Here is a 115,343-nt window from a genome sequence, read left to right on the forward strand (position 1 = left end):
TTCCTCTTTTTTTCAAAGCAAGAAGGGCTGTTTTTAATGTTTCATACTTAATCCCATCCTTGTTACTAGTAGTTTTTACAATTTCTCCCAATAATTTATTTTCAACTATTATATCTACAATTTTATCTTCAGGAGATTTTTCTTCTTTGAAATAATCTTTGGTGCTTTTATATTGAAAAGAGTTTAATCTTATATCAAAATCATTTTGATAATTTACGCCAGCTTCTTCCAAAATATTCACTAAAGAATTTAAAGCTTTTATCCTATCTTTATCATCTAAACTTGTAAGTTGATCTTTGTATAATTGAACTGCAAAAGAAGGAACAGTCGTAGCTAGGACATTTCCATTTCTATCTAAAATATCTCCCCTGCTTGCAATTTCATCAACCTCTTGAACCTTCCTATTATCAGATAGGTCCCTATAATGCTCACCTTGATTTATCATTAGAATAAACAATTTTATGAAAATCGCAAGAAACATTAGACCAAAGATTACTTGCAAAATAGTTAATCTATTTTCTTTTTGTTTTCTCAAAACTTACTCCCCTATATCCTATATATTGGTATATACATAATTTTTTTAATAATAAAATGATAAATAAAATAAATCAATGTATTTAGCAAAGCCTCAACCAAAAGCGGTACAAATAGGTAATTTTTAATCACAACAAGGTCTGTTTTGAAAATATATGTTATTAAACTTACCAAAGCAAAATTAATTATTGTAAATGCAAAAGTTAAAATCAAACCTGTATTTTTATCTTTGCTAAATCTAAATTTTTTATCTCCAACAAAATATCCAATCAAAAAATATGACAAGGCTCTCACACCAATAATATTTGAAAACATCAAATCTTCAAAAAGTCCAATAATAAGACCAGTATAGGCTCCACTTTTTGATCCAAGTGTAAGTGATAAACAAATAATAAAGGCAATAATAATATTTATATTAGCCCCAAATATATCAATTTTTGAAAATACACTAATTTGTAGGATAAAAGATATAAAAGCTATTATAAAAGTTTTAAATTTATTCATATCACACCTTACCTTCTAAGAATTAAAACCCTGTATAAGTGGGTGAAATCTGCTGGAGAATCTACTGTAATATTTTTTCTCAAAGAATCCTTACTCATATTAACATTTGATATTTCTCCCAAATACAAACCTTGTGGATAAACTCCTCCAATACCACTTGTAATAAGAATATCAGAATTTTTAACATCACTTGAAACTTCAAGCATATACCCACTTATAGTTTTGTTTTTATAATCATCAATTACACCATAGTCCCCACTTCTTGAGTTTATAAATGAAACGTCATTTGATGAATTTTTAATTGTTTCAATCTTACTTGTATTTTGATTTACCTTAACAACTTTACCAATAACTGCAGATGAATATTCACTATCACCGATAGCTTGCAATACTACATCATTAATTTTGATTCCATCTTTTTTTCCCTTGTCTATAAAAAATGATTCTTGCATACTTTTTACATCTGAATTAATAACTTGAGCTTTCAAATATTTGTAATTTTCATCTTTCATAGCTTCTTTTTCAGCTTTCAAGAAATCTTTTCTATTAATAATCTCCATTAAATTCGCATTTTCCTTTAGGAGATTTTTATTTTCAATCTTTAATTTTTCTACTTCAGATATTGTTTGTTTTGATCCAACTGTATCTTCAATAGCTTTAATCACTTCAGACGATACAGAATATGAAATTTTATTTATAGGTCTAAAAATTGTATTTGTAATATTATTTCCAGCCTCAGCCAAACCATCAGTTAGGCTTGAAATAAATATCAATAAGACCAACAAAAAAACTGTTATAAAAAAATATTTATTATTTTTTTTCTTTCTTCTATAAGCCATATTTACCTACTTTGAAATTTCAAAAATCTTTCAGGATTTTCCATTATTAAACCTGCACCCTTGATGGCATCAAATTCTGGCTTTTCAGAAACTTTTGCCTTCAAACTTGTTATTTTTTCAATATATTCACGAAGACCTTTTACATTAGCCATTCCACCTGTCATCAAAAATCCATCATTTTTAATATCACTTGACAATTCCGGTGGAGTTTTTTCCAATACCAAATAAATCATATCAACAAGCGAATCAGCGAATTCACTTATACATGGAGCTATTTCTTCACTTTTTATCTTAACACTCTTTGGTTGACCATCTTTTAAATTTTTGCCCTCAATCTCCATGGCAATTTCCTTATCCTTTAATCTAAGCGATAATAATTCTTTTTTTATGATCTCTGCAGTATTAAGTCCAATTTCAATTTTTTTGTTTTCCCTTAAAAATGCTTGAATGTTTTTATCAATGTCATCTCCACCCATTTTCAAGGTTTTGCTAGAAACAATTCCATTAAGGCTAATTACGCAAACTTCACTAGTTCCAGCACCAAGATTTAAAACCAAAATCCCTCTTGGATCTTCAGGACCAAGTCCTACCCCAAAGCAAGCTGCAAGAGATTCGTCAACCATAATAACATCCCTACTTCCAGCGTGCAAAGAAGCATCTTCAACTGCCCTTTGTTCGATGTCAGTAATTCCACTTGGCACACAAACAACAACTCTTGGCTGCATAACTGAAAAACCAGGATTTATTTTTTGGAAAAAATAATTCAACATTGCTTCAGTTAAATTAAAATCTGATATAACCCCATTTTCAATAGGTCTTTGTACTATAATTTCATCAGGAGTTTTTCCAACCATCTCTTTTGCCTCATGACCAATTGCTTTAATAGCCTTACTTTGGTGGTCAAGGACCAAAACTGATGGCTCAGATATTACAACTCCTTCGTTTTTCTTAAAAACCTTAATATCGCTAGTACCTAAGTCAATTGCTAGGTCTTCTGCCATAATCCTAAAATTCATCTTTATCTCCTATATAATATTTTCTTTTCTAAAACTAAAATATTCATTATTTCCAATTATAATATGGTCCAAAACACTAATATTTAAAATTTCACCAGCTTTAACAAGCCTGTCAGTAATAAGCTTATCATTTTGTGAAGGTTTTGGATTTCCGCTTGGGTGATTATGTACAAAAATTACAGAATTTGCACTTTTCCTAACCGCCCTTGTAAAACATTCCCTAGGATTAACTATAGAAGAATTAAGATCTCCTGTAGAAATTATTTCCTTACTAATAATTGCATTTTTAGTATTTAATAATATAGCATAGAAATGTTCTTTTTTTGTGTCTAAAAACTTATTTTTCATTAAATCAAAAACATCATCACAAGAATTGATGCATTTAATTTCTTTATTAATAATTTTTTCACTAAGTCTTTTACCAAGTTGGATGGCTGCAATGATTTTACTTGCCTTTGCAAGTTTTATTCCATCAATTTCACATAATTCTTCAATGCTAATAGACAAAAGTTCTTCAGCAGAAAATTTACTTAAAATTTCCCTAGAAATTTCTATAGCATTTTTCTTTTTTGAACCAGTTTCAATTAATATAGCAAAAAGTTCCTCATCACTTAGAGCTTCATAACCATAGTTTTTTAATTTTTCTCTAGGTCTTTGACTAAGATCTAAATCTTTAATTTTTTTATTCATTTAAAACACCAATTTTCTTTAAATGCTCAACTATGAAATTTGAACTTAAACCAACAAAAAATCCAGTAAAAATTCCTATGAAAACTAAAACTGGAAAATAATAAAACATTTTAATATTTTGCATAAAAAATATAGCCACAAGAATTTGACCAAGATTATGAAAAAAAGCTCCAATTTCACTTACACCAATTAGGGAAAAATCATCATTAACCTTTTTAAGTGAAAAATACATGGCAGTTGTTGAAAAAATAGCGCCTACAAATGAATAGAAAAAACTCATTACAGATCCAGTAATTAGAACTAATAAAAAAGATTTTAATACACTTACACAAAGAGCTTTTTTAAAGTCATACAAACAAATACTTAGCAAAATAATTATATTAGAAAATCCAAGCCTTGCACCAGGAATCGGTACTGGCATGGGAACTGTCGATTCAATCAAAGAAATCGCCAAAGATAAGGCAAGTAAAAGTGCTAAATTTATGTAAACATTCAATCTATTATTTTTCATCCAACCACCTTATCAATCTCTTGATCATTTTTTTTATCATCTTTTGATATAATTTCTAAAATAAGTCTGTGTGGAAGGCAAACTATAGTCTCACCAACTTTTTCAATACTTGGCATATGAGTACAAATCAAATCCCTACAATTTGCCTCTCTCATCTTTACCTTGCCATTTTTTATTTCAACTATATTATACTCATCTTTATCAATTTTAATTTTAAAAGTTTTATCTTTATTTAAAGGATACCTACCATATTCCTTCCCATTAAGCTCAACTTTCAAATAATTTCCATTTTCATTTGACTTAAATTTTTGCACAAAAAAAGCCATGCCAATGCTTAAAAATAATAATAATATAACAACTAATTTATCTGTTTTTTTGAATTTCATAACTACCTCTTATAAGAGTTTATCATTTAAAATAGATTGATGTCAATTTAAAAAATCCAATAAAAAATGACCACCGATTTATTTCGATGGTCATTTTTATTTATTGTTTTATTCAACATCAATACATTTTGCAGGGCATTTTTCTGCTGCTTCTTTTAATAAATTAAGATCTAAATTATCAGAAATTGTTTCTTTTGATAAGAAATTATCCATAGAAAATCCTTCAGGATAAGTTCTTGCACAAATTGAACAACCAATACATCCAACTTTACAATTTCCTCTAACATCTTTTCCTTTATCATGTGATGAACATTTTACAATTGCTTTTTGTGAATAAGGAACAAGCTCAATAATATTTTTTGGACAAGTTTTAACACAAGCACCACATGCTACGCATTTTTCTTTATCTACTACGCTTACTCCATCAACCATATGTATAGCATCAAATTCACAAGCTTTTACACAAGATCCACATCCTAGGCATCCATAATTACAAGCTTTTTTTCCACCAAATAAAGCAATTTGAGCTCTACAATCTTCAAGACCTGCATAATCATATAAATCTTTTGCATTTTCGCAAGTTCCATTACATTTAACCACAGCAACTTTTTTGTCTCCAGCTCCACTAGATTCAACGCCCATTGCACTTGCAACTTCATCAGTTACTGATTGTCCACCAATAACACAAGCTGAAACTGGTGCTTCTCCTTTTGCTATTGCATTTGCACAACCATCACATCCAGGATATCCACAAGCACCACAGTTTGCTCCAGGAAGAGCATCTCTTACTCTTTCTACAATTGGGTCAGTTTCTACTTCAAATTTTTTACTAATAACACCTAATAAGCCAGCTAGAACAAATCCTAGAACAGCTAATACAAGTGTTGGTATTAATATATTATTCATGACATTTCTCCTCTATGCTAATCCTGCAAAGCCCATAAAGGCAATTGACATTAGACCTAGAGTAATTAAAGTGATAGGTCCACCCTTGAAAGCTTCTGGCAAGTCGTTATCTTCTATTTTTTCTCTTATAGAAGCAAGTATTACTAAAGCTATTAAAAATCCTACTGCAGCTGCTGCTGAATTTACAGTTGTTTCTAATAAATTATAGCTTTCATTTATATTTTTGATTGCAACACCAAGTACTATACAGTTTGTAGTGATAAGTGGTAAATAAACACCAAGAGCTTCATAAAGATTTGGCATTGATTTTTTCATAATCATTTCTACTGTTTGTACTAGAGATGCTATTACCAAAATAAATACAACAGTTTGTAAATATCCAATATTTAATGGATCAAGTATGTAGTATTGGATTATCCAAGTGATTATAGATGATAAGGTAACTACAAATATTACTGCAGCTCCCATTCCCTTTGCTGTTTCTACCTTACTTGTTACACCAAGTGTAGGACAAATTCCTAAAAATTGTCCCAATACATAGTTATTTACAAAAATTGATGCAATAATAATTGAAAATAATTCTGACATAATTCCTCCTACTTATTATTTTTCTTCTTGTTTGAAATAGCTGCTGCTACCGCAAACATGATTCCTAGGATAATAAATGAAGATGCTGGTTGAATTAAAAATCCAATTGTATAATCTTCAGGAATTATTCTATTATCTAATAAAGTACCATTTCCAAATAATTCTCTTATCGCCGCAAGAATTGAAATAGCAACAGTATAACCTAACCCTTGTCCTAGTCCATCAATAATTGATGCAATAGGACCTTGTTGAGATGCAAATCCTTCAGCTCTTGCAAGAATTATACAGTTTACAACTATAAGCGGAATAAAAATTCCAAGTGATTGGTCTAAAGCTGGTAAATAAGCTTTTATAATCATTTGTACCATAGTTACGAAACTTGCTATTACTACAATAAATGATGGAATTCTTACTTCATCTGGGATGAAATTTCTTAGTAAAGAAATTACTAAGTTTGAAAGAGTTAGTACAAAAATAACTGCAGCTCCCATTCCAATTGCATTTGAAAGTGATGAAGAAATAGCAAGTACAGAACACATTCCAACCATTTGTACGAATACAGGGTTATTTGAAAATATTCCATCTTTAAAAACTTTTCCTAAATTTACAGATTTTTTCTTTCTTTTTTCTTTTTCTTTTTGAACATCTATAGGTTTTCCGGTTTGTCTTTCCATATTTATCCCCCTACTTAATATCTTTCAATACTTCACGAGCAGTATTTATACCATTAAGGATAGCATTGGTTGAATATGTAGCTCCTGAAATTCCTACAATTTCATTTTCAGATCCAGCTTCAGATGCACCAACTTTTTTGTCCATGCTTACACCCTTAACTCCTTCTTTAAACCAATCTTCTTCCATTTGAAGACCAAATCCTGCAGATTCTGAATGTTTAAGAGGGCTGAAACCTGTTAATTTATTTTCACTATCAACTCCAACTATAAATTCGATATCTCCACCGTATCCACCTTTAGAGTTTATATCAAACACATATCCTTTGCCTCCGTCAGCTTTATAAACTCCTTTAACAGAATCAGGAAATTTTCCCTTTACTTCTTCAAAGTCTTTTCCTTCTGGATAGGCAATTTTTAATGATTCATTTAATTTCTCTTGATCAGCTTTTTTAATAATTGGAGCTGTAACTGAATTTGTAAAGGCCAATACCAAAGCTGATACAGCTGTAATTATTAATAATTTAATTCCTAATTTTAATGCTTTATTCATCTTTTGCCCCTTTATTAGCTACACCAAATACCTTAGGCATTGTCTTACTATCTATAAGTGGAACTAACAAGTTCATTAGTAATATTGAGTATGAAACACCTTCTGGATATCCACCAAAAACTCTTATAAGAGAGGTGATAAGTCCGCAACCAAATGCAAATATTATTTCACCTTTTTTGGTAACTGGGCTTGTTGTATAATCTGTTGCCATGAAAAATGCTCCAAGCATTAGACCACCTGATAATAATTGTTCAAGTATTCCATCTACAGATTTATTAAATACCATTAATAAGATGGCTGTTGTTAATATGTATACTGCAGGTATTCTTAATGAGATAACTTTTCTAAATACTAGGTATGCTGCTCCAATTAATAAGGCAATTGTTGAAACTTCTCCAATACATCCACCCATATTTCCAATAAACATATCAAGTAAGGCTGGTTTTTGTCCGCCTGATAAAACTGTTGCTGCTGAGACTGCTGAAACTTTTCCAGGTGCTACATAATTTGACATATTTTTTGACCAAGATGCAAGTAAAAATGCTCTTGCTCCTAATGCTGGATTTACTATATTTTGTCCTATTCCACCAAAAAATTGCTTACAAATAACAATGGCAAAAACTGCACCTATTACTGTTTGCCAAACTGGCATTGTTACTGGAATATTGTAGGCTAAAAGTAAACCTGTAACTACAGCTGATAAATCACTTATTGATGATTGTCTTTTCATTACTTTATTAGATATAAATTCTGCAATTACTGCACTTAAAACTGATGCTATCATCAAGATTAAAGCTTTCATTCCAAAGAAATATATTCCTACAAGACCTGTTGGAATGAGGGCGATAATTACATCTAACATTTCTTTAGTAACAGTTCTCTCGCTTCTCATATGAGGAGAGGATGATACTAATAATTTTTTTGCTTCCATTTATTTCTCCTCTACTTTCCTGCTTGACGAATTTGTCTTTTTCCAAACCTAATAGCTTCAACTAAAGGTCTTTTTGATGGACAAATGTATGAACATGATCCACATTCTATACAATCAAGTATATGAAGATCTTGAGCCTTATCAAATTTTTCTTTTAGTGAAAATTTATGTATTAACAAAGGCATAAGTCCAACTGGACAAACATTTACACACTTAGCACATCTTATACAAGGATTTGTAATTGGTGCTTTTGATTCTTCTTTGTTTAAAACTAATATACAGTTGCTAGCTTTTTCTACTGGTTGATTTATATTTGGTTGGGCAATTCCCATCATTGGTCCACCATTTATAACTTTTCCAGCATCTTCTGTTAGTCCACCAGCTTCTTCTATCATATGTTCAAAACTTGTTCCAATTCTTACAAGAAAATTAGATGGATTTTTTATTCCATGACCTGTTACTGTCATATATCTTTCTATTAATGGTTTTCCGTAATATACTGCTTCATAAACTGCGTTAGCACTTGAAACGTTTGATACTATTACTCCAACATCCATTGGGAGTCCACCTGATGGAACTTCTCTATGTAATACAGCATTAATAATTCTTTTTTCATCTCCTTGAGGATATTTTGTAACCATAGTTGCTACTTCAAGTTTTGATGAATTTTTCTTTGCCACTGCCTTTTTAACTTTTTCGATTGCTTCTGGTTTATTATCTTCGATTGCTATAATTCCTTTTTTAGCATCTACTGCTTTTACAAGAAGTTCTAAAGCATCTACAATTCGATCTGCTTTTGTTTTTAAAAGTAAATCATCGCAAGTAACGTAAGGTTCACATTCTGCACCGTTTATAATAACTGTATCAACTGGTTTATTTGGTGAATATTTAATATGTGCAGGAAATGCTGCTCCTCCCATACCTACAAGACCATTTTCTTTAATTGCCTCAACTATTTTTTCTTTTGTAAGGTTTGTAACATCTTTTCTTTCGTAGTTAATTTCTTGGTCATAGCCTTCAGTATCAATTACAACAGCCTTACTGTTTTTTCCAGATGCTGTTTGAATATCGATTACATTTGTGACTTTACCATTAACTGATGAGTGAATATTAGCAGAAAAATTACCTACAGCTTCACCTATAAGCTCTCCTATTTTAACTTCATCGTTTTTCTTAACTAAACATTTGCTTGGAGCTCCAATGTGTTGAGTAAGAGGAATTGTTACAGTTTTTGGAATTTTTGCAACAATTAAGTCTTTATTTTCACTTAATTCCTTATACTCTGGAATTTTAACTCCATTGTCAAATGACAAATTTTCTAGAGCCATAATCTCTCCTTTCATTTAATACGTATATAAGCATTATAAATTATTTAAAAATATTATTCAATGTTTATAAGACATCAAATAATATTTTTTTAACAAATTTCTTATAATTTTTTATAGCAAGTTTTTTCCTATCTTTTAAATCGTTTTTACTTGGAAGACCTTCATCATAAAAAACTTTCATCAAATCATAGTTTGAATTTATTTTTATTACATATTGTCTTGTTTCTTCTGTTGGAATTTTTGAAGGATCCGGATCGTGTCTATCTATTTTTTTATCGGCCAACCACTTATCTACATTTCCTATTCCACCATTATAGGCTGCAAGGGCCAAATCGGTGTTGTTGTAATATTTGTTTAAATAGTTGAAATAGCCTACTCCCAAATTTAAATTATACTCAACATCTTTTAATTTATCTGGATAATATTCTTCTCCAATTATTTCTGCGCTGTGTTTTGCTGATGAATCTAGAAGTTGCATTAGGCCTTTTGCATTTTGATTTGAATGTGCTTCATTGTCAAAGTCACTTTCTACTTTTATTATTGATGCAACTAAAAGCGGATCAACATTGTATTTTTCTGAATATTTTTTTATTTCATCTTGGTAGGCGATTTTTTGTCTTGATGTTTGGTAGGCTACGATTGAAAAACTAATTATTACAACCATTGCCATTGCCAAAACTATTATTCCTATAATTTTAAAAATATTTTTTAAAGCTTTCATATTTTCTCCAAATTTTTTAAAGCTATTTCTACTTTTTTTTCTAATTCTTCTAAACTTGTACTATTATCGAAAATAAGGTCTGATTTTTTTTTCATTGACAAATAATCTTGACTTTCTATCTTTTTTATTGCAAAATCTCTATCAATTTTATCTCTTTGCATTAGTCTTTGTATTTGTACTTCTCTATTTGCACAAACCAACCATACATAATCACATGGAAATTTTTCTTTCATCTGAAAAAATAAGGGAATTTCTACAAAAATATTCTTATCCTTACTTTTTTCTATTAAAGAATTTATATAGGTTATTATATTTTTATGGGTTATTTTATTTATTAATTCTCTTTTTTTTGAATCAGTAAAAATTATTTTTGCAAGTTTTTTCTTATTAAGGCTTTCCCCACCAAAAGCCTCGTCAAAGGCCTTTGATGATAAAATTTCCTTGTAATTTATTTGATCTTTTTCTAATAATTTTCTATTTATTTTGTCGCTATCTATAACTTTGTATCCCTTTTTTCTCAAAATTTCTGAAAGGGAAGATTTTCCGCTTGCTATTGTTCCTGTTATTACTATCTTATTTTGATTCATACATGCTTTCTCCGCTATCTATGTCAACCAAAAGTGGAACTCTTAGTTTTACCGCATCTTGCATGGATGATTTTAAAATTTCCTTTGCCTTTTCTAAATCTTTTTTGCTTGCTTCAATGATTATTTCATCATGGATTTGCAATACTATTTTTGCATCTAATTTTGCTTTTTTTAGATTTTCGTATGAATTTATCATGGCAAATTTAATTATATCTGCTGCTGATCCTTGGATTGGAGTGTTTAATGCAACTCTTTCTCCAAAACTTCTTACATTGAAGTTTTTAGAATTTATTTCTGGGACATATCTTCTTCTATTAAATATGGTATTTACGAAGCCTTCTTCTTTGGCTTTTTTTACTATATCTTTCATATATTTTTTAATTTCAGGATAGGTATTAAGATAATTGTCTATATATTCTTTGGCCCTTTTTCTTGGGATATTTAAATTTTGGCTTAAGCCATAATCGCTTATTCCATAGATTATTCCAAAATTTACTGCCTTTGCTTCACTTCTTTGTAATTTCGTCACCTCATCAATTGGAGTGGAAAATACTTCTGAGGCAGTTTTTGTGTGAATATCTATATTTTTTGAAAAAGCTTCTTGCATTTTTTTGTCATTTGCAAGATGGGCTAGGACTCTAAGCTCAATTTGTGAATAATCTGCATCAATTAAAACTTTTCCCTCATCTGCCTTGAAGGCTTTTCTAATTTTTCTGCCCTCTTCGGTTCTTATTGGAAGGTTTTGTAGGTTTGGTTCGGTTGATGAAAGTCTGCCTGTTGCTGTAACATTTTGCTTAAAAGTTGACCTTATTCTTCCATCTTTATCAATACATTCTTCCAAACTTTCAAGATAGGTTGATTTTAATTTATACATCTCCCTGTATCTTTCAATTTTTTTGATTATTGGGTGTTTATCCCTTAGTTTTTCCAAAACTTGGGCGTTTGTTGAATATCCAGTTTTTGTCTTTTTTATGACTGGAAGTTCTAAATCTTCAAATAAAATTATTGAAAGTTGTTTTGGTGAATTTATATTAAACTCACTACCGCTAAGCTCATAGATTATTTTTTCCAAATCTTCAAGTTCGATTGAAACTTCATCTTTAATTTTTTCAAGTTCATTTTTATCACAGACAAATCCAGTTATTTCCATATCTGCCAAAACTTTAGATAATTTTATTTCACAATCCTTATAAAGATCATACATAGAAAGCTCTTTTAATTTTTCGGTTAAAATATCCAAACTATCTTCAATCGCATTTACAATTGAAGCCAAATATTTTCCAAGATTTTCTGTTTCTAAATCCTTGTATGATTTTTTACTTTTTCCCTTACCAAGCAAATCTTCTTCATTTGAAACCTCATATTTCAAAAAAGCCTGACTAAAGGTTTTTAAATCATAAGAAGACCTTGAAGGATCGATAATATAGTGCATAAGCATGGTATCATCATAAGGAAGGGATAAATTTATACCAAGCTTATCAAATAAAACAATATCTTCTTTTATATCAAAAGAAACTTTTTTAATATTTTCATCTTCAAAATATTTTTTGAATTTTTCAACAAATTCATCATTTGCATCATATATATGAGTTTTTGATGAAGGTGTTTTTATTCCAATTTTAAAAGCTTTTGAATGAATGTAATTTTCTCCTTCATAAAGACTTTTAAAATAAAATATTTTTTCTTTTTCTATATCCTTTGTTAAAGAAAAATCATTAAAAGAATAAGAAAAATCTAAATCATCTTTTTTTTCTTCACTTGTATCTTCAAATTTTTCCATAAATTTATTGAAATTATATTTAGAGAATTTTTCCCTCAAAGATTCCAAGTCCGGATCTTTTACCTTTAAATCTGAAATTTCCATACCAACAGGAGCATTTGTTACAATAGTTCCTATTTTTTTGGACAAAAAAGCAATTTGTCTTGAATTTTCAAGATTTTCCTTGGTTTTTTTGCCTTTTATTTCATCTAAATTTTCATACAAATCTTCCATAGACCCATATTGTTTTATAAACTTAATAGCAGTTTTCTCACCAATTCCATCTACACCTGGAATATTATCAGATTTATCTCCCATTAGGCCCTTTACATCAATTAATTGTTTAGGACTAAGACCATAATCCTCTTTAATTTTTTCTTCGGTTATTTCTTCCATTTGAGAAATTCCCTTTCTTGTAAGATAAACAATAACATCATCGTTTACAAGTTGAAAATAATCCTTATCCCCTGTAATAATTACAGTTTCAAGTCCCTCATCTTTTGCAATTTTTGAAAAAGTTCCAACAATATCATCAGCTTCATAGCCATCTATATCCAAATATTTTACATTTAGTGAATCTAAAATATCTTTTAAAATTCCAAATTGATAATTTAATTCGTTTGGAGCCTTGTCCCTGTTCGCCTTATAATCTTCAAATTCCTTGTGCCTAAAAGTTTTTGTTTTTTTATCAAAGGCAACCAAAATATAATCAGGCTTATACTCATCAACAGCCCTAAAATACATGGTCAAAAATCCATAAACACCATTGGTCATAACCCCATCAGCATTAGTAAGATTAGGAAGGGCAAAAAAAGCTCTAAAAATCAAACTAGATCCATCAATCAGCATTACTTTTTTACTCATATAAATCTCCTTTCTATTAGTATAACATATTTTATTTTACACAAAAAAAGTAAGTAGAAAAATCTACTTACTTAAAAAATATTTTAAAATTTTATTTTAAAGTTATGATTACCCACACCTTGCGCACAAAAAAACATTAAAAAAGCTATACCCCTTGGTATAGCTCAAATATGAAAAAAATAAAAAAATTAATGGTGCTGGTGGTGGGACTTGAACCCACACGTTCCGGAGAACAACAGAGTTTGAGTCTGTCTCGTCTGCCAATTCCGACACACCAGCATTAACACTACCTGTATATTATAACACCATTAATCATCATATGCAAATTTTTTTACATTTTTCTTAAATCTTTTAAATCAAAATTTAACTTTTCTAGATTTTTTCTTAGTTTTAAACCTGTATTAGAAAAATAAAATTTTAAAGTTATTAGTGAGCTAAGTATTCCTATTATTATTCCACAAAAAACATCTGATGGAAAATGTACATATAAATATAATCTAGAAAATGCTATTAAAACTGCAAGTACACTTGTAATTATTTTTAAAGGTTTAGATTTCGAAAATAACAAAATAACTGTAAGCATGCAAAAAGAAATCGCAGAATGACCAGAAGGAAATGAAGGATCTTGTGGTTTTAAAACTAATAATTTTATTCCATCAACAATTTCAAAAGGTCTTACCCTTCCAACAGCAGGTTTTATAATCAAATTTACGACTATAGAATTTATCAAAAGACAAATTAACATTAATTTTCCTAATTTTTTGTATTCCTTGCTTGTCAAAAAAATTAAAATCAATAAAATCCAAAATATCCCCATATTACCAAGGGCAGTTATAGTTGTCATGGTTTTATCCATAATGGGACTTTTCAAATTTTGAATAAGATTTAAAATCGCAATATCTATTTTTGTAATGAAATTCATATCTTCTCCTTTTTCTTAGGCTTATAATATCATATAGATTAAAAATAAAAAAGACTGCACATTGCAGCCTTATTCTACTTTAGTATTTATAGTTTCTGTAATCATTTGATCACAAGTTTTTATTCTTTCTCTTTGGTTTTCATTTACCTTGTCAAAATATTTTCCACCTTCTAGAAAATCTTTTGTTCTAAAAACTTTTGCCAAATATCCATATTGATCATACCAATGACCATTCCAAATCGGATAAAAATCAACCTTACCGATCCTTGCCTTTCCAGTTTTTTTATCTTTTAAAATATCAATATCAAAAGCAACTGATTGTTCGGTTCTGATATCTCCTAAAACCTCATAAGCTTGGCACGCTACAAAATTTCCACAAGAATAAGCAATATACCCTTCTCTTCCATCTTTTGTCTTGTATCTTTCAGCAGGTTGACTTACGTGAGGATGATTTCCAATAACTAAATCTGCTCCACAATCAATCATATCTCTTCCAAGTTTAATTTGTTCATCAGTAGGATAAGATTGGTATTCAACTCCCCAATGAGGATACACAATTATTAAATCAGCATCATTTTTCTTTGCCTCTTCAATATCCGCTTTTATTTTTTCAGAATCCAAATAATTTATTATCTCTTCCGGCTTATTTTTTTCAATCACACCATCAAGGCCATTTACCCCATAAGTGTAGGACATAAAAGCAACTTTTAATCCCTTCACATCTAGATAAATAAATCTATCACCATCTGCCTTATGGGTTCCAGAGTGCGCCATCCCGTATTCATCCATGGCATCAATTGTATCAAAAATTCCTTCTTCAAAAGAATCAACTGAATGGTTGTTTGCAGTTGAAAGGACATCAAAACCTGCGTTTTTTATATCCCTAATATATTCTTTTGGAGTTGTAAATTGAGGATAGCCTGAAGGCTCACGAGTTTTGCTTACACTTGTTTCAAAATTTCCAATACTAAGATCAGAATCTTTTACAAAATCTTTTATATATTCAAATTGGTTTGAAAAATCATATTCGCCGTTTCCATAATTTTTAGCATAATCAACTTGATCAATATGAGCCATCAAATCCCCAAAAGCCTTAATATTGATAATCTCGTCATTGGTTTTTTTGTCGAATTTTTTAGCCCTTTTTTTATCAATTACAATTATATTTTCATCAGCTAATTTTTCCGATTTTTCTTCACTTGAAACACTTTGACTAACTTCATTTGAATTAATTTTATTGTTAGAATTATTTTTCAAATCCTTGCATGATGACAAAGTCACAGTTAAAAGAAAAATTAAAGCAAATGATAGTATTTTTTTAAATCTTTTCATTCCCGCTCCTTTATAAAATTATTATATTTTAATTATATAATATTTTATAAATAAAGTCACATTAGAATGAAATTTGATATCTAATAGCTATTATACAAAGAATTACTGCAAGTGGAACATATAAATATCTTCCAAGATTGTACCATCCATCTCCGTGCTTCTTTTTGGCACTTTTATTTATTTCATCAAGCAAATCTTCTTTTTTCATAACCCAAAACCATGAGATTGCCCCCATAATTGCAGAAATTGGTAGGATGTAGATTGTTACAAAGTTCATCCATGCTCCCCATTTTGCAATTGGGTGTAAAAATAATCCACAAATAAATACTATTGCCATTAAGGCCATCAAAACATAGGTTCTTTTTAACTTTTCAAATTTTGATGTTATTGCTTCTACAACAGTTTCAATCATAGATTGAACTGATAAAACTCCTGCAAATACAATTGCTATATATAAAATTATTGCAAATAATCTTCCACCAGCTATTTCTTGTAAAACTTTTGGTAATACAACAAATATTAGTTTTGGTCCTTCTGATTGAGAAAATCCAAAGGCAAAAGTCGCTGGAAGCATTACAAAAGTTGATAGCATAGCTGCAACAGTATCAAGGCTAGAAGTTATTGTTGATGAGTGAACTATATCTTCACTTTCTGGAAGGTATGAACCATATACAACCATAACTGTTGAAACTATTGATAAAGAAAAGAAAGCTTGCCCCATTGCTGCTATCCATAATCTTATATCCATTAATTTTTCAGGATCAAGACTAAAAATAAATTTATAACCTTCAATAGCCTTGTCCAAGAATGCAATTCTTATGGCAAGAATTATAAATAAAATAAAAAATAAGGGCATCATAAATGAATTTGTTTTTTCAATTCCCTTCGTTCCATAAGCAAGAGTCAAAAATACAATTATAATTAATAAAAAATGTTCTTTTGCAAGGGCAAAATCATTTGTAGAAATTGATTCAAACCAAAGATTTGGGTCTTGTGTCAACAAAGTTCCACTTATTGAATCAAGCAAGGCTTTAAGTACATAAGTTATTACAACCGTATATCCAATAGCAAGCAAAACTACTCCAACTAGAGGAATCCACCTTAAAACTCTTCCAACTCCTTCTTTGTTTCTTGATTTCCATACTTCCCTAAAAACTCCCATAGGACCCGATTTATATTTTCTTCCAACTGCACTTTCAGCAGAAAGTCCTACTCGACCAAATAAAAATACAAAGAATAAATAAGGGATTAAGAAAGATAATCCTCCGTTCATTCCTATTTTATAGGGAAAAGCCCAAACGTTGGCAAGTCCAACCGCACTTCCAACGCAAGCCATAATAAATCCCCATTTGTTACTAAATTTCGAATTGTTTTCCATTATTTTCTCCATTCATTTTAAAATGTTACCTTAAAAACTAAGGCTAAAATTGATAGGCCAATGGCAATTGGTACATATACATATTTTCCAAGCATGTGCCATTTTTCTCCAACTTTTTTCTTTGCTCCCATATTAACTTCTTCCAATTGTTCTTCTTTTTTCCAAAAATAAAACCAAGTTATAGCGCCTATAGATGCTCCAATTGGAATTATATAAATTGAAACAAGATCCATCCATGGACCCCACTTTCCAATTGATTCCATGTTCATGCCAACTAAAAATGTAATAAGACCAATAATTATCAAAGCGTGTATCCTTTTAATTTTTTTATATCTATGAATTATTGATTCTACAATTACCTCAAACATATTTTGTAAAGAAGAAATACCAGCAAAAACAACTGCTACATAAAGAATGATTGCAAAAATCCTTCCACCTTTTATATTTTGAAGAATTGTTGGCAAAACTTCAAATAAAAGTCCAGGACCACCAGCTTGAGATAGCCCAAAAACTAAAATTGATGGAACAATTACACAAGATGAAATTAAAGCAGCCAAAGTATCAAACAAAGCTGTAGATTTTGCTGCGGATAAAATATCTTCCTTTTTGTCAAGATATGATCCACAAACAATCATACCACTTCCTGTAACAGAAAGAGAAAAGAAAGCTTGACCCATAGCATTAACAATAGTATTTAATGATAATTTATCAAAATCAAATCTAAACATATATTTATAACCTTCAAGAGCATTTGGTAAGGTTAAAATAAAAATTGCAATAATTAAAAATAAAATAAAAAATGCTGGCATCATAACTTTATTGGATTTTTCAATTGTATCAGCTCCCTTTAAACAAGTCAAAAGTGTAGCCAAAATAATAATAAAATGATAAATAAGTACAGAATAATCCTTGTTAGCAAAAGATTCAAACCAATCTTTAGTATTTACAACCATAAGCTCGCCTGTAATAGAATCAACCAAAGCTTTTAAAACATAAGAAACTATTACTGCATAACCAATAGCAATAAATAAAGATCCAATCAAAGGCAAAATTCCTATATTTTTACTAAAAAATGAATGACTTTTTTTATTATTTTTTGAATTTAAGGCATATTCATAAGAGCCCAAAGTTCCAGTTCCAGCTCTTCTACCTATTGCAAATTCACTTGATAAACCTACATAAGCAAAAAGAGCTACAAAAACTAAATAAAATAATAAGAAAAACATTCCACCATCTTGAAATTTGTAAGGAAAGCCCCACACATTCGCCATGCCAACGGCACTACCAACAGCGGTCAGGATAAAACCCAACCTAGATGAAAATTTTTTTTCTTTGTCCATATTTAACTCCTTTTTACTTTAGCACACCAAGGTGTTGGTGTCCTATTGAACTTGTTTCATTATATCATAAATCTAATATTTGTAAAACAAATTTTTAAAAAAAATTAAATATAAAAATATATCATAATTTCATAAAAGTAAACCTTCCAATTGCAATCAATTTTTTCCTATCATCAAACACATCACAATCAATATTAATAACTTTTCTACCAATTTTTTTTGCCATACATTTTGCATACAAAAATTCAGTATCCCTACCCGCTCTAAGAAAATTTACATAACCATCACTTGTAACAAATTCCCCATCAAAATATTCCGAAGCTTTTTTTCCACAAGCTGTATCGATCAAAGTCATTGTGACCCCACCGTGAATAATTTTATTAATATTTAAACAATATTCCTTAATAGGAATTTTTGTAATAAGATCTCCATCATCATTTTTCACATATTCCATTTCCAAATAGTCAACAAAATTCATAAAAATCCTTTCTTTATAATCAGTTATAACAATTCACCAATAAATACTTTATTCATGATATAATAATTTACAAGGAAAAAATTATGAGAAAAATGTTATTTATCTTATCGTCCAAGGCTGGAAAAACCGAATTCGATATTAGTAAAAAAGATATAGAAAAAATTTATAGTAAAAAAGATTTAGAAGAAAATATAGAAATAATAGAAACATCCTACCAAAACCACGCAATAGATGCTGCAAAAAAATTTATTGAAAAATATAAAGATTTAAAAAAGACAATAATTGTAGGCGGCGGGGATGGATCCTTAAATGAAATATGTAATGTGATTTACCAAAAAGATTTAGAAAATACAAGTCTTGGTCTGATTCCAATGGGAACAGGCAACGATTTTTCAAAAAACTTCTCTTACAAAAATTTTAAAGTTGAAAATTTATTAAATTTAAAGGAAAAAAAGATTGATTTAATAAGGGTAAATAATAAAGTTGGAATAAATGTCCTATCGCTTGGATTTGATACAGTAGTTTTAGAAAAAGCTTATGAATATTTGGATAAAAATCCAAATTTAGGTAAAAAAGCCTATATACTCGGAGTTTTTAAGGCAATGAAATATCTATCATACAAGAATTTGTCATTTGAAATTTTAGATAAAGATAATAAAAAAATAAAATTTAAAGATAAATTTTTGCTCACTGCTATTTGTAATGGTGGATATTACGGTTCAGGCTTTAATCCAGCCCCAAGTGCAAAAATAAATGATGGTATATTAAATTTAGTTTACGCAAAAAAATTACCAAGTCTATTGTTACCATCATTAATTATTAGGTACAAATTTGGTTTGTTAGAAAATTCAAAATATTTAGATGAAATCAAAGTTAGAAAAGGAAAAATAAAATCAAAAGAAAATATTTTAGCAAATATTGATGGTGAAATTTTTAAAAGCAAGGAAATAAATTTTGAAATTTTAGAAAATTCTCTCACCCGGACTTATTTTGATATAAAATAAAAAAATGTTAGATTTTTAGTCTAACATTTTTTTATTGTTTTTATTTATTTTTTCTTTCTTTTATTTGAAAATCCTAAAGCTCCCAATGAAAGTCCTAGACTTGATAAAACTGTTGATAAACTTGTTATTCCAGTTTTTGGGTTTTTGTTAGCATTTTCTTTATTAATTACTGGTTTTGTTTTCACTGATTTTCTTGATGGTTTTTTTGGATTCTTTGTATCATCTTTACCTGAAGTTTCTGAATCTTTCGGATCGTCCTTGCCTGGTTTTTCTGGATCTTTTGGATCGTCTTCGCCTGGCTTTTCTGGATCTTTTGGATCGTCTTCGCCTGGTTTTTCTGGATCTTTTGGATCGTCTTCGCCTGGTTTTTCTGGATCTTTTGGATCGTCTTCGCCTGGTTTTTCTGGATCTTTTGGATCGTCTTCGCCTGGTTTTTCTGGATCTTTTGGATCGTCTTCGCCTGGTTTTTCTTGATCTTTTGGATCTTCTTCACCTGGTTTTTCTGGATCTTTTGGATCGTCTTCGCCTGGTTTTTCTGGATCTTTTGGATCGTCTTCGCCTGGTTTTTCTGGGTCTTTTGGATTGTCTTCGCCTGGTTTTTCTGGATCTTTTGGATTGTCTTCGCCTGGTTTTTCTGGATCTTTTGGATCGTCTTTGCCTGGTTGTTTTGGATCTTCTGGATTTACAGGTGGGATTTCACATACGTTCTTTGTTCCGATTTCTATAATCTTATCTTGTTTTTCAGTTATTGTCTTAGTATCCCTAGATACTTCCTTGCTGTTTTCTATCTTAACAGTTGTTTCAGTTTTACCTGGCTTACCTTCTTGGATAACATTAGTCTTTCCAGCTTCAAGATTTGGATTTTCTCTAATGATGATGTCGTAAGCTTTATCACTTTCATAAGTGAATTCACCATCAGTCTTAGAACCATATTCTACAACCTTGTTCTTTGGCTCAGTTCTTTCTTCTTTTACGTCAAGCTTACCTGTTTCCTTGTTGAAGGTTGTTGTGTATTTAACAGAACCCTTAGAACCTTCTTCGATGACTTTTTCTTCACCAGCTTTAAGTTCTGGATTATATCTGTATTCTGTATCGTGTCCAAGTTCAGTTTCTTTCACAACTTGTTTTACACCGATTTTTACAACTCTGTCTTCTTTTTCTGTGATAGTCTTTGTAGTTTCTGTAGCTTCACCAACTGGTTTAGAATCTTTTATCTTTTGAGTAATTGTAACTTCTTCCTTACCTGGTTTACCTTCTTTTTCAATCTTTTGAGTTCCAGCTTCTAAAGTATCATCATAGATTACCTTAGTTTCGTAAGGAATTTCTCTTTCTATAGTCTTTGTAGTTTCGCCTTCAGAAGGTTTTCTACCGATTTTTATTAATCTTTCTTGAGGCTCTTTTGTTGTCTTAAATTCACCTTCTTGAGTATCAGTTACTTTACCATCTTTGATTACAAGAGTATTTGTTCTTTCTTGCTCTCCTGGAGATCCTTGAGTTACGACTTTTTCTTCACCTGGTTCTAATGAGTCATCGTATTCATATCTAGTTTCGAAAGGTATTTCTTTCTTTTCAACTACTTTATGAGTACCGTCATTAGTTCCTTCTCCAACTAAAATCACTGCATTTTTGGCCTTCTTAGTTACTGTTGGCTCAGATGTTTCAGTTACTTTTGAATTAACGATAGTAAGAGTCTTTTCTTGTTCGCCCTTTTCACCCTTTAGTTCATTTCCTTCATCATCTGTGGCGTATTTCCATTCACCCTTCTTTAGGCTTGGGTCTTTTCTAACTTCTACATCAAACGGAATTTCTTCTGTAATAGTTTCAGTTCCGTTAGTCTTACCACCGATTCTTACTACTCTATTTGTAGGAGCGGTTGTTTCTTCTTTTGTTTCAACTTTTCCAGTTTCTTGGTTGTATGAAGTTGTTATTGTAACATTTCCATTTACGCCAGGAGTTTCTTCTTGAGTTTCTCCAGCTTCAAGATTTTCGTCATATTGATATTCTGTGTTGAATGGTTTTTCTACAACTTTTGTAACTGGTTTTGTACCGATCTTAACAATTTCCTTAACTGGTTCTTTTGTTGTTTCTTCTTTAGAATATTCTTTATCAGCTAATACTCCATTTGTATATTTTTGAGTAACAGTTTGCTCACTTTGTCCAGTTTGTCCTGTTTGACTAACTTCTTTTGTTCCAGCTTCCATTGTTTCATCATATTGAATTTCTCTTTCAAACGGAAGGGTCTTTTCTATTGTGTGAGTAAATTCTCCGGTAAAATCTTTTGTACCAACAATAATTTTTTGTTTTGCTGGGGTTACAACAACTTTTTCCTCTGTACTAACTTTACCAGTTTCTGGATCATATTTATTGACAATCTTTCTTTCAACCTTACCAGGAGTTAATTCTCCCTTATTTACAGTTCCTTTATATAAAGTATTATCTTCAACATATTCCACATCAACTTTTACATCATCGTTATAGTTTTCGTTGTTTGTCTCAACCTTTGTACCTACAACTATGACTTCGTTAATAGGAGCTTTGTATTTGTCTGTTACTTCTCTTGTATTTAAGTCCCCGTCAAACTTACCATTTATAAGGTTTCTATAATACTCAGTTGTCTTACTGCCTGCTTGTCCAGGAGTTTCTACACGAGTTGTTCCAGCTACCATAGTATCATCGTATTTTATTTCTACCTTATATGGTATTTCTTCTGTGATTTCCTTAGATATATGTTCTGTTACAGTCTTAGTACCTACTTTAACAATACGATTTTGTGGTTGTGTTTCACTTACAACTTCTTCCTTGACTTCACCTGGGACACCATTTTCGAATTTTTGTGTGTACTTAGTTGTCTTAGATCCTCTTACACCTTTTTGAACTTCTTTAGTTTCTCCTACCGGCAAATTCGGATCTTCTTCAACTATTGTTATATATTTTGTTTCTTCTGTCACTTCATGACTTGTTTCACCGGTGAATTTTTGGTCTCCAACTCTTATTATAGCCTTAATAGGTGTGGTTTCTTTAACTACTGGATCTCCTACAATTTTTGAATTTACAATATTATAAGTAGTAGTTTTGCTACCAGGTTTACCTTCTTGATCAACCACTTTTTCCCCTGGTTTTAATGTAGGGTCAAAGGTAACTTCATATTCGAAAGGAATACTTTCTTCGTGGACTATAGTATTTTCTGTCTTAGTGCCGATAAGCATTTTTTTGTTCTTAGCTTCTTTGGTTATAACTTTTCTTGTAGTTATTTCTCCAGTTTCTGGGTCTCTACTTGTAGTAATTGTTACTTCGCCATCTTCACCTTGTTCTTTTAACTGCATTGTGCCTTTTTCCAAAGAATCGCTAGTTTCATAATCAGTATCAGCTGGTATTGTTACAGTGGTTTTTGCTGGTTTTGTACCAATTCTAATTTCTGCATCAACTTTTTCAGTTATTGTTTTAGTTTCAACAGCTTCCTTGTCTTTTACAAAATTACCGTTTTCGTCAATGATTCCTTTTTCACCGTTAATTACTACTTGTTTGAAAGTGGTTTCAGTTTCTCCAACTCGACCTTCAGTTTTTACAACCTTGCCTATTTCCAAAGTATCGTCGTAAATTACTTTTGTTTCAAAAGGTATTTTGCTATTGAAAGTTTTTGTTACTTCTTGTTTATATTTAGGTCTAGCAATAAATTGCGCTTTTACAATTTCTTCTTTTGCTTCGCCAGTTTTTTCATCAATGTAATTAACTTTGACATCTACAAAGAGATTTTCTCCGCCCTTAATGTCGGCATCTTCAGGGACTACTGCTGTTACCGCACCGGTTTTAGGATCAACTTTAATATTTGTCCATTCGTTTCCTGCACTATCTTTGTATTTGCTGCCATCTTCCGGCATGACTAATTCATAAGATGTTGGTTGATTTTTCTTGGTTGCCGCCTCATCATTTGGTAGCTCTGGACTTTGAGTTAAAGTATCTCCCTTATAACCAATCTCTGCATGATATTCTGGGCGGTTATTATCAGATTCTTGTACGACAAAGTGGAACCAGTGAACATCTGTTGAACCGTTGGTGTAGGTGTATTCTACAGGAATTGCAACAAAGTCTCCTGCCTTGGCAGATTTTGGTGGAGTAACAGTAAACCTTGAAATGTCATGAGGATTTACATCTACCTTCCACTTATCCTTTTCCGCTTTGCCTTCATTTGCCTTATTGATAAAATCTAAATTTATCTTGCCTGCAGCTTCTCCCTTTTTTTCTGCTTCATTCATTTCAGTGGCAGACTTATCTTCTTTTCTTGGGTTTTCAGGCTCAACTATTTTAACTTCAAATTCTTTACCTGGTTTTACTGGTGATGATGTAATTTTAGAAGTATCTTCTTTATTGCCGTCTTCAAATCTTTGGTTATAGTAGCGAGTGTCATCAAGGTTTATCTTAAGCTTACCGATTAAGTTGTAGTGGTCGTAACGGTCGATACCTTGCTTGTCTATAGTTACATTTTCGCCCTTATGGTTGATGTCAGTAGTTCCTGCGCCTGTTTCTACATAGGTTCCTGTTTCACCAAATTCGTCTGGTGTTTCTGCTATAGTCTTAAATTCTTCAGCAGTTCTTGGACGAGCAAAAAATTTAACATCTAGGTTTTGAAGAGCTTTGTAGTCTGGACTATTAAAAATAGATTCTTTATCTACGACATATTTGCCATTTTCATCCTTCTTTAAAGCACCCTTAGGCATTTGGATGTGGATATTGCCATCATCGCCGATATAGGCACTTGCTCCTGGAACAATCGCTCCTGTTATAGGATTATAGACTTGACCTACCAGTCTATCCTTAGCGTTTTCGTCAATATTGTCTACCTTAACCTTGGTGTCAATGTCTTGACCTTGGACAAAGACCTTTTCGTTGTATTCGCCGCTTAGCTTCATAAGCTCTAGCTTGTCATTTTCATTTGGCCATGGGTTGACCCTGTAGGTATATGCGAAACTTGAGCCTTCATAAAACTTAACTCTTGGATTGTCTTGAGTGTAATTATCCTTAAAACCAAAAGAAGTAGATTTATTCTCATGATTATTTATATGTTTAAGAGTTTCTTCACTCGATGCATATACGTTAGATTTATTTTTTTTGCCTGTTATATCTACCTTATCTTCTGGCTTATAAGTTACGTCAGGAGAATTGGGAACAAGTTTATCTCCCACACCCATCATTGGTTTTTCACCAGTTTCTACAGGAACATTACCAGAGTCACTCACACTAATGTCTGTATATGTTCTTTGACCGGTTTCCTTATCAATGGTAATTTGGTAACCATATTCAGTCTTACTTGGTGAAGTATTTGATGGGTTAAGGGTATCTAGTTTAAAACCATCTTTCCCCTTCTCTGCGTTGGCGTCAGTATTATAACCAGTTTGGTTAACACTGCCTGCTTCTAGGTCTGTTGTCTTATAGCGTTCGCTGTCATTATAATCTTTTATATTCTTTTCTTCTTCAGAATAGTTTGTCTCAGTAGATGCTTCAGCTCCTGCCTTTTGAGCATCTGGCGTTTTTTCTTCTGATAGTATAAGATTTTCATTTTCTTTTGTTTCAGAATCATTTTTTACTTCTGCAACATTTTTATCTTCACCATCACCGTTTTGAACTGAAGATTTAGATTCTCTTGGTTGATTTTCACTTATATAGCTAGTCGTGTCAGTATTTATCTCATCGGCATGGGAAAGACTTGCGCCTCCCATTACAAATGAAACAGATAAGGCTAAGGCTATAATATCCTTTTTTTTGTTCATTTATTCCTCCCTTTATTTTTAATTCTTTATGCACTTTACTATATTATACTATAAAAAAAACATTAAATCATGAGTATATTCATGCTTTTATTTAATAATATTCATTTTTTATTATTAATAATATATTAGAACCTTATATTTTTATGAAGTAAAAATCCTCTTTAAATTTTTTTGTAAAGAGGGATTTTTCTCATTTTCTATATTTTAAATCTCTTTGTATCAAATCTTCTATACTCTGTCTTTTTACTGCACAATAGTCTTTTCCGTCTTCAACAAAAACAACGGCTGGTTGGGATAATTTATTATAATTTGAACTCATGGAAAATGTATAGGCACCAGCATAAGGAACTAATAATAAATCATCTCTATCTGCATTGGGAAGCTTTACTTTTTCTATCAAAATATCTCCAGACTCGCAAAGTTTTCCACCTACCCTATAGGTTTGATTTTTTTCACAATCAAGTTTATTTGCAATAATGGCAGAATATTTTGCCCCATAAAGGCTTGGCCTGATATTATCTGTCATTCCTCCATCAACAAAAATTAAAGGATAACCTCCAAAGTTTTTTTCTGTGACCCAATCCTATAAAGTATTGAGCCTGCTTTTGAAATCAAAGATCTTCCTGGTTCTATTTAAAGATTTTTGACCTCTAGTTTATTTTTTTCAAACAAATTTTCCATAAAAATAATCAAATCTTTGAGGAAATTTTCCAAATCAAGGCCTTAGTCATCGAAATTTTCTTTGCAGCCAAATCCTCCTTCCAAATTTAGGTGAGAAAAGTTTACCATAAATTTTTCTTGGATATTTTTTGTAAAAGATGTCATGATTTTTGCTTCTTCCTTAAAAAAATCTAAATTTTTTACCTGACTTCCAATATGGGCATGAAAGCCTAAAAGATTGATGTTTTCATCTTCAATGATTTTTCCAACAATTTTTTCAGTATTCTCATCTCTAATATTTAAGCCGAATTTTGAATCGGAATTTGAGGTTTGGATAAATTTGTGGGTTTCGGTTTTTAAATCTGGATTAATTCTTATTAAACAATCGATTTTTTTGATTTTTTCTTGTAAAATTTCTTTTAATAAAAAATATTCATCTTCAGAATCTATAATTATTAGACTTATATTCTTGTCAATTGCATAAATCAATTCCTCTTTCGTCTTGTTATTTCCATGAAAGTGGATATTTTTTGATTTGACCCCAGCTTCTAATGCCACAAAATTTCTTCTTTTGACACGCAGTCAAAAGCAATTTCATATTCCTTTAAAAGTCCCAAAATATAAAGTTTTGAAAAGGCCTTGGTTGCATAAATTATTTCTGCTTCAAATTTTTTCGACTTAAAATTTTCTACAAAACATTTTGCCGTATCTTTTAAAAGTTTTTGATCATATATATAAAGTGGGATTTTGTATTTTTGAGCAAGTTTTTCTACACTCACTCCTCCTATTTCTAATACTCCCTTATTATTTTTAAAGTTATTTTCTAACATAAAGCCTCTTTTACTTTCATTAGTAAAATCATAAAGTAATCTCCCAAAAAGTCATGAACAAAAAGTCATGGTCATTTCGGAGGTTATGCCTTTTATAATTTACTAATCATAAACAAAACCTATTTAGTATATTCTTATTTTAAAGTTCTTATCAAAAATCCTTAATGATATCAAATTTAGTCAATTATATGATTATTTTTATTCTTGGATATTTTTTGAAACAAATGGATTGTTTTTTATAAAAAATCTATAGGGAAAGTCTCTTGCCTCTTTTACATAATCAATCCCAACTCTTCTGTCGGTTGATATTTCAAAATTATAATTTGAATCTTCAATATAAAGATTTTTACCAAAAATATTTCCCCTGTTAAAGGACTTGTCAATTTGTAAAGCCTTGGTCAGTTTTGCTGGTCCATTTGTTAGGTTGTTTTTTTGATAAGTTGACAAATTTTTGTAAGGTTTATTAAATCTATTAATACTAAACATATCTAAATCTGTAATCGGCTCAACCGCTCTTATCAAAACTCCCTCAGGAATATTTTCCCCAACACTAGAAATATTTAATAAAAAATGAATCCCATATGTTTGATAAACATACAAAGTCCCACAATCCATATATAAAATTTTGTTTCTTTCAGTTTTATTGTTATTAAAGGTATGGCATGCCCTATCACTGATTCCAAGATATGCCTCTGTTTCAACAATTTTTGCCTTCATTACTCCCTTATCGATTTTTCTAACTATAATTTTTCCAAGTAAATCTTTGGCAAGACTTATAGTATCTTTTTTAAAAAATTCTTTTTCTAACATTGACACTCCTTTCAATATTTCAGTAATTCCAATAGTAGGAGAAGAGCTAAGAAATATCATAAAAAAATAAGGCTGTTGCAAAAATATAAATTAATCACTTTGCAACAGTCCAAGATTCTTACTTTAATTTTTCTATAATATTTATAATTTCATAAGGAGAATTTGCTATAAAACTAGCTTTTTCAAATTCTTCTTTGTTTCCATAACCATAAGTTACAGCTATAGTTTTTATCTCAAGATTATTTGCCGCTTCAATGTCATAAGACCTATCACCTATCATTATAGACTCTGAGGCTTTTAAATTATTTTCTTTTAAAAGATGGTCAATAACTTTTTTCTTGGTATTTTTATTATTTTCTGATCCAGAAACATAGGAAAAATAATCCAAAATCCCAAAATAATCAAGAATTTTTTTAGAAGATTCTTCACCCTTGCTTGTGGCAAGATAAATTTTATAGCTTCCTGAATTTAAATTTTCTATTAAATCCTTAATTCCATCATAAATTTCAGTTTCATAAAGTCCTTTTTTAAAATAATAGTCCCTATAAAAATCTACTCCTTGATCTGCCAAGTCCTCTCCCAACTCCTTTACAAAAGAATCCCTCAAAGGCGGTCCAATATATTTATACAAATCATCCCTAGAATAAGATTTTTCCATTTTATCCAAGGCATATTCAAAAGCATTTAAAATTCCAGGAGCAGATTTTGAAATAGTTCCATCAAGGTCAAATATTATATTTTTTATCATAAGTTATCCTTTCTATTTATTATTATCGTACGATTTTTTTAAAACTTTGCACAAAAAAAGAAGCAGTTTTCTGCTTCTCAGAGCGTAGACAATGTTAGCTTAATAATTCAAAAATAAATTACGCTAAAACCCATCTCGACTAAGTGAGTGAAATGAACGCATGGAGAGATCTCATGAGATTTCTCCGCTCGTTTCACTCGGTCGAAATGGGAAATTTCTTAGTTTGTCAACAATCTGAGAAGCAGTTTTCTGCTTCTTATATTTTAATAAATTTTTGCCCCTGCTGGGATATTATTTTTTAATATTATTAGATTTAATTGCTCTTCGCCGTCTTTTTCATGGATTGCTGATAAAATCATTCCGCAAGAATCTATTCCCATCATCTTTCTTGGTGGAAGATTTGTAATAGCAAGAAGTGTTTTTCCTACTAATTCTTCAGCACTATAATAAGCTCTTATTCCTGATAAAATTGTCCTATTTTTTCCACTTCCATCATCTAAGGTGAATTCTAATAATTTTTTAGATTTTGGAACCTCTTTGCAGTCCAAAACTTTGACAGCTCTGAAATCTGATTTTGAAAATGTTTCAAAATCCATTTGATCTTCAAATAAATCTTCTACAACAACATTTGTAAAATCATAATCTTCTGCTGCTTCTTAAATAGGTGCTGCTTTAATTTCGCTTGCTTTTTTCTCTTCTCCTACTGGTTTCATTGTTGGGAAAATCCCCTTTACTTTAGATAATTGTCTAAATCTCTATAAAAGTCTATTTTATGGTACTTCTCCATTTACGACAATTTGCTAACTCTCTATAAGTGCCTATAGATTTCTAGCAAATTGTCGTAAATTTGTCGTAAGCTGTCGTAAATTCTAAAATATAAATTTCATTGCTTTTTCAAATTCTCCCATCTGTTCTATCTTAAAGTCCTCTGTAGCATCTACATATATATCCATTGTTGTACTAATATCAGAATGACCTAGAATAGACTGCATTGCTTTTGTATTTATATTTTGTTCATTAAGCCTTGTAGTAAAGGTGTGTCTGAAAATGTGATTGCTTAAATGTGGAACTAATAGAATATCATTAGAGCTCGATTTATTTTTATCCATTATACTTAAATTGCAATCTCTAACAATTCTTCTTAAAGCTTTATTAAGTGTTCCATTATTGTGAACCTTTCCGAATCTGTTTAAAAATACAAAGTCTTTAAATCCATCGATTGAATCACAACATTCGATTCCAAAAGTCTTTTGTAACTCTCTTTCCATAAGAAAAGCATCTTTTACTTTTTGAACCATAGGAATACTTCGCTTACCTGATGCTGTCTTCGGTGTATTAATAGCATATCTATTGTTTAATCCTTTACCTTTACTATAATATACCAAAGTCCTATTTACATTTATAAGACCATTATCAAAATCTAGATCGTCCCATTGCAATCCTGTAACTTCTCCAACTCTCATTCCCGTCCAAAGCATAACAATGAATATTGGATACCATTTTTTATATTCATCACTATTAGATAAATATTCTTCAAATAGCACCTGTTCTTCTATTGTCATGGCTTTTTTCTTCGGAGATTCATTTCGATAAGCTACTTTCAATTCCTTCAAAGCATTGTCAGATGGATTAAACCTTATATATTCGTCATCCACTGCTAATTCTAAAACCTGATGTAAGACAGTATGAACACAATCTATGGTAGAAACCATCAATCCCTGATCTTCCTTTAATCTGTTATAAAAACTTCTAACATCAGATCTTTTAATATCAGATAGTTTAATACGACCAAAAGTCGGTTCGACAAATTGTTGATACATATAGATGTAATTTTTAAAGGTATTATCTTTTAAACCTCTTTTTACCTTTGTCCATAGCTTAAAAGTATCATTTACAGATAAGCTACTTCCTTCGTTGTTGATTCCATCTATAGTATTGCGTAAAATATCTAATTCCTTTTCTCTTAATTCTTTTAGAGTTTTCGCATAGATAGATTTTCTACGACCTATTTTGTCTTGCCACTTAAATTCATAAGTGCCATTTGATCTTTGATATTCACCGTCTTTTAAAACAACCCCTTTACTATCTTTGCGTCTTTTTACCATAAAAATTCTCCTTTTTTGATAAAAGACACGCTATAATTATTATACCGCATTAAGCGTGTTTTATATATAGTTTTAGATTAAATAGAGAACTGTCTATTTAAATATTCTTCCATTAACTTTTTCTTAATAAGACGCTTACTACCATTAAATAATACAAAATCGCAATCATTTTCATCCGTTAATTGTCTAACTTTATCTTGACCAATATTAAAATATTCAGATGCTTCTTTTAATGTTAGAAATGCTTTTTCACAAACACGAACTCCTTTTATATTTTCATTAATCATAAATCCTCCAAATAGTATTTTAAAAATATTAATTTTAAAGTTTTTTGACATTGACAAGTGCTTTGGATTAGCAACATAGGAATCTCACCTCCGCCTCTGTTCAGGATGAGCCGGCTTCAACCTTAGAAGTATCATTATCCTCATTTTCTTCATAGCAAATAGGGTATCCCTCCCTATATTCAAACTCTTACTTATCGCTCCCTTTCTTCTTCCCTTGCTTTTAGCTTAGCAGTACTTGTTTTGCCGAATTATTCAGCAGAAAGATCTTGGCGGATAGGTTATTACGCTCCAAAAATGATTAACGTCTTGTCTTGGTCTATTCAGTTGTTAAGGTTCAAGTATTGTTTAAATTTCTTTTAAAATAGAAAGAGGACAAAACTCCCCTCACTTTATAAAGGAAAATTTGCCCTCTTTGGTAACCAGAATTTATATTTCTTCTATAAATTTCTTTAGTTTTTCTAAAATCTTATCTCGCCTTTTTATTAAAGCAGGATGTGATATATTTTGAGTCTTCGCTACTGCACGAAGTGTTTCATCATTGAAATATAATTTTTCAATAATTTCTAGTTCATCCTTATTTAACTTTGACATAGCATTTTTTAATGCTTCAATCATCATTTGTGTAGCTACAACTTTTTCTACATCAACATTTTTATCTTCTAGATTATCTTCAAAATTCCCATCATGATTTAGGGACGAAAAAAAGAGCAAGTGGTTTTTCTTGTCCACCTGCTCTAAATACTTTTCGTGTTCTTTTTCTCGCCAGTAGACTTTATAAATATCTTCACTGACTTTTACCTTTTGCCCTCTGACATAAAGGTAATACTCTTTTGCCATAAAGTTTCCTCCATTTCTTTTTTTGTCTGCGTTTTTAGACAAAAAAAGGAGGACTTCTGCACATAGGCATGAGAAGTCCTCTGTAATGAAAGAATTTGATTGTTTTTTCAATATATAAATATAGATATAAAAATGGAATATATGATAAATTACAAATCCCAAAAACAATTCTTTGATCCACATACTATTTCTAAAAATTGTAAAGCTATCATAACTCCTCCTAATCATTTAATTGATTTAATGCACCATCCTTCTGCACTTTCTTTAATATCAATAAATCTTTTGTAAGTACCATCCTGAGCAACTAATTCTCTATGAGTGCCTTGCTGAACCACTCTGCCACTATCAATAACTAATATTTGATCAGAGTCTTGTATTGTTGCTAACCTATGAGCAATTACAATGACCGTTTTACCTTTCGTTAGAGAGCTTATTGCTTTTTGAATCAAATGCTCATTTTCAGGATCAATACTTGCTGTTGCTTCATCAAGAATTACAATAGGTGCGTCTTTTAGAATAGCTCTTGCTATTGAAATACGCTGTTTTTCACCTCCAGATAATGTTGCTCCCGCATCTCCTATAATAGTGTCATATCCATTAGGTAATTTTGAAATAAAGTCATGACAATGTGCTTTTTTTGATGCTTCTATAATTTCTTCATCATTTGCACTCGGATTACCGAATAATATATTATTTTTTATACTATCATTAAATAAATATACTTTTTGAAATACCATTGATATGTTCTTTAATAAACTATCACAGGTTATATCTTTTATATTATGACCTCCAATAGTGATTGACCCACTATTTACATCATAAAATCGTGCTATCAAATTACAAATAGTTGTCTTTCCACTACCAGATGGTCCTACAATAGCAGTCGTACTACCTTCGTAAATGTCAAAAGATATATTATTTAATATCTGCTTTTTATCATACGAAAAACAAACATCAGAAAATTTTATATCATAATGATTTAAATCAACCTCTTTACCATTCTCATCTATAATCTCCGCATTTTCTATCTTGGACAATTTATCTAATGTTTTATTCACAACTTCTATAACATGAATTGCGTTACTCAAAGGCTCTATTTGACTAAACATCACAAATGAAAACATATCCATCATTACCATTATGTCAAAATCCATTTTACCAACATATGTTAAATATGCACTTACTGCCACTATTCCAACAGATGTTGCTTTAAGAATAAATTGATGCAAGCAATTATATGGACAGTTTTCTACTTCAATTCTAATATTGAGATCCTTGTGATTTTTATATGCTGTTTCAATCCCGTTAATTGATACTCCTTCTTGTTTAAATGCTTTTATTGTTTGCATACCCCTTAAAAACTCAATTGTATTTTCCACAATGTCATCTTGAGCTTTCTGATGCAAACTTGCATTTCTATCACTAATTTTAGCTGCAATATATAAGAATATCGCAGATAAAACTACTCCAATAAACGAAATAGCTCCTGCCAAGGGGCAATAAAATAGCAAAAACAAGATCATAACAAAAACTGTAATGTATCCATTAACAACAGTATTGATCATATTCATAGATAACATTTCAATAAAGGAAAGATCTGTTGTAACCGCAGAAGAAATTTCTCCCATATTATTACTATTAAAGAACCCAAGGGAAACTCGCTTCAAAATATTTCCCAATCGAATACGCTGCTTTGCAGTAGCTTCACAGCCTACACTTTCTTGCGAACACGCCCTTAAATAAGAAAATACAAATCTACCACCTACCACAATAATCATTAAAATCGTTATATATATTATTTGCTTGTAATCAATTTTTTGAATGCCATTATAATCATTCCAAATTAATTTCAATCCGTATGCAGCGAGAATTATCGGCATTGATGTGAAAATACTATTTATAAAAGCATACACAAACCCGATATAGATACGCTTTTTAAAATTTCCAGTCCAATTTATAAGCCTTTTTATCATTCTGAACATTACAACTCCTCCTTCCCGTTTGAATTTGCAGACCAATTTTTTGCCCCAATATGTGCAAGCCACATATTTTTATAAAGATTATTAGTATCTAATAATTCCTCATGCTTTCCAACCGCCTGAATTTCTCCACTATTTATTACAAAAATTCTGTCTGCATTTTTAATAGTAGAAAGCCTATGAGCTATTACCAACAATAGCTTTCCTTTCGATAATGCCCCTAAAGATTGTTGTAACTTGCTTTCATTCTCAGGATCTGTAAATGCAGTAGCTTCATCCAATATAACAATCGGAGAATTTTTTAAAATCATTCTTGCAATAGAAATCCTCTGTTTTTCTCCACCAGATAATTTATTTCCTGCATTTCCTACAATTGTGTCATATCCGTCTTCCAATGTTTGAATAAATTCATCGCAGCAAGCTAATTTTGCTGCTTGGAAAACTTCATCATCTGTTGCTTCCGGATTCCCTAATCTAATATTTTCTTTAACAGAACAGTTAAATAGATATGTGTCTTGTGTAACAAAGCTGATTAATTCATTTAACTTTGAAATAGGTATATCTTTAATATCCTTTCCACCAATATAAATATTTCCTTCTGTGGTATCCCAAAATCTTGCTATTAATCTCGCTATTGTCGTTTTTCCACTACCAGATGGTCCAACTAAAGCTATGAATTGTTTGTTTTCAAAGATACAATTTATTTTAGATAACACTTTGTTCGCCATATTTCCATCATATGAGAAAGAAACATTTTGAAGTTTAATATTATAGTCTGTTATTTCAGTATCTTGTTTTGAATTACTCAATACTGGTATTTGAAGTAATTTATCTACATCATGTAAAGCATATTCTATTGCTTTTGCTTCATTTATATAATTAGTAAAATTCATCATAGGTCCCACTACTCCCAATGATAAAATTAAAGAAATAACTAAATTCTGTGGGGAGATTTCTCCATTCAAATAGAGTATCAATCCTACTGGTAACACACCCAAAAATGTAGATGGAAGTACTGCGTTACCAAAATTCATATATTTCCAAACACCCTTATACCACGCCAGTGTTGAGTCTCTGAAGGTTTCTATAGCTTCTACAAATCGTTTATATGAATTGGTTGATTGATTAAAAGCCTTAATTACTTCAATACCTTCTACGTATTCAACAATTACTCCATTAACATAATTGCTTGTTTCCATGTATTTTGCATATTCCTCATTAAAATTTCTCATCATAAGCATATACGCTGTTCCTGCAATTGGGACTGTAATTAACATGGAAATCGCCATTCTCCAATCTATAAACACCAAATAAGCAAACACACTTATAGAAAGAGTTATATTTGATATACATTCAGGAATCACATGGGCTAATGGCAACTCAATTGTTTCTACTCTATCAACTATTACACTTTTTAGTTTTCCGACAGATTCCCCTAATACATATCCTAAAGGAGCATCAATTAACTTTTTAGCCAAACTCAGCCTTATGTTTTCAAGTATTTTATATGCAGAAAAATGAGACAATGTTGTTGAAATACCATGAAATAAATATCTAACTCCATATCCCAAAACAGCTATAATACAGTAATATAAAATTTGATTTAAGATTATATTTTTATTTACAAACAAAGTAATAATCTTGTATATACACCAATATGGCACTATTCCAGCGAATACTCCTATAATGGCAAAAATTACCGATAAAATTATTCTCCATTTGCATTGCGATGCAAACGAAAAAGCTATTGAAATCCAACTTTTTTGTTTCATAGTTTTTAACCTCCTAAAAAAATAGAACTGTCAATTCTATTGACAATTCTATTTTAAAAAATATTCTATTTTATTTCTCCTCTAAACAGTGCGTACTCACTCTGTTTGGATAACTGTTTTTCTATATTCTGTCGGAGTTTTTCCTATAACACTCTTGAACGCTTCAGTAAATTTACTGCTATTTGTATATCCAACCTTGCCAGCAATAACGATAATAGAATCATCTGTTTTTATCAACAATGTCGAGGCTATATTCATCCTATAATTTCTAATAAATTGATAAATAGGCTCTCCATAAACTGCTTTAAAACATTTCTTTAATGTAGTCAACGGAATATCATATTTTTGTGATAATTCTTCCATCGTAAAATGCTCTTCGATATTATTTGTTATAAACTCTTTAATATCTTTTACTTTTTCAATCTGTGATTTGTAAAAATATTGATATTTATAATTCCCATTTTTATTTTCTACTACTCTCAAGAGCATCAACAGTTCAATTACTTTCAATTTTAAATAATCATATTTTAACAGTTCCGGAATTTTATAAAGTTCTTCAAAAATATGATTAATAATCACATCCTCATGTATAACAAAAGGTACATACTTTGATAAAAATGTTTCCTTAATTCTATTAATATCTATTGAAAAATTTAAAAATAATGTATTCAAATTTTCATCCATTTCATCAGGAGAAAAAGTGATTGTTATCCCATGATAATGTTTTGTTGGAAAGCTACAATATCTATATTTGGAATCAAGTTTTTCAAGCAACACATCACCAGCACCTAAATACAAATATTCTCCAGATGAAACTTCCGCTTCTATCCTACCTTCCATACAATAGTGTATACTAAAAGAGTTACTGTCACCTATAACTCTATCTGGTCCTTTTTCAATATGAAAGTTATTATACATTACGGAAATTCCTGGACAAACACTATAATACAATACAGTTCCATCTTCTCCATCAACTCCCATTTTATATGTAGAGCAAGTGTTACTTCGAGTTAACAATTCCATACTTTCTTCAATCATTTGTGTATTTAACATTTTTAATAATCCACCTCCTCTCTTATAAAATATTTTTTAATTTTCTCAATACCGACTTCATTTAAAAAATAACTATCTTTTACTTTGCCATTCTCTAAGTGCAAAATATAATCACATGCACTTAATAGCATCTCATAATCATGTGTAATTATGAAAACAGACTTACCTCTATTTTTAAGTTTCTTCAGTTCATCTGCTACCATTTTCATATGGGATAAATCTAGTCCACTTGTAGGTTCATCAAGAATAATAATATCCCTATTTGCAACTAATGCACTTGCTATTGCAACTCTTTGTTTTTCTCCTCCGGATAACGACATCGGATGCTTGCTTTTAAGTGAATAGAGATTTAATTCTTTTAGTATATTATATAACTTATTTTCATCTTTTGGTGTCATAGATAACAACATTTCATCTTCAACACTCTCTGTAAATAATTGATGATTAACATCCTGCATTACTAAATAACACAACTTAAGTTTCTTTTTTTTATAGTATGATTTGCCCTCATAATAAATTACACTTTTATCATTTTTACTTATTCCGCACAAACAATCAGCAAATGTTGACTTCCCAGCACCATTATAACCAATGATACCAATAATCCTATTTTGCGGTAATTTTATTTCTCCTACTTTTAGTACACACCCATCCTTCTGATAACCATATTTCATATCAGAAATTGAAAATTGACTTTCACTTTGCACTTCTTTTTCTACATATGATGGGAAAGTATTTAGATCCAAAGGTCTTAACCCTGCTTTCCATTTATCTCTTTCTATAAATTTATTAAATTCTTCTTCCGTATATTCGCCATAAATATTTCCATCTTTTAAATGAATTACTCTATCCATTAAACCTTTTAAATAGTATATTCTATGCTCAGAAATTACTACTGTCTTACCTTGTTCTTTCCATAATTTAATTAACTTTCTAAGTTCCAGAGTTGCTGAAATATCTAAGTTAGATGAAGGTTCATCTAATACTATTATTTCTTGTCCACTTACAAAAACACAAGAACAAGCTATTTTTTGTTTTTCTCCTCCTGATAAGTTAAATATATTTCTTCCCATTAGATTTTTAATGCTTAATTCACTACTTACTTTTAGTATCCTATCTTCAATTTCTTTTTCAGGTAATCCAAAATTTTCCAAACAAAATGCCAATTCGCTTGTAGTATCAATTGTGAAAAATTGAGTTTTAGGATTTTGAAATACACTTCCTACATATTTCGCTGTTTCATATAACGGGATTTTACTTACTTCAACTCCATTTATACACACAGTACCATTAAGTTCCCCATTATAATAATTGGGAATCAAGCCATTAATTAATTTAGTTAAAGTAGTCTTTCCGCTACCCGAAGTTCCGCAAACCAAAGCTATCTGACCTGACTTAATTTTTATGTTTATATTTTGAATGGAGTATTTTTTTTGTTCTGCATATCTAAATGATACATTTTTAAATTCAATCATATTTCGCTCCTAAAAAAATATAAAAACAACCCAACATAAGCTCGCAAGTAAAAGCAGAAAATAATCTATTTTTTTTAGTCCGATTTTGCAAATATTAGTTCTTTTAATCGGAGATCCTAACCCTCTTGTCAAAGCTGAGGCAGATAATTCCTCACCAATTTTTGTTACAGATATTAGCAAAGGAACTAATCTATACTCAATCATTTCTATTGGACTCTTCCTTATTGTTACACCTTTTATTTTCATGGCATTTTGTATAGAAATATATTCTTCTTTTACTGTTGGAAAAAATCTAAATACTACCGAAAATGGAATAATGATTTTATATGACACTTTAAGTTTTTCCATAGCTGCGATAAATTCACTAACAGAAGTGGTACTGATTAAATAGTAACCCATAATAAATCCCGGCAATATATTTGTATATATACCTACTGTTGCTAATACCAAAAAACTCAGAAATCCTGTCGTATAAGGTAAAACAACAAAATTTAATGCAAATATAATCAAATACAATATCAAAAATCTTATAGCTGCTTTACCTTTTTTAGAAATAAATAATGCAATAAAGGGCAAAACCATTAAAAGATGCCGCAAATAAAACATAGCACCATGACTGCTTCCAGTAGCCATGATGCTCGTTACAGTTACCATAAGAAAAATTTTTGTGCGTGGATCTATTGTTATATATGATGGTTTATATCTAACTACTATTTCCTCTATCATTATACTATTCCTGCTTTTTTAAGATGCTTTTTTAGAATACTCTTTCCTAATAGCGAACCTAAATATGCTCCTATAAAACAAATAATAAACAACACAGGAATAATCCAATATGGCGTATACATACGCAACGATTCTGCATATACTTTACCATACCCTTCAGCTACCTTAGCCAAATATGCTTCTCTTCCAATAAACAATCTTGCAACACAGCCAACTATCCAAAAAGAAAATACGCTATATCCAATAGAAATATATTTCCATTGTTCATATTTACCTTTTTTTATTATCAAGTCTCCTAAAATCCAAAGATAATACCAAAAGCAAGGACAACTATGCCACCACCCATTAGCATATAAAGAAGACCTAATAGTATCCCTGTTATTGAAATTACACCAAACTTCTTGACCTTAACTATATAGAATATGCTTGGGATACCACAAACTAATGGGCATAAAAAAACTAATAGTAAATTAAATATTGGAATATACCCTAACATTGAAACAGCAAATTCAATCATAAAATACACTACTGTAAAAATTCCAATATTGATCAAGTCCTTTGCTTCAAGTTTATTTTGTTTCTCCATATATCTCACCTCGTCCATATAATATTGGTTAGCTGATACTAACTTTAATCATGATAGCATTTATCATTTTTTCTTTCCGCCCCAAAAAGCCCTATGTCGCTCTGAATGGTTTGCTTTTTATAAAACAAACCATTCCTAAAAGATTTATAAAAGCTACTACTTGTGATATAATTATAATAATAATTTGCTTAATGCTTGTTTTACAAACTATTCTTTTATATCTTTTGTAGCAAGCACAGTAAGTGAGTACCCACTTACGAAAAATTGATGAAGCAGAACCTTTATGGACTGCTTCTTTTTTTTATCAATTTTACCTTGTTAGGGAGAACCCTAAGACCCCAATAATTTATGATAAGGAGATATACTATGGATAATAGAAAAAGAAATAATCAACTAAAAATATATTTAACAGATGAAGAAAAGGAAGTTTTTGAAAAGAAAATGAAACTTGCTAATTGCAAAACTATGTCCCACTTTCTTAGAAAATGTGTATTAGAAAAAGAAATTTATGTAGTGGATTTAGAACCATTCAGAAACCTACAATGGCTACTTTCAAATGCAACAAATAATATAAATCAGATTGCAAAAGCAACTAATACAACTGGTATTATTTACAAAAATGAAATCGACTCAATGAATAAACAGATAGAAAAATTATCAAGAGAAATATGGCAGATCCATTCCCTACTTCTTAATAAGTCAAAAGAAAGTTCTGGTAATTAGTATGGCAATTACAAAAATACATCCTATAAAATCAACTCTAAATTTGGCAATAGATTATATAACTAAGAGTGAAAAAACTGATGAAAAAATCTTGGTATCTTCATTTAAATGTCATCCATCTACTGCCCATATTCAATTTTTGAAAACTCGAGAAGATAATGATACTAAAGGAACAGTCTTAGCTAGACATTTAATTCAATCTTTTCTACCAGGAGAGGTTGATCCTATAAAAGCTCACGAAATTGGAATGGAATTATGTAAGAAAATTTTAAAAGAAGATTATGAATTTGTTCTTGCAACTCATATAGATAGAGGGCATATCCATAACCATATTATTTTTAATAATGTTAATTACAAGACTGGTAAATGCTACCAATCCAACAAAAAAACTTACCATAAAATCAGATATCAAAGTGATGAGTTATGTAAAGAAAATAAGCTTTCAGTCATTGATGAATATTATGAAGCTTACAAGAGAAAATATAAAACTGCTGGTAAATCTTGGTATGAGTTTGACCAAAGTAAGAAAGGAAATTCTTGGAAGTCTAAACTGCAATTTGACATAGATCGAACGATTAATAAGTCTAACTCGTGGGAAGAATTTTTAGAAAATATGAAAGCTCTTGATTATGATATTAAGTTTGGTAAACATATTGCTTTTCGTCATAAAGATAAGAAAAGATTTACAAGATCAAAGACTATCGGAGAAGATTATACTGAGGAAAAAATCAAAGAAAGAATAGATTTAGCCATTAAAAATAAAGCTAATCCTATTAAAAAACGAGTGGGAAATGTTATTGATATATCTACTAATGAAAAAGCACAATTCTCTAAAGGTTATGAAGTTTGGGCAAGAAAACATAATATCAAAACAATGGCTGATTCAATAATAAAATTAAGAGAACAAGGAATTAATTCAATTACACAGCTCGATGACCTCATCAAAAAATCTGCTGATGACAGACAAGATCTGCTAGATAAAATAAAGAAAATTGAAACTGAAATGAAGAGTTTATCACAAGATATGGAAAATATAAATACTATAAATAAGTATCGTGAAATCTACAAATACCACAAGAAAAATCCTGAAAATAAGCAATTTGCAGAAGAATATTATAGTGAACTTTCCGTCTATAAAATAGCTGCTAAAGAAATCTTGAAGAACTATAAAAAACTACCCAATACAAAAGAAATACTATCAAGCCTGGATAAATTGCAAGAAAAAAAGAACACCCTTATGCAAGAGTATTCTTTGAATAAAGAACAATTTTCTGACCTTGTTCAGTATAGGAAAAACTATGAAAATTATTATGGAAAGGAAGTAGAGAGATAAAAAGCTATAAGCGGATAAACTTATAGCTTTTTAAAATTATTTATAAATTTTTAATCTAAACTTATTATCTCACTTAAAGAGATCCTACTAGATGACCTGCGAACATTGATATAGGAAGTAATAAGATCAAAAGGATATTTAATAACATAAACAACTTATCCTTTTCCTTTACTCCAAATATTAAACCTATTAGTCCAATAATTGGGCAAACAAACATTGATGTGATTCCGGTTGGTCTTAAACTTGTATAGCTTTCAAATATACCTACTGGAAGTAGATAAGAGATCACAAATATCACAAGTCCGAGTAGAAATATCTTCTTACTTATTTTTCCTTTCATAAACACTCCTAATAAATTTTTAATTAATTTAATTATATACAATTAATATTTTTTAATTTCTTCAAATTCAATAAGTTTTACTTCATTATTTTTAATCTCCAATATACATGGTATAGTATTAATAGAATAATACTCTAAAATTTTATTAAGATCAGCATTGTTAAAATATTCATCTATATCTAAATCTACGATATTTTTTGATAAATCATGTTCTTTCCCTTCTTTTTTTGCTAACTCTACTCCATTGCTTATATAATGTAAGCAATATGGGCAATCCTTAGATGTTAATAGACATATGCCGTCTTTTCTTTCTATATCTTTCCAATCCACTTGATTCAGCTGTCTTTTTTCTATTTCATAATTAAATAATTCATAAAATTGTTTATAATTATTAATATTTCTAATAAACAAAACATAGATTTCTAATTATCCTTTTAAATCTCATTAAATGCTCGTAAAGCCTTATTCTATGTGCTTTCGAGTATTTTTACTGTAGGAAGATACTTCACGTTTCTTTGCATATTTCCTCATGAATTGACTGTCAGAAGTGGTAAATTAGTAGTAAATTCATCTGTACTACTAAGCAACAAGACGTTCCTGCTGTTTCTTTTTTTCCAAGCGGTTCATCTCTGCCATAGCAGAATCGAATGTAGCATGTGCGTAATAGTTCAGCGTCATGGCTATATTAGCATGTCCCATAATGTACTGTAATGCCTTTGGATTCATTCCTGCATTTGCATAGTTGGTACAGAATGTATGTCGCAAACTATGTGGAGTGATGTGTGGCAATTTATCCTCGTTATACTTATTGTATTTCTTAACAAGACCTTTCATCATGCCGTTGTAATCACTTGCCACTTTTGGATAGTTCTTTCTATTAAGAAAGAGGAAATCACTATATCCATCAATCTCAACACGCTTATCATTCTTTCGATTCGCTAACACTCGCTTAAATGCTTGATAGGCTTCTTCAACCATAGGAACTTGACGTTCGCCACTTTTGGTCTTTGGTGTTTCAATGTAGTACCCAATTTCAGTATCTCTCAATAGCTGATGGTCTATATTGACAAGACGATTCTCAAAATCTAAATCTGGAAGTGTCAAACCACCAAACTCTGAAATACGAAGACCTGTTTTTAAGAGTATCAGAATTTCATCATAATTTTTGCTGTAGGTTTTATCAGCTTTTGCAAAGGCTAACAGTTTTTCTTCCTGTTCTTCTGTTAGTACGGTCTTAGGGACAGTATCATCATCAAGAACTGCTTTCAGTTGAAAGTCAAATGGATTCTTCCGAACACAATCATCTTGTATAGCAATATAGAATGAAGCCTTTAAAGAACGTTTGTAGTTATTGATGGTTTGATAAGCATAACCATTTTCACTCATTCTAATAGCCCATTCTTTAGCGTCTGATGGCTTAATACTGTCAATACTTCTTACACCTAACTTGTCTTTCTTCAAAATATCCATAAGATATTTGCGTCCAGTTTCAGTGTTTTTTCTAACCTTTGGTCTTTGAGCGTTCTGTTTTGCGTAAAGCTGGCAGAGTGTCATTTTCTTTCCTACAACATCAATACCATCATGAATGTCTTTCTGTAACTCTGCGATTTTCTCTCTAAGTGAGATACAATCACGCTTTCCTGCTGGTACTCGGTCTGTAGCCACAAGTTTCCACGAGTAAACAAATTGCGGTTCTCCAAATGAATCTATATATTTGTATAAGTATCTTCCGTCTTTTCGTTGGCTCTCTCCAGTCTTTAAGATTCGACCTTTATTGTCACGTCTTTTTTCTGACATGGCATTTGCTCCTTTCCTTTATGGAAAGAGCCTTGATACGACTTAATACTATTTTATCATATACAAGACCCTTTGGCTACGCTAGATTGCATTCAATGTATCTATAATTTTTTCAAATTGTTTTCGTTTAACCTGAATACGATTGCCATTCATAATCAGCCAGTTTGCATTTTTATTTTCTTCTGCCAAACGACGCAGCTTGTTTTCGCCAATACGAAAATATTTTGACGCTTCTTCAATAGTTAGGGTATAACGCTCCCAAATCGGAATGTCAGTCTGCTTCATAAAATCCTCCTTTCCAAATCACTTATTGGATTTCATAAAAGTTGTTTTACAAGCAATCGAACAGCTCTAGCAAAGCTCACGGGAGTTCCACCCCTGCATGGTTCTCATGTAGCCATACTCATTGCCTGCGACGCTTTTAACGCTCGGACTATTGACTGTATGGGAGTATCATTATCACGATAAGAAAGTCGTCGCTGGCAATCCTGCTAAAGATTGTTTTTCGGAACACTAACTGAAACGCTCGCTATCTTTAGAAGATAGGTCATGGCGGTTAGCTCCGTTGGCTCTTTTCTTATCGAAACGTATTCAATTACTTTTATTCAGTTTTCAAAGAACAATGGCTCGTTAGCCTATCAAAACACATTGAAAGCTCAATATGCTTTGATGGAATAACAAACCTCCCTGTTCGGGAAGCGTGGAATAGTATGGCACGCTTCCACGAAAAGAGAGAGGTTATTACTTAATTTCAAATGACAGAATCTTTGTAATCAGTCTGGTTTCCATTCTTCCACGTAAGACTTCATCAACGACCATACTTTGATTGCCATATTCATCTTTCATAAGTCGTAGGGAACGTTTCGTTATGTACCCTCTGTAATGATGTAGAATCTGGTTAATCGCTTCTGTATCGCCATCTGTTGCCTTTACAATGAGAGGAAAGGGAATCATAGGATATTGTGTTTTCATTCTTCAAATTCCTCCATAAACTTTTTGATTAAGGCTAGTCCACTGGTTCTATGCCGATAGACAGTAGAACGGTTCAATTTCAACAGGTCTGCAATTTCTGAATCGCTCATGTCCATAAAGTAAAACAGCAGTAGAATTTCACGTTTCTTGTCTGGCAACTCACGTAATGCTTCACTCAATAAATCATTTTCAACACCAACTGATATTCCATTGAGTGTAAAAATCTGAAAGTCAGTTGAATAGTTATCTGTTGTCGCAAACTGGCTAACAAGATAATCGCCAACATCAGAAAAGGACACTTCACGCTTTGCGATCCTTGAAAGATAAAGCAGATAATTCTTTCGCTCGTCTTCCATAGCACGTTTACAGATATAGTCAAACTGATTTTCTATTGTGGTCTGAAAAAAAGATGGTTTCATGTTTCTCACCCCCTTTCTGTCTAGGAAAGGAAGTGAGCCTTGCTCTTTTATCTCCTTTCACTCTTAGTCCCAATGTGAAAGGGGGATTTGTTGCATTACTGATGAATAAACTTTGTAAAAAAGTTCTGAATAACCAAAAAAGCACACAAACAGATTGATTTCTCTGTTTACATGCTTTTATTTTTCTATCTATATGATTTATAAAACCACATTGGTGGACGTACTTATCTATTGCAGATAGACGACTTTTTTTGATAAATACTCAATGTGGGGAACTTGATTGTATGTGATATACTTCATGGCGACTTTGACCTCCAACAAACCGCCATTTGGAAGTAAGATACAATATTTTAACAGCATAAATAGCACTACCATATAACGGTTTTTTTTATTGGCGTTTAGTAGTGCTTTTTATTAAATATGAACCTATAAACTATATAACATGTTTTTCTATACCTGTTTCTAATTCAATAGGAACAGTAAAATGTATAGAGGTGGTCTACTATGCGTAAAAAAGAAGATAAATATGATTTTAGAGCCTTTGGTTTAGCCATTAAAGAAGCTCGATTGAAACGAGGTTTAACTCGTGAACAAGTGGGAGCATTGATTGAAATTGACCCACGTTACTTAACTAATATTGAAAATAAGGGGCAACACCCCAGCATACAAGTTCTTTATGACCTTGTATCGTTACTTCATGTTTCCGTTGATGAATTTTTCTTACCTGCTAATAACTTGGTAAAAAGCACCCGACGATTACAGATAGAGAAATACATGGATAGCTTTACAGACAAAGAACTATCCTTAATGGAATCTTTAGCCAGCGGTATCAACGAAGCAAGAAACATCGAAGACTAATTAAAAGAATCCATACATAACGGAAAGAGCCGATAAAATGAGATTGTATTAATCTCATTTTATCGGCTCTGCGTCTTTGCGTCTGGCTCTGTAATCACAGTTACTTTGAACTGCTTTATTTCAATTAAATTTTCTTGTCTGCATTTCGGACAATAGAGGGGGAATTTTTTTAATTCAGTATCTTCCCTTATCTTTAATCGTGTTTTATTTCCACATACAGGACACAATATCCACTTGTAGTTTATAATAACTATCTCCTCCTTTACACTTTAATTCAAATCTTTATTAAAGAATATTTCATCTTATTTAACAAGAAACCATATTTATATAACAACATAAAATACACTAAGTTATTTTATTGAACATATATCGTACTTTATCTATCCTACTATTTGGACGACGGGGCTGGCAAACAGGTTCACCGGTAGTAACATGGTACCCTTTTAACTCTGTTAAACAAACACTACGTCCATTTGTAAAGAAAGTTAAATCACTACGATATTCTTGAATACATCGAGCAGGGATTTCTCCACTAAGAATGACCTCATTATTTTTCAATTGAGTGTCTACGATGTTCGCACAATATTTAGGAGCATCGTTGTATGCTCGTGAAAGATATTCCTGTGGCGCATAAATTTTAAAACTAAGATATGGCTCTAACAATTCTGTTCCAGCTTTTTTTAAGACTTGTTCCAATACAATAGGAGCAAGCATTCGAAAATCTGCTGGGGTACTAACAGGGCTATAGTATAAGCCATACTTAAAACAGATTTTACAGTCCGTCACATTCCAACCATATAATCCTTGTTCGCAACCATAGCGTATCCCTTCCATAACTGCATTTTGAAATGATTGATTTAAGTATCCAAGAGAAACCGAGCTCTCATACTGCATTCCACTTCCCAACGGAAGCGGTGATACAGATAAACCAATGGAAGCCCAGAAAGGATTTGGCGGCACTTCGATGTGAATGGTATATTCTGCATTTTTTAACGGTCTCTCCATATAAATGACTGTAGGCTCTTTTAGTTCTATCTCCACATGATACTTTTCTTGCAACAGTGCACTAATCACTTCCATTTGTACTTTCCCTAAGAAAGAAAGTATAATTTCATGTGTCGTAGAATCCACGTAATATCGTAGAAGCGGATCACTATCTGAGATTTCCAAAAGGGCATCAAGCAACATTTCTCTCTGTTCAGGTTTACTCGGTTCAACAGTTGTTTGTAGTAGAGGGTGCGGATTTTCAATCTTTTTTCTCTGTGGCAATAGTTTTGTATCTCCAAGAACACTATTTAACTTCAAAAACTCATTTTGCAAAATAACAATTTCTCCAGAATAAGCTCTATCAATCTTACATAATTCACCATTTATTGAAGTATACATTTCTGTAACTTTTATTTTTTCTTTTTCTGATACTCTAACCGAATCTCGTAAATGTAGTACTCCACTATAAAGGCGTATATATGCAAGACGTTGTCTTTTTTTTGTATATTCAATTTTGAAAACATTTCCGCAAAGTTCAGACGGACCTCGATGTGTTGATGAATAAAATTTATTAGTAATAACTTCTATAAGGTTATCAATCCCTATATTACTTTTTGCACTTCCATGATAAAGAGGGAACAGAGAACAATTCTGAAATCTTATGCTTTCCTCTTGTTCGAGTTCCAATGCTTCTAATGATTTACCGGACATATATTTCTCTAAAAGGTCATCGTTTCCCTCTATTACCGTATCCCATTGTTCAGATTCGGTAAAGTTCGTCACACACATATTAGGATACAGTTCTACCTTCTGTTTGATTACAATTTCGGCAGAAAGTTTCTCTTTAATATCCTGATAAACCGTTGATAAATCAATTCCATTTTGGTCAATCTTATTGATAAAAAAGATTGTGGGAATCCCCATTTTCCTAAGTGCATGAAATAATATACGAGTTTGTGCTTGTACGCCATCTTTTGCAGAAATCAGTAGAATTGCCCCATCTAAAACTGATAATGAACGATATACTTCTGCTAAGAAATCCATATGTCCTGGCGTGTCTATGATGTTCACCTTCGTATTTTCCCACTGAAAAGAGGTTATTCCTGTCTGAATTGTAATTCCTCTCTGACGTTCTAAAAGCGTATTATCCGTCCTCGTTGTACCTTTGTCCACGCTTCCTAATTCTGTAATCGCTCCACTGTTATATAATAAGCTTTCTGTTAAGGTAGTTTTTCCTGCATCAACATGAGCTAAAACTCCAATATTAATAATTTTCATGTGATTTTCCTCCATTCAAAAACCCAAAAGGGCATAAAAATCCCAGTGATAAATACTTTTATCACTGGGATTTTTATGCATAACCATAGGTATACAAAGCATACAGATATTCTCTGGATACTTTAGAATCACATGATAAAGGTATTCTTAAACTGGGTACAAAAAACTAAGCCCTCCTAAAAAAGGACATCCAATTATTTGTTCCCACTATCAAATTGACAGTTTATTTAAGAATACCTTGCCGCATATTTATTAACTCCTTTTAAATAGATACTTAAATAATAGCACGTAAGAGCATATTTGTAAAGGAATCTCCAATTTTTTATCAAAGAGAGTACGTGATTACAAAATAGCTGTAATAATGTACCAATATTTGTTATTCTATAATCTTCCAATTACTCCCGTTCTTTTCAAGTACCAAATCAAATTGAGATACCTGCGTTGCTTTGGTCTGCTGGTCGATATACTCCACTGTCAGCGATACCGTGACTTGATTATCCTTACGATTGTGAATAGGATTTACCAGTTCTTGAAAGATGTACTCTTTTCCGATTGGTTTTAATATCCCGTCATTCACATAGTAGGAAAGTTCACTGGCTGTCGCTGTAGGATAGAGCTTGAAGAACGTCGTTAAAAACTCATTGATTTCATTGGTTGTAATGGAATCAACCGTCCCCTCACTTTCAATGGCTTTTGGTTTATAACTTGATTTCTTAGGTATGTTGGTAATGGTCGGATTCTTAACCAGTACCATATTTCCAGAACCATCTACATAGACACTCACTATATAAGCAGAGTGGACGGTCTTTGTATTTTCTCCCTCTGTAATGAGCTGGTCTACACTGTAGGTTACATTAAACTCATTGTCGCCAGTTGGCTCTACCGTCCATATCTGAAATCCTCTTACAGAAGACGATACAGGAATATCTTTGCGTACTGTATCAACATTGAGAGCTTGAAGTTCATCTGTCAGATAGCCTTTTAGACTTTCCATTCGATTATCAATGGACTTATCGGATTGCTCCCATGAATAGTAGACTTTCGCAAAGTTCTCTACAAAATTTTCTACATGATGAGTATCAACGTATTCCTTTTCTATGATAGTTGTTTCGTGAATAGTATGAGTATCTATAGCTGTAAAGTGCTTGAATATCGCAAAGCTGAAACTAAGCCCTAAAAGTACCCACAAGGCAATCACAACCTTTTTATGAGGATTGACCTTATAGTAGACACGAGGTTTCTTTTCCTTTGGTATCTGTTTTTCTTTATTCTGATTTTTTCTAAATTTCATCATTAAATCTTCCTTTCTCATTGTTTGATTCGTCCTGCTCCCACTAAATGCTGTTGCCAGTAGGGGCTTGTTAAGTCGGCATAACCGATTGGGTCGCCTGCATGAAACATACGGTTATTGCCAAGGTATATCCCAACATGAGTAATATAAGAGCCAGCGTTATAGGTAGAATGAAAGAAAACCAAATCGCCAGCTTGTGCTTCCGATAGTGGGATATGCTGGGTCACATCATATTGCTGTTGTGCGGTTCGTGGTAAGTTAATTCCAGCTTTTCCATACGTCCATTGTGTCAGTCCGCTACAATCAAAAGAAGTAGTCGGGGAAGCTCCACCGTAAACGTATCGCCAGCCCTCATATTTCAGTGCTTCGTCCATGATGGCTTGTACCGTATCATCATCAAACTCTGTTGTGACAAGATACTGCGTTACCAGTTGCACATAAAACATATTGCCATAGTTGTATCGCCAGCCCCCATTGATAGGTATGGCTATGGGATTGGGGTAAGACACTTTTTCGCCACCTGAATACTCTTTTGAGAAACTTTGAGCCAGTTCAAAGGTATATTTATTTCCACGATTAGCCACATACCCTAAGAAACCACCACCATAATTGTAGGACTGGATAACCGATTCTAAATCTACACTGAGCCTTTCGCTACTGGCTAATAATTCACTGAAATACTTCACACCTTGCTTAATGGATTCTTCTGTACTCAATGAATTAGGTGGAAGACCGAGGGATTCCGAGGACTGCATAACATCTTCCGCAGTACCGCCCGATTCCACCTGTATAATCGCAAGAAGTATGTTGACATATTCTTCAACGCCATATTCTTTGGCATATTTTTCTACCATAGGCTTATGAGCCAGCACTTCTGCGGAAACATTCACACCTCCATAATGAATATTGGAAATTCCGCTGTCCTGTTCATCTGAAAATAAAATGGCAACAAACAGAAGCAGTGAGAAGACCATCAAGAATAATCCAGAACCACCAATCACTAAAGTTTTCAACTTCATGGTTTCTTACCGACTTTCTTAATGGTGGCGGTTTTGATTGGTGGTCTACTTCTTGTATTTTGTAGTGGTACTCTTTGAACAGTAGACGGACGTTCTTTTGTGATTGGACGTTGTGAAGTTCTATCTGCTGTAGTGGTTGAAGTTGCTGGCTTTTGAACGGTTTTTTCTTGAACGGTATTGCCTTGGCGTTCCACTTTTGGACTTGAAAAATCGGACTTAACTGCTGGACGCTCTTGTTTGGCTTGTTGAGATTCCTTATATGAAGTCTGAATATTAGACTGTTTTGAGGTCTGTTCATCATGATATTGTTCTTGTCTTGTAGTCGGTCTTTCATGAACAGAAGAAGCAGGCTGTTTTTTCTGTTTGACCTGTTCCATTTCAGAGCGACGCTTCGCAATGGTTTTTCGCCTTTGTTCCTGCTGTTCCTTGCGTCCACTGGCTCTGTCCGCTTTGGTTTGAGAAATACTACTGGTTAAATCACGGACATTCTCTTTTACTTTGGATTTTCCTTGATATACTGCATATCTTGCATTGGTCGGCAAATCTTTAACCTGTTCTTTCAAACCACTAGCAGTGTCTACCATTCTGTCTTTGGTATCAGCTACTGTACCGATGGTTTGACCGATACGTTTTCCAAGTGTTGATTTTTCCTTTCCGTCTGGTCGGGAGTGATCTGCTTGTGTCCTTGCAGAACTCCCCGAACCCGACTGTCCTTTTTTACCTGTAACAATGGCAGACCCAGCCCCTAGAGTAGTCATGGAACGTCCAAGTTTCCGCTGTAGACGGTGCATGTGAGCGTGCATAAGCATACGAGGTTTTCTCATCACACGACTTCCCACACTTTGAGAATCGTTACTCTGTAGAGAAAACATACTCATTAAATCGCCCAGCTTGAAGTAGATTCCTGCAAAGGTCACAATCTGTAGAAAAGCAATCAAAAAGAACGGATAACCAGCCGATAAGGTATAGAGCATGGTTGAAATACTAAATGCTGTCGTAATAATCAATGTGATTCCAGCTCGTGTCAAAATGGTATTAAAGAGCTTTGTTATGGCTCGTTTTGACATACCATCAAATGATGGAATCATGCTTAAAATAAAGCTCACAGGCAGAAACATAGCATAGATGATAAAAAGTACCTGCGAGAAAATCATGATTCCTGTTAATAGGAATACAAATATGGAAATCCCAATATTGAAGACAAATAGGAAGAAGACTGTACCTAAACGGTTAATGGTCTTTGTAATGGTTAGATTGGTATTGCTTCTGTCTTCAATTTCTTCCGCAACAATTTTTTCTCTGTCTTCGCCATTGTTGGAATCTGGGCTGGTGGAGAGCAGGCTTTCCACACGGTCAATACCGATACTTTCAATGTCTGAACTGTTGTATTGAAGCAGTAGCCACGGTTGCTGAACCTGTATGGAAAACAGGCTATCTCTGATTAAGTCCACGCTGTCCTTGCCTTGACTATCGGAATGGGGCATGACAATCTTCGTGCCAAGTGATAAACTGGCATTACTGATGTCTGATGAAAAGTCATTGATTTTTTTAATGTAGTCGGGAGCGTAGGCAATAAAGGAAGCCGATAGGATAAACACCAGCACAAAATTCATAATGGCATGAATTGCCTTTGTGGTTTCTCTCTTTATCAGTCCCGTATAGGCAACATAAACCCCAAGAACCAAAATCAAGAGTAAGAGGAATCCAACATAGAAACCCTCTGTTGAAAATCCGTTTGCACTCACACCAGCTAAGGTCTGCATATTCTTACCAATGGAATCTGCTGTAGCGGAAATGAAGTCTAAGGAATAGGCTTCCTGTACTAAGTAACCTGTCGCATTGGAAACATACAAACTGATTGTCCAAATAAAATTGGTAATGGCATATAGTCCATACATGACCTGTTTTCCAATCCCGTCCGACCAGTTCCACGGAAGCCAGCCCCAGCTATTATCCACATAAAAATCCAGTTGATAGTTTTCAAGTGGGTATCGGCTGTATTCATTTGCCACATTGACCGTATCATCTACCAAGCCCGCAGCTTGAACCACCGTTCCCAGCATGGCTAAAAGAAAAATGGCAATCACAAGTGTGAAAGCCACTGTCATTGCCACTTTACCTAGACGTTTCAGCGTCCAGTTTGATTTTATTCTGTTTACTATTGATGGTTTCACATTTACACCTCTTTTCGCACAGGTGGTCTGGTATCAAAGGCATGGAGCAGTTCTTCAAATACAGGGTGGAACTGTATCACACCGACACGACCATATAAATCACTGATAAGGCATTGCCCGTTTTCCAAATCACGCAATCGCTTCTGATTGTTTTCGTCCTCTGGGTCTACACCAAAAAAGGCTAAGGTCTTTTTAATCTCGTTAAGGTCAGTGGAACGAAATGCAAATTTTAAGCCGAGGTTATTTTTCAGTTTTTCATCTAAGAGGTCGTCTGTATTTTGGGTCACGAAATATACCCCAGCGTTCATAGCACGACCAGCCCGAACCAGCTTCATAGATAGTGTTTTTCCTTGTGCTACCTGTAAAAAGCTCCACGCTTCGTCTAAGTCAACAATTTTAAAAATGCTTCTGTCTGTATGGATAAAGTCTAACGCAAAGGTACTAATGACAATCAGCATTGCCACCGATAGTAACTCCATTGTGGTATATTCCTCAAAGGAGGTTTCTTTATCGGGAAGTACCAAGTCGGCAACCTGTATGATGTTCAGTTGTTTTTCAAGACTGATAGACTGCTCCACATATCCATCACTAAAGAGCAGATGTGCAAAGTCATAGTCTGTAAAACTTTCGATATGGTCGGCTATGCTGGTGCTTATTTGAGTTCCCTCAACCCGTAATTCCTCAATCACTTTCAGAAGACCTCGCACTTCACTATTAGTTACAGCACGAATGGCTTTTCGTAGAACAGGGAAACGGTCAGAATCTCGTGATGAAATCCCCGTAAGGAACGTCAAAATGTCGATTGCCAGTGATTCAGAATCTTTGGGATTTTTCATAATCACGTAAGGGTCAAGTAAGCCTTTATTTTTCTCATCAGAAGTCAGATTGACAATATTAATTTCGTGAGCGATTTCTGGCAAGGTTTCTTTCCATCTGCCACGTTCCGCTTTCGGGTCAACAATCACTGCTTGTGCCCCATAAAGCACTGCATAATAGACGATAAGGTTATTCGCAAAGGATTTTCCACCGCCTAGCGAACCTACAAAGGCAGACGCTAATGCATTGGTTACTGAACCCTTAACCCCTTGACTGGCAAGAGCAGGTTTGAGGTAGACATTGCGTCCTGTATCTAAGCTATAGCCAACATAAATACCCTCATTTTCGCCAAGCATTTGAGTAGCACCGAAACCAAGTCCAGCTAAGAAATCAGAGGTTACATACTGAATATAGTCATTCATATAACGCTTGCTTGATGGTAAAAATTCTTCATGTAAGCCCAGCATATCTCCAAATGGTCGTACCAACTTGACACTTAAATCGTCATAAAAATCTTTCACTTCATTACAACGACGTTTCAATTCGTCCAAGTCATTTGCGGAAACACGCACCACATAAGAGAGCTTATACATGGATTCCTTGCTTTGGTCTAAATTATTTTCCAGCTCATTGACACTTTCCAGAGCTTCCGCCACATTAGAGCTGGTTTCGTTATCACTTTGCCATGCGTGGTTATCTAGGTCTTTTAGTTCTTTCTTTTTATTACGAACGGTGCTTAGTGCTTTACGGTTTGCCACGATTTCCACATTCATAGAAGTATCAATCGGGAATGTAAATTGCTGTTGCTGGTAGTAGAAGATTTCAGAGGACGGAAAGTCCAATTCGCCGACAATGCTGTTGATGGTAAAGTACGCCACATAGACGGTTTCGTCTTCCTGTTGAATTTTTAGGTATCGCTGTTTTTCTTCCACCAGACAACGGGTCGGTTTAATAAGGTCATAATATTTAATCAGCGTTTCATTATCCAGCTTCTTCTTTGATAGATGGTACTCATAATCTTCATAAGCTGTACCTGTCTGTCCATAAAGATGTTCAATCAGATAGCCGAAGTCGTCCTTATCCAGTCTACGGATTTTGAAACGACGAGAGATTTTATTTTCCAAGAGCTTTTCCATCTTCTGAAAACGCAGGATTTCATCATTACTCATGCTGACAAAATCGCCCATTAGCTTATGGTTCACATCATAGACAAAATCAGACAAAGCATTTTTGGCTTCAACGGTAAGACTTTTCATAGAAAACTCTTGATCGTTGAGAAGCAACTTAAAGCCGATAAAGAAGCGGTAGTCCACTTGATTTTCGCCAATCATGGATATTAAAGCGTCTGTCTGTTGGTCGATTTTGTCATAGGCAATTACTTTGAGTTTGCCAGTTACTTCCTCTTTGGAACGTTCTTGTGCAGAACGTATGCTGGATTCTGTACTGATTTGTAGAGCATGAATCTTGCCATCACGATTTTGTGCGATAAGCTGTCTGAAAGAATCATGCACTTGTATTTTCTGTTCTGGACTTAGGAATGAGTAATTGTAAGGAATAAGCTCATAATAGGCGTAACATTCGCCATCTTTATTCCAGACCAGATTATTTTCAATGTATTTAATTGGATATGCCATAAAATTCACTCCTAACTGTCGTAATGGCTTCTTGTGGCTGGTTTCTGCCAAGGGTTACTTTTTTCCCTGCATAGGTCAGCTTTGGTCGCAGTGCATAAGCAATGACAGACTTCAAAAATCCATAAGGCTTTTTACCATCAAAGGTTTTTGTAGACATAAACCATGTGAAAGCCACAGGAATTCCAAAATATTTGAGAAATGCTCCCTCAATCATGGAAAGAGGTGGCAAGTTGCCAAGTATCATAACCGCAAACAGTGACACGACAAACCACGTCATTTGCGTAAAGGTTATGGGAAACGGAAGTCTAAAATCGTTGATGGAGTACAGCACTTTCTCAACAGACCAAATACTGGTATAGCTTCGTATTTTCTTCATAGAATCAATCCTTTCAATAGACGATTTCAAAAATCCCATAATTGGTTGTGATAAAAGTTCCCGAAATTTCTAAATCACGACCATAGGATTCGTAATCAATATAGTTTTGAAGACTGGTTGGCACTTCGCCCAATACTCCAGTTTCTTCAATGTAGTAACGTGCGACATCTGCCATATCATCACAATCCGAGTGAATGATAATATCCTCTTGATGTTCGCTTAGTTCCTCAATACTTGAAAAATGAGTGAGCAGAGCAGATAGCTCGGATTGTAGTTCCTCTGGCAACTCCGATACCATTTCCCATAGGCGATTGAGTTCGCCAATAGAAGTGTATTCGTCAACCGTAAAGGGTAACTCATAATCGTGAATGGCGTATTCCTCGTATTCATCATTCAAGCCGATTTTCTCTTTGACTTCTTCAAAATCAATGGGAAAGGTAAACCAAGCACCGACTAATTCTCCTTCATTGTATTTACCTAAGTTGGCAATATAGACTTGCATATCGTCCATGTGTTCACGTCCTTTCTTTGTAGAGATTCAAAAATCCCTACCGCACTTCGTTTGGTGTACCATTCTTTTGCGGAACATAAGAAAACCACTTATATTCCACAAAATAACGGTTTAATTTAAGCACCGATAATGCGATTAAATAGCTCTAATAAAATGTCTTTTACTCCAGCAGCGTTGAACACCAAGCCCACCGCAATAATCGCAATGATGAGAAAGCCAATCAGTTTACTAAACTCACGCTTGAAGCCAAGATACAAGCCAATTACAACGATTGCTAAAAGTACCAGTGATTGAGCATTTGATAGAAACCAGTTATAAAGGTTTTGTCCAAAATTCATAAAAATGTTCTCCTTTCTGTATGCAGTGAATTTGTATTTAAGTTATTTTTTTGTCGTTATCACGTCCTGTTCTTTTACCGACTGTTGCTTTAAAATCTGCTTGTGTCGGTCTGTCAGTTTCGCATGGTCGAGAATGTCTTTCACAACCTGCGTCTGGTTAATTTCATCAAGTGTAATAGCAACCTTTAAGGTCGGGGCGACTTGATGAGATAGCCAGTTTAGTGTCCTTTGGAAAGAGTAAGGCTCTGGTTTTGTGGTTAGCTTTAATCGTTCACGATTGTTTCCAATAAACCATGCCCATTCTTCATTGAGTTTCCAATCGGAACGTGCTTTTGAATCGTCCTTATCCACAAAGCGGATATACCGATTGATAATCTTAAAAGCTGTATGCTCTGGATTATCATAGACAAGTAAATCACGTACTGCATAATAGGCACGCTCATTTTTTAGTCGGATTTCAAAACGGTTTTTAACCTCTGCGTCTTCAATGGGAATATCATTTTTCTTGTACTGCTCATAGTCCTTTTCATAGATACAGAAATAGACTTCGCTTTGTAATGAACCGATATAAAGCGTGTTTCCCATACATTCCTTTTCATCTTTGCGTACCAGTTCGCCACTGCGATAGCTCTTGAAACTGCGGAACACCGAAATACACTCTTCCTGTAGGCATTTTTCCGTCAGTGTGGGAATATTCAAAATCCCTGTTTTATCGTTGATGGCAAGGTCAAGGCGTTTCATCACGCCACCAGCCACCAAAGCGTCCATAAAGAACTCATACCAGCTTCTTTGTTGTGCTAGAAGATAGCTTTCAAATTGTCTGCACCCACGACCTTTTAATTCCACCAGAACACCTTTGTCTATCTCATGAGAGCAGAGAACGAATATATCGCCTAAGGCATAATGTTCTGAATAAGAATAAAAGCCATAGTCTTCATGAAGAAAATAGGAAAGTTTCAATTGCAATATTTCTTCAACCACATGCTGTACGTCCATTGTGGGAAAGCGAATCCTTACATAGTCAAAGAGCATTTCAAGTGGGGCATCGGGATTGAAGCGTTCCAGAGTTTCCCAAAGGGATTGTTGCAACTCGTCTGATGGCTTAACCTTGCCAGTTTCAATGTCGCTAAGATATTGCCTTGTAATGCCTGTAGCAATAGCCAGTCGGTTTTGAGATAGCCCATAAGCCAACCGTTTTTCCTTTAAATGCTGTATCAAAGTTTGTTCATTCAGTTAAATCCCTCCAATTAAAAAAGGTATGTCAACTATTGAAGCTCATTTGACATACCACGAAATTTTCTAAACTCCTTGTAACCAAAGAATTTTCTGCTATTTTTTTGACTGTTTCCTGTCGATTTGTACCCCCCTGTTAGATACGGGGGGTTAGGTGCTGGCGTGGCTATCGCCACACCAGCCAGCAAGATCAGTCCACACCTGCGACTTTCGCTTCGCACGTCGCCTGCGTGGACTGTCTGCTGTTGGTTAGTTTTTTTATTTCCTCCAAAAAGTCATGACCTTTTGGTACTAAGGGAGTGTAAAATTCTGATATGACACTTGTTCCCACATCAACATAGCCACGACCTTTGATTTGTTTTAAGAAGAAATCTTTTTGTACATCACTGCCAAACATCATGCCATAGCCCATTTCAGACATTCTTCCAAGTGCCACTCTGAAATTAAACTGGTCACGGATTCCGTCGCCTAAATATTTTGCGTCTGGACGTTGACAAGCCAGTATTAAAAAGAAGCCAGCTTGACGACCTAACATGACAATCTGTTTGAGCTTGTTTAAGACTGCGGTATTTTCTTTATTTCCCAGCATTTCCATGAAAGCCACGTATTCATCAAAGATAAGAAAGTTTGCAGGAAGTCCTAAGTAGGCATAGTTCTCGCCAGTCTTATAGTTTTCCATCTCTTTCATAGCTTCACTTCGTGCCATCATTTCATCATAGAAACGGTCAATGCAGGAGAGCATATCTTCTTTTCTGTAGTAGACATTCCCCATCACAGAGCCTAAGTCGGCAAGGTCGGCGTTCTTTGGGTCAAGAATATAGAGCTTAGAATCTGTATAAAGCAAGGCTTCAATCAGTGTCAGTATAAAGTAAGTTTTACCGCCACCTGTACCACCAGCTATGAGCATGTGAGGGAGCTTGTCATATTCCCACCATACGTTTTCCATCAAGCGTAGTTTGCCATCTTTGGCTTGGACTTCATCAATAGAAATACGACTGGCGATGGTGTCATAGAGCAGGGTATATTCCACATAAGAATCTTTTAACTCTTTATCCGTCAGCTCACAGTACAATCCGCTTTCTAATTTCTTTTCCAAGTGTAGGAGCTGGTCTTGATATTTTCCTAGCGTGATTTCCACTCGCATCTGTATTAAACCATCTTTAAGGCGATAAAATATTTTGGGAAAGTAGGTTATCTTTTCCTTAGTACGACTGGACGAATCTTTGAAGAAGCCATCTGTTTTGACCTGTTCCGATTCATACCACTTGTTTTCAAGTACCATCTTAGCCAGCTTTTGACGGTGGTACAGTTGTTTTACTGTATCATATCTATATCTTTTGAATAGAAATGCCACCAGCAAGCAGACAAGAATTGCGACACTAACACTAATAACTAAATAGGGAATGTGAATCTTGTCTACTTGTGATAGGTTAAAGTCCTGCCAGTTAATCTGCTGGATTGTCTTCACATGAAACAGTCCGATAACCAGCAGGAAAATTGGCAGTAAGGACGCTACTGTAAAATGAAAGACTAAATCCTTGTCACTTGGGCGAATCCTTTTACCACGAATGCCAAACTGTTTCATGCGGGATTTCCTCCTTTCTCTCTAGTGGAAGTAGCATGACTATTTATCCGTGGCTGGCTCTTTTTTAGGTTGTGGCTGATTTTTAAAGGTACTGGAATCTTTCGTCAATACAATATCGTCTGCCTTGATATACCAGTCAACATCTGCCCCTCGGAAGGTAGCGGTAGCGACGGTATCTGCAACTGGATTGATGATTTCCACTTTTGCGTTATAGTCAAACTCTTTCAAAGGAACACTGGCAGGAATACTCACTTGAATCATACGTCCTTGCCCTTTGGATTTTAAATCATAGGTACGTTCTTTGATTTCATCTGAAACCGTACCGTCGTCATTTTGGATTCGTACTTCACGACGGAGTGCTGAAAACTTTAATTCTCCAAATGTAGCGTCTTTATCTAATACAATGCCATTAGGTAATCTCATCATTTTTCCTCTCTTTCTTTATTCTTTTATCATGTCGTCCGCATGTAAAAGGTAATTTGTGAATCCACGAGTACCAATTTTATAGCCCTCTGCGGTAATACGTGGATTGACTAACATTACACGTTCCTCAAAGCCGAAATGTTTTTCTCCAGCTTCAGCAGGAAGCACCACCACAATATCATCTGCTCTTTGAACGTCAGAATAGAGGTTGTAGCTTCGAGATAAGACAGTTAATTGTCCGTTGATTCTTCGCTGTTCTACTTTATCCTCGCCAGCAAATTCTAAATTGCCAAATGTTTTTTCCATGTTGGGAATCACAAATTTAAGTTCCATATTTTTACCTATCCTTTCTTTTTATTGTTTGATAAATCTTGTTTGTTTGATGGTCTTAAAGGGAGGGGAGCGACCTTTTGATTCTTGATTTTCTGTTTTCATAAGTTCACTTCCTTTCAAATATTGGGTAAAAAAATAGACACCTCATTTTTTGAAGTGTCTACCTATTAAATATTCAATTTTATTGGAAGTATCTTTGTATCTTCACTTTTCAAGGATAAATCGTCGTATCAAAGCTCATTCATAAGTAGTAAATTAGTAGTAAATTGAGTGGTTTTGACCTTGATAAAGTGTGATAAGTCCAGTGTTTATGCGGATAATTAGATTTTTATACTGTTTTTAATTTAAACAATTTAAGCATTAATAAAATAACAACTACCAGATATATCCCTTTGATTATATTTTTTATTTTTCATACCAATTATTCAAAAAATAAATTTCCCAAAAACATAGTAATTGAAAAAGATAATATTAATATTAAGTTTAATATAGAAAACAATATAGACTTTCTTTTAAACGAAAAAATCAATCCAATTATTCCCAATATAGGGCATATAAAAAATGTACTCAATCCTAATGGTTTTAATTCCGTAAATCTATTTAGCATATTTATAGGAAGATTGTATGAAACAATAAATACTATTACTCCCATCACAAATGTATATTTCTCTATCTTGTCCTTTAACATCCTTTCTTTTTTAATTCTCCTATTAATTTATCTATTATTTTATTCTTTATAACTCGATTTGTTCCTAGACTAACATTAATTATATCTACATCCATTAATAAACACTTTTCCAAAGCCCAATATAAATCCCTTAATTCTCCAAAATTATTTAAATTGAGAATCGGTAAAATGACAAATTCTATATTTCTTTCACAAGAATCGCCTAATTTGTTTTTTATTAAATCAAGTATTATTTTTGTGTGAAAATTATTAATATTTTGAATTTTACTATTATTAACTGTTATTATATTTTTTTCTTCGTCGTTTCTGTAATAACCATCTATTATCCCTATTTTTATTTTTTTCATACTAAATATACCGTATTTATAAATTTAAAATTCCTGTTTTTTTAATATATGAATAGCCAGGAATAAAGATATGAAAACAATTATTATAATAGAAGCCATCTCCCATATTTTATACGGATTATTAGCATTGAATATTAAAATATATGCTGAACTCCAAGGCAATATATATGGTATAATATTATTAGCTTGTAAGAATCCAACAGACAATAGAATAGTAATCGCTCCTGAAATAAAGGACACTATATAATTCTTCTTTTGAGCTATACATACTACTATATTAGGAATTAAGATAAGAAATCCTAATATCAATGTTTTTAAATATATAATAGATAAATATTCAATATAACTAGAATATTCAAGATTTTTAAAAATAACTAACCCACCAATTAATGCCATTAAATAACTACATATTGTTATTATTAAATGTAAACTAAACCAAATAGCAATTTTACCTATAATAAAGTCAAATCTATTTTTTAAATATGCAAGTAAGTTTTGTGTAATATTATTTGAATACTCTCTTTGAATTATTAAAGTTATAAAAATTATGCTTATCATATGTAATAGTATAAAATTACCAATCAATATATTTGACCATACCCATTTTTCAACTCCTATTCTTCTAACTGACTCAGCCATAAAAACATCTTTAAAAACTATAAAACCTGTCAATATAATTGACGCATATATAGAACCCAAATAAATCTTTGTCCCTTTAATTTTTAAAAATTCTCTATTTAATCTTTCCAATTTTGGCACCTACCATTTCTTCAAAATGCTCTTCTAGAGAAGTTCGTTGAAAATATATCTCTGAAATTCTGAATTTATTCTTATATATTAAATCTAAGATTCTTTCGGAATTTATAACTTCACCTTGAATGACTAACGTTTGTTCATAAATTTTATAAAAATAATTTAATTTATATTTTTCGAGCATTTGTTTTATTTCTTTTGGATTATTAGATTTTACTATAAGTTTATTCATCTGTTGTATATCAGACATATTAAAACTTTCTACAATTCTCTTGTCGTATAGTAAATCAATTTCATCTGCTATCTTCTCGATTTCTGGCAAATTATGACTTGATACTAAAATTGATTTTCCAGAATAAGTCAATTTTTTCAATAAATTTCTAATTTCTATTATTCCAGAAGGATCTAGCCCATTAAATGGTTCATCTAATATTAATAAATCTGGATTAGCTAATATAGCTCTGGCTAAACCTAATCTTTGTTTCATTCCTAAAGAATAATTATCAAAAATCACATCAGTATACTTATAAAGCCCAACTTCTTTTATCACTTCACTTATTCTTTCGTTTTTAATATCTAATAACGATGCAAAAATTTTAAGATTATCAAAAGCAGATAAATTTGGATAAAATGCAGGATATTCTATTAAAAATCCTAACTTGTTTTTCCCTTTAAATTTAAAATTAATTTCTCCTGAATCTATTTTTACCAAACCAACTATACATTTCATTAAAGTTGACTTTCCTGCACCATTTTCACCTAATAATCCTACAATTTTCCCCGAATCAATTGTTAAATTAATATTATTTAAAATTGTTTTTTTGTCATATGATTTTGTTAAATCACTTATTTCTAAACAACTCATTCCAAGATCTCCTTTCTTTCAAATCAAGTATGTAATTCTTAGACTTCCCAGATATAAATTCTTTTAAATTTTCCTTACAACTTTGTTGTTTATCATAATTAAACAATGAAAAAATAATTAATTCTTTAAAAAATTCACAATTACAACGTTTATTTTTACAATCCAAATTACAAGCATTAGTTAGCATAACTTTAATCAAATAATCACCAACCTTATTCATTTAACTGAACATCTAGATATTCAGTTAAATTATCTTTTGATTTCTTTTTATCACTAAAAGAAATTTCCTTTCTTATATTTCCATTATCTATAACTATCAAATATGGAACTTTATTTTTATCGATTTTTACATCAACATTTTTAGGATTAACTTTATCAATATTTAGTTCTCTTATATAAATTTTTTCATCATTAGCTATTGTTTCAATATACTTATTAAAGTCTTTGTTTTCATCGTTTGTTATATACATACAATATTTTTTTATATCTTCTCCTTGGTGAAAATCTCTATACCAGTCTTTATTTTTCCTAAGATTACTAAATATTATTATTACAAAAACAATTACGCACGTAATTAATAAAATATTGATTCCTTTTTTTGTTTTTTTCATTCTATCTCCTTATAAATATAAATTATAAATCCAATTTCTTACATATTAAGTTTATAATATCTTAATTTTCATTTCAGCTAACTTTTGTGAATAAAAAAAGCACTCGGAATTAAAGTCCTAATGCTGATTATTAAAATGAATCTACATAGCCTAGTTCTCTGACCTTATCTATCATTTCTTGATAATTTCTAACGCCTAACTTTTGATATATTCGTGATAAGGATACTGCCAGGCTTCTTACATTTGTATTTAGCTCTTTGGCTAACTCTTTCCTTGATAGTCCGTTTGAATATAGTTTAACTATATGAATTTCACTTTTTGTTAATGGTTCTAACATATGATTATCTTCTGGAAAAATCGCTTTGTCTTTCAAGGCGATAGATTTTATATCTTCTATTAGGTTAGATGTCTCTTCTTCCTTGGAAATAAATCCTTTACATCCAATTCTTTTTGCTCTTTTAATATAAAAGTCTAATTTATATGCTGTTAATATTACTATTTTAAGATCTACATATTTATTAATAAATTCTTCAGCCACATCTAAACCATTTATCGTTCCTTCTATTCCTGTTAAATTAATATCTATTAGTAACAAATCATATTTAAGAACATATTCATTTATACATAGGTCTCTAACATTATTTACTATATCTACAGAAATAGATTCGTCCATCTCTAGGCTCATTTTCAAAGAAGTTGCAACCATTTTATGATCTTCTATTAATAAGATTTTCATTTACTACACTCCTTTCTACTGGAATTTCTATTTTAAATTTTACAAATGATTCATCTAGTTCATTTTGATTATTGGAAAAATTAAAATCAAATTTTCCGCCGTATTCTCTTAAGTTTAATCTTAAAATATTTAATCCTATATTTCCCTCTACTATTTTTTCTTCATCTTCTAAATAATCCCCATAATTTTTTATTGTAAGATCAATTTTATCTTCTAAATTTATAAGAACTATATCCGTGCTATATCCTTTTGAATGTTTTAATGCATTTATTAATAATTCATTGATACATTTGTAAATCAATTCAGCATAAGGACTGGGTAAATCTATATTTCTATCACATTCAAATTCTATAAGCATTTCATTATCTAAATACATATTTTCTATATCAACTATAAGTCTACTATATGCGTCATAAAGAGAACTATAATCATTGAGCGTTGGATTAAATGAATTTATTTCATGGCGAATCAAGTCGTTTAACTTATCCAGATTTTCTATAATGTATTTTTTGCCAGATCCTGAAAGATTATCTCCTATCCACCTTCTTATAGCTATTATAATCTGTAGAATGTCATCATGTAAAAAGGTCTGTATCCTTAGAGCATTCAATTTTTCAATTTCTAAATTTCTATGTTTTTCAACATAATAGTTATTCAACATCTCCTCAAAAGTTATATAATTGGATTTTTTATGTTTTTCGAACAAGCTAAATTCTACCAAAAACATAAAAAAGCTTAAAGAAAATAATATAACTCCCGAAAAAGATAATGAAGTTAAATAGAGCATTAGAAACAAAATTAAAAATTCAGGAAATATTTTTTTCAAAGAACGGGAGAAAAATAATAAACCGCTTTTGATTTTTGTCTTACTAATCCTATACAGCAATATAGATTCAATGAAGATACATGTAAACAGTTGATACTCACTTATTGAAACTAGACCTAAACCTTCATACTTCTTATATATGAAGAAAGTTATTATAAATAAAGTTTGCAATATTATAATTGTCTTGCTTTCATATTTTCGAATATTCTTATCATTTGAATATAATATTATTGGAGTCAATAATAAAATAATCACAACATAATTAAATATTGAAGATGCTAAATAAGTATTAAATTTCATCATTATTATTGATATAATAATCCCTACAGTTGTAATTAATGGCATGAACTTAATTCTATTTGATGAGCTTAAAAGATTGAAACTTGCAAATAGTATCAAGCTATATATTAATAGTTCGATGTGTTTACCTATTATTAAGTCTCTTAATATTAAGTCTTCTAGAAAATTAAAAATAATAAATAATTCAACTACTAGGCTATGGATTAAAATATATTTTTTTTCAGAATTTAATATGCATATAATATAGGATATGAAATTTATAATACTTAGTAAAAAAACTATTAAAATTCCTATATCTAGCCTCTGTTGATATCTTATAAATGGCGCTATAGGCATAAACAAAATAACTTGCAATAAAATATGTGTAATTAAAATCAAATCTTGTTTTTTCATCCTGCCCTCCTTTTATATTTTAAACCCTATAATCTTTATCTATATACAATCTGATTTTCTTAACTCCGAAAAGGATCTATTAAAATTATACATAATATTCTGGTATTAATTACAAATTTCAATATATCGTAATATTTTTGTGTTCCTATTTTAACTTCAGCTTTTAATACTATTATAGACGTATTAAGATATAATTACAGCTAACTTTTGTGTATCATACCTAACGTCACTATACAATCTGTTTAAATATGGCAAAAAAATAAAGGCAGTCCGAAGACTGCCAATATTTATCTCTCTGCGCTTTTGCTATGGTCTTTCTTATTAGATTTAGTTTTATCGTCTGTCTTAAAGCTTTTTATTTGCCCTAATATGGACTTTTTATCCTTGTCTTGACTCTTTACTTGTTCTTTTGCTTTTAATAGCTTAGAAGACAAAATACGAACATTTTTATGTTCCTTTCCGTTGTTATCAATGCTTGTTTTTACTTGTCCGAAGATTTTAACAAAATCTCCTTGTTTTAAGTTCTTTAAATCTTTTGTCTTATCTCCATAGGCTGAACAATTTGTATATACCTTATTTCCATCGTCATCCTTTGAAACAATTGAAAAGTTGCTTACCTTGAACTTTTCTCCATTAGCATTTTCTCTTTCAAGATTTTCTACTTTTCCAGATATATTACCCACGAGATTTATGAGGTCGTCTTTTTCTTCAAGTTCATTGGTGTTTTCAACAATCTTACCTTGTTCTTTCATATCATCAATCATATAGTCAAAGTCATCACTTAGTAAACCTATTGTGTCATCGTTCATATATAAGACATAGACTTCTTCAAGTGCCTTTTCATCAGTAACACCTTTTTCTATGCTTACAAGTGCTTTTATAAAATCCTTATAGTTATCATTCATCATTTCTTCTAAGTTTTCTCTAATATCTTTGTATTCCATAATTTCCTCCTTGTACTAAATAAGGAGAGCTATTCACCCTCCTCTATCTTTCTTGTCCTTTTTCATTTCTTTCTAGATTTTTATCTTTTTCTTCTTCTGATTTGAATTTTGATATTTGTCCCAATATCGATGGTTTCTCTTCCCTTGCGTGAAGATTATCCTCTACATCATAAGTTGATTCAAAGTAATCACTATCTTTAAAATCATTGTCATACCTATCTGGTATTCCGTCATTATCAAGATCTTTTGCCAGTGGATCATAGAAGTTTCCATCATCATCTATTTCTAGTCCTAGAGCTTGTTTTAAATCTTCTTCATCTACTGATACCAGATCATCAAAACTTGACATCTTTATTGCTTCAGTCATATCTTTAAGAGCTTGTGAATTAGATATATCTTCTTCTACAAAAGATTCTGTTCTAATAGCAACATTATCTACATACTGAGTCCATGTTTTTTCTTCCAAGTTTACCTCATATTGGATAGAGTGCTTACCATCAGGTGTTTCTGTATAGGCAAGTCCTATATGGCTTAAATCGGGGTATAGTTTTTCAAAGTCTTCATAGTTATTAGATTCTGAAAACTCGTAGTTAGAATAATCAACTATCGCTCTCTTTAATTCTTCTAATAATGGTGATTGGTTTTCTAATTCTTCCACTTCTCCCATATCTAAAAGTTTATTAATTTCAGCTAGTCTTAGTGTCTTATCCCTTAACTCATCTGCTTTTTCAAATGGTTTGGTTAATTCTACTTTGGCATTTTCTAAAGATTCTTTATAGTTTTCAAGGTTTTGATTTAATCTTTCAAGTCTTGCAGGCATTTTTTCAATTGCATTATCAAGTCTTGTTATATTACCATCAGTAGAGTTTGAAAACTCTCCAAAGTATTCTGCTTTTCCTAGAAGTTTAAAAGTGTGAGTATTAGTCATAAAGTTATATGAAACTTGTAAGTCTAAATTTCTATATTTACCAATGACCTTGCTATCATTTATCTTTACCTTTTTTATTTCTTCTAATAGCTTCTCTCCAGCTTCTTTCTTATCTAAAATTTTATTTTCTCTAAGACTGATTGAAGTGAATTTACTATCTCCTTCTCCTAATTTCTCAACACTTGCAATATCTTCTTTAACTGCTTGTATTTCCATTTCAGTTTTTAAAATACTTTGAGGATAAAATTTATTTACCTTATCTTCAAGCTTGTATTTATTAGACTTATAGTTTGCTTCAAGCATTTTTAGCTTTGTAACTTCGTTATCTAAATCCATTTTTTCTTTAATTAATGGATTACCAGTAGCTAAAGCCTTAATCTCTGAATAAGACAGACTTGCTTCATCAACATCTTCTGCAACACGCACAGGCGTCTTGCTTGTCATAATTTGAGAAATGAATTTCTGCTTATTCTCTATCGTCTGGTCGAGTAGGTCGGGGATATTACTATCCCTTTCCCCTCTAAGAACCGTGCATGAGAGTTTCCCCTCACACGGCTCAAGTTTTTATAAGCCCTAATTAAAGAGCCAGCGTGTTTTCTTCATCATTTATATGCAATTTTCTATGACACCAAGGGTGTACTAAAGTTTCAAGGGTAATATTATTTTGAATTGTTTGATGTACTCTAAAGTCTGTATCCATAGTTATTTTCTCTCCACAAACAGGGCATATTCCATTTTGCGTTTTATACAGTCTATTTATAACTGTACGTCCTTTAAGTTCGTTTCGTATTTTTAACTCTTCTCTTTCTTCAAAGTATATTTGCCAATTTTCATCAAATGGATTTGCTTCAGCTTGTATCTTGGTAAATCTCTTAATATCAGTATCTGTAGCATATTTAAGACGAAGATAGTATTTCTCGCCATTCTCCATTCTGTCTCCAGTTGATACACTGAAAGTCCAAGTTCTATTTCCAATCGTATGGAAATACTTTTTAGCTATCCATTTTCTACCTTTCTTAGGATGTCTACGAACACACCAGTCCCACAGGCATTTATATATTTCATAATCAAGTTTTTCAAACGCTTTTGATGAAACATTATATTTCTGATAGTTTACCCAACCTATAATGATTGGATTTAATTTTCTGATCAAAATTTCTTGTTTCATTGACGGATTATCTTTTATGATTCGTCTGATTTTATCGACAATAGCCTTGAAGTTATTATCAGATGGTTTTGTAAGCAACTTATCTTTATACATCCTAATATTAACTCCAAGAAAATCAAAACCGTCATTTATGTGTGTTATAAGTGTCTTTTCCTCTGATAATTCTAAACCTCTTTCAGCCAAGAATTTTACAATGATTGGCTTTACACCATTTTCAAGCAATTCTGCACTTTCCCCTGTAACGATGAAATCATCTGCATATCTAACAAAGTTAACCTTTGGGAAATATGTTTTCTTATTTACTGTTCTTCTATGGTATTTCTCTTTGATTGCTTTTTCTAAACCATCTAATACCATATTGGAAATAATAGGTGATATTGGCGAGCCTTGGGGACTTCCTGTTTCTGTTGGAAATAGTTTTTGTTTTTCTATATATCCACACTCAAGCCAGAGTTTTAATAATTTCTTGTTCATTGGGATATTATTTAATATCCATTCATGACTTATATTATCAAAACAACCTTTTATATCTCCCTCAAGTACCCATTTTGCAGATTTCTTTTTATTAAGTGATGTAAAACACTGCTCGATAGCATCTTGTGTACATCTTTTTGCCCTAAATCCATAAGAATTAGGGTCAGCAGTAGTTTCTGCTATGGGTTCAAGTGCAAATTTATATAGGGTTTGCATTGCTCTGTCTGTCATTGTAGGAATGCTAAGAGGTCTTTTCTTACCATTTTTCTTTGGTATATACACTCTTTTAAGAGGTTTAGGTTTATATCCTCTTAAGTTTAACTTTTCTATCGCCTTATACTTTGCCTGTGGTGTTAGCCATAGTTCGCCGTCAACACCACTTGTTTTCTTGCCTTGGTTTTCAGTTACCCTCTTAATAGCCAAGGCTTTTGCATAAAATGAAGTTGTTAGTAAATGCTGTAAAGATTTTACCTTTCCGTATTTACTCATTTTCCACGCTTTCACAATACGCATTTGTAGTTTTTTAACATAGCTTTCTGCTACTGAAAAATCTATACTTTCCCAGTCTTTAGCTCTGTTAGTAGTAGCACACATTTTACTGTTCATTTGCTTTCTCCTTTCAAAAATTCTACAAGTTCTCTTGTGATTAAAAACCAAATGGAAGTCTGCACTCTTTCAAGTTAGGGCAAATTTTGAACCCCTATCCATCTCATTACAAGATGGCGTTCGCTTTTTCCATTATCCTTTACCTGCACCATTATCAGCATTTCTTACGATTTACCTTGCCTTTTGGCAACGGTACAGGCTTACCATGTTCCACTTAATTAACATTGATAACTTAGGCTCTACCTCTCTGCCGGTAGTCATTTTGTCCGTGTAATCCCACTGTGGAAAGGATTATCCGACTACGCACCATTTTGGTTCAGGCTTGTCAGCAACTTTAGCCTGTTCACCTTAACGACATTTATCAGTAGTTCACATATGTTAGCCATATTATCAAGCCTCGCTCCCTAACCGCCTTGTTGCTGGCAGTTTCGGTATTCCCTCACGGTCCAACCTCAAGTAGGGCTGCTTTAATATCGGCTTACCACACCTAAGTGCAGTCGATACTTGGCTCAACTAACGGAATAGTTGGTTTGGTCATTATGCCAAACAGTTAAATTAAGCGACTTCATGTCGCACCCATAAATAAGAATCAAAAGTATTTTCTGTTACATATCTAAAGATATTTACCTTATCATTTTCATTACCTTGACGAACAATTCTACCACTTCTTTGCTCTAGGTCAGACGGTCTCCAAGGGACGTCTAAATCATGTAAAGCTATTAATTTATTCTGTACATTTGTACCTGCTCCCATTTTTTGAGTAGAACCTAATAATACTCTTACTTCTCCTTTTCTTACCTTGGAGAATAATTCGTCTTTTTGTTTGTCTGTATCTGCTTCGTGGATAAAAGCTATTTCTTCTTTAGGTATTCCCATATTCACTAACTTATTCCTAATATCATCATAGATATTAAATTCTCCATCTCCTTTTGGTGTAGACATATCTGAAAATACTAACTGGGTTGATGAGCTTTCTTTTGTCTTATCCCAGATTGAAAAGATATTTTTAACGCATACATTTACCTTTGAATTAGGATCATCTGGAAGTAGTGGGTTTATTAATCTTTGGTCTAGGGCAAGTTTTTTACCATCATTTGTAATTTTTAGCATATTATCTTCTGTTGGCTCGACTTGATTATTTCTAACTGCGTCAGCTCTATCTGAAATAGCTTCTAGTATTTCTTTTTGTTCCTCAGTAGGTTTTGTTTTAATAACTTCAAAACTTGCTTCTGGTACTGGCAAATTTAACATATCTGAAGTCTTTATATCTGCTACTTCTTTAAACATAGACATCAATTCTGGTAAATTATAAAACTTTGAAAATCTTGTCTTTTGCCTATATCCAGTGCCTTCTGGAGATAATTCAAAGGTATTTTCTGTTTCTCCAAAAGTAGAAGCCCAAGCGTCAAAATGTTCTAATCCTCTTGCCTTTAAATCGTCATACTGAAGGTATCTTTGCATAGTATAAAGCTCTGTCATTGAGTTTGATATTGGTGTACCAGTAGCAAATACAACTCCCTTTCCATTTGTCATTTCATCCAAATACCTGCATTTCATATACATATCTGAAGACTTAAAGGCTTCACTCTGCCCGATACCAGCAACATTTCTCATCTTAGTATGCAAGAATAGGTTTTTGTAATTATGAGCTTCGTCTATAAATAACTTATCTACTCCTAGTTCTTCAAAGGTTATTACATCATCTTTTTTAAAGTCATCATTTAGCTTTTCCAGTCTTACCAAGAGTTTCTTCTTTGTCTTTTCTAGTTGTTTTACTGTGAAGTTTTCTCCTCTATTTCTTTTATTCTCGTCAATAAAGGAAACTATATCATCTATTTGGTCTTGTATATGTCTAACCTGGTATTCTTTGGACATTGGTATCTTTTCAAATTGAGAGTGTCCTATGATAACTGCATCATATTCTCCTGTTGCAATCCTACCAATAAATCTTTTTCTATTTTTTGGTTGAAAGTCTTTTTTATCGGCCACCATAATATTTGCTGACGGATATAATTGCATAAACTCTCTACCAATTTGAGTGGTTAGATGGTTAGGAACAACAAATAATGATTTACTTGCAAGTCCTAACTTTTTAGACTCCATAGCAGAAGCCACCATTTCAAAAGTCTTTCCTGCTCCTACTACATGGGCAAGTAGTGTATTTCCACCATAAAGAGTCCTAGCTATGGCGTTTTTCTGATGTTCTCGAAGTCTAATTTCAGTATTCATTCCATCAAAAGTTAAGTTAGAGCCGTCAAATTCTCTATTTCTAATTGAGTTAAATTTTTCATTATAAATCTTCTCTAGCCTATATCTTCTATCAGGATCTTCAAATATCCAATTCTTAAATTCTTCTTTAATCAGTTCTTGCTTTTGACTTGCAAGCATAGTTTCTTTTTTATTTAATACAGATGTCTTAGAACCATCATCATTTATTACTTGGTCAAACACCTTCGTATCTTTTAAATTAAGAGCATTTTCAATTAGCTTATAGGCATTTACTCTACTTGTACCATAAGTCATGTTAGCAAGGTCATTAGCTGAGTCAACACTTTTACCTTCAATATTCCATTCACTTGTGTGTGGCGAAAACCTAACATTTATATTCCACCTATCATAACCTGGTGTTTTTAAAAGATTGAAAGTAAAGTCTTCTATATCTTTTTGAGGTATCCAAGTTGCTCCTAGCCTTACATTTATATCAGAAGCAGTGAGTTCTTCAGGCATAACTTCTTGTAATTTTTCTCTTTGATATTTGAGTTTGCCTAACTCGTTTAATAATGTATCTTTCTTTTCAGAAGGTGCTAAATCTATTACATTTTCAATTTCTCCTATATATGAATTGAGGTAGCCAATCTTTTCTCTAATATTTCCACTTAAATACTCGTCAGCCGATACATATGAAAAATGAAATGGATCGTCATTGTCAAAGTTCTCAAAAGGCATTCTGTTATTTATTAGGTCTGTATCCTTAATATCTAAAAATATCTCACCTTCAAGCTCACCAATCAAAGTGTCCCTATCTTTGTTAGTGATAGATTCCATATAGTCGAAATCTACATATCCCTTTTGTGAAACTGATAAGACTAAGGCTTCAAGGGAAGTATCTACATGATCTACTACCTTTGCCTTTGTTATTGTTCTTTTTGAAAATATATCACTCTTAGCTTTGAAATTATCCTCATCATCAAGTATTTCTATTGATGAAACCAAAGGAAAGTTTGAGTCTTCCTTTAAAGCTCTAGTATTTGATAAGGAGTTAATAAAGCCATGTTTCTTTGAAAAGTTATCATAGACTTCATTTAACTTTGCTTGTGACTCTTTTATTTCATCGTCTGAAAAATCGTCCTTTTGTTTTTCTATTACATCTTTTAAAGCATTCATTACATCAAGATAATCTTTTATCTTTTCTTTATTTTTATCTGATATATTCTGCTTGATTAAGACTGAGTTTTCTCTTAGGTAGACCTCTTCATCAATAATAGTGTAAGAAAAATTCTTAACATCATCTGTTGCTGGAAGACTTAATTCTTCATCTTCCAATAGTTCGACCTCTTCATATTTTGAATTTGAAGATATTTCCTTACTTGCAATATCCATTAAGTCTTTTAACTTTTCATCTTCTTTTTCATCACAAGTAATAGTATTGCCAAATCTGCCAGATACTTCTTTCATATTCCCTAATACCATCTGAGGATTATCTACAAAGTATTTATTATAAGTCAAACCCTTTTTATCAGTTGCTAGGTGTATCCAATCGTCATCTCTTTCTATAACTGAATCTCTCTTCTTTAAGAAAATAATATCTGAAGTAACTTCTGTACCAGCAAGTCCTTTAAATGTTGTATTAGGAAGCCTCATAGCTCCTAAAAATTCACATCTTGCATTAATATATTTTCTAACAGATTCATCTTTTTTATCCATAGTTCCAGATGATGTTATGAAGGCAATAATTCCTCCATTCCTAACCTTGTCTATTGACTTTGCAAAAAAATAATCGTGAATCAAAAAATTATTTCTGTTATATTCACGATCGTTAACTTTAAAATCTCCAAAAGGAACATTTCCTATAATTAAATCGAAAAAGTTATTTGAGAAGTTTGTTTCTTCAAAACCTTTAATTTGAATATTAGCTTCAGGATAAAGTTCTCTTGCTATTCTTCCGCTTAAACTGTCTTTTTCTACTCCATAGACTTTAGAGCTTCGTATTTCACTTGGCATATTACCAATAAAATTACCGACCCCTGCAGATGGTTCAAGGATATTCCCAGTCTTAAAACCCATATCTGTTAGAGTCTTATATATTCCATCCATTACCTCTCTAGGTGTATAAAAGGATGTTAAGGTAGACTCTTTAGCATTCAAATACTCTTCATTTGTTAAATTTTCTTTTAAAATATTTCTTGCTTCGAGCCATTGACCTCCCTTTTCTTCATCAAAGACATCAGCAAGACCACCCCAACCAAGATAATCAGCCAGATAGGCTTGCTCATACTCTCTTGGACTCCTATTTTCATTTTCAAGTCTTTTTAGCATTTTAATAGCTTTGATATTTTTATCTAACTTTTCAGATGGTGTAAGGTATTCTGAGTAGATATGATTTTTCAAGTCATAATTTCTAGCAAAGCTTAGCCTTTTCCTATCAGGTTCATAGCCTAGATTCTTTAAATCTTCTTTACCCCTCAATAAGTTTTCGGCTGCTTCTCTTGGAACATTGTATCTATCCATCATTTGGTCAATTTCAGGATTGTGGTTATCTATAAAGCTTTCTTGCTCTACTTGTCTTTCAATTTGTTTTTCATGCTTAGATAATTTGTATATCTCGTAATTTCCACTATCTAAAAGGTCATCAATCTTTCTACTTTCTTCAAATGTTTCACCCTTATATAAGGGGATTTCTTCTCCATTAACTTCTACCTTAGTTCCTGTTTCAATTAAGTTAATTCCATCAAAGGTATTCTCATCTTCTAAAATAAATTCCTTACCAACTTTTACAGCTAGTTTTTCTGATGTTTGACTTAGATTTTCAAAGATTTCTTCAAGGTATGAATCGTTTCTATATGGAATTACTTCCGAACCCCTAATCATACCTCCCATATATTCCATATTATCTCGGATAGTGATAGTTTTAAGTCCTCCACTTAGTTCATCAAAATCTGTAATAGTGAAGTCCTTATCTTTATATCTAACCTGATCACCTATCTTAAATTTAGGCTCTATATTTTCCTTAGTTTCTTCTTTTAATAATTTTTCCTCACTTAGTGCAACTTGTTCTTCTAAATATGAAAATTCACGCTCATTTACTTCTACACCATCACCAAGGTCAATCCTATAATGCTCGACAACTTCGCCGTCTACATAGTGATCAAAATAGAATTTAAAATATCCGATATAATCATCAGTCATTTCTCCAAATTCATTTTCTCCAAGAGTTTGATTATGGTCTTTAACATCAATATCCTTTTGTCTTAGGACATTTATTAATTCTTTGGTTACTATCTGCCCACTATAATCGGGAACTAATTCGTGGTTTTCATTAAATTCTACAATCCAATAATCTTTTCTATTTTCAGTGTTTTTGCCATCAAAAAAAGAAGCTTCATCAGCTTCCTTTTCTTGGCTTATTTCCTTTTCTACGCTTCCACGTATTCCTTGATTGCCATTCTCTTCACTGTTGCCATCAAGTTGTTCATCTGTCCTTGGAATTTCTCTGGATTTTCTCTCATCATCTTCTCTGTCAATCCTTGTGCTTTCATCATCTTGACTTTCTCTCTCTTGATATAGTCCACTGCCTGAGTCTGAATTTCCTTCAGGTGGTTCAAAAGTGTTTTCTCCTCGTACATTTCTTGAAGTTTCTTCCAGTTCTCCATGTCCTCGCTCCCTACCAGGTAAGACAGTCTTAGAACTGCGTATGTTGGATTCGGAAATCTCTCCATAAATTCCAGATCCTTCTCCATCATGTCCAATGTTTTCTCTTCGATCTTCATCGCTATTTCCTCTGTCGCTTCCATCTGTGAAAACTCGTCCATCTCTACTTCTTGACCTATCATCTCGTCTATATAAATCATTTTGACCTCCTCTATCTTCGTTTATATTTTCTATATCTCTATTATAGTCGCCACCGGCCCTTTCTGTCAGCAGCCTAGCTCGATCCATTTCCTTAGATTTTTCTATTGTGTTATCTATAATATCTTCACTAACCCTTGATATTACAAGACCTATCTGCTCTAAAGAAATTGTATTAATCCTCGAAAAATTATTTTTTAAATTTTCCATATCCATAGGATAAACTGTATTAAACCTATTAGCTACCGCATAGGATATTGAGTCTCTCATAAACTTTTCAAAACTTAGTCTATCCTCTATATCTATTCTCAAATCAGCAAGTGCCAAATTAATGTATTCATCTCCATAAATTCGGCTCAAAGAAAATATATTTTCATTGAGTGAATCACTAGCTTCAAATGAAGAATCTCTTATTATTTCTTTTAAAGCCTCCTTATGATTTTCGTGATCAAACTGCCATAAGCTAACCTCATTAATATTCCTATCCATTGATGTGGTCTGACTAATATCGAAAATATATGAAATTCTTTGATTTACATCACTTCCAACTAAAGTTGGAATACCCTTTTGACCTCTCATAACAACTCGACCAAAATATTTTTTCCACATATCAAAAGTCGCACAAGCTCTAGCTTCAGGTTCTTTGTTATATATACTTAGTTGGCTAGAAAAATCATATTTTTGATTGTTACCTATAACCTTTAAGAGTTTTAAATACTCTTTTTCATCTTGTAACACTTCATACTTTATTGCTTCTTGTATATTCTTAAAATCATTTACTTGCATTTCCTACCTCCATTCTATGAATTTCTTTTATAATAGCCATTAAAACATCAACCACAATAGAATTGCCGGCCTGCTTATAAAGCTTGCTTGAAGTACAATTTTTTCTTCTTGGATGTGCTTCTTCTAGTTTGTTAATATCAATGTCATCAAAACCCATGAGTCTTAAACATTCTCTTTCTGTTAAATACCTATATTTACCATTTCCAATATCTATTATTCCAGAATTAGGTACTCTCATCTGTTTTGTAGAAATAGTATAAGAAAAATCTTTAATCACTTTTAGTCGCCCTCTAAAACTATTATCTATGCCTTTATTTAAAAATTTCAGCATATAAGGTTGGGTCATTGTGTAAAGTTCACTTACATCCTTTTCTAAAAATTCACTTAGTGATCTTGTTTCTTTCCTCTCCAATTTATTAAAAGAAAAGTTATTTGCTCCAAGACACGAAACAACAAATATCCTTTCTCTTTTTTGAGGTATCCCAAAGTCCATTGCATTTAAGATTTCATATTTGCTTTCATATCCAAGGTTTTCTAGCTCTTTTAGATAAATAAAAAAGGAGTCCCTCATATTTCTATCAAGGACTCCCTTTACATTTTCCCAAATTATCCATTTAGGTTTATCTTTCATTTCTTTGATTATTCTAATTGTTTCAAATAGTAAGCTTGATCTAGTGCCTGAGTTTTTCACTCCTCCCTGCTTTTTTCCAATTCTTGAAAAGTCTTGGCAAGGACTTCCATGCATTATTAAGTCTATATTCTCATTAGGTACTTTATATCCTACTACTGATTTTGGCTTATAATCTTCTCCATAAAGTTCATTATATGATTTAACACAAGCCTTATCTATTTCTACATAATCAACAACTTCATAAGGTATCTTTAAATTAATAAAAGCCTTTCTAATAGCACCTATGCCACCGAAAAGCTCTAATATTTTTACCTTATTCATTTAGATTATTCTTGTACCTATCTACAAGCCCCCTTATACTATCTTTAATTTCTTTTAAAAAGTCTTCTTTATCTACTTCGCCAGAGCTAATCTTTGCAAGTTTCATTTCCCATTCAGAAGTTGTTTCTGCCGACTTAAACTTATCCTCTACAATCGATACAAGTCTATTGCCTTTTTCTGTTACAAGTAAATTTTTCTTATCTCTTCTTATGAGATCCTTATGGATAAGATTTTCAATAATTCCTGCTCTTGTAGCTGGTGTTCCTAAGCCTTTCCTTTCTACTTCTATATCTTTATCCAGTGATTCAATCCCTGCATTCTCCATAGCCTTTAAAAGTGTATCTTCATTATAATGACTCGGAGCTTTGGTAAATTTCTCTGATATATTTTTAGAAGTTAGCTTAATTTTATCTCCAGTCTTTATATCTGGTAATTCATTTTCTTGTCTTTCCTTTCCATAAGTCTTTAGATATTTTGTATAACCTTCATCTATTACAGTCTTGCCACTTGCATTAAAGTTAAACTTGTCATATTCATATCTGATTTTTCTACTAGATTCCTTTAAGTTATCCGAACATGAAGCAAGTAATTTATCCTTAATTAGATTATAAATTTTACTTTCTTTTTCAGGTAAATCTTTAGTTTTTCCAATACCTGATATAGTAGGAATAATCGCATAGTGGTCTGTAACTTTAGAAGAATTAAAAATAGACTTAAAGTTTGATTCATTGATTTTAAAATCTTCTTCAAGTCCTTCTAATAATTCTTTCATAGTAGTAACCATATCATCGGTTAAATACCTACTATCTGTTCTTGGATATGTGATTAGCTTTTTTTCATACAAGCCTTGTGCCAGATTTAAAGTGTCATTTGCTGAATATCCAAAATATTTATTTGCTTCTCTTTGTAAGGTAGTGAGATCATAAGGCTTATCTGGTTTTGTGCTTATTTCTTTATCTTCTACCTCTGTAATAACTATTTCATCTTCTAGCAAGTTTAATAATTGTTCTGCAACTTCAATTTTATCAATTCTATCTGATACAAGTTTCAATCCTCCATAAGATAGGTCAACTGTATAATATTTTTGCTTCTTAAATAGATTTATTTCGCTATCTCTTTTAGCTATTAAATATAGAGTTGGTGTTTGTACTCTACCAACTGAATATGTTTCCTTGTAAATGCAAGAATAAAGCCTACTTAAATTCATTCCTACCAGCCAATCTGCAATAGCTCTTGCACTTGCCGATCTATATAAGTCTTCAAAGTTTTCTCCATCTTTAAGATTTCTAAAGCCATCTTCAATAGCTTTGTTTTCCATTGAAGATATCCAAAGTCTTTGAATCTTCTTCTTACATTTAGCTTGATTATATACAAGCCTAAAAATAAGTTCTCCCTCTCTTCCAGCATCACAAGCATTTATAACTGTGTCGATGTTCTTATCGTTTAAAAGTTTCTTTAAAACTCCATATTGTTTTTTAGTGCTTTTAGATACTTCATAAATATATTCTTCTGGAATTATAGGAAGAGTGTCTATTCTCCATTTCTTCCATTTTTCATCAATCTTATCTGGACTTGCCATTTGAATTAAATGACCGACACACCAAGAAACAATGTATCCACCTCCCTCATAATATCCGTTTTTTCTTGTTCTTGCTCCAATTACTTTTGCAATTGTAACTGCTACACTTGGCTTTTCTGCTATTACTAACTTCATTAATACCTCCATAAATAAAAAAAGAGCGAAAGATTTCTCTCTCGCTCAAGCTTTTAAAAATTATTATAATAGTTCATCTTCATCGTCTTCATCTAAAGATTCTTCATGACTTTCTTCATTTTCAGATTCATCTTCTGACTCACTAATATAATCCTCATCATCTTCTTCAAAGTCTTCCAACATTTTATCTTCTTTTGCTTTAACTACCTTAAAGTAATATCCTGCTCCTACAACTCCTCCAATTACAAGTGCAATAATTAGAAATGAACCTATCCCACTTTTCTTTTCTTCTTTTACTGGAACAGTCTTAGGTTCTTCTTTTTTTACTTCTTCTTTCTTAGGTTCTTCAACCTTTATATTGTTTTTATCTTCTGATTCAATCATATTAAGTAGGTCTTGCTCTCCTACTTCTGTTAATAATCTTACATTATCTTGATTTGATGAGTGATCCACTATTAGGTGCATAGTTTTTCCACTTTTAGTTTGAAATGTTAAAAATTGTCTTACATCTACTGGATTTTCTTTATCTTTTTCTGTATCTCCACTTGGTGTAATATCTTTTCCATTCCTATCGACATTTTCAATTACTGAACCTCTTGCCTTATTTTCCTGTGTTGCTAGACTATTTACTGCCTTTGTATTACCACCTTTTACAAGTGGTGTTTTCTTAGGAGGATTAGTTGAAGGCTTGGTTGCTTCACTTGTATTTCCTGGTATTCTTGGAACATCTTGATAAGGAATTTCTTCTTTTGATGGTGTAAAAACATCATCTTTCAACATTTTTTCAAATTCTTCTTTTTGTGGTTCATAGATTGATTCGTTTTGACTTTCTATTTGCCCTTCATTAGTCATTGCAAATGTAGTTGCTGGTACTGTAAATGTAAAAAGGAGTAACGCTATGGCTACTCCTCGTTTAATGCTCATATTCATTTTTCTATCCTTTCTTATTTTACATTTTTAAATACATAGACTGCTTTTCTAGCATTGTCCCATTCTATTGTTTGGTTTTTGCCATCTTTAATATCTCCATGACTTGCTCCAAAAGCTTTAGCAATATTTGAAATTGAAGCATGAATTCTTCCATTTATAATCACTGGCTTAACATCTGAATTGTAGACCTTTCCATCTGAATCTTTCATAACACCAGTATCAATATTTAGTCTTAATGTCTTTTTAGCTAGGATATTATTCTCTTTATTTGAGAAAATAGCTTCACGAGTATAGTTGTCATACTCAACATTAAAACCTAGAGTATAAGCAATATATCTTACTGGAATCATAGTTCTTCCTTGATCCACATAAGTTTTTACATCCATATAGACTGTTGTCTTACCATCTTTATTGATAATGTTATAGAAGTTTTTGTCTACTTGGAAAACTGCAAATTCTTTTTCATCTTTAGCTTGTTTTTTGTCCTGTTGTTCCTCTTGCTTTTTCATCTTGTTAAGATCAAATTGATTTAGAATGTTCTTATCATCAGCTTTCAAAAGTTCATCCCACTTCTTATCTTGAGATTTCTTATCTTCTTTCTTTTCTTTGTTTTCTTTTTGAAGTTTTAGAAGTTCATCTAATTTTTTAGATAAGTCTTGATTTAGATTTTGATCTTTTTCATCTTTAGCTTGTTTCTCAAGTTCTTCTTTTGCTTTTTTATTTGCTTCCTCGATTAACTTCTTGGCTTCTTCAATTTTCTTATCTAAATCTTCTTTTAGCTTTTTAATTTCTTCTTCAGAAGCTTTTTGTTTTTCTTCTAATCCTTTAATCTTCTCTTCTAATTCTTTTTTTGTATTTTCAGAAGATTCTTTTAAACTATCAATGTCCTTTTGAAGCTCTTCAATTTTCTTACAGCATTCTAACTTAGAATTTTCTGTCTCTTTCTTTTTAGACTCGAGGTCTTTTATCTTAGTATCTTTTTCATCAAGAGCTTTTTCCAAACCCTTAATTTTATTATCTTTATCCTCAATTTCTTTAGTCTTCTTTGCAAGTTCTCCTTCTAAAGATTCGAGCTTTTCTTGCATTTCTTTGATTTTATTTTCGTTTTTATCGGTCTTTTCTTTCTCAGCTTCTAACTCCCATTTTGTAGATGAATAATCTTCTTTTAGTTTTGCATTTTCATCTTGTAATCTTTTTAATTCATCTTTAAGCAGAGTAATTTCTGCTATTAGTTCATCATTATTGAAGTTTTTAAGATCCTCAATTTCTTTATTTAATTGAGCAATCTTATTATCTTTATCTCTAATCTCTTCTTCTAGCTTAGCTTTTTCTTGTTTTAGTTTCTCTCCATTATCTTTGCAAGATTCTAACTTTTCCTTTAATTCATCTATCTTTGATTGGTCTTCTTGTTTCTTATCATTTAAGTCTTTGATCTGATTTTCTAAGTCCTTAATATTTTTAGTTAAATCATCAATCTTATTGTCCTTTTCATCAATATCATGACCTGTTAAATCAGTTTGAGTATCAATGGAATATTTATTTGGATTGTAAATAGTCATCTTTCCTTGATACATATCATTGTTATAATCAAATTCAAGTTCTACACTATCTACATTCTTATCAAAGACAAACTCTCCATTTTCATACCTCAATCCATTAGGAATAGATTTGAATCCTTGATTTCCCTTGAAACCAAAATGATTTTCGTAAAATGGATTTTGTTTTGGTCTATATTCAACTTCTTGATTATGGAATACTCCCTTACTGTTAATATTTGGATTGCCTAAAACTTTTATAGTGTGCAATTTATTTCTTGAAAAAGCATACTGTTCAATTGTCTTCACAGACTTCGGTATAGTTATTTCTTGAAGATTATTTCTTTCAAAAGCATTATGTTCAATATTTACCAAAGTATCAGGTAAAGTCACTTCTCTAAGTCCACAATTGAAAAATGCTAAACCACCAAGATAAGTTAGACTATTTGATAGTTTTACCTCGTCTATACTTGCATCGTAAAAGGCAGCATAACCTAAATGCTTAACAGAATCAGGAATAATTACTTTATCCCAATGTTTGCCACGTCCAAATTCTCTTTTATATCTAAGTTCATCGTTCGAATGACTTAAAGAATAATTTCCATTTATAGACTTCGTTCCTTCAGGAAATACTAGAATATTTGTCTTCTCTTTCTTTTCTAAGCCTTTATCACTAAAGGCAATTATATTTCCCTCAGAGGAATACATAAAATCATCTTCCGTCCAAGTAACATCAGACTTTGCAAATGCACTTGTATGCACAGTTGATGTCAAAATTAATAAAAGAGCCATAAAAAAGGCTCTTAGTCTGTTCGTATTAAATTTCTTCATTATGAATGTTCTCCTTTTCTTTTAATTTTTCTTCTCTTTTTCTATCATTAATTTTCTCCATTAATTCTTCCAAGCTAATATTGTTCCTCCTAAGAGTTACAATTATTTCTTCATTTTCAACTTGTATTTCTTCATCGCAAATTTCCTTGTATTTTGCATTTAAATCTTTTAATTTCTCTTCTATTTTTTTCTTTTTGTTTCTAATACTTATAAGCTTCCTGTTCACATAATATCTCCCTTCTATCTAGGTCTTCCAAAACCATAAAAGTGTGATTTCCAATATTTTGAATTTATTGATGTGTATTGAATTGGATCTCCTGCGTGAATCATCATTCCGTTACCTGCGTATATTCCTACGTGAGATATTGGTGTTCCACTGTTATATGTTGAGTGGAAAAATATAATATCTCCAGGTTGAGCTTCACTTGGACTTACTGGATTACAATAGTCTTTGTATATTCTCCATGCAGTTGTTCTTGGCATTCTCTTTACACCAGACTTTGTAAATGACCAACATACAAATCCTGAGCAGTCAAAGTTAGATGGTCCACTTGCTCCAAACACATATCTTTTGCCTATATGTTTTTCTGCTTCATTAAATAAGGCTTTGGCAGTAGCTGAATCAAAAGCAAGACCAGGATTTCCAAAGTTTGGATTGTCTACAATTTCTCCTAAGTCCCCATTACCTGATCCAAAAACATCTCCCATATTCCCCTTAGCTTCAAGAAGAGCTTCATAATGAACTACATTGTCTGGATAATCTTTAAATATTTCCCTAACAACTTCATCCATTTCTTTTTTCTTTAAAGTTACAATTAACTTTTTATATTCGTACTCTTCTTTTTCATAGCTAGTATAAGGATTGCCACGACTATCATATCTAGTTCTTGCTACTGTTCTTGTTCTAATTTCAATTTCTTCTTTAAAAACAAGTTTATACATCTTATCGAAAAGTTCTTTTAAAATTCCTTTTACTTCAGACGCTGATTTTACCTCTCCACATCTTGAAGTTATATAGGATAAAAGCTCATGGGTATTATGACCAATTTCTCCTTCTTTGTTTATAATATATTCGTCATATCCAGGATGACTTGTTTTTACACTTTCGATTTGTGATTGTAGGTCATACTCCATTGATGAAAATTCTTGATTAACTTCACTTAGAACTGTATCTTGTGATAGATATGTTGTTGTCATTACTGAGTTCACTGAGTTACTCAGTCCACTCATCCCAACACTTCCGCCACCAACCATGATTGATAGCATAAGACCTAGTCCTATTACCACAAATAAAACCATCTTACTTTTTCTTACGATTAGCTCTTTAGAAGCTTTACCTAAACTTAAAATAGCTTTTTTAACTCTATCTACCAGTCTTGTTTCGTGCTTTTTAGCTATCATGCTCTTCATTTGTTTTCTCTGGTAAAACTTCTTAAATCTATTTTTCTTTATATAGGCATCTGACTTTTTTAAATCTTCTAATCCATTTTTAAACTCCAACTTGCTTTTTCTCTTTCTTATTTTTTTATCAAGTTTAGATAGCTTTTTTAAGGACTTTTTCTTTTTGTCTAGCTTATACTTCCTTATTCCATGCTGGAGTTTAGAGCTTACATTAGCGGCCTTTTCTCCAGATTCCACACCAGTATTGTCAGATCCTGAACTTAGATAATCTCTCACTAACTCTGATGACTTAGCTCCAGATAATAAAACCCCAGAAGATAGACTTCCTTTAGTTTTATTCTTTAAGATATTATCCTTTAGCTTACTTTTAGACTTTTCAAGCTCTCCAATCTTTTTATCTGAGATAAAGTCTTTAACATCTTGTGCTTTCTTAGAATATTTCGTTGTAACTTTCTTAGATTCATTTTTTAAGTCATCGATTTTCTTGCGAGTGAATTTATCACTTTCATAATTTTTTCTCTTGTAGTAAGTCTTCTTTTTATTAACTTTCTTTTGTTCTGAAGGTTTAAGGCTTGTTTCCTTTTCATCTTTTATAAATTCTTGATTATTGTCTTTAAGCTCAGAATTGTCAAAAGTCTTATCTGTATCAACTTCGCTTGGCTTATTTTCTTTATCTATCTCTTTAGAAATTTTTTCCTTATCTATAAACTTCTTTTCTTGATAAAGTTTCTGCTTTTGCATTTTATCGATATTAGTATTACTTTCATTCTTACTTACTTCATCTTTAACAAGCTTATCTTTTCTATATATTCTCTTACTTTTCTTCGCTTCAATAGGTTTATCTTCACTTGTCTGGATTCGCTTAGACTCTCTCTCGTTAATTTTGTCTTGGAATTTATCCTTACTATGGATAAGTTTATCCTCATAATTTTTAAGAACTTGTCTTTTACTTGATGCCTTCTTATTGTTTATTGGTTGAGCCTTAGCTGAAATATCATCTGTTGTTTTTTTATTAGAATTAATATTTCTACTGTTTTCACTATCAAAATTTACTTTTTTGAAGTCTACATCTAACTCTTCATCAAGTTTAAAGCTTTCATCTGTCCTTATTTCAAGATTAGCTTGTTTTATTTCTTCAGTCTTATATTTATTATCTAAAACTTCTTTTCTGATTTTTTCCTTGTTTTTAGACTTCTGAAATTCTTTTAGTTTATCTTGTTTTTGATCTTTAGCTAATACATTCTCATGAATAAGTTTAGATTCTTTTTCTGAAATTTTATCTCCAAACCTATCCTTAGTTTTAATAATCTTATTGGTATAATCATCTGAATGAACAAGTTTACTATCCATATTCTTTTCAGGAGTGTCCCTATTTCGTATAATTTTCTTTTGAAAATCTTTTTTTAGTTTTTTATCCATATCACACCTACTTAGCTTCTTCTGGTTTTGTTGTCATCAGCTTATATAGCATGGTGTCTTTAGGGAATTTATCTATAAATGGAACAATAGTATTTCCGAAGAATAATAGTCCCTCACCTGCATTTGAGTTAGTAATATAGTTTAACTGATAAGGCGATATTTTTAATTTCTTAGCAAGAATATCTCTATCTCCAGATGCTTGATTTAACATTAGAACAAAGTCTGTATTATCAAAGATATTTTCAATTTCCTGACTTGTTAAAAGGTCTTTTACGTTTTGAGTTATACCTGTTGGAATACCTCCCCATTTTCTAAATCTTTTCCAGATTTCTACTGAATATGAAGCAGTTTGTGGGTCTTTTAATAAAAGGTGGAACTCATCTATATAGTATCTTGTAGACTTGCTTCCTCTATTTAGGGAAACCTTGTTCCAAACCTGGTCTTGAATTACAAGCATACCTATTTTTTTAAGTTGTGTTCCTAGCTCTTTTATATCAAAGCAAAGCAATTGCCTATTTAGATCAACATTTGACCTATTATTAAAGACATTAAGACTTCCCTTAACATAAATTTCCATTTCTGTTGCTAGTTTTCTACCAACTCCCTCTTCTTGAGATAGGAGCATATCGTATAAATCTCCTAATATTGGCATATTTTCTGGCTTAGGGTCTTCAAAATACTTTTGGTATATCTTTGGCAAGCACCTATCTATAACAGATTTTTCTGCAGCAGTAAGACCAGATCCTCCAACTACAAGTTCAAGCATAGACATTATGAAGTTTGCCTTATCTTTTAAAGGTGCGTCCCCATCTCCATAGTTCATATTAATATCTAATGGATTAAGGTAGTCCTTTGACTTTGCTGAAACTTTAATAACTTCTCCATTAAATTGTTTTACAAGGTTTGAATACTCTCCTTCAGGATCACAAATAATTACATCATCATCTGTGACAAGAATTGCATTTGCCATCTCTCTCTTTGCCGAGAAAGATTTACCAGAACCTGGTGTTCCTAATATTAGTCCGTTAGGGTTCTTGAGTTTCTTCCTATCTGCCATAATCAAGTTTTGGCTAAGGGCATTTAATCCATAGTACAAAGAATTTGCCGAATCAATAAATAGCTCTTCTGTTGTAAAAGGCATAAATACTGCCGTTGATGATGAAGTTAAAAATCTTTTTATCTCGACTTGATTAAGTCCTAGAGGTAAGACAGAAACGAGTCCTTGCTCTTGTTGATGAGATAATCTTTTTACCTGACAATTATGTCTGTTAGCAATTGATGAAATTTGAGCAATTGTATTTTCTAATTTTTGATTAGTTCTAGCAAAATTCATCATTACAATGGTAACTACAAAGAGCCTTTCATCTCTATTTTGTAGGTCAGATAACATGGACTTAACATCAGCTCCAAAAGTATTTATATCTGAAGGAATAATATCCATATCATATCCAGCACGAACTGCTTTCTTTTGTTCTTCAATTTTCATTCTATCCAGGTCTGTGTTTTTTCTCTTAATGAGTTTAATGGCTTCTGCTTGTTCAACTACATCTATATGAAAAGCTACATAAATATTATCATCAATATCTAAAAACTCAGATAACATTCTGTCTGATAACTCGCTTGCTAGTATTTGAAAATGGCTTACTGCTCCAATATATTTACCAAATTTAAAATTATTTGCTGGTGCAAAGTTAAAGATATTGGGAGTTATATGTGACTTTGTAGACTCTTTCTTCTTCAAATCTTTATATGAAAAATCAAAGTTTTTGTCTGGATTTAACATATCGTGAACAAGTCTTAGTCTTTCTTCGCCATCAAGACTCTCTGCTCTTACTCCCATAGATTTAAAGTTAGATAAAATATCTACTTCAAGTCTATTTAACTTTGCTCTTGCTTGCTCTAGGTTATCGGCTTCTGTGGTAAAGGTTATATACTTCATCTTTTTAAGTCCGTTATTCCCCTTTGCAAGTTGAAGCTTTAACATCTCCCTAAACTCTTTTCTTACATCGTCATAGAAGTCTCCCTTATCAGCAATTTTAATTGCATCTTGTAGGTCTTTATTTCTTCCTAATTGATTTACATATGAAAGTTCAATGTGGACACTTGGATCAAAAGAATTTAAAAAGTTGGCAAATTGGTTAAAGATTAAATCTCTATCTTCTTCCAATGCCAACTGGTAATTTATATCTTGAAATGAAATTGTCTTTGAATAATTTTTTTCATCTAACTGGCAAATGCCCTCTGGTAACATTCTTATATAGGGAATAGTATCCTCAACTGTAAATCTCTTTTTCTCTTTCTTTAAAAGTACACTTAGAAGACTATTTGTTGGATCTTTCTTTGCTTTTAGCCTTCTTACTTCCTTGCGGTCTTTTTTTAATTGTTTTTCCCTTAGATTTAAGTCGCTGATTTGCTTTTTTCTTTGCTTCAAGGTATGCCTCCTTTCTTATTCTCTTAGTTGGTTGATAAAACTTATGAAGATAGAAAAATTTAAAATACTTTTCAAAAGTTAAGGTGTCTTTTTCATATAAGGTTATAAAAAAGATTGGCAGGGTTACTATTAGCATTACAATAATTGAAACATCATTAGGTAGATATTTCTTCATAAATAAATAGGTTGGTATGCCAATTAGTCCTGCCACAGAAAAACCTATAAGTTGTCTTTTGGTTAAGTTAAAGGCAACCTTTGTTTTAATCTTGTCCAAATCTTTTGGTATTGGTACATACGCCATTTTAATCTCCCTCTACTTCTTCTTTAGAAAGTTCAAGTATATGGTCATAATTAGATGTTGTTTCCTCTTCTAAGTAGCTAATTCTTTCTTCTAATTCTTCTTGTTTTTCTTCATTTCTGTCATTATATTCTCCTTGATACATAACAAATTCATTGTGACATCTTCCGAGTCTATTTATTTTTTTCTTTAAGTTTCCAATCTCTTCATTTCATTTTTTCTCTTTTAAGATTTCATAAGTTCCTCCCAATAAAATTCCAAGTCCCAATAAAGCACAATTTTTCTTTTTTAACATTTATTCCTCCTAGTGCGTATTCATAATACTTTTTGCAACTGTTCCACTCTTAAACATCATAAGTCCAAGTAGTAGAGCATATCCTAATATACTAAACAAGCTTGCGTGAATATCTGTAATCTGTACCGTTCTTATTAAAACGGTGTAGATACCTAAACATACCATCAAAAACAAACCTTGTAGTCCCAAGGCAAAAAGTCCCTTGATATAATTTGTTCCAATCTGACCCCATTCTTTATTTCCCATAGTCGCAAATGGTATAGATGATACTGATGAGTAGACATATATTTCAAACATACGCCCATATACTATTAAGGTAATAGTTAAAGATATACATTGAATTGCAATCCTCACTAGGCTTGTTTCAACTAATATCATTAAAAGCTCACCTATTTCTTTTTCTTTTAATGTATCAACCATTGCAACTATTTGATCTCCTGAAACAGTGGCAGAAGTAGTGATTACCCCTGCCGCTTTGTTTACAAGATTTTGTGCCACATCAAAGACTGCCATTGAAAATTCAAAGGCATGGCTTGCAAGGTAGACTGCTATAAACATCTTTATAATGTATTTAAAAAACTCAAAAGTATCTGTATCGTGCATATTATTCTTTTGCATAACCATATTTATGAGTTCAATACATAAAACTGCTGTTATAATAAGACCTGCTATTGGAACAATCACATTATCATTAATGTTTTTTATGAAGTTATATACTTCTCCATTCCAACCCATTGGCGTCTTCCCAACATCAGTTGCAATAATTCCTACCTTGTCATTTATATCTAAGAACATTGACTCAAGATTTGCTTTGATACCTCCGAGTAGCATATCCTTAAAAAATTCAGTTAGCTTGTCAAAGATACCAAACATAGACTTTCTCCTAATTTAAAGCATTTGCAAGTAGTGGAATTAATTTAATACCGATTAGTACAATTCCTCCACCAGCCATAAGCTGCTTAATACCTTGAGATTTAGCACCAGGGTTATCATTACCATAACCTTCCATTAAGTTAATAACTCCCCATGCTCCTAAACCTGCACCAATTGCAGTTACAAGTGTCTTTAAAACTCCAACTCCAGCTGTAAAAAATTCCATATTATTCCTCCTCGTTTTCTTTCTTATTTTCTATTTTATTTAATGATTTAACTATAAAATTCTTGTAGACCTTATCTCCTTTTTTGTTTTCTTTGAAATATCCAAAGACATGGATAAGATCTCCTTTTTCAAATTCTTTTACAATTTCTACCTTTTCTCCATATACTGAGCAATTTGTATATTCTTTGCCCTTTCCATATTTTTTAACAAGAGCAAAATTTGCTACTTGAACATTTTCTCCATCTTTTTCAAATTCTGAAAATTCAGCTTCCTTAACTAAATTTGCATTAATATTTATCATTTCTATATCCATTAATTTCTTCTCCTTAATTTATAAATTTCAATTAAAAAAGCGACTGAACTTTGAATTCAATCGCTAAATACCTTATACATTAAATTGTTTTAAGTGGGACTTCGTATCCTTACCATTTTAACCTCCTAATTTTGAGTATAAAAAAAGACGATAGAGTTTTTAATTTCTATCGCCTATCAACACTTTATTTCTAGTCTTCTAAAATCGATACTTCAAGGTCTATCGCTTTAAATGTAACAGTTATTCCTACTTCGTCTTTTACTGTTTTTTCAAATAACTCAGCTATATCATATGGGGACATATCGTATATATCTTCATACCATTCATTACTTTCATCGTACATTGTCTCACATATTGCTTCAATATAATTTTTCTTATCCATATTGAGTTCTGTATCACTTTCTAGAATAAACTGCTCCCCATTTATATTTAATATAATTAAAGATGTTTTTCTATTTTCACACATTTTGCTTTCTCCATAAACTTAAATGTTTAACCTATTTATTTTATAACTTGATTTTAACTTTACCTTATCTCTATTTGTTAGATACTCTTCTACATCAAACAAGTTTTTCTTATCATAATCTTCCAATAACTTGTAATTCTTGTGCTTTGTAATATCAAATTTATCAGATAAGAAAGGTCTTACTCCTCTTAGCTGGTATATACACTTACCACCATCCATTACAGTTATTTCATCTTGGCTCATAAGTTCCTTGCCAGTTTTTTGGTAATTTAAACCAAAAGATTTCTGGTTTGATCTTGTTTCTGATGTGTTATATAGGTCTATGGTTTCTTTTCCTAAGGTTTCTGATAACTCTTTTACTGTTGTTTTTTCTTTTCCTCCTAGAAAGAGTGTTGAGTCACAGTTACCAACTATTGTATCTGCATGGTCTTTGTAAATTGCTTTTAATTGAGATTGTGCTTGCAGTATTATGCTTGCTGATATTTCTCTTGAACGAATTGTCGCAATCAGTTTTTCAAATTTAGGAATCAAACCAATATTTGCAAACTCATCAAGTAGACACCTAACATGAACTGGAAGTCTTCCACCATACACATCATCTGCCTTATCACATAGTAGATTAAATAATTGAGAATACATTATTGAAACTACAAAGTTAAAAGTATCGTCAGTATCTGATATTATTACGAATAAAGCAGTTTTCCTATCTCCAATTTTATCGAGTTCTAATTCATCTTCGCTCATTAGTTCTCTAAGCTCTCTTATATCAAAGGGTGCAAGTCTTGCTCCACAAGATATTAGAATTGACTTTGCAGTTTTTCCTGTAACAACTTGTCAAGGACTTTCTAATCATTTTTATCGACTTTTTGATGTTTTTCTCTCTCCATTTCTCTAATCATTATGCGTTTTAATTTGTCTTGCATTGTTTCCGTTGCATTTTCATTAAAGTGAACAACAACCTCATAAGTTGCCTTTCCAATCTTCTTTATGGTCTTTATTCCTGTATTTTGTTCGTTTTTATTTTCGTGCATATTAGTTTCCCTCCTGTTAGTTGCAATCAAAAAAAGACGATAGAGTTTTATTTCTACCGCCTTTCACAAGTCTTGTAGCTATTCATTTAATAACGCTTTACCATTTACATATTAAATTTTCAAATCCTTATTGTTCAGCATTCCGCCAAACATCGTATGATACATATCCTTGGAAGATTCCTCTATCTTTGTAATACTTGATATTTTATTTCCTGCATCTTTTGATGATGCTCCGCAAAGATAAAAGGCTTCACTGTCTGTTCCATAGTCAATGGCAATATATCTATCGTGATACTTTTTACCTGCAATTTTCATCTTCAGATTGATATTAGGGTAATCTTTTCTAAAATCGTTTAGGATATTTTTTGTCAGCATATCCTTGTTTTTCACATTGTCGCTAAAGACTATAATTTCAACATTGTCTTTTGCAGCCCTTAATAATTCTAAGGTTTTCAAGCCTATATAGTTGTCTATCACATAAATACTTTTCTTTGCAGACTTATATATTTTGGTATAGGCAACATCAGCTTCAATCTTATCTCCGTTCATTAAAAGGAAATGCTTGTATGTGTCCGGATCTATAAAATTATCCATAACCTTTTTCAAATCTTCTTTTGTAGCCATTTTTGACTTTATTTCAGCTATATCCTTTGTGTTTTGATTTGTCTGTACTGCTATTTGTACCAATTCTTTTGAGCTAATAAAATCTTGATTTTCGATTATAAAGTCTTTCATCTGCTTAAATGTTCTAATTAAGGCTCTACTTTGCCTAATCGCAAGTTCACCTCTTAATACCGTCATAAGCATATAAATACCTTGTTCTGTAAAGGCATTTGGTAAGTATCTTGAACCGCCCCAACTTGAGGTGAAATTTTTGCACCTCAAGTTTTCAAATTCATTCTCGGTCAGTTGAAACATAAAATCTTCGCCTTCAAACTTCTCAATATTGTTTTTTACCTGTCTATTAAAGTTTTTTGTTTCATAACCATATATTTCAGCTAAATCTGCATCAAGCATTACTTTTTGCCCACGAATAAGATATATTTTTTCTTGTATAGTTTTATCATCTACAATAACTATCTCTTTATTTTCTTCTGCCATGAAATGCACCTCCAACATTATCTAAATTCTTTTATATTTTTCTACTCCGCCTTCAGCTTTTCCGATGTGTTCCACATTTTTTACAAGTCTCTTATTTACATTTTCATAAAACCATCTGCCAATCAATGCTGGCGGTGTTGCGATTAACTCTCTCAAAACAAATTCTTTGCCCTTCGGTAAAGAGCTAATTTTGTTTAATAAGGTAGTATATAGGTCAGCATAGCTTGTATTTTCTTGTAAACTGCTACACTTACAATATTCAGTAACGCTTGGGAAACCTCCCTCTATTGCTTTTTTAGTTAAAATTTCAAGTTCTTCATCGGTTACAGTAAATTGAATTCGCATTTATATATCCTCTCCTTATAACTGAGTTTATTACCATATCATTATCATTTTATCATAAATACGATATTTTTTCCATACTGCAATTTTAAGCCCTATTTTACACTTAGCTATAGTCTGATACCTATTTTATTATTAACGCTCTAAAAACACCTTTCCACCGTCTTATACGAGGTCTACAAGTGTTCCCCCTTGTCATAATCTTCAAAGGTATATACTTTTGATTTATGGCTTTCTTTTAATTTCCCTTTATCTTGCTCATACCAATGAACTAAGGTCGCATAATGGTCTTTATAGTTTCTTCCTGTGCTTTGCATATAGGTTGACAGCTTCTCTATCATTTCTTCCCTATGACCTTGCATTTTATCCTTTAACTTCCCATATTCTTCATCGGTTAAGGAAACATTTTTATATTCTCCATAAAGGTTGGGGGATATTTTTTCTATCTCCCCCTCTTTTTCTAACTCTATATCTATCTCTTTATCTATCTCTATATCTCCGTTGCAGTTTTGTTGCAAAAGGTTACAAGATGTTGCACCAGTGTTGCATTGCAACGCTTTTTGTCCTCTCGATTTTCTTGAACGCCTTGTAGAAGCTGTTTCTGAACCTATAAGACTTGGGATTTCTGTTAAAAAATACTCGTCATTTTCTGTGATTATCTCCATCAAGCCTTGTGCTACAATATAATTTACTGTAACCATTACATCATCTTCCGTTTCATCAATCGTTAAGGCAAGCTCTTTGATAAAGTCTGTTTCTACTCCATCATAATACAGCTTCCCACTATCTTTTAAGCTAAGTAAAAGCAATTTAAGATAAATGATTGTATAGGTATCTCCTCCTGATATTTTTCTTAGCCTTTTGATTCTCTTATCTGTAAAAAAATCTTCTTTCAATTTTAACCAATAGTATCTTCTGTTGTCTGCCATTTTTATCTTTCCTCCCCTTTATTTTTATAATTTTCTTTAGCCTTTTCTTTTGCTTTTTGTTTGTACTGACCCTTTCTTTCCTCTTGCTCTTGAAATTTTTTCAGTTGTGCAATTACACTTGGTTTATCTCCCCTCTTAATTGCCTTGTCTATCTCTATAGATAAATCTATTCCATACTCGTCACCCACAATCTTTACTGCATATTTGATATGATCTATCTGCTTAAATTCGTCTTGAACTTTAGCTTTATCTTCAGTTAAGTCTTGTATCTCTTTTTCAAGGCTTGATATTTCTTTCTGCCAATCACTCGACTTTATAGCTGATGTTCCAGTAAATTTTTCTATAGTCTTTCTTGCTTTTTTGTAGTTTTCAATTTCATCTTTATGTGAATTGTTAAATTTATCTTTAAGAAAAGTTTTATCTTTATATTCCTGATATACCGCCTTATTTTCTTTGATGATGTCTGCACAAATAAAGCAACGATTTAACTCCTTTATTCTTTGGGTTTTGCTTTGAATATCTTCACTTATCTTTTTACTTTGCTTTGCCAGTTCAAAAACTTTTTCTTGTAGGTCTGCTATGGTTTGAAGATGATTATCTTTTAGATAGTAGATTGCTTTTACAAATCTCTTTAGGTCTGCATTTCCCTTTTTTATCTGTCCATAGTAGGATAGATTTTTTGTTTTTTCTCCCTGTATTTCGTTGTAGATAGAAATATATTCATAAAGGTTAAAGAGTTCTGCTTTGTTCTCCAGTTCATCTTTCTTGGTCTGTTTATACCCATCGTATTTTGCTTGCAGATTTCCAAGTAAAGAGTCTATCCAAGAAGTGATTTCTTTTATCTTGTTCTTGATAGCTTTTACTAAAGAGTTATGTTTTTTTATTTCTCTGTTGATGTTTCCTTTGTCGGTTTCGATTCCTTTTTTCTCTAAGGCACTGGCACTTGCTCCCATGTGAATGGTTGGGATTTCTTCTATCCCTTGCCTTTTGTAGGAACGATGATCCACTCTCTTTTCTTGATGATTTTTTTCTAAATACTGATTACAAAGTCTTGCAAAATTCTCTCTCCATTTCTCTGCGTTTCCTTTATTGTTCCAGTCTGTCAGCTCTACTTTTCTTGTTTTGTAGTTCCCGCTTTTTAGTTTTATCTTTTCTCCATTTTCATCAATTACATATTCTTTTTTGCTTTTTGCCTGCCACTCTCCTTTTTCATTGATTGGTCTGAGGGTAGTCATAATATGTGCATGGATATTATTATTTTCTTCATCACTTTCATCATGGATTGCAAGGTCTGCTATCATTCCTTTTGATACAAAATTTTCTTGTATGAAGTCGGTAATGAGTTTCTTATTTTCTTCAAAGGATAATTCTTTTGGTAAGGCGATAATGAAGTTTCTTGCAAGCTGTGCGTTACTTGCTTTCTCATTTAGTTCAACGCTATTCCATAAAGTAGTTCTATCTTTTAATGCTATGGGAACATTCTCCGGCAAGAAGATTTCTGAATGTAAAAGTCCTTTTTTATTATGATAGTCATGAACTTCTCCATCCCATTCATTTTTGATTTTCTCACAAGAGATATATGCTGCACTTGCAACTGCCGATTTACTTTTTCCTCTGCTTATCATGGAAATATTAAAGTGAAATGTTTCTGCCATCTTCATAAGCTCCTTTCATTTTTTATTTGTTTTTAGGTAAAGGAAAAAAGCAGACAGGCTATTTTTTGTATCTTTTCCTATCTGCTTTATCCGTATATTTTTATTAAGTTTTGGATTTTTTAATACTTGCTAAAATCCCTTAGTTTTTCTAAGGGCGCAATTATACACCCTAAAGGGTGTTTTGCGTTCTGCGAAGCTTTTTGCCCTTGCAGGGAGCTTCTGAAAAAACTAAGTTTTTTTATTCTGTTCACTCAATATCTGTTTCATCTTCCATATCTTTTCCATTTATCATTTCTTCATAGGCTTGTCTGTATTCTTCTGTATCAGTAGCAACTTTAAGTAGTTCTTCTATCTCCTCATTGGCAAACATAAGGGAATTTTCAATTACTCTTTCTACTATCAAGCCTCTTTGTATGAGCCTGTGATTTCTTCTTTTTCGTTCCTTTTCATTTGCCAGTTTTTCTAATTTTTTGCCTTGATTTTGTAATTGTTTCAGCTTTACATCGCACTTTTCTCTTTCTTCCTGAAGTTCAGAAATTTGTTCCTGTACTTCCTGTAATGTTTTTTCTTTCTTCATTTTTAATTCCTCCGTTTTGGTATCTGCTTGTTTCCATAAAGAAAGGTTAAGCACCTTTTTTGACACTTAACCTTTCCAAGTTTTTAGATTTTATCTTCTAAAATCTTTCTCAGTTTTTCTAAAATCCTATCCCTCCTCCCACTGATTGCTTGATGTGTAACTTTCTCTCTTCTGCTGATTGACCTTAGACTTTCTTCTTTGTAGAAGATGGCTTCCATTAGTTCTCGTTCTTCTTTTGTAAGAGTATTTAATGCTTTATGAAGTTCTTCAATTCGCATTTTTACTTCTACAATTTTTTCTAAGTCTATCTTTTCATCTATGATGTTATCTACAAAGTGTCCATCATGATCCAGTGCCGAAAATGGTATTACATTATGCTTCCAATCTTTTCTTTGGAGATACTTTTCATGCTCTGTTATCTTCCAATAGGCTTTGTAGACTTCTTCACTTACAGGTACGGCTTTGCCTTTTACATAAAGGTAATATTCTTTCTTTGCCACTTAGTCATCCTCCTTTTTAAGTTCTCTGTTTTGGTTTTGAGAATAAAAAAGGAGGACTTCTACACTTTGGCGTAAAAAGTCCTCTCGGCTTAAAAACTAATGTTTTATATAATTTTCTATTTGGTCGTTTCTGGTAAAGTATTATTGCTATGTGTAAGCAATTCCAAGAATAAAAAAGGATAATTATATCGTTCTGTGAAAACCGAAACTATAAGTTTTGACATAATTATCCCTCCATTATTTTCCCTCCTAAGTAAATTTATTATTAAATCACTCCTGCTTTTTCAAAATGCTTTTTGAGTATCTTTGTTGCAACGAATGCTCCTATGCAAGCAAGAACAAATGTTATCAAGGCAAAGCCTACTGCCCATGAAACTTTGAAATAAGATAATGCTTCATTTATTTGTGCTTCACTCATTTTCCATTTTGATGCTCTTTCCACAAAAGAAGCTGTTCCGAATAAAATCACAGGAATTACTGTCCCTAAAAAATCCGCTAATGCAAATATCCCATATCCAATAATCATTCGTCCCTTGCTCTCATAATTTCCTATAATCAAATCACATATAATTCCACCGATTACAGCAAAGACTGCATGAGGCAAATGTCCTCCTGACAATGCAATTAAACCAAGAAGCGTTCCTGATATTGTAAATACGCCCTTCTTTTTAACTTTCAAAGCCATAAGGATATAAACGGTAGCAGCTACCATAAAGCTAACTCCTGAAGCAATAAATCCTCCAATCACTGTTGTTGCCATAGCAAATGCAACCGCCATGTATATGACAATTCCAATTGCATTAAAGATTCCGATTGTAATAAAATCACGACCATTTAATTTGTTTTTCATAAAAGTCCTCCTAATAAATTTTCTGTATTACTATCACAAGAGCAATCATCAAAGCTCCTAATAGTCCAATCAACAAATCCGTTGTTCTAAACCTCAATTTTGTTAATGTAACCCTGTTCTCATCACTATCAAGTCCTCTAATGAGTGCTGAAGCTGACAGTTCATCTGAAATCTTAATCATTCTCATTAAAAGCGGAACAAGCGTATATTCAATATATTTAATTGGATGTAGCAAGGGGAAAAATCTACTTGTTACGATTCCTCGAATCTTCATATTCTCTTTTAATGCCTTGAGTTCTATTTTTATAGTTGGTACAAACCTAAGCAAAACACTAAAAGGTATACCAATGCTTCTTGGTACTTTCATTCTATTTAATGCTTCAAGCATTTCACTTACACTTGTAGTCTTTGTTATATATCCACCAAACATAGCAATTAAGGTCATCCTTGATGCAAAGTAAATAAACATATATATTGCAAATACGATACTTGCTTCACAAAACTTTCCAAGCCATAACTCTATGCAGTATAAAATCACAAAAAACAAAATAAAGCGTAATGCTCTTTTCCACATACTGCTGTATACATACAGAAAAAAGGCAAAGAGAATCAGTCCGAAAAGTAGAATTGTATCGCTTATAAAAAAGCTCGTAAATCCAACAATTGGAAGTAGAGTAAGTTTTATTCTCGGATCGACTGTTTTTCTATCCATCAAGTTATCTACCTCCTCTCATCTTGTCCAATATGAGAATTTTATTACTTTCACTCATATTCAAAACACTTTCTATTTTTCCATCTCCCATTACCCAGAGCTTACTCACTGTGTTCGCTAAAAACTCAAAATCATGACTTATTACCAAAACTGTTATCCCTTTTTTTAATTGTTCTTCAATCAGTTTTGCGACTGAAAGCATTGAGTCTTTATCACAACCTGATGTTGGTTCATCATAGATGAAAACTTTTGCCTGTTTCATCATTCCACAAGCTATTGTCAGTCTTTGTTTTTCTCCTCTTGATAAAGCAAACGGATGCTTATCTATATATTTATCTAAGCCAAGAACATTCAAAATAGACTTTGCCTTTTGGGTATTTTCTTTTTTATCTTTATTTGAAATACCAAGCAGCATTTCATCAAGTACACTTTCCGAAAATAACTGATAGTCTGAATCCTGAAATACAAAATATGACATATCCATTAAATCTTTACGATTCAACTCTTTATCTTTTTCCGCCCATATTTTCCCCTCTTTTATCTTCTCAAGTCCTGAAATTACCCTTGCAAAAGTAGTTTTCCCAGTACCATTTAACCCAATAAGACCAATGGCTTTTCCACACTCCATATTGAAATCAAGATGATTTAAGATGTATTGATTTTGCTTATTTCCAACCTTAGTTGCACTTGGGTAACAAAATTTCAAGCCTTTCCCACTGATACTTTCATCATTTAATTGATATAAATCTTTCTTCTCACTTATCCTGTATTCTTTTAATTCAAGAGTTCTTAGTCCATTATCATCCCAAAACTTCCCTTCAAGATGGATAACTTCTTCCCGACTCAAGTCCTGTGCAATCTCTCCATCTTTAACCAAAAGAAAACGGTCAATTAAAGATTTTACATAGTACAAACGATGTTCAATTAGAACAACAGTTGTTCCCTTTTTCTTTAATTTTTCCAAAATTAAAAATAGGTCAAATGTTGCTTTCATATCCAAATTTGCTGAAGGCTCATCTAAAATTAAAACTTTCGGATTCATTGCATAGATGCTTGCAATAGCTATCTTTTGTTTCTGCCCGCTTGATAATTCAAAAACAGATTTTCCTTTCAGTTCCTCAATATCCAGCTCTGCATATACTTCTTCTACTCTCTGTTTGATTTCATATCTTGATTTGCAGATAGTTTGAAGCCCAAAAGCTATTTCTTCATCTGTCGTTGTCGTGAAAAATTGACTTCTTGGATCTTGAAATACAGTACCTACAATACGCCCTATTTCATGAAGCGATAATTTGCTTATATCTTTTCCGGACGCAAAGGCTTCTCCTTGCATTTTGCCTTTGTAATAATGTGGAATAAGACCATTCATTACACTTCCAAGAGTACTTTTACCACTTCCACTTTTCCCTGAAATTAAAACAAATTCACCTTTTTTAATTTCAAGATTGATATTTTTTAAAGCAGTTCGCCCATCTTCCCATTCATAAGAAACATTTTTTAACAAAATCATGATTATACCTCGTACTGAGCTTTCCATAATTTTGTGTAGTAACCATTTTTCGCAAGAAGTTCACCATGCTTTCCTTTTTCAAGTAAATTTCCTTTTTGAAATACGAGAATTTGGTCAGCTTTTTGAATTGTTTTTAAATGATGAGCCACTACAAGTACAGTTCTATTCTTTGCAAGTTCTGTAATAGCATCCTGTATCAAAGATTCATTTACAGGATCAACATTACTTGTCATTTCATCAAGAATTAAAATCGGTGCATCTTTTAGAAAAGCTCTTGCAATAGATATTCTTTGTCTTTGTCCACCTGATAAAATTCCTCCATTTTCGCCAATATCAGTTTCATAACCTTTTGGTAAACTCATAATGAAATCATGTATTCTTGCTTTCTTTGCAGCTTCAATGATTTCCTCTTTTGTAGCTCCTTTTTTACCTACTCTGATATTTTCTTCAATCGTGTTATCAAACAATTGAACATTCTGCATGACAATGCTAATACGGTCTAAAAGCTCATCATAAGGAATATCCCTTATATCAATTCCTCCGAGTGTAATTTTTCCTTTATGCACATCATAAAATCTTAGAAGTAAGTTGGTTATAGTGGTCTTTCCACTACCTGATTCTCCAACTAAGGCTGTCATTGTTTTTTCAGCAATAGAAAAGCTCAATTTTTCCATTTTAAATTCATCTTTTTCATAGGAAAATCCAATGTTATCAAAAGCTATATCATTATCTTTCGGAACAATTCCATTCACTTTATCCGGGATTACATCTGCATATAAAATTCTTGAAAGTCTTTCGTAACTATCTACCGCCGAAACATAGTTCATATAGTGTTGTTCCATAGAAGCGAACGGCTTATAAAACTCTTTTGAAATTACTGCAAAGATAATAAAATTAAGTACATCAAGACTTCCCTTTATAACAAGTATTGCTCCTGCAATTAAAAGAACTAAATATCCAATATCCAGTAAAAACCCAAATATAGATAGCTGTTTTGCCTTGAATCTTGAAGCTACTTTGCTTGTTTCTCCAAACTTTTTTGTCTTGTTCATAAGCTCATTATCCAAGCTTTTATTGTTTGAAAAACTCTTTAGTACAGGTATTCCTCTAACATATTCAACAAATAAGCTAACCATATCAAGAAGTGCTGAATTATTCTGATTCTCTATTCTTTCAGATTGCTTAATTGTCAGATATAGAAAGACAAGTGCAATCGGAACAGATACAGCCATTAGAATAGCAAGTTTGAAATCAATACTTGCAAGACCGATAAATACGACTGCACCTATCAAAAAATCGCCAAACATTCTCGACCACATGTGTCCTACAACAAGAGACATATTATCAACATCTTTGTGTAAAATTGTATTGATCTCTCCCAGTCTTTCATTGGTATAAAATCCCAAACTGAATTTTTTCAATTTAATAATCATGCGTTCTCTGATTTGCTGAACAATATCAAAACCTGCACTATGCTTTTTCATATCTGCAACCATATTACAAATGCCTTTGAATACTACAAGTAACCCAATTGCAATAAAACCTTTATATAAACTTGCTAAACTCGTCCCATCAAATATCTGAAACAGTATAGAAAATACGATAACAATCATGGCTATGGAGCTTAGTCCATAAAGGGCAAAGAATACACTTGATATAATCAAATCTCTCTTGCCGGTTTTTGTAAGCAGCTTTAACATTTCTCTAAACATTTTCTGTTACCACCTCTTTCAAATTCCATCTATCTACCTTGTTCTGTGCTTCAACCATATCCTTATAGAACTCACATCTTTTCATCAACTCTTCATGGCTTCCTGCATCAAGAACAACACCCTTATCCATAACTATAATTTGGTCTGAATCTCTAATTGTGTTTAGATGATGAGCAATTGTAATAATGGTTTTATCCTTGCTTAAATCGTCAATTGCTTCGCCGATTAGTCTTTCATTTTCACTATCAACAGCTGCCATTGCTTCATCTAATATTAAAATCGGTGCATTTTTCAGTATCATTCTTGCTATGGAGATTCTTTGTTTTTCTCCACCAGATAACTTAACTCCCATTTCACCTACTCGTGTTTCATATCCATTTGGCAATGCTGAAATAAAATCATGGCATCTTGCTTTTTTAGCAGCTTCTATGACTTCTTCTTTTGTTGCATTTAGTTTTCCAATTGCTATATTTTCAAAAATACTTAAATCAAAAAGGATAACTTCTTGTTGCACACTACCAATCAGCATTGAGATATTTTCTTGACTATATTCTTTTATATCTTTTCCATTTATCAGTATTTGTCCTTCATCTGCATCCCAAAATCCCATAAGCAAATTAGATACAGTACTTTTCCCACAACCACTTGCTCCTACAAAGGCGTTCAAACTATTTTTCTTAAAATTGAAATTGATATTTTTAAGCTCAAAGCTATCTTTTCCGTATGCAAAATTCACATCTTTAAATTCTATATTTCCAAATTCTAAACCTTGTTCTGTCTTTTTCTTTGGAAGCGGAACTGTTAAAACTTTTCCAATCGCCTTTAGTGCTTCCTTAAACACAATAGAAAAATGTTGCAATGTAGCCGTCTTACTTATAGATGCAGTAAAAGCAGACGATAAAATAATGGCAAGTATAAAATTAGGGGTTGTAATATTTCCATAGTAAAGAAATATACTTCCCAAAATCATGACAATAACTACTCCAATTTCCATAAATATGTCAATGAGTCCCATTGGAATTGTAATTGCTCCCATGCTCTTTTTAACCCAGTAAATATATTCTCTTGCCGTTTTTAATGTTCTTTCACTAATCTCCTCTTCTTTAGCAAAAGCCTTAATCACAGAAATATTTTTTACATATTCCATTAGCTCTTCTCTCATCTTATTTTCATGGTTAAAGTAAATAGCAAAGTTTTTATCCATTGTTTTCTGTGAAAGAACTTTTACCAAATACATGAGTGGAACTCCAGCAATCATTCCAAGAGCAAGACGCCAATCAACAAAAATCATAGCTACAAAAATAATGGTAGGCAGAAGTGTAACTGCCATTATTTCAGGAAGACCATGGGCAAGGTATACTTCCACTTGCTCTACATCATGTTGAACAATGTTGGTAAGCTCTCCTGTATTATGTTCTTTAAAGAATCCCAAACTTAGTTTTTTCAGATGACCGATAATATCTAACCTAAGTTCTGTTAATTTTTCGTATGCTTTCTCATGGGCAACCTTTGTTGCAAAATAATAAAACACTCCCTTTAATACAAACGATATAAAGATTCCCAAGAATATATACTTTAAATTACCTTCGTTAATATTGTTTGTGATTAAAGAACTAATCAAATATACAAGTAAGATTTGTGGTATCAAATCAAATACTATTTTTAAAGCAAGAAGTGAATTGGATAAACTATTTTTCCCAATCACTTTTTTCCTTAATTCTTTTTCCGGCATGAACAACTCTCCTTTCAAAATTGAATAATATTGAATTTCAATTCAGTATTAAGGTTTAAAGTAAGACTTTGCTGATTACGCAAAGTCTATTTTATCCGATCACTATATTTTTTTAAATTACTGTATCAGCAAATCAAAAATTATAGCACAATCTTTTTCCATTTTCTAATCTTAGTTCTAAACGTTCCAAAAGGGGCAACCGTATTAACATGAATAAACTTATAAACTTCCCATGTCGCTGTTTTAGTAGCTTCATCAGCCCATTTTCTCATATGCGGTTGAAATAATTCTTCTTCACTTAGTGTATCAATCATTGTATAGATAGATATAATATTTTCTTTCAATCGTTTCTTTAATTCTTCTATCGATAAATGAGCATAAGTATCGGTAAACCACTGATATAATTCTCCAAGTTGATTCCATTTAAACATATCCGACGGTGTCTTTACTTCAAAACCGTTTTTCTCATCTTTTTCCCATTTCAAAACTAATGTTGTCCATCCGAGTTGATAAGCAAGATTTTCTGCTGGTGTTCTGTCAACTTCAGGGACTCTCTTATCTTTGAGAGATTCAGGAATAATATCAAATTCAGAAATATACTTTTCAAAACTTTTATTTATCTCAGATTTCAGTTCTTCTTTATCTTTATATATCTTCAAAATATCTCCTCCAAAAATTTAAATTTATCGCATTTAAATATCAAATCAACTTACAATGATTCCACTCCCTTGTAATAACACTTTGCAATAAGTTTTAGCATATCTTTTGCCCACTTTTCACTTTGATAATGCCTTGCTATTTCAAGAAGTCCCTCTGTAAAGTTACTGGCTAAAATATGGGCAAGCATTGGATCATATTCCTGTTTCGATTGTCTTTTTAAACTTACTTCAATATGAACCTGCATTTGCGATATGAGTTTTTGTTTTGCTTCTGTATGCTTTGTACCTGAGCTTTTATCCATTAAAATAATTAACTTCTTACGATCTTTTAAAAGTTCATGAATATAATTTTCTCCAACTTCATCAAACCTTTCAGAAGCAGAACCTTTTTCCAAAGATTCTTCCTCATTAAAAGCTGACTCGAAGTTTATATAAACAGAACTTACTACTGCATCAAACAAAACTGCCTTATTTTTGAAATAGGTATAAATTAGTGCCACAGGATTATCTGCTTCTTTTGCAATTTCTGTTAATTTGGCACCTCTATAATCCTTTTTATAAAATACTTTTTCTGCTGCTTCGAGTATTCTATTTCTAACTTCTTCTTTTAATACTTGTGCCATAGCACACCTCTTTCTATTCCAATACTGAATATATATTTAATAATAAATCAAAATTCAATATTTGTCAAGATAGGTTTAAATATTTGTTTTTATATACTCACTCACCGGTATCCCCACTCTTTTCAAAACCTTTATTTTCTCCTGTTTCTTCTGTTCTCTCCTTGCCTTATATTTATCTTCATACTCTTTCTGTTTTCCGATTGCTTTTCGTTTCAGGTAATTTTGATGTAGCTTGTCTTTTCTTTTCTTTATTTTTCTTTCTTCTTCCTCAAGTTTTTGTTTTTCTTCATCACTTAACTCCGCCTGTGGCAGTTCATAATTGCCTATGAAATTAAAGTAAATTTCTATCTTTTGCTTTGATGTCTGACTTCCTTTTCTATCTCTTTCATGTACGACAATCTTTTCTACAAACTCATTTATCATTGTGGTTGTAAGTTCATCAAAGTTTTCATAACGACTGATAAGAGATATAAATTTTTTAGCTCTGTCTGTTTCTTTTTCATATCTTGATACCTGCTGCTCCAAATCCTTAATTTCTTTACTTAAAGTTATCTGCTCCGTTTCATATTGGTTATTTAGTATTTCATATCTGCTATTTGGTATTTTGTTAAGGATCATATCTTCATAGATACGACACATCAGTCTTTCTAATTCCTGTAATCTTCCTTTGCTGTCAATAAGCCTTGTGCGTTTCTTTTCTATCTCTATTTTTTCCTTTTCTTCCATTTCATTTTGAATGGAACGGATAAAGGCTTCATTATCTTCATTAAGGTATTTTTTAATATCTTTTAGTGTTTCCCTAATAAGGTTTAAGACCGCTTCTGCTTTTATTCTGTGTGCTGATGGACAAAGTGTGCCACAAGGTGTTTTGGTATAGGCACTGCAAGTGTAATAGGGAATATTCTTATAATTGCTTGTTCTATGAACATACATCTTGCTCCCACAATCTGCACAATGCATTAGTCCTGTGAGTGGGTGATATTCTCCCCAACCGTCAGGATACCTTTTTACATTTCCTCTTATCCTTTGCACATTATCAAAGGTTTCTTGGTCTATGATTGGCTCGTGTGTATTTTCAAAAATAAGCCAGTTATCCTCGGATACATATTTGCTTTTCTTGTCCTTGAAGTGCTTTCTTGTTTTGAAATTGACTGTATGCCCCAAGTATTCCTGTTTCTTTAAAATGCTTGCTATTGTTGAGCTGCACCAACGATAGGGATGTTCAAAGTTTTTGCTTTGATATAGTCCATAGCCTAATTTCTGTTGATGATAGGCGGGTATATCTACTTTTTCACTCTCCAATATCTTTGCTATTCGATACGGACCATTGCCTTGCATGGTCAGGTTAAATATTCGCCTTACTATCTCTGCTGCTTTTTCATCTACTATCCATTTGTTTTTATCTTTTTCATCTTTGATATAGCCATAAGGCGGTGTGCTTGCAGTATGTTTCCCACTTTCGCCTTTTGACCTGAAAGTCGATTGTATTTTTCTTGATGTATCTCTTGCATACCATTCATTCATGATATTTCTAAAGGGAGTAAAATCATCTTCTCTGTAAAAACTATCTACATTATCATTGATAGCGATTAGTCTTACGCCCTTTTGTCTTAGTATCTCCATACATTGACCGACTTTGAGATAATCTCTGCCAAGTCTGCTCATATCTTTTACAATGATACAACCAATATTTCCTTGATTGACTCCGTTCATCATTGCCATAAATCCCGGTCTGTCAAACTGCGTTCCGCTGATTCCGTCATCTGTAAAGTGAATGATGTTTGACAGGTTATTTTTGCTTGCGTATTCTTCCAGTATTTTTTTCTGATTGATGATGGAGTTACTTTCTCCTTGCAGTTCATCATCACGACTTAATCTCTCATAGAGTGCTGTTATCTTTTCAAAATTCCTCATTTTTACCCCCTTTCTCTTAATTTTTCAATAAAAAAAGAATTAAGAAGTACATATTTCACTAAAATAGTGATTAAGTGTTCTCCTTAATTCTATTACTCCTGCTGCAAGCTTATATTTCTTATATTGTTTAACTGCAAAATGACTTGGGTCTTTCTTTTCAAGAGCTTCAAAGAGCCTATCAATTGGGTTCATATAGGTTTCGTCATCTTCTCTAACTTCACTTGCGTCAATCATATCCAAAAGCGTCTTAAAGTTCTTTTCTTCTTCTGGTGCTTCATAATAGATATAACCGATAAGGGCAGTGTAATATAACTTTTCAGCCTTTACCCAAAAATCTTCTCCTGCCTTTTCTCCATCTCCCTTTGTATTAGCAATTATAGTTTGTACAAGCTTTAAAATATCTTTTTCACTTCTCAAATAGGCAAAGGGATTGTATTTCATGGACTTTTTGAAGTTTATTGTGTTTAAAATCTTTATGTCATATCCATTTTCATAAAGCATTTTTCCACACTCTAACACAAGTGTCCCTTTAGGGTCTGTTACTACATAGGAAGAGTGCATTTGCATTAGATTTGGCTTTACATAAAATCTTGTCTTTCCTGATCCAGAACCTCCTATTACTAATACATTTTTATTTCTGGCGTATTTAGGATTTTTAGGTCTTGAGTTCATTGTTAGTCTTTCGGTATTAGTTATAAGAACATTGTTTTCAAACTTAGGGTCAATGTATGGAGCAATATCCTTGCTTTCTCCCCATCTTGCAGATCCATATTCCTTGCCTTGCCTATATTTCTTTTTGTTTTTACCTTTGCTATAAACAATTAGCTTAACAAGACCAGCAACTGAAATGCCTAGTAACAAGTCCCTTGGATTAAGGCTTGGTATATAAGATAGAGTTCCTATATCAGAAATTCCCACCATTATTCTATCAATAATATCTCCTCCTACATAAGAATTGATGTGCTTAGAAAAGATATTTCCAATGTAGAAGAATGATAGATAGGGAATGTTTGATAATATAAATTTCTTTGGGTTGTCTATTTTAATTAAGTTTTTAATATCAGAAAGAATGGCTTCTAATATCTTATTCATCGTAGAAACCTTCACTATCTAATAAAATTAGTAGGTAGTGCCTTCCTTTTGGTGTTATAAATGTTTGTATGCCTACAAGTGTACCTAGTGGATCAACCCATTCTTTTACTTCAAAGTATCCCTTATTCTTATCTGCATAAGGTAAGAGTTTCTTTTTCTTATCTCTATAAATTAATCTTTTATCCATTAAAAAACTTATAAACTGGTTTTGTGGTATGCCTAACTCTTTGGCAGTGTTTCTAAAGTTTGTAAGTAGGTTATAATCTACTAATTTGTCATAATAATCTGCCTTTGGTATTAATTCTTCAATTTCTTCTTCTCTTTCGGCAATAATTCTATTGGCTACCAGAATTGCATCTGCAAGTAGCTCTTCGTTAGTTTTCTTTTCTTGCCCCGCTATATATCCTCCATTTTTTCTAATACTTGGTAAGACTTCTCTAGTTACCCAAGCTTTGAATACTTTTGCTTGTGGTAGTTTTGATGAGAGGATAAGTGAATACAATCCTGACTCATTAATTATTGAAATATTCTGTATTCCTCCAGGGGTGTTCCATTTCGTTACACCCTTATCTTTTTCATCTACATGGTCATAAACAGCTTTCCTCGGATTGACATAACCTAACATAGTTGCTACTTCATTTGCTATAAAGAAAAACTCACCGTCTTTTTCTATAACAGTGAGTTTCCCAAAATTCTTATTTTCAAATGTTTTTAAATTACTTATCATAAGCTTTGCTCCTTATGTTTATTTTTAACCTTATCTTTGCTAATGGTATCCTTAGCCATATCTTTAAACTTATTTATAGTCTTCGTTATTGAATCTTTCCTATCGGCTTTTCTTTCAGAAGCCTTAACCGCTTTTTTAAAGGCGTGTTCCATTACCTTTATATCCTTAGATTGAAAAAACACAGAGTGGTTACCAGTTTCCTTATCTTTCATAACAGAAAACTTCACTCCGTGTTTATTTAAAATTTTCTTTAATTCTTTTAACTCAGGATCCTTTAGATTAATTTCTTCTAACTGTCCCTTTTTAACCATATCCTTTAGCTTTACTTCTTCTCCGTTATTTTTTATTACATTTTTCAAGCCTCCTTGTTTTTCTATTTGCTTGTGAACTTTCTTTAAGGCATCAAGAATTGCTTTACTTGTTGCTTTTGCAAGTCTTACTTCAAGATTAAGACTCGACCTAGATACTTCTTCATTAATCATCTATTCCACCTCCATATAAAAGTAACTCTTTGTATTTTCTTAACTTCTCCTGATGTATTTTTCTTCTAAAATCTTCTCCCGTAACTTTAACTGGTATTGTCATTTCAAGTATTCTTGAATATATCCTCTGATACTCAAGATCAATATTTTGATTTTGAATAATTTCCAATGATAAGTTTGTAGTAAAAATTGTCGGTTTACCCTTTAAGTATCTTGAGTTTATAATGTTATATACTTGTTCTCTTGCATAAGATGTATCCCTTTCAATTCCAAGGTCATCTAAGATTAACAAAGGAATATTTGATAGGTTACTTATTATTTCATTTGAATCAACCTTAAATGCAGATTTTTGTATTTGATTTATAACCTGAGATAAATTCATAATCTTAGCTTTAACTTGTTCTCTTTCAATTAATTCATTTGCAATAGAACAAGCAAGATAAGTCTTTCCACTGCCAACATCTCCATAAAATAAAAGTCCAACATTGTCTTTCTTCATATGCTCAAAGCTTTTAGCGTAGTTGTAAGCAACCTTATAGGCTTGCCCTTTTTCATTTAAGAATCTCTCAAAAGTATATTGGTGTTGGTTTGGAGATGAAAAACAATCTCTTTTTAGCGATGATATTCTCGTTAATATTTCTCTTTCTGCATTTTCCTTATCTCTTTTTATTTCACATTCACATTTAATTCTGGGAATAAACTTTGTAAATCCAAGGTCAACTAATTCTCCATCGACTCTTTTACCACATACCTTACAATAAATATGTCCATTTCTTTCAATATCATTTTCTCTTAATACAAAATCTTTTAAGTTCTTCATAAACTCTCTCCTATATCATAATTCATTTTCCTTGTTGTATTATCATTAATGTTTTTTGCCTGATCATTAAGATACCAATTGATTATCGTTGCCTTGTGGTCTTGATACTCTCTGTTATTTGCTTTCATATATGACGACAATCTATCAATATATTCACTAATTCTGCTTCCTAACTCATTTGTTAAGTCCTTGTATTCTTCATCAGTCAAAAATATGTTTTTATATATTCCATAAGGCTTTTGCCCTTTACTAAAATCATTATTTCTTAACTCATTATTACTAATATTGTTATAGTTACCTTCCGATTTTCGAAAATCTTGACTTTCGATATTCGAATCTCTTGAATTTCGATTATCGAACTTCTGGAATTTTGTTTTTCGAACTTCTTGATTTTTTAATTCCATATTATTAAATATGCTCATAAAGTCTTTAACATAAATTCTGTTAGGCTTTCCAAGTCCTTGCCTTTTCTTTTCAATCAGTCCTATTCCTGATTTAATATCAAGCTCAGCTATTAATTTATTTGCTTTTTCACTTGCACAATTAAATTGATCTTTTATACTTTCAATTGTGTAGTAAATAAAGACTTTTCCATCTTCATCTATCCAGCCATTTTTATATGAAAGACCCATTCGATTAAGCATATATGAATACAAAACTTTAGCTTCAATAGAAATGCTCTCAAAAATCTCATCTTCCATTAATACCATAGGTAACCTAATGAAGTTATACATTTCAGATTGCCTATTATAAAAATAATCAAAATTCATTCCTACCTCCTCTCTTTAAAATAAAAAAAGACGACAGAATTATTGCTTTCTATCGTCTACGGTTGTCTTATATTTATTTTTCTTCAAATTGATTTTATTGTATAGTTTAATAATTCTAATAATCCAATAACATATATACCTAATTTAGGTAATCCAAATGGACTAAATAAAAATGCTAATATTAGTGCTTCAATTACAATTTGCTTGTCTCCTTGAAAAATGCTAGCTATTCCAATTATAAAAATCAAAGTAGAAACTACGCTTAACAACGCAGTACTCAAACTTAATATGAAGGTTAAAAAAGCTATGAGCAAACTCAACACTAATCTTATCGGTAATAAAATTATTCTAATTATCCATCTCATACATACTCCTAAAAATTAAACTGGGATTCATAACAAACCCCAGTTTCATAATTAGCGTGTCCTTTAATATAATTTTGATCCTGCTGGAATATTATCATCCAGCATTATTAAGTTAAGTTTTTCTTCACCGTCATACTCACAAATTGCAGATATAATCATACCTTCTGAGTCGATTCCCATCATCTTACGAGGGGGAAGATTACAAATTGCAAGTAGTGTCTTTCCAATTAAGCTCTCTGCGCTGTAATATTCCTTAATACCAGATAAAATAACTCTTTCTTTTTCAGAACCATCATCTAATGTAAATTTCAAAAGTTTTTTTGACTTAGGAACTTCTTCGCAGTTTTTAACCTTTACAACTCTAAAATCAGATTTTGAGAAAGTTTCAAAGTCTACCATATCTTCAAATAATAGTTCAACTTTCACTTTTGAAAGGTCAATTTCTTCTGTCGTAAGTTTGTCGTAAGTTTCGTAAGTTTCTTTTGACAAACCCCCATTTTCTGCCTTTTCTAAGCCTATTGGCTTCATTGTTGGGAAAAGTAATACGTCTCTGATTGAGCGTTGACCTGTTAAAACCATAATTAATCTATCAATTCCAATTCCAAGTCCGCCTGTTGGAGGCATTCCTACTTCAAGAGCGTTTACGAAATCATAATCCATCATCTGAGCTTCGTCATCACCTGCTTCTCTTTTTGCAACTTGGTCTAAAAATCTTTGTTTTTGATCAACTGCATCGTTTAATTCTGAGAAAGCATTAGCAATTTCTGCCCCATTAATAAAGGCTTCAAACCTATAAGTTAGACTCGGATCATCATTTTTTCTTTTTGCAAGTGGTGAAATTTCTACTGGATAATCAATTATAAATGTTGGTTGGATTAATTTATCTTCAACAAATTCATCGAAAAATTCTGCAATTATTTCGCCTCTTGTTGATTTTACATCAACACCTTTTTCTTTGGCAATTTTTACTGCATCTTCGTATTCTGTAATTTCATTGAAATCTACTCCAGAATGTTCTTTTACAGCATCAATCATAGAAATTCTCTTCCATGGAGCTTTAAGTTCAATTTCTTTTCCATCAAACTCAACTAGGCTTGTGCCTTTAACTTTATTTGCAACAGTCTCTACCATAGTTTCTGTGATTTCCATCATATCTTCAAAATCGCCATAAGCTTGGTATAATTCCATGGTTGTAAATTCTGGGTTATGAGTTGCATCCATGCCTTCGTTTCTAAACATTCTGCCTATTTCATAAACCTTATCAAAGCCACCAACTATTAATCTTTTTAGGTAAAGTTCTGATGCAATTCTCAAATACATTCCAATATCCAGACTATTGTGGTGGGTTATAAATGGCCTTGCGCTAGCTCCTCCTGCAATTGTATTTAAAATTGGTGTTTCAACTTCCAAAAATCCTCTGTTTTCTAAAAATTTTCTAATTTCAGAAATTATTTTACTTCTTAATACGAAAACATCTTTTACTTCTGGATTTACAATTAAATCAACATATCTTTGTCTGTATCTTATATCAGGATCTTTAAGTCCGTGCCATTTTTCCGGTAAAATTTGTAAAGATTTGGTCAAAAGATCTGCATGTTCTGTTTCAATTGAAACTTCACCTTGATTAGTTTTGAAAACTTTACCTTCAATCCCAATTATATCCCCAATATCATAGCCCTTTGTTTCTTTAAAATTATCTCCCATGATATTTTTACGATTTACAACTTGGATTTGACCAAGTGAATCTTGTACATCCATAAAACTCATATTACCATGACCACGTCTTGCCATGATTCTTCCTGCAACTCTTACATTTTTTCCTTCAAATTCATCAAAATTATCTTTAATTTCTTTTGATAGGGTTCTGTTTCTAAAATTAACAATTTGGTGAGGATTTTTTCCTTCAGCCTTTAAATTTTCTAGCTTTTCCCTTCTGATTTGAAGCATTTCATTGAGGTCTTGATTTTTATTTGCCATATTTACTCCTATCTTATTTCTTTAATAGTATAGTAGCATTTTCCGTTTGGTGTTACAACTTCTACTTTTTCACCTTTTTTCTTACCAAGTAAAGCTTCACCTACTGGTGATTCGTTAGAAATAAATCCGTCAAGAGGATTTGATTCTGCAGTTCCTACAATTTTATATTCAAAGTCTTCATCAAATTCTTCATCATGAATTAAAACTTTGCTTCCTACACTTACTTCATCCTTGTTTGTAGAATCTTCAAAAGTTTTAGCATGTCTTATCATATCTTCAACTTTTGCAATTCTTGATTCAACTTCACCTTGTTCGTTTTTTGCTTCATCATAATCAGCATTTTCTGAAAGGTCCCCAAAAGATCTAGCTTCTTTTATTTTTTCAGCTATTTCTGGTCTTCTTTTTGTTTTTAAATATTCTAGTTCATCTTGTAATTTTTGTAGGTATTCTTTTGATAGAATTACTTCTTTATTCTCTGTCATTTTATCATCCTTTCAGCGTGGATTTATATTTTTCTAACTCATCCATCACTTCGTCAATTTTATTTATTTTATTAAGCTCATCACGGATTTTGCTGGAATTTTTAAGTCCTTTTATATACCATGACAAGTGCTTTCTCATTTGAGTAACAACTAATTTTTCTTCTTTATATTTTAATTCTATTTTATATTGGTCAATTAATTGGTCTATAATTTCTGTGGGGCTTGGCTTTTCATAGGATCCAGTTTTTATATAATCTTTTATTTCCTTAAATAAAAAAGGATTGCCCATAGCTCCCCTTGCAAGCATAACCCCATCTGCTTTTGTTTTATCAATAACTTCTATAAAATCTTCAACAGAAAATATATCTCCATTCGCAATAACTGGAATTGAAAGATTTTCTTTTAATGTTCTTATATGATTCCACTTTGCAGATCCACTATACATTTGATCTTTTGTTCTTGCATGTAAAACTACATAATCAATTCCTGTATCTTGGGCAATTTTTCCTATGTCTAGATAATTTATATGGTCATTGTCAATTCCAAGCCTAAATTTTATATTGATTTTTTTGTCAGTAGATTTTCTCAAAGTTTTACAAATTCCCTCAACCAATTTTGGTTTTGCCATAAGAGCGCTGCCCTCGCCATTTTTTGTGATTTTTGCAACGGGACAACCCATATTAAAGGAAATTTCTTTTGATTTTTCTATTGGATTGATTTTATCTTTTACTACCTTTTCTATGACATCAGGTTTTGAACCAAAAATTTGTATATTACAATTTTTTTCATTTTCAGCAATAAACAATAAATCGTCGGTTTTTTTATTGTCATAAAAAAGGGCATTTACTGATACCATTTCTGTAAAAGTTTTATCTGCCCCATATTTTTCTGCAATTAATCTGAAACCAACATCACTGACTCCAGCCAAAGGAGCCAAGATGATTTCTTTATTTTTTAATTGTTCTCTCATAAATCAATCTTAAACCTTCAAGGGTTAGGTCGTTTTCAACTATTTCTATATATCTTGATTCTGATGCCAATAATTCTGAATATCCACCAGTTGAAACTATTTTAATTTCATCTTTTGATATTTTTTCTTTTTTTGTAATTTCTCTTATCAACTCTTCAATTATTCCATCAATCAAACCTATATAACCAAAAACCATTCCTGCATTTATTGCCTCTGTGGTATTTTTTGCTATAGCTGAGCTTGGATCGTGAAGTTCAATTCTTGGGAGTTGGGCAGTTCTATTTATTAGTGCATCAAGACTAGTCTTAAGTCCTGGTGCAATTGATCCTCCCAAAAATTGTCCGTTTTTATTTACAACATCAAAAGTTGATGCTGTTCCAAGATCGACTACTATAGTAGGTCCGCCATACATTTCATAAGCTGCGACTGCATCTACAACCCTATCTGCACCAACTTCTCTTGGATTATCATATTTTATATCAATTCCAGTTTTTGTGCCAATTCCTACAATCATAGCTTCTCTACCAAAAAATTTTCTATTTGCTGATTGCCAAGAATATAGGACATCTGGTGCTACTGATGATATGATTGTATCTTCTATATTATCCTTATCAATTTTGTGGATTGCAAGAATATTGTATAAGATTTGAACAATTTCATCGCTTGTTACAATTTGATTTGTTGTAATTCTAAATTTTGTTTTTAATTTTTTTTTATTGTAAACGCCAATTACTGTATTTGTATTGCCGACATCTACTACAAGTAGCATATTTTCTCCTAAATTTTATTATCTAAACATTAACTCTTATATGATACAACTTTTTGTATGGTTTTTCAAGCTATTTGCCCAATTTATGCTTTCTTATTAGCCTATTTATTTCTTCAATATCCTCAAATTTTACTTGGGCAGATTCTTGGCTTTCTTGGTGGTCTTTTTTTACAATTACAACCAAACTTCCACGTTCTTTGTCAAAACCCCATTTTTTTAATTCTTTGTAAGTAAAAAATGAATCATTCAATAAAATTCCGTTTTCAGCAACATACATTTTTGTTCTTGTATTTAGGAAAAATACAAGGCCCATGATAATCATAACAGAAGCAGTTATAAGAGCTGTTTGATTTTTCATCCTAATTCCTTGGAATAAATTAATGACTCCTGTTACAATCAAAAGAGCAAATAAAATATATTCCATATTTGTAGATCTTTTACCAAAACTTTTTATTTGACCTTCAAGATTTTTCTTATTTTTTATACTTTTAAAAAGTTTAAATCCAAGCCATCCTATAAGTCCTAAATAAATTAATATAATTAATTTGTCAAATTGTTTCATATTCCCTCCTATTTTTATTTAAACTTAAAAAATAAGGCTTTTTTCAAAAAATGAAATAAAGCCAAATTTAATAAGATTTTAACATTTTTCTTTTTTATTCTACTCGTAAACTTCTCTTTTTAAAACCCCTATAAAAGGAAGGTTTCTATACATTTGCATATAATCAAGTCCGTATCCTACTACAAACTCATTTGGTATTTTAAAACCTGACCAATCAGGTTTAATTTCTATTTCTCTTCTTTCAGGTTTATCAAGTAAGGTAATTATCTTTACAGAATTTGCTCCTCTTTTTACTAGAGAATGTCTCAAAGCATCAAGAGTTCTTCCTGTATCAATTATATCTTCAACCAACAAAACTTCTTTTCCAGTAATATCTGTGTCCAAATCTTT

107 protein-coding genes, 1 tRNA gene and 6 pseudogenes (2 of these 114 cut by a window edge) are annotated in these 115,343 nt (G+C 31.9%); 4 read left to right on the forward strand and 110 right to left on the reverse strand.

Going from position 1 to position 115,343, the window contains the following annotated elements; genetic code table 11:
• The 22 genes from BN2087_RS07530 to BN2087_RS07635 form a co-directional block, all read right to left on the reverse strand.
• A protein-coding gene (locus BN2087_RS07530) for a penicillin-binding transpeptidase domain-containing protein (protein ID WP_049691204.1) crosses the window boundary here: on the reverse strand, positions 1-535 show its 5' end (the start). 2,825 nt of this gene lie to the left of the window's left edge; only the first 535 of its 3,360 coding nucleotides appear in the window; the start codon lies at positions 533-535; its stop codon lies off the left edge, out of view.
• A gap of 11 nt (positions 536-546) precedes the next feature.
• Positions 547-1,038, reverse strand: coding sequence for a rod shape-determining protein MreD (gene mreD, locus BN2087_RS07535; protein WP_049691205.1), 492 nt, complete (start codon positions 1,036-1,038; stop codon positions 547-549).
• Positions 1,039-1,046: 8 nt separating this feature from the next.
• Positions 1,047-1,877 carry a rod shape-determining protein MreC gene (gene mreC / locus BN2087_RS07540; RefSeq protein WP_049691206.1) on the reverse strand — a complete coding sequence of 277 codons (831 nt, stop codon included), beginning with the start codon at positions 1,875-1,877 and terminating at the stop codon, positions 1,047-1,049.
• Between the two features lie 2 nt (positions 1,878-1,879).
• Positions 1,880-2,893 carry a rod shape-determining protein gene (gene mreB, locus BN2087_RS07545; protein WP_049691207.1) on the reverse strand — a complete coding sequence of 338 codons (1,014 nt, stop codon included), beginning with the start codon at positions 2,891-2,893 and terminating at the stop codon, positions 1,880-1,882.
• Between the two features lie 9 nt (positions 2,894-2,902).
• A complete protein-coding gene (gene radC, locus BN2087_RS07550) occupies positions 2,903-3,583 on the reverse strand; it encodes a RadC family protein (RefSeq protein WP_049691208.1) in 681 nt (226 codons plus the stop codon).
• Positions 3,576-4,094 carry a Gx transporter family protein gene (locus BN2087_RS07555; RefSeq protein WP_049691209.1) on the reverse strand — a complete coding sequence of 173 codons (519 nt, stop codon included), beginning with the start codon at positions 4,092-4,094 and terminating at the stop codon, positions 3,576-3,578. The genes radC and BN2087_RS07555 overlap by 8 nt, the downstream gene beginning before the upstream one ends.
• Positions 4,091-4,480: a NusG domain II-containing protein gene (locus tag BN2087_RS07560; protein WP_049691210.1), complete on the reverse strand. Its 390-nt coding sequence runs from the start codon at positions 4,478-4,480 to the stop codon at positions 4,091-4,093. The genes BN2087_RS07555 and BN2087_RS07560 overlap by 4 nt, the downstream gene beginning before the upstream one ends.
• Positions 4,481-4,588: 108 nt before the next feature.
• The gene (locus BN2087_RS07565; RefSeq protein WP_049691211.1) at positions 4,589-5,386 is read right to left on the reverse strand and encodes an RnfABCDGE type electron transport complex subunit B; all 798 of its coding nucleotides are present in this window, start codon (positions 5,384-5,386) and stop codon (positions 4,589-4,591) included.
• A gap of 12 nt (positions 5,387-5,398) precedes the next feature.
• Entirely contained in the window at positions 5,399-5,974 is a 576-nt protein-coding gene (gene rsxA / locus BN2087_RS07570) for an electron transport complex subunit RsxA (protein WP_049691212.1), read from the reverse strand.
• An 8-nt stretch (positions 5,975-5,982) separates the two neighbouring features.
• Positions 5,983-6,648: an electron transport complex subunit RsxE gene (rsxE, locus tag BN2087_RS07575; RefSeq protein ID WP_049691213.1), complete on the reverse strand. Its 666-nt coding sequence runs from the start codon at positions 6,646-6,648 to the stop codon at positions 5,983-5,985.
• A 10-nt stretch (positions 6,649-6,658) separates the two neighbouring features.
• Complete coding sequence (locus tag BN2087_RS07580; protein ID WP_049691214.1) at positions 6,659-7,198, reverse strand: RnfABCDGE type electron transport complex subunit G; 540 nt, start codon at positions 7,196-7,198, stop codon at positions 6,659-6,661.
• On the reverse strand, positions 7,191-8,129 hold the full coding sequence (locus BN2087_RS07585) for an RnfABCDGE type electron transport complex subunit D (protein ID WP_049691215.1): 939 nt from the start codon (positions 8,127-8,129) through the stop codon (positions 7,191-7,193). Before BN2087_RS07585 ends, BN2087_RS07580 begins: the two co-directional genes overlap by 8 nt.
• Positions 8,130-8,140: 11 nt before the next feature.
• A complete protein-coding gene (gene rsxC / locus BN2087_RS07590) occupies positions 8,141-9,457 on the reverse strand; it encodes an electron transport complex subunit RsxC (RefSeq protein ID WP_049691216.1) in 1,317 nt (438 codons plus the stop codon).
• A 64-nt stretch (positions 9,458-9,521) separates the two neighbouring features.
• A complete protein-coding gene (locus tag BN2087_RS07595; protein WP_049691217.1) occupies positions 9,522-10,178 on the reverse strand; it encodes a lytic transglycosylase domain-containing protein in 657 nt (218 codons plus the stop codon).
• Positions 10,175-10,765: a dephospho-CoA kinase gene (coaE, locus tag BN2087_RS07600; RefSeq protein WP_049691218.1), complete on the reverse strand. Its 591-nt coding sequence runs from the start codon at positions 10,763-10,765 to the stop codon at positions 10,175-10,177. The genes BN2087_RS07595 and coaE overlap by 4 nt, the downstream gene beginning before the upstream one ends.
• Positions 10,752-13,388 carry a DNA polymerase I gene (polA, locus tag BN2087_RS07605; protein ID WP_049691219.1) on the reverse strand — a complete coding sequence of 879 codons (2,637 nt, stop codon included), beginning with the start codon at positions 13,386-13,388 and terminating at the stop codon, positions 10,752-10,754. The genes coaE and polA overlap by 14 nt, the downstream gene beginning before the upstream one ends.
• 192 nt (positions 13,389-13,580) lie before the next feature.
• Positions 13,581-13,667: transfer RNA gene (locus BN2087_RS07610), tRNA-Leu, on the reverse strand.
• Between the two features lie 52 nt (positions 13,668-13,719).
• A complete protein-coding gene (locus BN2087_RS07615; RefSeq protein WP_049691220.1) occupies positions 13,720-14,310 on the reverse strand; it encodes a phosphatase PAP2 family protein in 591 nt (196 codons plus the stop codon).
• 69 nt (positions 14,311-14,379) lie between these two features.
• Positions 14,380-15,642: a CapA family protein gene (locus BN2087_RS07620; RefSeq protein ID WP_049691221.1), complete on the reverse strand. Its 1,263-nt coding sequence runs from the start codon at positions 15,640-15,642 to the stop codon at positions 14,380-14,382.
• Positions 15,643-15,703: 61 nt separating this feature from the next.
• Positions 15,704-17,020: a sodium-dependent transporter gene (locus BN2087_RS07625; protein ID WP_049691222.1), complete on the reverse strand. Its 1,317-nt coding sequence runs from the start codon at positions 17,018-17,020 to the stop codon at positions 15,704-15,706.
• A 17-nt stretch (positions 17,021-17,037) separates the two neighbouring features.
• Positions 17,038-18,360: a sodium-dependent transporter gene (locus BN2087_RS07630; RefSeq protein ID WP_049691223.1), complete on the reverse strand. Its 1,323-nt coding sequence runs from the start codon at positions 18,358-18,360 to the stop codon at positions 17,038-17,040.
• Positions 18,361-18,481: 121 nt separating this feature from the next.
• Entirely contained in the window at positions 18,482-18,838 is a 357-nt protein-coding gene (locus BN2087_RS07635) for a PaaI family thioesterase (RefSeq protein ID WP_049691224.1), read from the reverse strand.
• An 83-nt stretch (positions 18,839-18,921) separates the two neighbouring features.
• Between BN2087_RS07635 and BN2087_RS07640 the strand changes: the two genes are divergently transcribed.
• Positions 18,922-19,842 carry a diacylglycerol/lipid kinase family protein gene (locus BN2087_RS07640; protein WP_049691225.1) on the forward strand — a complete coding sequence of 307 codons (921 nt, stop codon included), beginning with the start codon at positions 18,922-18,924 and terminating at the stop codon, positions 19,840-19,842.
• A gap of 44 nt (positions 19,843-19,886) precedes the next feature.
• Here BN2087_RS07640 and BN2087_RS07645 read toward each other — a convergent pair whose 3' ends face one another.
• The 16 genes and pseudogenes from BN2087_RS07645 to BN2087_RS09585 all read right to left on the reverse strand — a co-directional run bounded on the left by BN2087_RS07645 (position 19,887) and on the right by BN2087_RS09585 (position 39,493).
• Complete coding sequence (locus BN2087_RS07645) at positions 19,887-25,607, reverse strand: G5 domain-containing protein (protein ID WP_049691226.1); 5,721 nt, start codon at positions 25,605-25,607, stop codon at positions 19,887-19,889.
• Between the two features lie 190 nt (positions 25,608-25,797).
• Positions 25,798-26,151 carry a hypothetical protein gene (locus tag BN2087_RS07650; protein WP_280641603.1) on the reverse strand — a complete coding sequence of 118 codons (354 nt, stop codon included), beginning with the start codon at positions 26,149-26,151 and terminating at the stop codon, positions 25,798-25,800.
• Between the two features lie 179 nt (positions 26,152-26,330).
• Positions 26,331-26,825 carry a type III PLP-dependent enzyme domain-containing protein gene (locus tag BN2087_RS09535; RefSeq protein ID WP_049691228.1) on the reverse strand — a complete coding sequence of 165 codons (495 nt, stop codon included), beginning with the start codon at positions 26,823-26,825 and terminating at the stop codon, positions 26,331-26,333.
• Positions 26,816-27,097, reverse strand: coding sequence for a hypothetical protein (locus BN2087_RS09540; RefSeq protein WP_049691229.1), 282 nt, complete (start codon positions 27,095-27,097; stop codon positions 26,816-26,818). Before BN2087_RS09540 ends, BN2087_RS09535 begins: the two co-directional genes overlap by 10 nt.
• 198 nt (positions 27,098-27,295) lie before the next feature.
• Positions 27,296-27,907, reverse strand: coding sequence for a DNA-3-methyladenine glycosylase (locus BN2087_RS07665; RefSeq protein ID WP_049691230.1), 612 nt, complete (start codon positions 27,905-27,907; stop codon positions 27,296-27,298).
• 118 nt (positions 27,908-28,025) lie between these two features.
• Complete coding sequence (locus tag BN2087_RS07670) at positions 28,026-28,655, reverse strand: HAD-IA family hydrolase (RefSeq protein WP_049691231.1); 630 nt, start codon at positions 28,653-28,655, stop codon at positions 28,026-28,028.
• 263 nt (positions 28,656-28,918) lie between these two features.
• Positions 28,919-29,251, reverse strand: a complete 333-nt coding sequence (locus BN2087_RS07675; RefSeq protein ID WP_342399199.1) for a methionine--tRNA ligase subunit beta — start codon at positions 29,249-29,251, stop codon at positions 28,919-28,921.
• Between the two features lie 273 nt (positions 29,252-29,524).
• Positions 29,525-30,760 (reverse strand): tyrosine-type recombinase/integrase, encoded by a 1,236-nt coding sequence (locus BN2087_RS07680; protein WP_012290724.1) that lies wholly within the window; start codon positions 30,758-30,760, stop codon positions 29,525-29,527.
• 77 nt (positions 30,761-30,837) lie between these two features.
• Positions 30,838-31,047 carry an excisionase gene (locus BN2087_RS07685; RefSeq protein ID WP_004818884.1) on the reverse strand — a complete coding sequence of 70 codons (210 nt, stop codon included), beginning with the start codon at positions 31,045-31,047 and terminating at the stop codon, positions 30,838-30,840.
• 426 nt (positions 31,048-31,473) lie between these two features.
• Positions 31,474-31,884 carry a sigma-70 RNA polymerase sigma factor region 4 domain-containing protein gene (locus BN2087_RS07690; protein ID WP_049691447.1) on the reverse strand — a complete coding sequence of 137 codons (411 nt, stop codon included), beginning with the start codon at positions 31,882-31,884 and terminating at the stop codon, positions 31,474-31,476.
• 224 nt (positions 31,885-32,108) lie between these two features.
• Positions 32,109-33,866 (reverse strand): ABC transporter ATP-binding protein, encoded by a 1,758-nt coding sequence (locus BN2087_RS07695; protein WP_049691232.1) that lies wholly within the window; start codon positions 33,864-33,866, stop codon positions 32,109-32,111.
• The gene (locus tag BN2087_RS07700) at positions 33,866-35,635 is read right to left on the reverse strand and encodes an ABC transporter ATP-binding protein (RefSeq protein WP_049691233.1); all 1,770 of its coding nucleotides are present in this window, start codon (positions 35,633-35,635) and stop codon (positions 33,866-33,868) included. Before BN2087_RS07700 ends, BN2087_RS07695 begins: the two co-directional genes overlap by 1 nt.
• A gap of 96 nt (positions 35,636-35,731) precedes the next feature.
• Entirely contained in the window at positions 35,732-36,688 is a 957-nt protein-coding gene (locus tag BN2087_RS07705) for a helix-turn-helix domain-containing protein (protein ID WP_049691234.1), read from the reverse strand.
• 2 nt (positions 36,689-36,690) lie between these two features.
• Positions 36,691-38,163, reverse strand: coding sequence for an ABC transporter ATP-binding protein (locus BN2087_RS07710; protein ID WP_049691235.1), 1,473 nt, complete (start codon positions 38,161-38,163; stop codon positions 36,691-36,693).
• Positions 38,164-38,172: 9 nt separating this feature from the next.
• Positions 38,173-38,889, reverse strand: coding sequence for an energy-coupling factor transporter transmembrane component T (locus tag BN2087_RS07715; RefSeq protein ID WP_049691236.1), 717 nt, complete (start codon positions 38,887-38,889; stop codon positions 38,173-38,175).
• A pseudogene (locus tag BN2087_RS09585) lies at positions 38,889-39,493 on the reverse strand (MptD family putative ECF transporter S component). The gene BN2087_RS07715 and the pseudogene BN2087_RS09585 overlap by 1 nt, the downstream one beginning before the upstream one ends.
• A gap of 348 nt (positions 39,494-39,841) precedes the next feature.
• Between BN2087_RS09585 and BN2087_RS07725 the strand changes: the two are divergent.
• Together BN2087_RS07725 and BN2087_RS07730 are read left to right on the forward strand one after the other, a co-directional pair.
• On the forward strand, positions 39,842-40,198 hold the full coding sequence (locus tag BN2087_RS07725; RefSeq protein ID WP_049691237.1) for a plasmid mobilization protein: 357 nt from the start codon (positions 39,842-39,844) through the stop codon (positions 40,196-40,198).
• A 1-nt stretch (position 40,199) separates the two neighbouring features.
• Positions 40,200-41,531, forward strand: a complete 1,332-nt coding sequence (locus BN2087_RS07730; RefSeq protein ID WP_049691238.1) for a relaxase/mobilization nuclease domain-containing protein — start codon at positions 40,200-40,202, stop codon at positions 41,529-41,531.
• Between the two features lie 73 nt (positions 41,532-41,604).
• Here the strand turns inward: BN2087_RS07730 and BN2087_RS07735 are convergent, their stop codons facing one another.
• From BN2087_RS07735 to BN2087_RS07760, 6 genes are all read right to left on the reverse strand, one after another.
• Positions 41,605-41,871: a hypothetical protein gene (locus BN2087_RS07735; protein WP_000676624.1), complete on the reverse strand. Its 267-nt coding sequence runs from the start codon at positions 41,869-41,871 to the stop codon at positions 41,605-41,607.
• A gap of 42 nt (positions 41,872-41,913) precedes the next feature.
• On the reverse strand, positions 41,914-42,201 hold the full coding sequence (locus BN2087_RS07740) for a hypothetical protein (protein ID WP_231113392.1): 288 nt from the start codon (positions 42,199-42,201) through the stop codon (positions 41,914-41,916).
• Positions 42,202-42,450: 249 nt separating this feature from the next.
• A complete protein-coding gene (locus BN2087_RS07745; protein WP_002368319.1) occupies positions 42,451-43,668 on the reverse strand; it encodes a tyrosine-type recombinase/integrase in 1,218 nt (405 codons plus the stop codon).
• A gap of 81 nt (positions 43,669-43,749) precedes the next feature.
• A complete protein-coding gene (locus BN2087_RS07750; protein ID WP_000814512.1) occupies positions 43,750-43,953 on the reverse strand; it encodes an excisionase in 204 nt (67 codons plus the stop codon).
• Positions 43,954-44,409: 456 nt separating this feature from the next.
• Positions 44,410-44,640: a helix-turn-helix domain-containing protein gene (locus BN2087_RS07755; RefSeq protein WP_000857133.1), complete on the reverse strand. Its 231-nt coding sequence runs from the start codon at positions 44,638-44,640 to the stop codon at positions 44,410-44,412.
• Entirely contained in the window at positions 44,637-45,059 is a 423-nt protein-coding gene (locus BN2087_RS07760; RefSeq protein ID WP_000804599.1) for a sigma-70 family RNA polymerase sigma factor, read from the reverse strand. Before BN2087_RS07760 ends, BN2087_RS07755 begins: the two co-directional genes overlap by 4 nt.
• A gap of 504 nt (positions 45,060-45,563) precedes the next feature.
• On the opposite strand from BN2087_RS07760, the gene BN2087_RS07765 reads away from it, so the two are divergent.
• Positions 45,564-45,917, forward strand: a complete 354-nt coding sequence (locus BN2087_RS07765; protein WP_001227347.1) for a helix-turn-helix transcriptional regulator — start codon at positions 45,564-45,566, stop codon at positions 45,915-45,917.
• A 59-nt stretch (positions 45,918-45,976) separates the two neighbouring features.
• Here BN2087_RS07765 and BN2087_RS09155 read toward each other — a convergent pair whose 3' ends face one another.
• The 66 genes and pseudogenes from BN2087_RS09155 to hpt all read right to left on the reverse strand — a co-directional run.
• Entirely contained in the window at positions 45,977-46,144 is a 168-nt protein-coding gene (locus BN2087_RS09155) for a cysteine-rich KTR domain-containing protein (RefSeq protein WP_000336323.1), read from the reverse strand.
• Positions 46,145-46,262: 118 nt separating this feature from the next.
• On the reverse strand, positions 46,263-48,182 hold the full coding sequence (tet(M), locus tag BN2087_RS07770; protein ID WP_000691736.1) for a tetracycline resistance ribosomal protection protein Tet(M): 1,920 nt from the start codon (positions 48,180-48,182) through the stop codon (positions 46,263-46,265).
• 15 nt (positions 48,183-48,197) lie between these two features.
• On the reverse strand, positions 48,198-48,284 hold the full coding sequence (locus BN2087_RS09160; protein WP_011058339.1) for a tetracycline resistance determinant leader peptide: 87 nt from the start codon (positions 48,282-48,284) through the stop codon (positions 48,198-48,200).
• Between the two features lie 274 nt (positions 48,285-48,558).
• The gene (locus BN2087_RS07775; RefSeq protein ID WP_001224320.1) at positions 48,559-49,494 is read right to left on the reverse strand and encodes a conjugal transfer protein; all 936 of its coding nucleotides are present in this window, start codon (positions 49,492-49,494) and stop codon (positions 48,559-48,561) included.
• On the reverse strand, positions 49,491-50,492 hold the full coding sequence (locus BN2087_RS07780) for a bifunctional lytic transglycosylase/C40 family peptidase (protein WP_000769868.1): 1,002 nt from the start codon (positions 50,490-50,492) through the stop codon (positions 49,491-49,493). The genes BN2087_RS07775 and BN2087_RS07780 overlap by 4 nt, the downstream gene beginning before the upstream one ends.
• Positions 50,489-52,666: a CD3337/EF1877 family mobilome membrane protein gene (locus BN2087_RS07785; RefSeq protein ID WP_000804748.1), complete on the reverse strand. Its 2,178-nt coding sequence runs from the start codon at positions 52,664-52,666 to the stop codon at positions 50,489-50,491. The genes BN2087_RS07780 and BN2087_RS07785 overlap by 4 nt, the downstream gene beginning before the upstream one ends.
• A 2-nt stretch (positions 52,667-52,668) precedes the next feature.
• On the reverse strand, positions 52,669-55,116 hold the full coding sequence (gene tcpF, locus BN2087_RS07790) for a conjugal transfer ATPase TcpF (RefSeq protein ID WP_002368314.1): 2,448 nt from the start codon (positions 55,114-55,116) through the stop codon (positions 52,669-52,671).
• On the reverse strand, positions 55,100-55,492 hold the full coding sequence (locus tag BN2087_RS07795; RefSeq protein WP_025186755.1) for a conjugal transfer protein: 393 nt from the start codon (positions 55,490-55,492) through the stop codon (positions 55,100-55,102). The genes tcpF and BN2087_RS07795 overlap by 17 nt, the downstream gene beginning before the upstream one ends.
• A gap of 13 nt (positions 55,493-55,505) precedes the next feature.
• Complete coding sequence (locus tag BN2087_RS07800; RefSeq protein ID WP_002368312.1) at positions 55,506-56,003, reverse strand: antirestriction protein ArdA; 498 nt, start codon at positions 56,001-56,003, stop codon at positions 55,506-55,508.
• Positions 56,004-56,119: 116 nt separating this feature from the next.
• Entirely contained in the window at positions 56,120-56,341 is a 222-nt protein-coding gene (locus BN2087_RS07805) for a hypothetical protein (protein WP_001009056.1), read from the reverse strand.
• A gap of 42 nt (positions 56,342-56,383) precedes the next feature.
• Positions 56,384-57,559, reverse strand: a complete 1,176-nt coding sequence (gene mobT, locus BN2087_RS07810; protein WP_002390710.1) for a MobT family relaxase — start codon at positions 57,557-57,559, stop codon at positions 56,384-56,386.
• Between the two features lie 205 nt (positions 57,560-57,764).
• Positions 57,765-59,159, reverse strand: a complete 1,395-nt coding sequence (locus tag BN2087_RS07820; RefSeq protein WP_002368310.1) for an FtsK/SpoIIIE domain-containing protein — start codon at positions 59,157-59,159, stop codon at positions 57,765-57,767.
• Positions 59,160-59,198: 39 nt separating this feature from the next.
• Positions 59,199-59,585, reverse strand: a complete 387-nt coding sequence (locus BN2087_RS07825; RefSeq protein WP_000985040.1) for a YdcP family protein — start codon at positions 59,583-59,585, stop codon at positions 59,199-59,201.
• 15 nt (positions 59,586-59,600) lie between these two features.
• Positions 59,601-59,915 (reverse strand): YdcP family protein, encoded by a 315-nt coding sequence (locus tag BN2087_RS07830; protein WP_000420681.1) that lies wholly within the window; start codon positions 59,913-59,915, stop codon positions 59,601-59,603.
• Between the two features lie 681 nt (positions 59,916-60,596).
• On the reverse strand, positions 60,597-60,950 hold the full coding sequence (locus tag BN2087_RS07840; protein ID WP_000721289.1) for a hypothetical protein: 354 nt from the start codon (positions 60,948-60,950) through the stop codon (positions 60,597-60,599).
• 24 nt (positions 60,951-60,974) lie between these two features.
• Positions 60,975-61,700, reverse strand: a complete 726-nt coding sequence (locus tag BN2087_RS07845; RefSeq protein WP_000440493.1) for an ABC transporter permease — start codon at positions 61,698-61,700, stop codon at positions 60,975-60,977.
• A complete protein-coding gene (locus BN2087_RS07850; protein WP_004026777.1) occupies positions 61,684-62,568 on the reverse strand; it encodes an ATP-binding cassette domain-containing protein in 885 nt (294 codons plus the stop codon). Before BN2087_RS07850 ends, BN2087_RS07845 begins: the two co-directional genes overlap by 17 nt.
• Positions 62,546-62,788, reverse strand: coding sequence for a hypothetical protein (locus tag BN2087_RS07855; protein WP_001045033.1), 243 nt, complete (start codon positions 62,786-62,788; stop codon positions 62,546-62,548). Before BN2087_RS07855 ends, BN2087_RS07850 begins: the two co-directional genes overlap by 23 nt.
• Positions 62,781-63,179 carry a hypothetical protein gene (locus BN2087_RS07860; RefSeq protein WP_000751463.1) on the reverse strand — a complete coding sequence of 133 codons (399 nt, stop codon included), beginning with the start codon at positions 63,177-63,179 and terminating at the stop codon, positions 62,781-62,783. Before BN2087_RS07860 ends, BN2087_RS07855 begins: the two co-directional genes overlap by 8 nt.
• Positions 63,180-63,309: 130 nt before the next feature.
• On the reverse strand, positions 63,310-63,915 hold the full coding sequence (locus tag BN2087_RS07865; protein ID WP_000698202.1) for a response regulator transcription factor: 606 nt from the start codon (positions 63,913-63,915) through the stop codon (positions 63,310-63,312).
• A complete protein-coding gene (locus tag BN2087_RS07870; RefSeq protein ID WP_000743725.1) occupies positions 63,887-65,434 on the reverse strand; it encodes a sensor histidine kinase in 1,548 nt (515 codons plus the stop codon). Before BN2087_RS07870 ends, BN2087_RS07865 begins: the two co-directional genes overlap by 29 nt.
• A gap of 287 nt (positions 65,435-65,721) precedes the next feature.
• Positions 65,722-66,378: a hypothetical protein gene (locus tag BN2087_RS07875; protein WP_049691240.1), complete on the reverse strand. Its 657-nt coding sequence runs from the start codon at positions 66,376-66,378 to the stop codon at positions 65,722-65,724.
• Between the two features lie 43 nt (positions 66,379-66,421).
• Positions 66,422-67,795: pseudogene (locus BN2087_RS07880) on the reverse strand (helicase-related protein); the annotation flags it as partial.
• Between the two features lie 88 nt (positions 67,796-67,883).
• A complete protein-coding gene (gene ltrA / locus BN2087_RS07885; protein WP_049691242.1) occupies positions 67,884-69,554 on the reverse strand; it encodes a group II intron reverse transcriptase/maturase in 1,671 nt (556 codons plus the stop codon).
• Positions 69,555-70,130: 576 nt separating this feature from the next.
• Positions 70,131-74,135: pseudogene (locus BN2087_RS09590) on the reverse strand (helicase-related protein); the annotation flags it as partial.
• A gap of 2,257 nt (positions 74,136-76,392) precedes the next feature.
• Positions 76,393-77,358, reverse strand: a complete 966-nt coding sequence (locus tag BN2087_RS07895; RefSeq protein WP_036757767.1) for a DNA cytosine methyltransferase — start codon at positions 77,356-77,358, stop codon at positions 76,393-76,395.
• Positions 77,351-79,072, reverse strand: a complete 1,722-nt coding sequence (locus tag BN2087_RS07900; RefSeq protein ID WP_036757769.1) for a DNA topoisomerase 3 — start codon at positions 79,070-79,072, stop codon at positions 77,351-77,353. Before BN2087_RS07900 ends, BN2087_RS07895 begins: the two co-directional genes overlap by 8 nt.
• Before the next feature lie 63 nt (positions 79,073-79,135).
• The gene (locus tag BN2087_RS07905) at positions 79,136-80,002 is read right to left on the reverse strand and encodes a CD1107 family mobile element protein (protein ID WP_049691244.1); all 867 of its coding nucleotides are present in this window, start codon (positions 80,000-80,002) and stop codon (positions 79,136-79,138) included.
• A 14-nt stretch (positions 80,003-80,016) separates the two neighbouring features.
• Complete coding sequence (locus BN2087_RS07910; protein WP_049691245.1) at positions 80,017-82,368, reverse strand: leucine-rich repeat protein; 2,352 nt, start codon at positions 82,366-82,368, stop codon at positions 80,017-80,019.
• Positions 82,355-82,594 (reverse strand): hypothetical protein, encoded by a 240-nt coding sequence (locus BN2087_RS07915; RefSeq protein ID WP_001080402.1) that lies wholly within the window; start codon positions 82,592-82,594, stop codon positions 82,355-82,357. Before BN2087_RS07915 ends, BN2087_RS07910 begins: the two co-directional genes overlap by 14 nt.
• Positions 82,595-82,608: 14 nt before the next feature.
• Positions 82,609-85,188, reverse strand: coding sequence for a CD1108 family mobile element protein (locus tag BN2087_RS07920; RefSeq protein WP_049691246.1), 2,580 nt, complete (start codon positions 85,186-85,188; stop codon positions 82,609-82,611).
• A 7-nt stretch (positions 85,189-85,195) separates the two neighbouring features.
• The gene (locus BN2087_RS07925; protein WP_032459503.1) at positions 85,196-87,619 is read right to left on the reverse strand and encodes a VirB4-like conjugal transfer ATPase, CD1110 family; all 2,424 of its coding nucleotides are present in this window, start codon (positions 87,617-87,619) and stop codon (positions 85,196-85,198) included.
• Positions 87,510-87,920, reverse strand: coding sequence for a PrgI family protein (locus tag BN2087_RS07930; protein WP_035112644.1), 411 nt, complete (start codon positions 87,918-87,920; stop codon positions 87,510-87,512). Before BN2087_RS07930 ends, BN2087_RS07925 begins: the two co-directional genes overlap by 110 nt.
• Position 87,921: 1 nt before the next feature.
• Positions 87,922-88,212, reverse strand: a pseudogene (locus BN2087_RS07935) (hypothetical protein).
• A 9-nt stretch (positions 88,213-88,221) separates the two neighbouring features.
• On the reverse strand, positions 88,222-89,085 hold the full coding sequence (locus tag BN2087_RS07940; protein ID WP_049691247.1) for a VirB6/TrbL-like conjugal transfer protein, CD1112 family: 864 nt from the start codon (positions 89,083-89,085) through the stop codon (positions 88,222-88,224).
• A gap of 10 nt (positions 89,086-89,095) precedes the next feature.
• On the reverse strand, positions 89,096-89,311 hold the full coding sequence (locus BN2087_RS07945) for a Maff2 family mobile element protein (protein WP_000394204.1): 216 nt from the start codon (positions 89,309-89,311) through the stop codon (positions 89,096-89,098).
• Position 89,312: 1 nt separating this feature from the next.
• A complete protein-coding gene (locus tag BN2087_RS07950) occupies positions 89,313-89,624 on the reverse strand; it encodes a single-stranded DNA-binding protein (protein WP_049691248.1) in 312 nt (103 codons plus the stop codon).
• A gap of 190 nt (positions 89,625-89,814) precedes the next feature.
• On the reverse strand, positions 89,815-90,090 hold the full coding sequence (locus BN2087_RS07955) for a hypothetical protein (RefSeq protein ID WP_049691249.1): 276 nt from the start codon (positions 90,088-90,090) through the stop codon (positions 89,815-89,817).
• Between the two features lie 18 nt (positions 90,091-90,108).
• Positions 90,109-90,924 (reverse strand): annotated as a pseudogene (locus BN2087_RS07960) (VirD4-like conjugal transfer protein, CD1115 family); the annotation flags it as partial.
• Between the two features lie 11 nt (positions 90,925-90,935).
• Positions 90,936-91,121: a transposon-encoded TnpW family protein gene (locus BN2087_RS07965; protein ID WP_007894730.1), complete on the reverse strand. Its 186-nt coding sequence runs from the start codon at positions 91,119-91,121 to the stop codon at positions 90,936-90,938.
• A 111-nt stretch (positions 91,122-91,232) separates the two neighbouring features.
• Positions 91,233-92,222, reverse strand: a complete 990-nt coding sequence (locus tag BN2087_RS07970; RefSeq protein WP_036755152.1) for an ORF6N domain-containing protein — start codon at positions 92,220-92,222, stop codon at positions 91,233-91,235.
• Between the two features lie 21 nt (positions 92,223-92,243).
• Positions 92,244-92,567, reverse strand: coding sequence for a hypothetical protein (locus BN2087_RS07975; protein WP_001222545.1), 324 nt, complete (start codon positions 92,565-92,567; stop codon positions 92,244-92,246).
• A gap of 173 nt (positions 92,568-92,740) precedes the next feature.
• On the reverse strand, positions 92,741-93,493 hold the full coding sequence (locus tag BN2087_RS07980; protein WP_049691250.1) for a phage replisome organizer N-terminal domain-containing protein: 753 nt from the start codon (positions 93,491-93,493) through the stop codon (positions 92,741-92,743).
• 2 nt (positions 93,494-93,495) lie between these two features.
• Entirely contained in the window at positions 93,496-95,148 is a 1,653-nt protein-coding gene (mobQ, locus tag BN2087_RS07985) for a MobQ family relaxase (protein WP_049691251.1), read from the reverse strand.
• A gap of 247 nt (positions 95,149-95,395) precedes the next feature.
• Positions 95,396-95,725 carry a DUF3847 domain-containing protein gene (locus BN2087_RS07990; protein WP_028078447.1) on the reverse strand — a complete coding sequence of 110 codons (330 nt, stop codon included), beginning with the start codon at positions 95,723-95,725 and terminating at the stop codon, positions 95,396-95,398.
• A gap of 83 nt (positions 95,726-95,808) precedes the next feature.
• Positions 95,809-96,225: a sigma-70 RNA polymerase sigma factor region 4 domain-containing protein gene (locus BN2087_RS07995; protein WP_001074477.1), complete on the reverse strand. Its 417-nt coding sequence runs from the start codon at positions 96,223-96,225 to the stop codon at positions 95,809-95,811.
• A 265-nt stretch (positions 96,226-96,490) separates the two neighbouring features.
• On the reverse strand, positions 96,491-97,075 hold the full coding sequence (locus BN2087_RS08000; protein WP_000791747.1) for an MptD family putative ECF transporter S component: 585 nt from the start codon (positions 97,073-97,075) through the stop codon (positions 96,491-96,493).
• Positions 97,076-97,085: 10 nt separating this feature from the next.
• Positions 97,086-97,790, reverse strand: a complete 705-nt coding sequence (locus BN2087_RS08005) for an energy-coupling factor transporter transmembrane component T (protein ID WP_025194627.1) — start codon at positions 97,788-97,790, stop codon at positions 97,086-97,088.
• A gap of 1 nt (position 97,791) precedes the next feature.
• Complete coding sequence (locus BN2087_RS08010) at positions 97,792-99,297, reverse strand: ABC transporter ATP-binding protein (protein ID WP_049691252.1); 1,506 nt, start codon at positions 99,295-99,297, stop codon at positions 97,792-97,794.
• Between the two features lie 2 nt (positions 99,298-99,299).
• Positions 99,300-101,009 (reverse strand): ABC transporter ATP-binding protein, encoded by a 1,710-nt coding sequence (locus BN2087_RS08015; protein ID WP_004837644.1) that lies wholly within the window; start codon positions 101,007-101,009, stop codon positions 99,300-99,302.
• A complete protein-coding gene (locus BN2087_RS08020; protein WP_049691253.1) occupies positions 101,002-102,741 on the reverse strand; it encodes an ABC transporter ATP-binding protein in 1,740 nt (579 codons plus the stop codon). Before BN2087_RS08020 ends, BN2087_RS08015 begins: the two co-directional genes overlap by 8 nt.
• A gap of 140 nt (positions 102,742-102,881) precedes the next feature.
• A complete protein-coding gene (locus BN2087_RS08025) occupies positions 102,882-103,400 on the reverse strand; it encodes a ClbS/DfsB family four-helix bundle protein (protein ID WP_000708365.1) in 519 nt (172 codons plus the stop codon).
• A 50-nt stretch (positions 103,401-103,450) separates the two neighbouring features.
• Entirely contained in the window at positions 103,451-104,023 is a 573-nt protein-coding gene (locus BN2087_RS08030) for a TetR/AcrR family transcriptional regulator (protein WP_049691254.1), read from the reverse strand.
• A 75-nt stretch (positions 104,024-104,098) separates the two neighbouring features.
• Positions 104,099-105,937: a recombinase family protein gene (locus BN2087_RS08035; protein WP_049691255.1), complete on the reverse strand. Its 1,839-nt coding sequence runs from the start codon at positions 105,935-105,937 to the stop codon at positions 104,099-104,101.
• A 96-nt stretch (positions 105,938-106,033) separates the two neighbouring features.
• Positions 106,034-107,029 (reverse strand): annotated as a pseudogene (locus BN2087_RS08040) (type IV secretory system conjugative DNA transfer family protein); the annotation flags it as partial.
• Positions 107,022-107,756, reverse strand: a complete 735-nt coding sequence (locus BN2087_RS08045; protein WP_049691256.1) for a BRO family protein — start codon at positions 107,754-107,756, stop codon at positions 107,022-107,024. The gene BN2087_RS08045 and the pseudogene BN2087_RS08040, both read right to left, overlap by 8 nt.
• Positions 107,753-108,238, reverse strand: a complete 486-nt coding sequence (locus BN2087_RS08050; RefSeq protein ID WP_049691257.1) for a PcfB family protein — start codon at positions 108,236-108,238, stop codon at positions 107,753-107,755. Before BN2087_RS08050 ends, BN2087_RS08045 begins: the two co-directional genes overlap by 4 nt.
• Positions 108,231-109,058: an ATP-binding protein gene (locus tag BN2087_RS08055; protein ID WP_049691258.1), complete on the reverse strand. Its 828-nt coding sequence runs from the start codon at positions 109,056-109,058 to the stop codon at positions 108,231-108,233. The genes BN2087_RS08050 and BN2087_RS08055 overlap by 8 nt, the downstream gene beginning before the upstream one ends.
• A complete protein-coding gene (locus BN2087_RS08060; RefSeq protein ID WP_049691259.1) occupies positions 109,055-109,828 on the reverse strand; it encodes a replication initiator protein A in 774 nt (257 codons plus the stop codon). Before BN2087_RS08060 ends, BN2087_RS08055 begins: the two co-directional genes overlap by 4 nt.
• Before the next feature lie 83 nt (positions 109,829-109,911).
• Entirely contained in the window at positions 109,912-110,193 is a 282-nt protein-coding gene (locus BN2087_RS08065; RefSeq protein ID WP_001267200.1) for a CD1845 family protein, read from the reverse strand.
• Between the two features lie 63 nt (positions 110,194-110,256).
• Positions 110,257-112,170: a lysine--tRNA ligase gene (lysS, locus tag BN2087_RS08070; protein WP_049691260.1), complete on the reverse strand. Its 1,914-nt coding sequence runs from the start codon at positions 112,168-112,170 to the stop codon at positions 110,257-110,259.
• 8 nt (positions 112,171-112,178) lie between these two features.
• Positions 112,179-112,652, reverse strand: coding sequence for a transcription elongation factor GreA (greA, locus tag BN2087_RS08075; protein ID WP_049691261.1), 474 nt, complete (start codon positions 112,650-112,652; stop codon positions 112,179-112,181).
• A 4-nt stretch (positions 112,653-112,656) separates the two neighbouring features.
• On the reverse strand, positions 112,657-113,622 hold the full coding sequence (gene dusB, locus BN2087_RS08080; protein WP_049691262.1) for a tRNA dihydrouridine synthase DusB: 966 nt from the start codon (positions 113,620-113,622) through the stop codon (positions 112,657-112,659).
• Complete coding sequence (locus BN2087_RS08085) at positions 113,600-114,391, reverse strand: type III pantothenate kinase (RefSeq protein WP_049691263.1); 792 nt, start codon at positions 114,389-114,391, stop codon at positions 113,600-113,602. The genes dusB and BN2087_RS08085 overlap by 23 nt, the downstream gene beginning before the upstream one ends.
• Positions 114,392-114,461: 70 nt before the next feature.
• Positions 114,462-114,953 carry a DUF5673 domain-containing protein gene (locus BN2087_RS08090; RefSeq protein WP_049691264.1) on the reverse strand — a complete coding sequence of 164 codons (492 nt, stop codon included), beginning with the start codon at positions 114,951-114,953 and terminating at the stop codon, positions 114,462-114,464.
• Between the two features lie 99 nt (positions 114,954-115,052).
• Positions 115,053-115,343: the 3' portion of a hypoxanthine phosphoribosyltransferase gene (gene hpt / locus BN2087_RS08095; RefSeq protein WP_049691265.1), read on the reverse strand. Its footprint extends 261 nt past the window's final position; 291 of the gene's 552 nt are visible here — the last part of the coding sequence; its start codon lies off the right edge, out of view; it ends in the stop codon at positions 115,053-115,055.

It is taken from the genome of Anaerococcus jeddahensis (genome assembly GCF_001182725.1).
Taxonomy (GTDB): domain Bacteria; phylum Bacillota; class Clostridia; order Tissierellales; family Peptoniphilaceae; genus Anaerococcus; species Anaerococcus jeddahensis.

Bases quoted from the DNA above. Each gene is read 5' to 3' on its own strand.
- mreD (WP_049691205.1), bottom strand. From the start codon at position 1,038: ATGAATAAATTTAAAACTTTTATAATAGCTTTTATATCTTTTATCCTA.
- mreC (WP_049691206.1), bottom strand. From the start codon at position 1,877: ATGGCTTATAGAAGAAAGAAAAAAAATAATAAATATTTTTTTATAACA.
- mreB (WP_049691207.1), bottom strand. From the start codon at position 2,893: ATGAATTTTAGGATTATGGCAGAAGACCTAGCAATTGACTTAGGTACT.
- radC (WP_049691208.1), bottom strand. From the start codon at position 3,583: ATGAATAAAAAAATTAAAGATTTAGATCTTAGTCAAAGACCTAGAGAA.
- BN2087_RS07555 (WP_049691209.1), bottom strand. From the start codon at position 4,094: ATGAAAAATAATAGATTGAATGTTTACATAAATTTAGCACTTTTACTT.
- BN2087_RS07560 (WP_049691210.1), bottom strand. From the start codon at position 4,480: ATGAAATTCAAAAAAACAGATAAATTAGTTGTTATATTATTATTATTT.
- BN2087_RS07565 (WP_049691211.1), bottom strand. From the start codon at position 5,386: ATGAATAATATATTAATACCAACACTTGTATTAGCTGTTCTAGGATTT.
- rsxA (WP_049691212.1), bottom strand. From the start codon at position 5,974: ATGTCAGAATTATTTTCAATTATTATTGCATCAATTTTTGTAAATAAC.
- rsxE (WP_049691213.1), bottom strand. From the start codon at position 6,648: ATGGAAAGACAAACCGGAAAACCTATAGATGTTCAAAAAGAAAAAGAA.
- BN2087_RS07580 (WP_049691214.1), bottom strand. From the start codon at position 7,198: ATGAATAAAGCATTAAAATTAGGAATTAAATTATTAATAATTACAGCT.
- BN2087_RS07585 (WP_049691215.1), bottom strand. From the start codon at position 8,129: ATGGAAGCAAAAAAATTATTAGTATCATCCTCTCCTCATATGAGAAGC.
- rsxC (WP_049691216.1), bottom strand. From the start codon at position 9,457: ATGGCTCTAGAAAATTTGTCATTTGACAATGGAGTTAAAATTCCAGAG.
- BN2087_RS07595 (WP_049691217.1), bottom strand. From the start codon at position 10,178: ATGAAAGCTTTAAAAAATATTTTTAAAATTATAGGAATAATAGTTTTG.
- coaE (WP_049691218.1), bottom strand. From the start codon at position 10,765: ATGAATCAAAATAAGATAGTAATAACAGGAACAATAGCAAGCGGAAAA.
- polA (WP_049691219.1), bottom strand. From the start codon at position 13,388: ATGAGTAAAAAAGTAATGCTGATTGATGGATCTAGTTTGATTTTTAGA.
- BN2087_RS07615 (WP_049691220.1), bottom strand. From the start codon at position 14,310: ATGAATTTCATTACAAAAATAGATATTGCGATTTTAAATCTTATTCAA.
- BN2087_RS07620 (WP_049691221.1), bottom strand. From the start codon at position 15,642: ATGAAAAGATTTAAAAAAATACTATCATTTGCTTTAATTTTTCTTTTA.
- BN2087_RS07625 (WP_049691222.1), bottom strand. From the start codon at position 17,020: ATGGAAAACAATTCGAAATTTAGTAACAAATGGGGATTTATTATGGCT.
- BN2087_RS07630 (WP_049691223.1), bottom strand. From the start codon at position 18,360: ATGGACAAAGAAAAAAAATTTTCATCTAGGTTGGGTTTTATCCTGACC.
- BN2087_RS07635 (WP_049691224.1), bottom strand. From the start codon at position 18,838: ATGAATTTTGTTGACTATTTGGAAATGGAATATGTGAAAAATGATGAT.
- BN2087_RS07640 (WP_049691225.1), top strand. From the start codon at position 18,922: ATGAGAAAAATGTTATTTATCTTATCGTCCAAGGCTGGAAAAACCGAA.
- BN2087_RS07645 (WP_049691226.1), bottom strand. From the start codon at position 25,607: ATGAACAAAAAAAAGGATATTATAGCCTTAGCCTTATCTGTTTCATTT.
- BN2087_RS09540 (WP_049691229.1), bottom strand. From the start codon at position 27,097: ATGTTAGAAAATAACTTTAAAAATAATAAGGGAGTATTAGAAATAGGA.
- BN2087_RS07665 (WP_049691230.1), bottom strand. From the start codon at position 27,907: ATGTTAGAAAAAGAATTTTTTAAAAAAGATACTATAAGTCTTGCCAAA.
- BN2087_RS07670 (WP_049691231.1), bottom strand. From the start codon at position 28,655: ATGATAAAAAATATAATATTTGACCTTGATGGAACTATTTCAAAATCT.
- BN2087_RS07675 (WP_342399199.1), bottom strand. From the start codon at position 29,251: ATGGATTTTGAAACATTTTCAAAATCAGATTTCAGAGCTGTCAAAGTT.
- BN2087_RS07680 (WP_012290724.1), bottom strand. From the start codon at position 30,760: ATGGTAAAAAGACGCAAAGATAGTAAAGGGGTTGTTTTAAAAGACGGT.
- BN2087_RS07685 (WP_004818884.1), bottom strand. From the start codon at position 31,047: ATGATTAATGAAAATATAAAAGGAGTTCGTGTTTGTGAAAAAGCATTT.
- BN2087_RS07690 (WP_049691447.1), bottom strand. From the start codon at position 31,884: ATGGCAAAAGAGTATTACCTTTATGTCAGAGGGCAAAAGGTAAAAGTC.
- BN2087_RS07695 (WP_049691232.1), bottom strand. From the start codon at position 33,866: ATGTTCAGAATGATAAAAAGGCTTATAAATTGGACTGGAAATTTTAAA.
- BN2087_RS07700 (WP_049691233.1), bottom strand. From the start codon at position 35,635: ATGAAACAAAAAAGTTGGATTTCAATAGCTTTTTCGTTTGCATCGCAA.
- BN2087_RS07705 (WP_049691234.1), bottom strand. From the start codon at position 36,688: ATGTTAAATACACAAATGATTGAAGAAAGTATGGAATTGTTAACTCGA.
- BN2087_RS07710 (WP_049691235.1), bottom strand. From the start codon at position 38,163: ATGATTGAATTTAAAAATGTATCATTTAGATATGCAGAACAAAAAAAA.
- BN2087_RS07715 (WP_049691236.1), bottom strand. From the start codon at position 38,889: ATGATAGAGGAAATAGTAGTTAGATATAAACCATCATATATAACAATA.
- BN2087_RS07725 (WP_049691237.1), top strand. From the start codon at position 39,842: ATGGATAATAGAAAAAGAAATAATCAACTAAAAATATATTTAACAGAT.
- BN2087_RS07730 (WP_049691238.1), top strand. From the start codon at position 40,200: ATGGCAATTACAAAAATACATCCTATAAAATCAACTCTAAATTTGGCA.
- BN2087_RS07735 (WP_000676624.1), bottom strand. From the start codon at position 41,871: ATGAAAGGAAAAATAAGTAAGAAGATATTTCTACTCGGACTTGTGATA.
- BN2087_RS07745 (WP_002368319.1), bottom strand. From the start codon at position 43,668: ATGTCAGAAAAAAGACGTGACAATAAAGGTCGAATCTTAAAGACTGGA.
- BN2087_RS07750 (WP_000814512.1), bottom strand. From the start codon at position 43,953: ATGAAGCAGACTGACATTCCGATTTGGGAGCGTTATACCCTAACTATT.
- BN2087_RS07755 (WP_000857133.1), bottom strand. From the start codon at position 44,640: ATGAAAACACAATATCCTATGATTCCCTTTCCTCTCATTGTAAAGGCA.
- BN2087_RS07760 (WP_000804599.1), bottom strand. From the start codon at position 45,059: ATGAAACCATCTTTTTTTCAGACCACAATAGAAAATCAGTTTGACTAT.
- BN2087_RS07765 (WP_001227347.1), top strand. From the start codon at position 45,564: ATGCGTAAAAAAGAAGATAAATATGATTTTAGAGCCTTTGGTTTAGCC.
- BN2087_RS09160 (WP_011058339.1), bottom strand. From the start codon at position 48,284: ATGCTTTGTATACCTATGGTTATGCATAAAAATCCCAGTGATAAAAGT.
- BN2087_RS07775 (WP_001224320.1), bottom strand. From the start codon at position 49,494: ATGAGAAAGGAAGATTTAATGATGAAATTTAGAAAAAATCAGAATAAA.
- BN2087_RS07780 (WP_000769868.1), bottom strand. From the start codon at position 50,492: ATGAAGTTGAAAACTTTAGTGATTGGTGGTTCTGGATTATTCTTGATG.
- tcpF (WP_002368314.1), bottom strand. From the start codon at position 55,116: ATGGCATATCCAATTAAATACATTGAAAATAATCTGGTCTGGAATAAA.
- BN2087_RS07795 (WP_025186755.1), bottom strand. From the start codon at position 55,492: ATGAAGAAAATACGAAGCTATACCAGTATTTGGTCTGTTGAGAAAGTG.
- BN2087_RS07800 (WP_002368312.1), bottom strand. From the start codon at position 56,003: ATGGACGATATGCAAGTCTATATTGCCAACTTAGGTAAATACAATGAA.
- BN2087_RS07805 (WP_001009056.1), bottom strand. From the start codon at position 56,341: ATGAATTTTGGACAAAACCTTTATAACTGGTTTCTATCAAATGCTCAA.
- BN2087_RS07820 (WP_002368310.1), bottom strand. From the start codon at position 59,159: ATGAAACAGTTTGGCATTCGTGGTAAAAGGATTCGCCCAAGTGACAAG.
- BN2087_RS07825 (WP_000985040.1), bottom strand. From the start codon at position 59,585: ATGATGAGATTACCTAATGGCATTGTATTAGATAAAGACGCTACATTT.
- BN2087_RS07830 (WP_000420681.1), bottom strand. From the start codon at position 59,915: ATGGAACTTAAATTTGTGATTCCCAACATGGAAAAAACATTTGGCAAT.
- BN2087_RS07840 (WP_000721289.1), bottom strand. From the start codon at position 60,950: ATGAAAAAAATAAAAATAGGGATAATAGATGGTTATTACAGAAACGAC.
- BN2087_RS07850 (WP_004026777.1), bottom strand. From the start codon at position 62,568: ATGAGTTGTTTAGAAATAAGTGATTTAACAAAATCATATGACAAAAAA.
- BN2087_RS07855 (WP_001045033.1), bottom strand. From the start codon at position 62,788: ATGAATAAGGTTGGTGATTATTTGATTAAAGTTATGCTAACTAATGCT.
- BN2087_RS07860 (WP_000751463.1), bottom strand. From the start codon at position 63,179: ATGAAAAAAACAAAAAAAGGAATCAATATTTTATTAATTACGTGCGTA.
- BN2087_RS07865 (WP_000698202.1), bottom strand. From the start codon at position 63,915: ATGAAAATCTTATTAATAGAAGATCATAAAATGGTTGCAACTTCTTTG.
- BN2087_RS07870 (WP_000743725.1), bottom strand. From the start codon at position 65,434: ATGAAAAAACAAGATTTGATTTTAATTACACATATTTTATTGCAAGTT.
- BN2087_RS07875 (WP_049691240.1), bottom strand. From the start codon at position 66,378: ATGGAATACAAAGATATTAGAGAAAACTTAGAAGAAATGATGAATGAT.
- ltrA (WP_049691242.1), bottom strand. From the start codon at position 69,554: ATGAACAGTAAAATGTGTGCTACTACTAACAGAGCTAAAGACTGGGAA.
- BN2087_RS07895 (WP_036757767.1), bottom strand. From the start codon at position 77,358: ATGAATAAGGTAAAAATATTAGAGCTTTTCGGTGGCATAGGTGCTATT.
- BN2087_RS07900 (WP_036757769.1), bottom strand. From the start codon at position 79,072: ATGAAGTTAGTAATAGCAGAAAAGCCAAGTGTAGCAGTTACAATTGCA.
- BN2087_RS07905 (WP_049691244.1), bottom strand. From the start codon at position 80,002: ATGAATATGAGCATTAAACGAGGAGTAGCCATAGCGTTACTCCTTTTT.
- BN2087_RS07910 (WP_049691245.1), bottom strand. From the start codon at position 82,368: ATGAAGAAATTTAATACGAACAGACTAAGAGCCTTTTTTATGGCTCTT.
- BN2087_RS07920 (WP_049691246.1), bottom strand. From the start codon at position 85,188: ATGGATAAAAAACTAAAAAAAGATTTTCAAAAGAAAATTATACGAAAT.
- BN2087_RS07930 (WP_035112644.1), bottom strand. From the start codon at position 87,920: ATGGCGTATGTACCAATACCAAAAGATTTGGACAAGATTAAAACAAAG.
- BN2087_RS07940 (WP_049691247.1), bottom strand. From the start codon at position 89,085: ATGTTTGGTATCTTTGACAAGCTAACTGAATTTTTTAAGGATATGCTA.
- BN2087_RS07945 (WP_000394204.1), bottom strand. From the start codon at position 89,311: ATGGAATTTTTTACAGCTGGAGTTGGAGTTTTAAAGACACTTGTAACT.
- BN2087_RS07950 (WP_049691248.1), bottom strand. From the start codon at position 89,624: ATGGATATAGAAATGATAAATATTAATGCAAATTTAGTTAAGGAAGCT.
- BN2087_RS07955 (WP_049691249.1), bottom strand. From the start codon at position 90,090: ATGTGTGAAAATAGAAAAACATCTTTAATTATATTAAATATAAATGGG.
- BN2087_RS07965 (WP_007894730.1), bottom strand. From the start codon at position 91,121: ATGCACGAAAATAAAAACGAACAAAATACAGGAATAAAGACCATAAAG.
- BN2087_RS07970 (WP_036755152.1), bottom strand. From the start codon at position 92,222: ATGGCAGAAGAAAATAAAGAGATAGTTATTGTAGATGATAAAACTATA.
- BN2087_RS07975 (WP_001222545.1), bottom strand. From the start codon at position 92,567: ATGCGAATTCAATTTACTGTAACCGATGAAGAACTTGAAATTTTAACT.
- BN2087_RS07980 (WP_049691250.1), bottom strand. From the start codon at position 93,493: ATGGCAGACAACAGAAGATACTATTGGTTAAAATTGAAAGAAGATTTT.
- mobQ (WP_049691251.1), bottom strand. From the start codon at position 95,148: ATGGCAGAAACATTTCACTTTAATATTTCCATGATAAGCAGAGGAAAA.
- BN2087_RS07990 (WP_028078447.1), bottom strand. From the start codon at position 95,725: ATGAAGAAAGAAAAAACATTACAGGAAGTACAGGAACAAATTTCTGAA.
- BN2087_RS08000 (WP_000791747.1), bottom strand. From the start codon at position 97,075: ATGAAAAACAAATTAAATGGTCGTGATTTTATTACAATCGGAATCTTT.
- BN2087_RS08010 (WP_049691252.1), bottom strand. From the start codon at position 99,297: ATGATTTTGTTAAAAAATGTTTCTTATGAATGGGAAGATGGGCGAACT.
- BN2087_RS08015 (WP_004837644.1), bottom strand. From the start codon at position 101,009: ATGTTTAGAGAAATGTTAAAGCTGCTTACAAAAACCGGCAAGAGAGAT.
- BN2087_RS08020 (WP_049691253.1), bottom strand. From the start codon at position 102,741: ATGCCGGAAAAAGAATTAAGGAAAAAAGTGATTGGGAAAAATAGTTTA.
- BN2087_RS08030 (WP_049691254.1), bottom strand. From the start codon at position 104,023: ATGGCACAAGTATTAAAAGAAGAAGTTAGAAATAGAATACTCGAAGCA.
- BN2087_RS08035 (WP_049691255.1), bottom strand. From the start codon at position 105,937: ATGAGGAATTTTGAAAAGATAACAGCACTCTATGAGAGATTAAGTCGT.
- BN2087_RS08045 (WP_049691256.1), bottom strand. From the start codon at position 107,756: ATGATAAGTAATTTAAAAACATTTGAAAATAAGAATTTTGGGAAACTC.
- BN2087_RS08050 (WP_049691257.1), bottom strand. From the start codon at position 108,238: ATGATTAATGAAGAAGTATCTAGGTCGAGTCTTAATCTTGAAGTAAGA.
- BN2087_RS08055 (WP_049691258.1), bottom strand. From the start codon at position 109,058: ATGAAGAACTTAAAAGATTTTGTATTAAGAGAAAATGATATTGAAAGA.
- BN2087_RS08060 (WP_049691259.1), bottom strand. From the start codon at position 109,828: ATGAATTTTGATTATTTTTATAATAGGCAATCTGAAATGTATAACTTC.
- BN2087_RS08065 (WP_001267200.1), bottom strand. From the start codon at position 110,193: ATGAGATGGATAATTAGAATAATTTTATTACCGATAAGATTAGTGTTG.
- lysS (WP_049691260.1), bottom strand. From the start codon at position 112,170: ATGGCAAATAAAAATCAAGACCTCAATGAAATGCTTCAAATCAGAAGG.
- greA (WP_049691261.1), bottom strand. From the start codon at position 112,652: ATGACAGAGAATAAAGAAGTAATTCTATCAAAAGAATACCTACAAAAA.
- dusB (WP_049691262.1), bottom strand. From the start codon at position 113,622: ATGAGAGAACAATTAAAAAATAAAGAAATCATCTTGGCTCCTTTGGCT.
- BN2087_RS08085 (WP_049691263.1), bottom strand. From the start codon at position 114,391: ATGCTACTTGTAGTAGATGTCGGCAATACAAATACAGTAATTGGCGTT.
- BN2087_RS08090 (WP_049691264.1), bottom strand. From the start codon at position 114,953: ATGAAACAATTTGACAAATTAATTATATTAATTTATTTAGGACTTATA.